Here is a 113,357-nt window from a genome sequence, read left to right on the forward strand (position 1 = left end):
AATCAATGAGATAATCATAGGTTAGCTTATCTGTTTTTTTCGAAATCAATATTTTCGTGTATATAGGGGCATACCCCTTTTCACGAGGTTTGAAATATTCATATACATAAGCATCTTCGGTTTGATAGTTTGCAGTAAAAAAGTGTCGACATCACTATACCTCATTTTTTCAGCAATTAACATGAGATCATATTCTAAAAAAGGTTGAAAGTTTTCCGCATCCGTAATCTTGTTAATTATTTGCTCTTTATCCCGTTTAGAAATATCTAGGACAAATTGGTGGGAATAATCCCTAAATCCACCGGACAAATTGGATGCGATGCTGAAATCATGTTGTAGGTTAAAACCATGTTCTCCCAATTTTTCCCGAACATCAGATTTCGAAAAAAGCTCATCCTCAAAAACGATTACAACGGTAAGATAGAGAAACGTAATGGTTAATAAGCTAGAGAATAACCAACCAACTTTTGGGTAACCCGCTTTCTTTGGTAGCCAATAGGCAAAATAAATCAGACCACCGATTAGCGCTGCAAAAATCAAAATTATAGTACTCCAAAAAAGTAAAAATGAATCCATCAGTTTTCGGTTATTATTGCGGTGTCTCTACTATAAAGACGTTTTAATCCCATGTGCATATAAAGATATTGATTTATCTTTCATTATTCACGTATCTCAAAATGATTCAACCATTCCTTTTTGTTCGAAAAGTTACCATCTTTATCTTTGCTGATGAAGATCGCTCCTTGATTTCTGTTGATTAACAACGTATCGGGCAGGAAGTTGTTTGTATACGGCTTGATGTCGAAGACAATAGTATCTCCAATAAACCGATATTTACCTTTTATATTTTCTTTGTAACCCAACATTCCATCAATCTTGTGTTCACAATTGCCATTTTCTTTGAATATCAGCGTATAACGAAATAGATCGTCTTTCAATGTTGCAACTAAGACACCTTTTGATGAAAATAATTCGGACTCATATACATTGTATGCGATAATTGTTAGGATAAGGATGCTATGTGCTATTATCTTAATCCTATTCGGCTTTATACCTTTTCTGATAGAAGATATTACAGTTTCAATAAACGATGCAAATGCGAGGAAAACGATGGGGATTATAAGGACGGAATAGGAAAAAAAGTATATAATCATTCCTCCGTGGAAATCTGTGAGTATCCATAAAACAACGCCGAGTGTTGAGATTACCGCGATGATGTTGGAGAGCGTTGATATTTTCATGTTGTAACAAAGATTGATTATCTAACTGCCAGATAAAGTAGGACGGTTTGCACTATTCTAATTGGATACGGAGGGCAACTTCTGTAAAAATAGATAAATCCTTGTCAAAAGCACCATAAGAGCTGTGTTTTTCGTGCGAAAAATTTATTTAGGACAGTATTGTTCCCAGCTCCCCCCTTTTTTTAGATTCACAATTGTCAAGTTGCTGTTAATTAGTAGTCTAAGGTTTTCTAGCTTACCCGTTTTTTCTTGCCAACTCCCCCCTAAGGATAATGCTAACTCATCGCAAACCTGTATGCCTTTCAGTCTTGCATCCAGAGACAGCCCTTTCAGTCTGTCGATGCGATCTTGTCCCAACTGATCTGCCGTAAGGTCGGCAAGATGGAGGTAGAGCTGGTAGTCCAACGGTTCAGTTTGGCGTTTATAACTGTTCACTCCTTCAACTTCTTTACCGCCTTACTCTCCAATAGCGATCTCATCTGTGTGATGGCTACCTTATTCAGTTCGACGAGCCTGGCGCTTTGCGATAATCCCTGTTGGATCAGTAGCGCGTTGATGCTCTCTAGATTACTCAGAACAACCAATTGCTCCAATGTAGCATGATCGCGCACATTACCTTTCTTATCCGTGTTTGCCTCTCGCCAATCCTTTGCTGTGAATCCAAAGAGAGCGACGTTTAATAAATCAGCTTCGGTAGCGTATACTAATCCGATTTGTTGTTTAGTAATTTCTTTTGGTATTAAATTTTCTTTGATAGCATCTGTATGAATATAGTAATTGACTTTTGCCAAGGTTCTTTGCAGATTCCAATCTAGTTTTAACCGGTTATTTTCCTCTTCTTTGAGACGTTGGAATTCTTTTATGAGAAAGAATTTAAATTCTGCACTTAGCCAAGTGGCGAATTCAAAAGCAATATCCTTATGAGCATACGTCCCCCCTCCATATCTACCAGTCTTTGATACTATGCCAATAGCATTCGTCTGTTGAATCCATCTCTTAGGCGTAAGAGAGAAGCTGTTTGATCCAGAGGCGTTTTTAATTCCATCGAATTCGATGGAATTAAAATTTGGATTATTAAATTGTTCCCAAAGGCCTATAAACTCTATCGTGCTGCGATTTCGCATCCAGTTTTGCAATATATAATCACTGCGTTCATTGTCTCGATGCTTAGCTATATCGCTCAAAGAGATAAAATCTTTGTCATCGTGCTTATAGGTGGTAATGCTTATACCTTGAACGTCTAGTTTTTTACTCTTACTCATAATTTCCCTGTGTTTATAATACATCTTTTTAGATCCCAATTGGGGGCCTCCAAGTCGCTGCCTCAAATATAATAAACATTTAAAGAAAAGCTAAAAAAATTAGCAATTATGACTTAGGGGCAATCATTTCATGGTGGCTCTGCGCATGTTCAAGCGTGTGCCTGCAGGGAATATATCGACTTCGCCAGGAAACAAAATGAATATGTTGCCTGCATAATTTTTTCTGACGGCTGTCAAAGCGGAATACTACATTGCTTAAATGGTTTTGTCAGGGTACTTATTTGGCACATGGAAGAATACAACGTTCCGTACATGGACAAATTCATATCAACAGGCGTCCGTTTGATTTTGACGGTTGTCAAAGCCGTTAAATACATTGTCGATGTTTCTTTGAATATGCGCAAAATGGGAAATTTGCGTCGTGTATACCGCAAAAGTGTGACAGTGTTTTGGGATCAACTTTATAAACCGGACTTCACGTAATGGAGCGCTATAGATCCAGATTTAAATTTGATGGTATCGACCAGTTGAAGGTTAAGTTTCTCATGCAGGCTTCCAGTATCTAGCAAATGTCTGCCATTACCCACAATAACAGGATGGATAACAAGAAAAAATTCATCGATAAGGCCTGCAGCAATCATTTCGGGAAGCAGGCTGATACTGTCCATCAGAATGGTTTTTCCGACTTGCTGCTTCAATTTCAGAAGTTCTCCCGCCGGATCGCTACGGACGATACGAACGTTTTCGCCGACAATGTCCAACGATCGGGAAATGACAACGCTATCCATAGCGCTAAGCTTTTCAGCAAATCGATTTTCAGCGGGGCTGCCAGACTGATCCCTGGCAACTTCGCGCCAGTACGGAAACATAAGTTGGTACATGATACGCCCAAAGAAAAGCAGGTCAACATCGTCCATCATGGCAGTAAAGTACTCTAAAACCGCTTCATCAGGACTGAAAGCGGTGTGGTCACAGTAACCGTCAAGGCTCATGTTGATACAAAATCTTACTGTTCTCATCGTATACGCATAACTGTTATCAGTGCAATAGTACGAGAATCGCTTTTAATCGCGCTTCGCCTAAGACAAGAAAGTATAACATATTCCGGATATCTGCCTTTTGCGGCAATCTTGAATATATCGACAACTGGAACTCGATCCATCAACAGCAGGCATTGCCGTATTCTGTAAGTGCAATAGCTTATTCCGCTATCTGATTTAAATGATGCTCCAGGTGACTCACGTAATCTTCGGCCAGAAATGCTAGCGTATGGTCATTAGCCTTCCGTTGTAATGCCTCGGAAGACAACTGTTTCCAGATGAAGACTAATTGCCTGTTTAAGCTTTCCCAAAGTGCGATCATTTGAGAAAAGTCCGCAACCTGATAATAATTGTGTTTGCACCATTGATCTTGGTCATACAAGATGATAGGGTTGTCTTCAAATTGACCTCTTATGAAACGTGTGAGATTGTTTGTAGCACTGTCGATAAGGTGGCCAAAGATTTCCTTTTTACTCCATTTCTCTAAAGTTGGCTTAAATTCCAATTCGGCTTCATCCAAAAGCCGAAAGTGAGACGATTTTTCAGCTATATATTGTTCCAATCTTTGAATCGCGGAAGTTACCATATTGTCTTTCTTTTTTATTGTAGCCTTACAAATCAATCCTATCTCCGTGCGATTTCGGCTCTGATATAACCAAAAATTCCAACGTATGATCAGTTTTGTTTAAAATGTTCACCAAATGCCATCCGTCGCAGGCATTGCCCCAATTATAATGTTCGCTGTTCGACGCGTCTTTGATCATGTTATGTATACGTGTTCTTGAAGGTACAAATTATTCTGGGATGTCTATAACTCCTTCAGATCACTATCTAACCTTTTGTTCCCTAAACTCGTATATCTTATTGAGGAGGACATCGTCCGCTATGGTTACTGCTTTTAGTTCTGTTTTGGTTTTACGCATAACCTAATGGTGTCATTCATAATTCATTATAACAATAAAGGTAACAATAAACTTTTATTGTATGCGATGAATCCCTCATTTTGTGCATGCACGTAAACAGGAAGATACACGCCGTCGCTGTTTTTTCATATGCCGACGTCGCATCCTTGCTGGTTAATGAGGGACTCAACGAAAAGCTGTGAAAGTTTCCAATGTCTCTTCGAATGCTATTTAACCTTTGTTTATACTCTGTTCGGACTCTGTTCGCCCGTTCAACGATGATTTACCGTGTATTTACCGAGGATTTACCGTGCGCAACACGGTGAATTCCCGGTAACTTCCCGGTAGAATGCCGGTAATCTTCCGAACAACATGCGAATAACATCTGAATAAGGTCTTAACAAAATCTACTCATGTAGAAGGTGCGTATACTAAGTTTCAAGTTCAGTTTATCAATAAGGAGTATATAGCACAGCAAGAGTTGCAGCAGGAGCTACAGCAAGAAAGTCTATACAGTAGAATCTTAAGAATGATGTTAGGGGGCAAAAGCATTGTCGATAAAAGAGATATCCGAAAAATTGGGACAGGAAGCCATATCTGGCTAGCTAAATAGGGTTGTCCGTAAACTTGTGAATGATAACCTGTTGGCTCGTACTATTCCTAATGTACTCAATCACCCTCATCAAAAACATGTGATTACAGAAAAGGGGCAACTGTTTTGAAAATATTGGATACCTGAATAGTGATAAAAAATCCAGTTGTAAAATAGCTGGGGTTATTGGTTAGTTTTTTATTTCTAGTATTTCCCCAAATCCTAAAGTCCTTGCCGCCTCATTTATAAACCATTTTTGACCAACCCTCATGAACGTATCAATTTTAGGAACTTTTAAAAATCTAACTGTCACGATTTTAGTTTCGCCAGGTTCTATCAATTCCTGGTCATCAAACTGTATGTCACCGATATAAGTTTCAATGCTTCTTAAATCCTCCGGTAGTTCAAATACGTGATTAGGTCTATAACCTGATTTGAAACCGAATTGTCTTCCACCTTCTTCGGTAGTTTTCATCGTGACTTTTGCTTTCACAATTATTAAATCGTTTCGTTTTTCGTCCATAAGATTGGATATAATTCTCAAATATATATTGCTTGCAGATCTCGTTACCGACCGTACATCCTTTCTAAGTCACTTGTCAGATTGTTGAATACATATTCATGTTCCTGTTTAATGCCAAGCTCTTCTAATGGTTGCCAATAAAGTCTAGGTGTCAAAACAGAGGTGTATGTCGTTATTCTCGTCAATTTGCAACTGTTGTCGCCAACTTTGTCAAAATAGTAGATTGCTTCCTTGAAGCCAAGCCAGTTTCGTCCGACAAGCTTATAATCAATTACATCCATTTTTAAGACCTTGCCACGTTCCATTTCCGTTATTTTTTCTATGATTGTCCCGCTCCCAAAGTCGTGCGTACTTGATTCTCCTGCTTTGAAGTAACAAATTCTAAGGCCACCAACTTCTTCTTTTTCCAATACACATTTCGTAGGAATAGGCAGGTCAAAATACATGAGATAGGGTTTCTTAGCGTCCAAGGTGTCAACAGATTTAATTGCATCATAAACCTGTTCTGGTGTGTAATTAAAAACTTGTTCTGTTCTTACTTCATTTATAACTTCATTGTCTGTTTTCAGAAACTGCTCTGTCGGTGCTGCTATAAGAAAAGGAACAAGCGGTAAAAGTAAAACAGGAAGCTTGTTGGTATCTTTAATCTTTCCGTATCGTCTTACCAAATGTGTAATCACATAACCGAGGAAAATCAAAGGAACAATGATAGGAAGTGTCATCACGATACACAAAAGTCCTGAAAGTCCAGGAAATACTAAACAGATAAGAACGATAGCAGTTGTTATCAATGCTCCCCAAAGAATGTATTTTTTGTTTGGCATCGCACCTAAAGCAATACCTAAGACAATTGGTAAAAGGATAAAAATTACCCAACTATAATGAGCAAGCCCAAAGAGCAGAAAGGCAATTCCTGTCCCAAGAAAAATGAGTGTTAATATTATGGAGAGTTGAAAACTTCTGTCTCTTAGTACTTTTTTCATCGTATGCTGTGTTGTTCGTTAATATGGCAGGTAACGATTTTGGTACCTGTAAATATACCAAAAAGGTAAAAGAAAAAGTTGTTATTTATTTTGGTTAGGGAAGCAGATCATATGCTTTTTGAACATATATAAAGAATAGCACGATGCAATTTAGCTTTACTGTTTCCCGTAACCTCATTAAAGCGGCTTATGCTAACTTTAAACCTAAAATATAGCACAAAAATTGCTATAAATTGTTTTTTTTAAAGGTTAAATTATTTGTATCTTGGAAAATAATAACTAACTATTATCCAATTACATGAACAATTTCGGAGGGAACTGGACATATCAAAAGATTAAAATCATTGAAGATTACGCTAAGGCTTATTTAGAGATTATGAAAAATAGGCCTTATTGGAAACTCCTATATTTCGACGGTTTCGCTGGTTCAGGAGAAATTCGCGTGGATGGACCATTAGATTCTACTGTCATAGAAGGAGCTGCAAAAAAGATTGTGTCTATAAAAGAGCCCAAGATGTTTGATATTTGCTATTTTGTCGAATTAGACAAGCAAAAAAAGAAGAGTCTTGAAAGTAGCCTTCGCCAAATCAGAGATGCTGGGGTGCACGTTGTGGAAGGAGATTGTAATCGAAAATTGCAGGATATGGCAAACTTTCTAAAATCAGAAAAAGGGAAGAACCATAAAGTCTTAGCATTTATAGATCCATGTGGTATGGAAGTCGATTGGACTTCAATTGAATGTCTTAAGGGACTATCTGTAGATATGTGGCTTTTAGTCCCAACAGGTATAGGAGTTAACCGTCTATTGAAAAAAGACAGTCATATTTCGGAAGCATGGTGGCAGAAACTTGAAAGATTCTATGGTATATCTCGGGATTTATTAATAGCAAACTTCTATAGCAGTATAAAAACCATGACGTTGTTCGGAGAGAAACAAATCGTTTATAAAAATCCAAAAGCAATACAAAAAATCGAGAGCATATACACTGGTCGACTAAAAGAAGTGTTTAATTATGTTTCAAAACCCTATATATTAAAGAACAATAAACAATCTATTATGTTTCATTTTGTGCTCGCTTCTAATAATGAGGTAGCAACTAAAATAGCAAACGACATAATAAAGAAAATAAACATTTGATTTGCTAAAAATATTAGTATATTTGGATTGTAAACCAAAAATAATGAATAATGAAAAAAAAATCACAGGATCATCTTTTCATACATTCCGAAGTGAAGGTGAAGTTATTAGGTGCTTATTTGCAAAGGTATTTTAACATTATGAGTAATACACCGTTTGTGAATACAGTTCATTATTATGATATGTTCAGTGGACCCGGTATCTATGAAAATGGGGGCGAGGGTAGTCCCTTGATTATCCTGAGAGAACTTAAGGAAGCCCATTTCCGGGCCAAATCCCGAAAAACTGATCTGAGTAGTAAGTACAAATGTTTATTCAATGATAAGGACCTGAAAAAAATTGAAACATTGTGTAAGAATATAAAGGAAGCGAAGATCCATTATCCGGAAATGGGAACGCTTGATTATTGCACAGAAGATTATAAGAAACTCTGTCCAGAAGTTGTTAAACAATTGAAGAGTCTTCCAAAGGATGAGAAGGCATTTGTTTTCATCGATCCATATGGTTATAAAGATGTTCGGTTTAGTGAAATTAGAGATTTGTTGAGTAGTAAGAAATCTGAGGTATTATTGTTCTTGCCAACTCATTTTATGTTTCGTTTTAGTGAGAACGGCACACCGGAGAGTCTGCATAATTTTATCAACGATGTTGTTCCAGAGGATCAATGGCCAAAGAGTGAAACTGGACTAGATTTTGTTGAAAATCTGAAACAAGCATTCCAGCGAAATCTGGGGGACGATTTTTTTGTAGATTCATTTATTATTAGCAGAGACAAAAATCAGTTTTTCTGCTTGTTCTTTTTCACCAGTCATATTTATGGATTTGATCGTATGTTGGATGCAAAGTGGGAAATCGATGCAGAAGATGGAAGAGGTTGGAAATTCAATGCTGCGTCTTCTAACTTATTTTCTCAAGTAATCAACGGGCCAAATACGTCTAAGTTTGAAAAGGAATTGAAGGCTTATCTGAAGGAAAGACGTTCTAATAAGGATCTGTACGTTTTTACGTTACAAAAGGGGCATCTAACTTCACATGCTGTACAGATTTTAAAAAAATGGCAAGATGATGGAATTTTAGTTGCAACTTTACCTGACGGTAAGGCTGCTAGAAAATCTGCGTTTTATATAGGGTGGGAATCATATAAAAATAATCAAGAAGTAAAGGCATATTTTAGCACAAAGTAAAGGAGTGTAAACTATGAAAACATCTAAAATAGAATGGACGGAAGCCACGTGGAATCCATCCACCGGGTGTAATAAAGTTACGGCGGGGTGTAAACATTGCTATGCAGAAACGATGGCGAAGCGTCTTAAAGCGATGGGTGCACCAGGATATGAAAATGGTTTTGAATTTACTTTAATGCCGGAGCGTCTGGATATGCCGATGCGGATCAAGAAGCCTACCAAGTTCTTTGTAAATTCCATGAGCGACTTATTTCATGAGGAGATGCCATTCGATTATTTGGATCGCGTTTTTGATGTAATGCGGGCGACACCACAACATACTTATCAAATATTGACCAAGCGTGAGAAAATACTAGAAGAATACTGTAAGACTCGGGATATACCCGACAACGTTTGGCTTGGTGTCACGGTAGAATTCAAAAAAGCAAAACACCGAATTGATATTCTTAGAAATATTGAGGCGCGTATTCGTTTCTTATCTGTTGAACCTCTGTTGGAAGATTTGGGAGAGTTGGATTTAACGAATATACATTGGGTAATCGTAGGTGGGGAGAGCGGACCTAAGGCTCGGCCTATGAAACCTGAATGGGCTTTACGTGTTATGCGGCAATGCCAGGAGCAAAATGCTGCTTTTTTCTTCAAACAGTGGGGTACATGGGGTGGTGACGGCGTCCGCCGTAGCAAAAAGGCGAACGGTCGCGTACTTGCGGGCCAAGAGTGGAACGAGGAGCCGGAATACGATGTGGTTTAAAAGGGCAAATCGTCTTCCTCGTAAAACCAATTTTCAGATAGGTTACTGATATCAAAGTATTCTATTTTATTGAAGGTTGTTAATCTGACTTCGAAGTGTATTTTTAATTCTTTCTCATATGGACCGTAATGTTTTATTCCTAAGTTATTTTCAATACGTTTGGGGTGAGGATCAAAGATATCGATTGCTGTTTTTAAATGAGCTGTTCCTGTTATAACTTGTAATCCATCGTCGATTTCGTATGTAAGATCTTCAAATGTTTTTATAGTATAGTGATTTAGTTGAATAATAGGCTTTTTTATATTCAGACTGTCGTCAAAATTAAAAACTGAAAATTTTTCAGAAATAACATATTCTAACTCCTCGAAGAAAAAGTCCTGTTCATGGGTGAATACTACTTGACGCAGTAAATCTGCTGTCTTATCCTCATAAACTTGCTGCTCTGAGAGTGATACCTTTTCTGTATTGACGTCCAATTGGAGATTATGATTTAACAACTTCACGTCTGCCACAAGATTGAAAGGGTGTATGTCATAAAGATTGGGATGTAGATTACCCGTATTTTCACCAAAGTCTTTTGTGTTCATGGTGAGCAAAATACAGTTCGATAATTGATTTTGTCCAGCGTATTCAGCATATGAAAACCAGATTAAAGAGTCCTTAAGTTCATTTTTGTTATTGAAAAAAGGAGGTTTTTTATATAAAATATGGTCTAATACATAGGAGAATATTTGCTCATTGGCCATGATTAATTTTATTTTATCAGACTTGATTAGCGATTTGTAATATTCATCTAATTCTTCAACTAATTTGTCCCTTTCCAAATGAATGTCATAAAAGGTCAACGTGCTTAGCTTTAATAATATATTTTTAGATCGCTTATAGTTGTTGATCTCGGTTTTTATACGGGTTTTGTATTTTTCCAGAACTTCTACAATAACTATATTGGAGATGTACAAATTGATCTTTTTCTGTTCGCTTTCCTCTAACAGGAATCTGTTTATTCCTTTAAAATAAGGGTCATCATAAAGGATATTTCAATCTAAAAAAATATTTGGTGCTCGATTGTTTTGATTTTCCATAGTCCTTTGCTGTAAAGTTATTTTATTTATTGTTGCCTTGGTTGTTAATCAATTTCAAAATGCTTAAAGTCATATTCAATGGGAGTTTCATGAGCCTGTTCATATTTCCATAAAAAATTTAAAAACTCCCCTTTGATTTCGTTATCTGTACGTTCGTTTGACTGAACAGTTTCTCTGAGCAAAAAAAGGTTTTTAAATACATCTTCGATAAGTTTATCATGCAAGTTATATTTACCATCATTATGAGTGTCTTTGCTAATTAAAGATTGCAGTAGGTACTTTAAATCTTTATGATGCATCCGGTGCTTCAGTATTTCTATAGCTTCAGGATGTATATTCCATATTATTTCTTGATCATTTATTTCTCCTAATTCGTCCTCAAAAAAATGATACTCACGAATACCCCAAAACATCCAAGTAACTTCTGGTGTAACGACTGTTGGATTCCTGTCAAGTCCTTCAATTAGACATTCAAGTTGGGTCTTGGTAACCAGTTTTTTGGGGAATATTTGGGAGTTTCCATGTTGAATTATCAATTTCCTCGCAACCTCACTAATAAATAAGTAGGACTCGTTGTGGAAGGATAGCATTTTCGATAGATGTTTACTGTAATCTCTAGGGTTTCCGTTGTAAAATTTTTCTATAATAGCTTTACTTCCTGATATATGAACATAAATAAAACCATCAAAAGGTAGGCTTCGAAAACCTTCTTTGTCAATATAAATAGGTGCAACTTTTTGGACAAAAGCATATACAACTTCTTCGTAGTTTTCTCTGTCAACAAAGTCTTCGAGTTTCATTTTCAATATGCGGTGCAGTAATGGCCTATGCTTTTTTTGGTCCAACAGATTTTTAACGTATCTGTCAATTTTCTTTGCATTGCCACGCATATTTTTTATAAATTCACTTTCAGACAAACCTATAGAAGATATTCTGCTGGTGAAGAATAGTTCGAATACTTCCGGGTTAGTTATCGTTCTTGTTTTGTTTCGGTACTCTAGTGTGAGTTCTAACGAAAACAGATGGTTTAAAATGTATTTTACTTGAGTCAGTTCGTAGGCGTTCAATTTATCTTTCAACAATTCTAATATATTGTAGTCATCCTTAGCCTTTTCCGAAATTGTACGCAAAGTATAGCTTTTCTCGTATGACAGAGAGTTTTCAGAAGACACCAAGACTTCATGTTTTCGATCATACAGCATCTCAAAGGCCAACGGATACTTGTATTTTAAAATCTGGATATATAGGAGTTGCACAAAATCAACTTCTTCGGAGATCATCGCATATGCTATGCTAAAGCTGTTGGTGAATCGTACGATATCTCTGTGATTTTTAAAAATAGCCGAAACCGCTTCCTCATACTCACTGTCAAAATTTAGACGGACAAATTGATCTTTAACGTACGCTAGCTCTTTTGGTTTGATAATTTGTTCTAAACTTTTCACGAGCGAGTTGGAGAGTAAATAACTCTCCGATTTTGGCAGCGGAATCTCTATTTGGAAAATCTTATCAAGGTAATTTTTATATGTTCTTTCATTCAGCTTTTTAATGGAGTGTTCGACGTACTCTTTATCGTATGCAACGATATATACAATGTTGCTGAAGTTGGCTGTATTGCGGATTAACCGTAAAACCTCGATTACCTCATCGTTGTGTAAACGATCCAAATCATCAATTATCATGATGACTTTACGAGAAAGATTGTTCATCATGTCGTTGATTTTCCTTTTTTCGTCATCCAAGTCCCTAGCGAAGATTAAGGATAAGTCCCTTAAATTGTTTATGATGTTCCCCACAAATGAGCTTCTTCCATTTAGTCTGCGATAGTAATGATACATAGACGACGATAGAGCACGATCTTCATTAGCCAATGATATACTTAATTCGTCAAAGAATAGTTTTTGAATATCTGCGGAATTATTAGCGTCCCATGGGTTGAAGTGTATTACCAAAGGATTTGATTTTTCGGACTTAAGTGTATTACAAATCAGATTGATGAAGGATGTTTTACCGGATCCATATTGACCGGTGATTCCTATTGCAAATGCTCTTTTATTATCTGTCGTGACTATCTGTTTTGCAATTTGCCCCGCTACTTGGGTTCTTTCGTAAGAATCGTCTTTTGTTTCTTCTACAGCGTTATCCTCGACAAAGCCTCGGCTGCTCTGATAACTATTTCCCATGTCTTGTTGTCGTTTACGTGATAACAAGGCATGCCTAATCAATTGCGCAATGCATGCTATGGTGCCTAAGTCAATATAGCTAATTGATATGTCCCTCAATATGTATATCGGAGTGTACGTCCAATAGCCGCTAAAACGAAACGTGATAAATGCTATGAGCAACAACACCGTACATTTTATAATCCACGAATGGTCTCGTTTCTTCCATAGGGGGATAGATATTAAAATGAGTGATGTTAAGAATGCGATATCGGTTATGAGACTGGACGAGATCTTACTGAATATCGGTTGTACAAATATTGTGTCTATAATGCTTCTTACAAGCTCGCGAAATAAAACAAAAAAAGCCACAGCCAACATATAGTATAGCCAATGGCGGTATGATTCCTTAGTTTTTAAAAAATCCTCTTTATATGGCATCTGGAAAAATTTGAATATCGATAACGCTTAAACATTTGATTTTTTGCCCAAGGACTGTGATTTAATAACCATCTCGAATAAAAGTTACGCCAGCTTTTTTCATAGCTCTAAAATTATCAGCGAATTCTGTCCAAGGAAGACATTCGTAAATAAATAACCAATATCTATCAAAATCCACACTTTTTAACGCTTTAGCGCAGTCTTTGTAATCTTTTAAATATCCTTTTTTCTTGCTCCTCTTATCGTATTGATAACTAATTAACATAAATATACAGTCGGTTGAATTAATGGCTGTATCTTTCAAATTGTCGATATTTAGCTCAAAACCATATTTCATAGCCCAAAAAACAGAATAAGAGCAGGCATCATAAAGTCTTTTGGAAATACCAAGGTCAAATAAATCTTCCGCAATTTCTTTAATAACCCACTTAGGTGTTGAATGTGGTTCAAATACTTTTTCTTCGAATATATTTGCTAGATACGGGTATAATAATACCAAATAATGTAGCTGTTTGAAATAATACCGTTTTGCGTTTGCTCCAAGATATTTATTTGATAGTGTTTTTATTGCGTAATTTAGGATAGCAGCATCGTAGTTGTTTTCAAGCATTAGCTCCAAAGTAAAATCAAAAAATCCTTTTAATTCTTTTACCCTTAAGCCAATTTTCCCTTCAATGTCATATGTATTGGTGAAGTAGAAATGATTTAGTTTTGTTACCCAATTTCTTACATTTGCCTTAGGAAGGGACGATATTTTTGATTTTTTGTGGTTTATAGATAGTTCGTATTTAGCCAGTTCATCGGAGAGATTTACCAAAAACCTTTCAGCTTGCTCATGGGTTTCTGCATAACATTGATAATCGTCGATATTTCTTACGTATTTGAATCCCTTTTTACTCAATTCATAGTCAACAGCGACTAAAATCACTTCTGCGATTAGATTAGATGAATGAGGTCCGATCAATAATCCGTTAGTCTCTCCATACCTTAAGTTGGTAGTGTGGTGATCTATTTTATTAAACCATTCAGTTTTGTCGGTTTTTTTTGCTTTGGATAGTGTTTTGCCAACTAGCGACCAGCAGATGGAATGCGAATAAATACTCGGAAAACAATTGGATATATCTGCTTCGACGATATACCTACTTTTTACCATAATATCTTGCTCTGGTTCCTCATCTTTCTGATAATTTTTATAGTTCATCTCAAAAAGGGGTAGTTTATTATACAGTTTTCTGATATGTATTCGGCTAACTTTATATTTGTCATCAACAGTCTTTTTTCTAAAATGTTCTTGGAGGAGAGACCAGTTCTCGGATAATATGTAACATTGATTGGCGTAAGCGAATGGCTCTGGTATGGCCATCAATCTAGGAACATTAATGTTCCTCATGCTTGAATATCGGATGTAATCTTTTGCTTTGAGCTTTAGAGGCAAGGATAGCGTTTTAGTGTAGGTCAAAAATCTTGCACTAGTTAAAAAACGCGGAATTTTCTCTGCAAACAGTCCATATCCTACTAACCCATCGTATAATTCATCTGCTGATATCTCGTCGCTGTAATCTGTGTACTTATTCAAATCTCTAATTATTGTTATGTTTATATTTTTGATTGATTTCGTAAGCCAATCACAGCATTTTTAATGCTTTCCTTTCCTTCATTTTTTGACCATTCTTGCCAAAAGTTTACTGTAGCACTTTGAGGTTTTATTTTAGGTTCTGAAATATTAATTCTGGTCGGAAGGAGTGAGGCATCTCCAACAATTAAAGCCTCTCCAATATCTAGAATTGGCAATGAGTCTGTTAAACCCGCGAGGTTATCCGGTAGTAGTTTTTTTATTACTGCTTGGTCATCAGCATTTGATAGACGTAAAGAAATGAAATTATTGCATTGACTTAATACAGTTCTATTTACTTCAGATGGTCTTTGGCTAATGACAGTCAAGTTCACACCATATTTTCTTCCTTCTTTAGCAATTCTTTCAAAATTTTTTAACCCCAATTCCGATGCTGAATCTTGATTTGTTCTTTCTGGGATGTATAAATGTGCTTCATCACAGAATAAAGCAATTGGATGCCTGTTCTTTTGATTTGTCCATTGTTGGACAGAAAATATAAGTCTAGATATTAATCCAATAACCAACGGAAGTACATCAGATGGTACTTCGGAAAAGTCAATTATTTTAACCCCCGATTTTTTTTCATGACAACCGGAACCATGCATTAAACACTCACAAAAGCTATAAAGCCAATCTATTGTGTTTTCTTCTGTTGATACCTGAAATAAAAAGCCAAGCCTTTTATCTTGGGATTTGGCTTCCAACCTTTGTATAAATCTAGTTAATTTGCCAAAATATGGACCTTGTTTATCTCCTCTAGAGCCGGCAACCATTTCGTTATCAAGATATGTTATTTTTTTTATTACATCATTAATTTCGTAAGGTATAGGGCTATCGATGGTGATGTTATGTTTAAATATAGTATCTCCTATTTGATCTAGAAAAGATTGTTTTTCTTCAAACACTGTTTTAGAGAAAATCATTGCTTGATTTGGTGCATTACTATCGCTCCGGTCCAAAAGCATCGCTAACATTTCTTCATATGTTAAAAGCCAATAAGGAATCATTAAGATACCTTCCGAAAGCTTATTTGCCCGTCCCAAATCTGACGGATTTGCTATTTTAAGCCTTTGTATTCCCTGAATGTCGAAGTCTTCTGAGCTGTACTCACCATGGATGTCAAATAGTAAAGTATTGGCCATTGGTAAAGTTGCTATCTGTTCGATAAGTTTTGCAACACACCAAGACTTTCCTGACCCAGTACTTCCCACAATAACAGCATGTCTTTGAAACAATTTATCTCCATCTAAGAATGCTTCTGCTTCTTCATCAATGGAATACTTACCAATCGATAAAGGGGTTTTAATTTCAGAACTTGATGTAATGGCTTTCATGAAATTAGTGATATTTTCACCGATAATTTGGTAACATTTGGCGTCAATTTCAGGAACAGAATCTAGAGTCCTTTTAAATACATTGTTCTTGCTTCCGACTTTATCAAAAAACGTACCGATCAAGTTTACTTTTACAATATTTTCGGTAAGTAGTGCAATATTTAAGCCATCTTCTGAGGAAACCTCTTCGTCAGAAATTTTTCTGGTAATCTTGTTTATAATACCAATTAAAAGCTGTCCTGCTTTTGAGCTTTCAACTGCTAGTAAGTGATTTACTTGAAGTTTACGCAAATTTTCAATTTCACTTACTTTTACAATAATTGTCGATGTATCAACACTAAAAACAGTACCGATATTCGTGTTGTCTTCAAATGCAAATATGCTCATCCTTATTTAATTACGTAATTAATAAACTCGTCAAAAGACCAAATGTTAGAATCCTCTATTATAGGTTTGGCTAATTTTGAACAATAAATTCTTGTTTGATTTTCGGCTACTTTTTCAAGTAAAAAATAGTTTTTGCAATTGTTATCTATAATAGATTGTTTTGTTCTTTCTGTTAGTGTTCTCGCTAAAACGATAATTGGTTTTTCGTTTTTAATTTGGTCTATCAATTTTGGCTGAAAATGACTGTCATTGAATCCATAACCTACACAAAAAAAGCTTTTTGAGGATTCTATCGTCGCGTCTGCTTTCGAAAAAATCGTTCTATAAGGCTCCATATGTGTTTCTTCAAATTTAGATACACCTGGGGTAACGATTGAAGGAACATAATGAGTAGGAATTGTTCTGCGTAGAGGTAGTTGGTATTTAATATCCTCTGCTGATTTGAACCAATCTAGTGAGCCATGGATTTTTAGTATTTCTACTATTCCACTATAGCCGTGCAGGTTAGCTGGCAAAATTTTGGAAAGGTTCGTGGAGGATTTGCCAAGGTAATTTTGAGAGAATGTATTATTTATATAGGCATTTATTTCGCTTGCCGCATACTCAGCAATTCTATCATAATTAGTTGTGATCACAGATACCTTGTGGTCAGAAGTTTTTATTAAATAAGATAATAGAGCCTTTAGAGGTAGTTTGTATTCTGTTGTTAGTATTTTGTCATACGCCTCTAGGTCTGCGTTATTAATGCATTCCCAAGTCTTTGCGACGATTAAATCAACAACGTTTTTGGTAACTTTTACCTCTAATAAGCTTTTTTCCAAATCTCCAGTATTATCAAATTTGTTTACAAATTCCTTGAAAGCACAATCGTCAATTTCATTGGTAAATTTACAATTGCTTTTAATGTATGTGCCTAGATCGAACATCCCTGGTATTTTGTAAGGTACTGATGCTCCACTACCTAAGATTATGGTTGGGACATTATTTATCCACTTCTGGAGCAGTTTAAGTAATTCTTCAGACATTTTAGATTGCTTTGTAAAAATGATATTCAATACTTATTGATGTTTTTTCTGTTATCCGTAAATTGTGCTATTCGTAAACGAGAATTCGTGAATCCGTTATTATTAGATTAGGTCAAGAATCTTTTGGTGAGGTCAGAATATTGTTGACGCCTTAATTTTTTTCTTTACCAATATCTCTACTTAATGATTTGGTAAAAATTCTTGACTAATAAATGTGTCCCATTTCAAGCAATCACTTATACAAATAGAATTTCAACTTCTTTATATACAGATGGTCCAAAAGTTCTACTTAATGATGGTATGTCTTTTGTTCTAGAATTTATCTCGTTTGATAGAAGTGCCATATTTTTCCAACCTATTTTTTTCCCTTTGTCATCTGTTATGTCTTTACCGTCAACTAACTCTTGCAGTTTATTTTGCAATTCTCTACTAATTCCCACAGATTTTTTATGATAAAGAAAATCTTTCCCAGTAAGTTTTGATAGATCTAGTTTGGTAGGAGCACTGTACTTATTTACAGATACCTGATATACATCTGTTTTGTCCTCCAAGTGATCTGACCAGTTGTCATAGGTAAAGTCCTGATTATCAGTGGTAAATATTTCTGAAAAATCTCTCGAGTAGGATATTATTAGATCCTTCTTCGCTCTGGTCATTGCTACGTATAATTTTGATATATCCCTATAGCTTTCCTCTTTTGGTAGGTCTGGATTCGGAAATACCTGCTTGGTGCAATTAATAATGATCATCCGGTCAAATTCAAAGCCTTTGGTTTGCTCTAAATCACTAATAAAAATGTTTGATTCAGATAAATCTCTTTCCCCATCCAAGACTACCAAATCTGAATTTTTAAACATGGATGATATCTCGAAAATCGTATAGCCACACAGTGCAATACATGCTTTCTCTTTTTTTTCTCTATCCAATACCATTTTGAGATATTGAATTGAACTGTTAACCTCATGTTGAATTGAAAGCCCTTTGCGTAAAAATGGTTTAGGAGAGGAAAAGTTTGCATATTCGGGATTTAAGATTTCCATTTCGTCATTTTTAAGCTGTTCAATATTGACATTGTTTTTAAACAGATTGTATGCGGCTTCCAGTATCTCTCTGCTATTACGATAGTTCTTTAATATTTTTACAAATCCTTCGGGTAATATATTTATTCCAGCTGATCTAATTTTGTGATGTTTATTGTATACCTGTTGAGCTGTATCCCCACACACAAAAATATCATTAACTGCTTCAGAGGCTAGTCTGCGAATTACTTTTAGTTCCAGAGTACCAAAATCTTGAATTTCATCCACAAGGACAGAACGATATATAGGTTTGATCTGCTCAAGATAATTTACTAATGCACTCGTAAAGCCTAAATGATCAATTGCACCTACATCTTCCATTTTTCTTTCCCACCCTTCTAATCCTTTAAGAATTAATTTTCTATCATCTTCTTGTAGAGGGATATATCTCCCTCCTCGTTCAATTTTTAAGTAATCAACTCGCGAAGAACTTTGCAGAGCACTTCTAATCCAATCGAATTCTTGTTTTATATAATCTTCGGGGTAAATACCTCTAGAAAGAAGAGTCTGATGTATTGGAAAAATTACCTCTGCGTCGGAATTATTGGCTTCGCATCTATAGTATTCTTGCCATATTTCATCAATCGATTCATTAGTTTTATAAGTCGTAAGGTTGTAAGTCTTTTGGAAAAGTGGGTTTTTGTCATCAAATTGCTCCAGCAAGTCTCGGCTTAACTCCCAAAATGATGATATTTTTATGTGATCGAAAACTTGAAGTGAATTTGACTGTTCGAGCAGATGGTATACTAAGCCCCTAATTAAATTTGCTAACGACTTGTTCAGAGTTAGGATTAAGACTTTCTCGCCAGGATATTGTTTTGCTAGTCTTATTGCTCTGTGGATGAGAACGCAGGTTTTTCCTGAGCCACTAACACCTAGTAGTCTTGCTGGACCATTATAATTTGTTTCGACGACTTTCTTTTGTTCCGGATGAAGAAAAACCATCCATTCGTACCAGTCGGTTTTGCTTAAAATTATTTCAAATATATCGGGATCAATATCAGAAAGTTTCAGGTATTGATCATTAGATGTTATTTCACTTATTTCACCATTAGAAGCGACGTCAATAAGCTTAATTTCCTCTTTAAATTCAAGCAGTCTATTTTTTGCCGCATCTAAATCTCCTTTCAATAGGCTAGAAAAAACGTCAAAGTATAAGGTTTGCTTTCTGTCGTCGGGAATTGCTAAACAGGCGTCTAAGAGTTCGTCGTGACTAACTGTTGAATCAAACTTTTGGAATGGAGCGACATATTTGTATAAAACAGAATCGGTTAATATTGAAAGATAGTTTTCTTTTAATCTCTCTATTAGAATTCCTTCTGAATAATCAGATTCTTCCGTCAATCTTTTGGATACGTCATGAATATCTTCCGATATCATTACATCAACCATTGTTTTTGTACTACTATTTACGGCTATATTAAGTCCTTTATTAGATTCTAGCCATTTATCACACTCATCATGTGTACCTACAAACTTTAAAGTACAGATGCTTTTTTCTTGTATTGTAATCAATCTTACAAATCCCGATAGATCATACTTAATGCAATTTTTAATTCTAGTCTCACCGTGTTTTGTTATTGATATACCACTAAATGGATTAGTCTGTTTAAGGCTAATATCACCTATAATCTGCTTAACTTTTTCAGCGGCCTTTTGATAGATTCCTCCTCGTTTTCGTAACTCGACGACCTGTTTAGTTATAGATTTATCGACAAAATAGTCCATGTTCTTTAAGGTTAATTTGCTTAATTTTAATATTATTGTTAACTCTCGGTTCTATTTAAAAGAGCAGATTTGTATTCAAATTATAACTTATTTGTTTTCATTATATACCCATTTGATTTTGCAGGGCTATCGTAAAATCCTATACCTTATGTTTTAGTTCAAGATTAAGAACCGTTTCATGCCAAAAAAACTTTCCTTTATCGGCTTTTTTTCTAGAGTCCTTAATGGTGATATATACCAAATCTATAACACCTTCCTCAACCCTCCCTACTGTCTTACGTAAAAGCTTCAGTTTTTACAAAACATACTCGATCTCGGAGGACATGCCTTTTGAAGGGGGCGGAGGCGTAGGAACATAGTTTTTTACAATCGGCTGCTGAAAATATGCACGATTGTATTTATAATCGAAGCTTTCCTTACTCACGGTCAGGAAAATGATAAAGTCGATAAATGCTATAAAAGCTGGAATAAACGTCCAGCAAAACAGAAGACATAAGAAAACTACGCCGGTCTGTCCAAGGTAAAACCTATGTACACCTAATCCGCCAAGGAAAAATGCCAATAGTGCTGCGGTTGTTTTATCTTTCATATATTGTTAGTTATTTTTTTTCTATTTCCGTCAAACATAGATAATGCTTACAAAATTTCCTTCCGGTTTCCCATAAAAGCGGCGTAGTATTCTGGGTTAGTAGTTTTGCTTGGCTCATAAGATTAATTTGTTGGTTAATAATTATTTTATCTTAGGTGTCGCATTTTGCGACACCCTAAGTTTATTCTTTATATAGCTGTTCAAAAGCAATTTTTATGTTTTTACTTCTTGAAACGGCTATTGCATATACTTCCCATGCCAAGAAATCCGAGATCTCACGATTTAGAATTCGGCTCAGTCGTATATCTTCTATTTTTGCACCTTGGGCTACATCTTGCTGTAAAACTACAAATTGCTTTATGAAGGCCTTGTAATTATTGTCTATCTCGGTAGCTTCTACATCATCTTTTGATTTCTTTTTTTTGAAGTATTCTTCAAATGCAGTAGCTGTATCATTTTCGAAATTTTGCGATATCGCAGTCACTATATGATAAAAATCCAAACCTCGGATGGTTGTTATATCCTTACTAAGTGTTGAATCAAGTTTATCTAGAACTTTCTTCGGTAAATTAGCTGCCGATATTTTTTCTTTATAATTTACATCTATTTGTTTAATAAACCTCTCAAATTTCATTATAAATAACTGAATTACAATTTTTTGAAATAAAAAGTATATTATAGTTTCGTTTTTTATATAACTATCTGTATATTTGTATAGTTGAATAAGATGACGACTTAATTGACATACTCATAAAAGTGTGTCATAAACGATGTCTCTCTCGTCCGAAAAACCGCCAGTTTATCCAGCGAGAAGACCGTGGGTTCGCCATTCTATTGAATATTTATAACTTTGTATTATTCAATAGGGCGGACTTCACGTTAGTCTTTCGGTGGAAAATTCTAATCCTCGTGTAGGAATAGAAGAGGTTCCTGGCGGTACCATCGGTCGGAAGCAGTGTAGTTCGCTCTATTATTTCGTTAATAGACGTTCCTCCAAGTTTCACGAGTAGAACATCGTTCATCATAAACCAAAATATTATGAAACGAACGATTTTAAACTACTACACTAAAGCCCAAAACCACTTCAAAGAGGTGCAGCTTCACCGTTCCCGTAAACAACAAACAAAGAACATCATTCGCGCCCCCGAATAAAAAGCCATTGCAGTTAGCAAAAGGTGAAGGGGCAAGGCACGCCTGCAAACGCAAATGAGGCCTACTTCGCCCATTCGTCCGAAAGGACGGATTCCACCCTATGTTTTCTGCTTTACCGACCTCTGATAAATATGCACAATCGATTGCATGGTTTATTCGGTCAGTAATGGCATTTTAATTAGTCGCACAATAAAAATAGCGTTTACTTTCCAAACCTGCAAAATGATTTTAATCATATTTCTCCTTTTTCGGAAGGTGAGGAGGTCGGTTTTATTGATTATCAAGTTAGTATTAATCATAAAACCGATTAAAACATGCAGCAATTTTATGCTAATGGGCGCGCCATGCCTAGAAAAATGGACTGGAAGGAGGAGCGATCTTTAATAGCACCTTCGGCGACTGGAGGAACATTTCCTGCCGATACACCCCTAATTCGGGTACGGTTTTCAGCGTTTTGTAAGCCCTTTTTCAGAAAATGTGTTCACAAGTTGAGAATATGGGGTCACCTATTGCGAACTCGTGTTCCCTTATTGGAAAAACGTGATCGCTTTTTGAAGGGAGGTTTTCCCCTTTTACTAAATAGGTGTTACAGTACACAAATAGGTGTTCCCCTTTTATCTTTTCGTGATCCCTTATCGGCAAAACGTATTCTCTTTTTCAGAAGATGTGATTACATGTTGGAAAAATGTGTTCCCTTTTTTGCTAAATGTGTTCCCTTATTGGGAAAACGTGATTCCATCTTAGTAAGAAGTGGTCGCACGTTTATAACAAGTGAACGGTATCTAGCTACTTGTGTTACCTTATCGGAAAAACGTGATCCCATTTTAGGAGAACGTGATTACACTTTTATAACAAGTGAACAGTATTTTACTATTGGTGATCCCCTATTGGTAAAATGTGATCGCTATTTCACGATTTGTGTTCCCGTGTCAGGAAAACGTACCGCCGTTTGGCAAAAAAGGGATATCAAAATTTCAAAAAGGATTCACGGAAAATCAATAAGTGTTCCCAGAAAGCGAAAAGCCGTTCCCAAAAAGGCACTATTTTGTGTAATATCGTCACAAAAATCGCTACAGGCATCCGACCCAATAACGACCCAAGCCCAACCTAAGAATGACCTAAGGATCACCCAACAACGACCCAAGGTTGACCCTAGTTTGACCCAAGAAACAGCTAAGGATGACCTAAGCTTGACCCAACCACGACCCAGCCTAAGAACAGGTTATAGACAAGGATCGCCCAACGATGGTACAACAAACACCCAAGAAACTGCTAACAGTGACACAAGGAATGTACGGTTAATGTACCGCGAGTGTACCGTTAGTGTACGGGGAGTGTACCGAAAAGGTACTGGAGAAGTACTAAAAAGGTACTGGAGAGCTACTAAAGATTCACTAAACGCATGTACCTCTGGCGTAGATCAGCGGTACGGTAAAAGTAGGAGAGTGGTAGAGCCAATGAGGAGCAAAGCCATACCATTGATGGCGGTATGGCTTTGTTTCATGTTGTTTGATCTATCAGACGCCTGGGCGCAGTCCGCGGAATCGCGGACTGCCGAAGGGCAAACCGAAATCAAACCGCTGAAAATAGGGGATACCATACCGGAGGAATTGTGGCATATGCCGTTGCAGGTGGTAAATCATCCCGATGCTAAGGATACGATCACGCTGAACGACTACCGCGATAAGAAGCTGATTATACTGGATTTTTGGAGTAGCTGGTGCAGTAGTTGCATCAATTCCTTTCCCTCGCTAGATAGCTTTCAAAGGCAGTACGCAAATAACTTACAAATTCTACTGATCAATCCTGCTTCCAGTAAGGACGATAGGACGCGTATTTTATATATCATGGAAAAAAGAGGAGGTAATGATCAGAAACGTTTTGCTGTTCCGAGTATCTATCAAGATGAGGTTATCGTAGATTATTTCCAGCCGAAAACATATCCGCGTTTGATCTGGATAAATAGTACCGGGGTTGTGCTTGCCATTACAGGAAAAAGGGATTTAAATAGTGAAAATTTGCAACAGTTGTTGAAATCGGAAGGAGGCTATAACAATGGAAATTAAAAAATTAAGTAGCCTGCTGTCTGTTTGTGTTTTGTTGTTATCGGCGATAGAAAGCTCGGCACAGACAGGTATTAAACGAATTTGGGGAGAAGTGATCGATGGTAAGAGTGGAAAGGTCATTAACGGGGTTAACATGGGATTAGTGAAAAGCCAGACGAAATCCCAATCAGACAGTACGGGCGAATTTTACCTTTTGCTCCGGTATTCCACGGACACGCTGGTATTTTCCCATATAGATTATGAAGAATATAGATACCCCGTTAATGAGGCGACTGAGCTCCCTTTACGGGTGAAGCTGCATCCATCAACGAAAGTGATAGATGAGGTTGTTATTGAATCAGGTTTTCAGAGTATACCGAAAGAGCGGGCAACTGGCTCATATGCTACCATCGACAGCGCACTCTGGAACCAACGGGTGGGTACGAGCGTTTTGAGTAGGTTAGACGGCTTAACAAACGGACTATTGACCAATAACTTAAATCCGGATAATCCCACTATACAGATTAGAGGTGTCTCTTCGTTGGGGAATGAATCAATGAAGCCGTTGGTCATTTTGGATAATTTCCCCTATGAAGGAGATCTGGATGCCCTCAATCCCAACGATATTGAATCGATTTCTATTTTACGGGATGCAGCAGCAGCTTCCATCTGGGGAGCAAGGGCGGGTAACGGTGTCATAGTCATTAAAAGTAAAACGGCGAAAACAGGGCAACGTATAACGACCAATGTGTTATCAAACATCACCGTTGCACCTCGTCCAGACCTGTTTACCGCAAATCATATGCGTGTGTCAGATTATGTAGACATGGAAAGGATGCTATATGAAAACGGATATTATTCAGCACGGTTTACAGCGTTAAACCGTCCGTCGATTCCGCTCGTAGCCGAGTTGATGGAAAGGAACAGATTGGGCGACTTGCCGGATGTTGATCTCGAAGAGCGGCTGCAAGCTTTAAAGCAGGAGGATTATCGACAGGATATGCAAAGCCATTTATATCGTGCATCCCGAAATCAGCAGTATGCTGTCAATATAGCGGGGAGTACCGATAGGTTTAATTTTATATTGTCTTCCGGTTACGATAAGAATCTAGAACAGCTGGCTGGAAATTCTCTTCAACGGTTTAATTTGCGCTCCAATAACACACTCAAGATTTCCGATAACATAAGTATGCAGGTTGGTCTATGGATGGCCTTTCAGAATAACACCAATAATAGTCCGGGTGGATATGGCGATTTTCGTGAAATTTCTGGTTATGATAGACTCGTGGACCCATTAGGGGATCCGCTTCCACTTGAAATTTATTATCGCCGTCTTTTTACGGATACGGCCGGACAAGGGCAACTCTTAGATTGGAAGTATCGCCCACTACAAGAACTTGGGCTGTCGGATAATTCCGTAAAATCAAAAGATATTATGATCAACTGGGGAATGGATTACGACTGGAAATATGGGCTTAGGGGAAGCGTAAAGTTTCAAAGGCAATTTGGAGACCGGAGATCGGTTAACTTGCATCATGGGGATAGCTATTATACACGGAATTTAGTGAACAGGTTTACACAGATTAATGATGGTGTCGTCAACAATGTAATTCCTTTGGGAGCAATAAATGAGTCATCGCAGAACGCCAGCTCCTCTTACAATATTAGGGCGCAGATAGATTTTAATCAGCGCTTTGGCAAACATGAGGTGAACGCTATCGTAGGATCGGAAATACGGGATCTAAAAAATGAATCGGCAACGGATGTATTGTATGGTTATGATCAGGATAAGCTTACTTTTACAGCTATAGATGCCACGACACAGTACGCGAGTCTTTATAACTTATTTGGGTGGAACTACATTCCTTTTGGAGTGAACTTAAACCGGTATGTGAACAGGTTTATTTCAGCCTACGGTAATGCAGCCTATACGTATGATGACAAATATACTGTAACCGGAAGCATGCGAAAAGATGCTTCTAATTTATTTGGTGTTGCTACAAATCAAAAATGGAATCCTTTGTGGTCTGTCGGTGGTTTATGGCATGTATCAAAAGAAGATTTTTTTCAGCTTTCTACGGTACAAAAACTATCGGTTAGAGCAACTTATGGCTATAGTGGCAATATCCCTTCAAATGCAACGGCATTAACGCAAATCGACTATTATACGGGTGCGTGGAGTCCGGTCAATGAAAATTTTGCGACGATAGCCATGGGGCCTAATCCTTCGTTAAGATGGGAAGAAGTTAAAACTATTAATTTGGGGATGGATTTCAGCCTATTCTCGAATAATAGACTACAGGGGAGCATTGAATATTATAAAAAACGATCAACTGATCTGTTCAATTCGACCAAGCTCGATCCTATAACTGGTATGTCCATACAACCTAAGAATTCGGCTTCCATTGATGGAAAAGGATGGGATATAAGTTTGTCTGCTGATATAATACAGCAAGAATTTAATTGGAATAGCCTATTATTATTCAGTTATGCAGACTTTAAAGTCATCAAGAATCTGGATCCTCCGTCAATAGAAGGGTTGGCGACTTCGGGACAAATTCTCTTTCCGCTGGAAGGTTATAACCCTTATCTTATTGCAAGCTATCGCTGGGCGGGATTAGATCGGGAGAATGGCAACCCTAGGGGGTATCTGGAAGGAGAGATCAGCGATGACTATCGTGCGATGAGATCCAACGCAATAGAAGAACAGGTGTTGCACGGGCCTTCACTGCCTCCATTTTTTGGCTCTTGGCGAAATACATTCAGATGGAAAAATTGGAGTTTTCTGGCAGGATTAAATTTTAAATTCGGACATTACTTTCGAAATCAAACGCTGAATTACGGCACACTTTTTCAATACGGCGAATCCAACGGAAATGAAGAATTCGCTTACCGATGGAAGGAACCCGGTGATGAACTTCATACAAACGTGCCGTCTCTGGTGTATCCAGCCAATTCGTTTCGAGATAATTTTTATAGAAATGCGGAAATTAATGTCCAAAAGGCGGATCATATTCGACTCAACGAACTACGGCTTCAATATCAGTTGCGTACCAAAAATACGTCTACAATCCAGTCCTTATCATGCTACGTATTCGTGAATAATATGAACATTCTTCTATGGAAAGCAAATACGTTTGATGTTGATCCGGAAAATCTAATTGGTTTTCGTCGTCCTGTAAACTATTCATTGGGTATTCAACTAACCTTATAATAATGAAATTCTATACAACTAAACTATTGGTAATACTAGTCTTGTTATTGTCATCTTGCGAGAAATTCCTAGGAGAAAAGTCATCAGCAAAAATAGCTTCTCCTTCATCTATAGAGGACGTTGAGCTACTCTCAAAAGATTATGGTAAACTCAACGCAGCATATCCGTATGCCGCAGAAATTGCATCGGATAATTTTTTTGTAAGTGATGAACACCTGAATGGTGCATCCGAGCGGGAGCGGCAAGCCTATCGCTGGGAACCAAATGATGATGTAGGACCGTTTTGGTCTTCTCCCTACCGGGCGATATTCTCGGCTAATATAATGATAGAGACATTAGACGATATAGAGACCGACGATTTACAGCGGAAAAGTAATCTTTATGCGCAAGCCTTATTTTGGCGAGCTTTTTACCATTACGCCCTGGCCAATCTATTCAGTAAACCTTATGTAAGTGGGAAGACAGAGACAGATCTTGGGCTTCCGTTGAAAAGGACAGCAGATATTAATGAAATCCCTCAACGTGCTACGATAAAGGAAACTTATGATTTTATTGTAGATGATCTGAAAAACGCTATTCCTTCGTTAGCGCTAACAGATGCTAACAAATACCAACCTAATAAAGCTTCTGGGTATGGCTTGCTGGCCAGGATATTTCTCGCAATGGGGCGATATGATGAGGCGGTGCTATATGCGGACTCGTGTTTACAGTTACAATCGACTTTGATCGACTATAACAATATCAATAGAGCGCAGAATATTCCATTTCTTGCGCGGAATGAGGAAGTAATTTTGGATGTGCAGGCCTCCGTTTCGAATTTATTGAATAGGGCACGAGGTAGGGTGGACACGCTCCTGATCAAAGCTTATGATAAGCATGATTTACGACTGGAAGCGTTCTTTACACAAAATGATGATGGTACGAACGGTTTCAAGGGACATTATTCGGGAGCAAGTGCCGCAATACAATTTGTGGGGCTGGCTACGAACGAAATGTATCTAATAAGGGCCGAATGTAACGCGCGTGCTGGAGAGATCGATAAGGCGCTTGCAGATTTGAATACTTTACTGAAAAACCGCTGGGATAAGAATAGTTTTTCGGAAGTGACGGTGCGTGAACAAGAGACGCTCTTGGATATTATCCTGTTGGAAAGACGAAAGGAATTACTTTTTCGTTGTTTGCGCTGGTCGGATTTACGGCGATTGAACCAAGAAAATCGATTTAAAACGGTGCTGTATAGAGGGCTTAATGACGATATGCTAATTCTGGAGCCGGAGAGTATCCGATACGTGTTTAAAATACTTCGGGAATCTGTGTTGTTTAGCGGAATAGAACAAAATCCGTAATACATTCCCCTCTCGTCATGCTAATGAGAGGGGAATGTATCCCGTTGCTATTCCTTCATGGAAATTTGTGGACTAGCTGGCTCGCCTGCCTGTTCTGAAGACCAAAGTTGACTGCTTACAGCATCGAATTCAGATTGAACAGGTGTATTCCCATCTCCTGTATTGGTGGGAAGATTTACACCACAAACATGTTCTCCCGGTTCACAATCTGGTTCTGCTAGCTGGTAATTATTGATATTTTGAATATCTTCTTGATCAGTAGAATTTGATGTGTACTCGTAGAAGAACGAAGTCTGGGTTTTCTCTAACCCAAACGACATAAGCGTCGTTCCTGCAATGGCTAAAGCTGCTAAAGCCATTGCATTTTTAAGGATGAATTTTTTCATCTTTTTAAATTTAGAATGTTTAAAAAATTGTTTTTATGTTGTCTTTTGGCCGACAAGCCCTCTGCAGCGCCTAACCCGGAGTCGCTGTTTCGTTGTAAACCTCGTTGTAAAAAATAACCCCATATACTGAGCGCAAGGAAAAATAGATTGAACCAGAAGTGTTGCGTCCAGCTCATCCCGCTGATTACCGAACCACAGCCACAGGGTAGTTTCTCCCATGCGCCCAGCAGCGCGATGCCGATGTAGCTGGTAAAGGCTGCCATCAAGAGCGATGACAGCCTAAAACCCACCAACCGAAACCTACCACTCACTATGCATATGGCAGCTATGATCTCTAAAAGAGGTAATGTATAAATCAACATTTGACCCAATGTATCCGAAAATGGTTGACGGAGGATACCAGATTTGAATGCTTGGAAATATACCAGCTTATCCAAGCTTGCCGGTATCCACAACAATAGCAGTGCAATGCTGATCAGGGGGACGATATGTGTTTTTGTTTTCATGGCATAACAAATTTAGGTCGCTTTTTATTGCAACTATTTGTAAATCAATAATTTATTTTTAATTTTTCTTGTTTTTATCTGGTTTTTACTTTACCTTTGGTTTAACTAATTAAAACTTCTTCTTTTTTCTTCTATATATGACTTGCAAAACAGTGGGCTTCGTACCTACTGGAGAGCAATATATTTTATAATCAGCTGATGTTCAGTTAAATAATTTCGTATAGAAATTGTTTCTAAAAATGAAGGCATGGGGAAAAGCAACCCAGATAACGACACGACATACTTCCGCTTACTGCTTGTACAGCCGGAGAAGGCCATTGCGGCCATCTACGGTCGTTATGGCAAAAGATTGCGTAAATATCTGTTCGTTTTCTGCCAGCAGGACGAGGATTTTATAAAAGTGGTTATATCGGAGACGTTGACCATTCTATGGGAGAAAAGGAATGAGGTTGCCGTTTACGACAAACCATACTTCTGGATGCAGCGTGTGGCTGAAAAGCAGGCACTATATCTTTTAAGAAAGGAAGGGAAACACAACCACGTAGAACTGGAAGGCAAATACCTGGAAATGGCGGGAGACGACCATGCCGACCGACAGCTCAGGGCGAAGGAACTGGAAGAGATGATAAACGAAGCCTTGGATAACTTACCACCCAGGGAACGTGAAATTTTTAGAGCATCCATGTTGGACGAGCTAAGCAATCAAGAGGTAATGCAGAAATTCAATGTAGCCGAACAGACGGTGAAAAATACGATTGTTCGGGCGAAGAAGAAGGTAATGCGCATGTTAAAGCACATGCTTTCCATGTTTGTTTAACAAGATTTAGGCAATAAACAGATGATCTACAAAAAGAAATATGTGAAGGCGTTGATTCGGAAGCAGATAAAGGGAGTGCTGACGCCACGGGAGGCAGGGGAGCTGGATGCCTGCCGGCTGATCTATACACACGACGAAATACAGGAGATGATTGCCGAGGTCCTCTTAAGTATGGAGGATGATGAACTGCCTCCAATGCCCTTGGATGATTGGAAGCCGGATTTTAAGGCGATCATCCGAAAGGCTGAAAAGCGTAGTCGAAGCGGACAATCGCTTTGGCGTAAAATAGGATGGGGGGCTGCCGTTTTTTTGCCGATACTGTCAATCCTTTTCTATTGGTATGCAACGCGTGAACAGTTACCGGATTTTATACATGGGCCTTGTGCTGGGTTTACTGCCGATGTCGAGGTTCCCCTTACCGAATCGGTCGTATCTTTAAAGTGGGATGGCGCTGAGGTGATGCGGGTGCCGAGTGAAAAGCATGGGGAGGTGTTGCGCACAGCCGATCTGCGGGTTTTCAAAACAAAACAAGGGGTGTTTCAGCTACGGGAATCTGATGACGGAATAAAATCTACTGGAACGGAACAAGGCATAACGGTAGCAACAGGCGCGCAGCAACAGGCCATGGTCGAGTTGCTGGATGGTACACGTATACGGCTAAACGCGCAGTCGACATTGCAATATATGCCGTATAGGCAAAAAGAGGAGCAGATTACAATACATGGGGAGGCGTATATAGAACGATCGGATAAAATCAAAGCGAAGACGTTGCTGATTGGTACGAGCAATGGCTTTGTAAAATCGCTGTACGGAGATTTTGCGTTGTTAAGTTTAGATGATCTTACCAGAGCCGCGACTTTAAGGGGGGAGTTAAGCTTACATTCTAAACGCCGCGCTGACACGGTCGTGTTGGATCGTTATGGTGCGCAGGGTTCGATCATTTCGTATGCTAAATCGAAAGATGGCGGTGTTAAAGATACGTTGCGGTATGAAGCTATTACAAATACAGATGCCATATTGGTATGGACGAAAGCGGTACGGAAATATAAGGATGTTCCCCTGCGGGAGTTTGTAGCACAGATGAGCTTCTGGTACGGCTTTCGGGTAAAAGATTATACCTGTTTGCCGGCAGACCGACGTATCACAACTACGGTGTGTTACCGAAAGGATAGGGAGGCCGTATTTGCTGCTATACGCGAAGCCGGTGTGTTACTTTACGAAAGTAAAGGGATGATCAGCTTTTGTCCGGAAGAGGCCAAATTGCCGAAAGATGTGGGGGCTATGTTAGCATGGTGGGAATAACGTCTTATCGCTCGTATTATTTCACCGTCCTCTTTGTGCTAATAACAATCCTGTTCCACGCATTTATCGTGGCAATGGCCATGATGATCTGGGCGATGTAATGTTCGTCAAAAAGTTTCGCCGCATGTTCATAGGTAGCATCAGTTAACCCGTTCTGATTGATGAGGGTTACTTCTTCGGTGATGGCTAAAATCACTTTTTCTTCCTCCGTAAATAATGCTGTTTCTTTCCAGGCATTGAGCAAGAAAATGCGTTGCGCCGTTTCTCCCTGTTTTAAGGCATCCGAGGTGTGCATATGGATGCAGAAAGCACATCCATTGATCTGCGAAGCACGTATTTTAATTAACCCTAGATGGATTTTGGAAAGTTGCGAGTTTTGTAGGTAATTCTCTAAACCCAGCATAGCTTGAAAGCCATTGGGCTCTGTCTGTTGCATATCGAATCTGTTTTCCATCTGCTATTTATGTTTATACTAACCAAAATAGATAAGAATTATGACAAAAGCAAAACAGGTAGGCAAGTTTTGGATAGTAAGCAACATCCACGATTTGACTACGTCAATCATTGATTTAACTACGTCTATCCGTTTGGATACAACCAACTTTGTCCTATTGTTTTAACGTAATAAAAATGAAGAAAATGGAAACAAGAAAAGTATGGTTGGTTACCGGAGCTTCAAAAGGCTTGGGACATACATTGGTGAAAAAACTTTTACAAAACAACTATGCGGTTGTCGCTACATCACGGCGCGTTGCATCGCTTATCGAAGAGATAGGAAATACATCGGAGGTCTTTCTTCCAATCGAAGTAAATGTAACGGATGACCATGATGTAAAGAAGGCTATCGAAAAAGGTATCGCACATTTCGGCAAAATTGACGTGGTCGTAAACAATGCCGGCTACGGGCAGATAGGCACTTTAGAAGAACTGAGCGACGAAGAAGCAAGAGAAAATTTCGATGTCAATGTGTTTGGCTCATTGAACGTGATCAGAAATGTAATGCCGTATCTACGTCACCAGAAATCAGGTGCAATTTTCAACATTTCATCGGTAGGTGGTCTTTTTGGAGGTTTTGCTGGATGGGGTATTTACTGTGCTACCAAATTTGCGGTTGCAGGTTTTACCGAAGCATTGGCGGAAGAGGTAAAAGCATTTGGGGTGAGCGCGACGGTTGTTTATCCGGGGTATTTCCGCACGGATTTTCTGGCGAACGGTTCTGTAAAAACACCAGCTTCAGCTATTCAGGAGTATGAAGCTGCTCGTGAGTCCGAAAAAACACACCTGAATAATATCAGCGGCAATCAGCCGAACGATCCGGAGAAAGCTGCAGATGTATTGATCGCTATCAGTAAAGAAGATACCCCGCCGGTTCATTTATTATTGGGCACCGATGCCTACGACATGGCGAAAAATAAGGCGGATTTGCTAAATAAAGATATCGAACAATGGAAAAGCTACACGCTGTCCACCGCTTTCTAATGAGCCACGGTAAAAAATAAAACGATATAAAGAAAATAAGTAAATTAGTCCTCATGGAAAATACATTCCGCTTTAATTCTATTGCAGAATTTCACAAGTTTTGCAGTTTGCCGAACCCTGAACATCCGTTGATCAGCTTGATCGATTACAGCAAGGTTGCTTATCCGATCAATGATAGCCAGATGAAATGGATTCAGGATTTTTATTCGGTGGGGTTAAAGCGGAATGTCAATGCGAAGTTCAATTACGGACAACAGCAATATGATTTTGATTCGGGCGTATTGACATTTATTGCGCCACTTCAGTTTCTGAAAATAGAAATCGACCCGGATGCTGTGGTAGAACCTACAGGCTGGCTTTTGCTCATTCACCCTGATTTTCTTTGGAACACGTCCTTGGCAAAAAAGATAAAATCCTTTGACTTCTTCCGGTATTCGGTAAAGGAGGCGCTTTTTCTCTCGGATAAGGAGGAGAAAATCATGGTAGACATCCTGTTGAAAATGGAGCAGGAATACCAGTCGAATATAGACAAATTCAGCCAAGAACTCATTGTAGCACAACTGGAACTGTTGCTGATTTATGCGGAACGTTTTTATGAACGCCAGTTTTTAACCCGAAAAAAATCAAGTTACGAATTGCTGGACCGTTTTGAAAGCGTACTTTCTGATCTTTTTCAAAAAGACAATGTGCTGGAAAACGGAATGCCAACAGTCACGCTCATAGCGGAACAACTGAACATTTCACCCAACTATTTAGGAACGCTGTTGCGTTTGCACACGCAACAGACCACGCAACAGCATATTCAGAACAAGCTCATAGATTATGCCAAAGAACAACTGAGCACAACAACCCTGTCTATAAGTGAAATCGCTTATGGATTGGGCTTTGAACATCCGCAATCTTTCAGTAAGCTGTTTAAAGCAAAAACGGAGCAGACACCGTTGGCGTTTCGTAAGTCGTTTAACTAGTGCAACTCCTTATGCTTTGTCAAGCTTTACGGAGAGCCTTCCTATGCTTGTGAAATACTCATATTAGCTGTTATACATCAGTATAAGTTGTTTTTGAAGTTCGGTAGGTGTTTCGCCGAGCTTGGAGCGTACAAATTTGTTAAGTGCTGCCGGTGAATTGAAACCTAGTTCAAAAGCAATTTCTTTGTGCGAATAGGTGGAAAGTAGGAGAAGCTGCTTGATCTCATTCATAATTCGGGAATGGATAGTCTCTATGGCGGTAAGACCTGCTAACTTTTTTGTAATCTGATTCAGCTTTTTGGGTGAGAGGTGTAATTGATCTGTGTAGTAAGATACACTTCGGTCTGTCTTAAAGCTGCGTTCGAGAAGTTCTAAAAAGCTTGCGTAGACTTTTGCGTCTTCGTTTTTCAACGATTCCCTATCGACATAGGTATGAACAAATTCGACTAGTTTTAACAAGATTATTTTTATAAAAAAACGTGCTTGCTCTTTTTTTATAGAGGTAAGATCATTGTACAGCAACTCAATTTGCTTTAGCAACATCCGCGTTTCTTCCGATTCTTTTTCTGGTAAAGCAATATAGTTTAATTTGGTAGAAATATCGTAGTTATAAATACGTAATTCGTTTCGTAGAATATCGGAACAAAAAAGCACCTCATCAAACAAAACCATCTTGCCGCAAATGTTGCTGCAGACCTGTTCTTTGGAAGATAACTGCCCCGGAAATATCACCGAGATGCTGTTTTCCGTAATTTCGTAGTTCCGGTCTTCGACCTGCATTTTCATTTTGCCTTTTTCGATAAACATCAGGCAAAAATGGTCTTTGGTATGAGGTTCTCTGTATGGTTCTAATTTGTTTTGATTTAAATCAAAAATGTGAAAGGGCGTAATAGCCCTTTCAAAATTCGTTTGTATATCTTTTAAATGATGGGTGGTCATATATCTTTTTAAATTAATATCGATAGCGCAAAAACTGTGCTGCAATGTTGGTTACTAAAAAAATAAATTCACCCCATATAGCTTTTGTGGGCCAAGATCTTACGCGTTATTATGCCTCAATAGCTTCCTTCAAAGCTTTTGCGGCTTCAGCAGGGTCTTCTGCACCATAAATTGCTCCTCCAGCAACAGCTACTGTTGCACCTGCAGCGACAACGTCTTTGATTGTCTGTAAATTAACCCCGCCTGCTACCGAAAAGGGTACCTGTGCTTCTCTACCTTCGTTGATTAAGGTTGCAACGGAGTAACCGGGAAGTGCCTGCTCGTCGAGACCAGCATGTAGTTCTACAAATGCTACGCCAAATGCTGTTACTTCTTTTGCTCGTTTTACGCGATCTTTAACGCCGATGGTGTCTACGACTACTTGTTTGCCGTGTTTTTTTGCGGCCTCTACAGCTCCTTTGATTGTTGCATCATCTACAGTGCCCATGACTGTTACTAAATCGGCACCGGCTTTAAAGGCAATTTCGGCTTCTAATGCGCCTGTGTCTGCTGTCTTCATATCGGCAAAGACCAATTTATCGGGATGGGCATTTTTCATTGCTGTGACCACTTTTAGACCTTCTGCTTTGATCAGTGGTGTTCCTAATTCTATAATATCTACATACGGAGCTACTTTCGCCGCTAACTCCAATGCCGCTTCAGTTGTAAGCAGATCAATTGCTACTTGTAATTTTGCCATAAAAAAAATAATATAAAAATGTGTTTTGCTTATTCGAGATTGGCATGTTTCGGCCATAAATCTTCTTTAGTCAGTCCTGATTCCTTCCATAAGGTCATAAAAATGGCATCAAAAAGTAGAAGGATGGATTGCTCGAACAGACTGCCTGCGTATTGCTGGGATGTAGATACGCTGAAATCTGTCTTGATCGCTGCTGGTAGGAGTACGTATCGGTCAGCCAATTGTGCTAGCGTGCTTTTGCTATCTGCCGTTAGTACGGCCAGCGTTGCATGCTGATTTTTCGCTTTTTTCCCTGCTGTAACTAGTGTGGAGGTGGCTCCAGACCCAGAACCTACGATTAATAAATCTCCTTCTAAAATTGCCGGCGTAACGGTTTCTCCCATTACATATACCGCATAGCCGAGGTGCATAAAACGCATGGCAGCCATTTTTAATGCCAGCCCTGTTCGTCCTGCTCCAGCGAAGAAAAGCCTTTTTGAGTTTTGTATAGATGCTGCTAGTTTCTCTATAGAATCATAAGCTAACAAATTTACAATGTGCTGATTTTCATTAATAATAATGTTTAAGTTCTGTTCGTACGCTTTCTTCGTTGCCATGCTATGTCCGTTTAATCAGCAGCTATTATCTAGCGGGATGATTATTCATATTCGATGCAGCAAAGATACGCCCATGCCTTTGCTCCTTCGTTATACAAATAGGACTATGTGTTATAGATTTGATCCGTGTTTATTTTGCCCTATTCAAACGCGTAGCGATATTCTGCGCTTCTTCTACTGTGAAGTTGCCCGAAATCTGTAAACTTCCTCCAGCGATTTTTTCTTGAATGCGCGGTATCGAAATGACGGTCTTATTAACAACTATAGCCATATGCTGACCGACATGATCTTGTGTGAAGGAAGCCAGTTTTTCTTTGCCTGCTGCTGTAAGCTTAACCGAGACAACAGGTCTGCCATCTGGCGTGAACTCATGTTTGGCTGATTGGATATCGCTAAGGGAGAGAACAGCATCATCTTCCAGATGCGTCTCGGCATACGCATTCCGGTTCAATTCCTTAACCCAATAGAACCCATCGGGCTTATCCGTCGGAAAAGGTGCTGCGGGGTTTACCACGTTATCGGTAGGCTGATACGAATCGTCAGCGAAACCTTCACATACCGCGTAGAAAATCGGGGACTTGGCATGTGGCAACGATGCCAACGGTTGATCACCGCTTTTTTGCAGCGGTATCTTATGGTATTCGATTTGTGTTTCATCATCCGTATAGGAATGTTCTAGATCGGCTACCATCGCTGCGTATTGTGCCTTCCATTGTAGGATCTCGTCCCATTCGGTATCTTCGTCTTGCTTCTTATATCCGTCCTCACCGCCGTAGTTAGAGAGTTTGAGCACGTTATCTTCGAGTCGACCTGTAAAATCCTCATACGCCTTGTCCATCTTGTTATAAACCAGTACAAAATCATTGTAGGCCGCTGTGTTGGCAAAATGAAATGTTTTGAAGATGGACGAGTCTTCCGGTTGATCCATTAGGGTAATATGTTCTACCGGCTGCGTGCGGTTTGTGCTGTAAGGGTAGCTAAAGCAATTCGCGTCCGCATTGAAGACCCGATAGATAGAATCCTGATCGAACTGGGCAAAGGTTTCCCCTTCTTCAAACCCCATAAATTGCCAGCGGGACTGCTCTCCCTCGATTTGTGGGTTTTGTGTGCCATAGACTTCAAATAGATCGCGCCTGTCGGGATAAAACAGAATTTTGTCGTCCTGAAATTGGTATCGACCAAATACGGCCGTCGCATATCCATAAAGCAGAAATTGGCCATCTTCAAAAAGGCACACGCCGTCATTATAGCCATATCGGCCTATATATTGTTTTTCGTTGGGCTGACCATACGCAAAGCTAATGTGCATAGTGAGGTAGCAGAGTAGGATTATAAAGACTTTTTTCATAAGATGGGGGATGTTTCTCAACCGTTATCTTCCAATTCCCGCTTGTAAGCGGCCTTGTGCTGTTCGATTTCAGGAGGCATCTCGGGATATTGGATGTCTTTGTATTTTTTGAGTTTTTCCAATATGATCTTCGCCACCAAATACCTGGAGATAGCTTTGTTGTCTGAAGGGATGATATACCATGGGGCATGCTTCTTGGAGGTGTGCTGTATAGCTTCTTCGTAACAAGTCATATACTGATCCCACAGCTCGCGCTCTTTCAGGTCGCCCGGCGAGAACTTCCAGTTATGTTTTTCTTGTTCCAGTCGCCTTAAGAGCCTGTTTTTCTGCTCGTCCTTGCTGAGATGTAAGAAGAATTTGAAGACAATGGTTCCGTTATTTACGACGTGCTGCTCGAAGGCATTGATCTGATCATATCGTAATTTCCAGAAATCCTTCGGAATATCTTTGACAGTGTCTATGCCGGGGATATTCTCATGGAGGATATATTCGGGATGCACACGGGTCACGAGCACATTTTCGTAGTGGGTGCGGTTGAAAACACCAAACTTACCTTTTTCTGGCAGGGCGACCGCGTGACGCCATAAGTAGTCGTGTTGCAGTTCTTTAGAAGTCGGTGTTTTAAAACTATGGACGACAACGCCACGGGCATTGAATTTTTGGAATACCTCCCGGATAAGCGAATCCTTCCCCGCGGTGTCCATCCCCTGAAAACAGATCAATACGGCGTATCGGTTGTGTGCATAGATGACATCTTGAATTTTTGCGATTTGTTTTCTGACCTTTTTCAATCCTTCGATAGCCTCTTCCTCTGTTATGTCCGGGCGGACATCCGTAGGGTTATCGACCATGATAAAGTGATCGTCCGCCGTGAATTTTTTGAGCAGTTTGTTCATATTATGGTGTTTTAATGCTGGATTGTGCTGATCTGATCTTTTGAAACACTGATAACGCCTTGCAGTTTTTTAAAATGTTCTATGGCTTCATCTACCGATTTACCTTCAGGTATTTTGATGGCCAATCCGTTCAACGCATTATATTTATAGAGCACTTCTGCTCCGTAAGAAGTTGCTTCTTTCGCAATCGCTTCCAACGACGCTTCTTCTGAAAGCATGATGATTAGGTTCTTATCAATATGGGTTTCACCGCCCGGCGCGATCGTAATAACGATGGGCTTACCATTAGCTACGCCACTAATATTTTCGTCTTCATATTGCAAGGTGTACTGACCGGCCTTTTCTATTTTATATCCCTTTTTTAGGTCAAAGCTCACCGATTTCGTTTCTCCCGGCGCTACAGTATGGTAGGTGTCTGCCGGTGGCGGCATCACCCGGCGGGTCATGGCACCTATATAATTAATTTCGTTGCCCGCACTGTCTTTAACGGTAAGAAATTTACTCATCATCCCTTCAAATGGCGTATGGTACTGGGTGAATTTTAAGGTGTCGTCGGTCGGATTGGTAACGGTAAACTTGATCATGATGGCATCGCGCAGTGTATAATTTTCTTCGCCGGCTAAGGAGGCATATAATGTATAATCGTTTTGTGTTTTATCGCTATGGTTCGTTGTGTTTCTTATGGACTTACATTGTGTCGTCAATCCCAAGAGGGCTAATACAACGGCAGATTTTAAGGTGCTTTTTATCATTGTTTGTTAACTATTTGGAAAGGATCAATCAAATTTACTGCCAAATATCACTATTCGCAATGATTGCCCGAGCTTTCGATAATATGAAAAAATAGCAATTAGGGTTCTATTATGACAATCAGTGGAAGGCGGAAGACGATGAATGGGTATTATCCTACTATACGAAAAGTTTCCCGATAGCAATGGATCGGACTACGTCGGGTTGGGCAGCAATAGCCAACCTATGCTGCGCTAGTACGTTGATCTCGATATGTCATAAGTATCGAACAATTAATAGGGAAAAAAATCGTTATACCAGAAGCATATCTTAATTGCTGATGAACGTATGAAATTATACAAGATATTATTTGCAGTCATGTTGTCATTTTTGCTGGCTTCCTGCGATTTTGTAGCTAATGCTTATAAGGAGACATTTCAAGATCAGCAGCATACAGAAGTGGATACGGTGGCCAATACCGTAGCCGTGACGGCTGATTTCGGTGAGCAGAAAGAGGAAATACCTGCTGTGGAACCGATAAATATTTTGGAGGATGCTGAAAAGCTGGCCGAGGTGCAGGAAAAACTACAGGCGATGTTTCCCGGAAAACCTTTGTCCATCTATCCGCCACATATTTATTTTGATACGGATCGTATCCGCTTACAAGTGCTTGATCCGAATATCCAAGACAACATCGACTGGTATTATTATAATGCAGAAGCGGATGTATGGGAGAAGAAGGAACCGGTCAAAACGAGTGTGCGCATCGTGCGAGAACCTATTCCGCTGGCTGCGGTACAATTTAGTACGGCACATCGTGTTTACCGACAGGTGCTGGATAAAGTGACAGAAGTAGAAGGAGCCGAAGTGCCTAGCAGTGTTTATTTTACGTTCAACGTTCCACAATGGAACTGGAATGCACGTATTGTCGGTACCCGTGCAGATTATGCGTTCAAAGCCGATAAAAATGGAAAGCAATTAGAATTCAAAAAACAATAATCAGTGAAATATGGGTGCAAAGTTCTGGTTCTTTTATATGGCCTTTTTTGTTTTTGTTTTTCCGCTGTTCTTTAGCTTTTCGGGGGGCTTTCTCTCGTCGCCTATGTGGGCTACCATCTCGTTGTGTGTAGGTATAATTGCTTGGTGTATATTTATCTACAAGATTTACGTGCGTACAATCGTACAGCCGCTTAAAACGCAACGGAATATTCATCGGTTGCTTGAAGATGGAAAGCGGGTACAGGGGACGGTACAGGATAAAGTGATTTTGCTGAAAAAGCAACAGGAGGATGCGGAGATGCTGGAGATTGCTGTAAGTTTTCAAAATCTGGAGGGAACGCCTGTAAATAAGGTTTTTCAATTCGTTGACACGAAACCACATTTGAAACGGTATGAAACTGGGCGCTCCGTAGATTTACGCCTCAGTCGTACATTTCAGTCGCCCGCAGTTATCCTCGCCGATACGCAGACCCGTTTCTCATGGACAACAGGGTTCTTTGCTTGCCTTTTTGTGGTTACGTATATGTTGGGAACGTTTGCTTGGCACTACGCGACCTTTAGTAACGGTCATGGTTGGCGCTTCTTAGCCTTGTGGCACCCATGGTTGATGACCCCATTTATGGGGCTCCTTTTGTTTAACCTGCCCTTTTTACTAGGTCGATTTTTCGGTGGCGGCAAGGACAGGGAAGAAAAGCTGTTGCTTTTGGGTAAGAAAGCAACGGCTATTGTGCAGCGTGCCGAACAGACCGGTACCTATATCAATGAACAGCCGCAGATAAGACATATCTTGAAATTTACGGACGATAAAGGAAAGGAACATGTCGTAACATTTAAGAAGATTGTTTCTCTTACGGAGCTGCATAGGGTAAATGCGGATACGCGGGATATATTGTATTTACCTGACGATCCCGAACAACTTACATTCTGCTAGGGGAGTGGGAATAAAAAAACAAAATAATCATAGCTTTGTAGTCAATTAAATCGATACGATATAGATAATATGAAAAACAAAACGCTAATTTTTACGCTCTTTATCAGCATGATCGCTGTACTATCATCGTGCAATACACCAAGTGCAGACGAGTTTTTTCAGCGCACGGTATTAAATACAAATATTTTGCACGATTTTGCCCAAGAGTCTTTTACAAGAACATTGACGGCTACCATGGTTACACATCAAGGCTTGCCAGCTGGCCAGGACCAACAAAATCAAGCACAGCAGATTGTCGAAGCTAAAATTGCGTATATAGAGCAGACGATCAGTCGCATAGAAGATATGACCCCACCTGATGATGATGCGGGAGCTATCAAAGGAAAAGCTTTAGCACTTTATCACTACGTTCTTCCGGTTTATAAAAAGGAATATATGGATATTGCTACGCGTTGCGATAATAAAGAAGATCCCGAAGCCATCGAACAGTTAGCATTTGCCCTTGAAGAAAAGTATGGTGAAGGATTTGAAAACCTTTACCTCGATGTATTGGACTTGGGTAAAGCGTATGCTGAGAAACATAACCTGAATGTGAAGTTTGGTAACTAGTTAACGTTTAAATCTCGCTAATTTTTATTTGGTGTACCAGTTTGCGTATAGATAATCCCTAATACAACCAGTTATACCCTCCGCTTGTATTATTTGAAGTAATACGCGCTTAGATAGTATTTTATCGAAAATTTATAAATCTCGTAGTCAGTTGTTTAGCGTTTTTTTGTTAAAATAGTTGACAATACAACTTCGGTAAAGTGAAGTATATGCTACTCTATTGTATATATTTAATCTAAATAAGAGTTGAAGTCTGCAAATATTTAGAGATTACTATTTAATTTATATGCTTAAGCTGGTTCTTCCGAAATAGGAAGGACAAAAAAACTATTACAATGAAATCAGCAATACTATCTATCTTGTTCTCCTATTCTGTAGTGGGATTATTTGCCCAGACAACGTTGTCGGGGAAAGTTTTTAATGGAGATGGACTACCGATACAAGATGCTACTGTTCGCCTTTTGCGCTTACCGGATTCTACGTTGATTATGCAAACCAATGTTTCAAAGGATGGTTCATTCGAAATGCGTGCGCTAAAGAGGGGAGAATATATTATGCATTATAGTTCAGTGGGTTATATTTCAGATTTTAGTGAGTCTTATACATTAGCAGACGGTCATCAAACAGCAATTCCCATGTTTCTGCAATCAACAGAGGAGGCAATAGAGGCTGTAGAAGTATTTGGAAAACAGGCGAGTATTCGTCAATACGCGGATAAGATGGTGGTTGATGTAGAGGGAAGTGTTTTGGCAGAAGGAAATAATGTGTTGGAGTTACTGGAGAAAACACCGGGACTGGTTTCCGATGGAAAAGGGAATTTTTCTATCCAAGGACGTGCTGGTGCCAATGTGCGTATAGATGGACGTGATATGTACGTATCGGGTGAACAATTGGCTAGTATATTGCGTGGATTACAAGCATCTGAAGTTTCAAAATTGGAGCTTATGAGCAATCCTTCTGCTCGTGAAGATGCTTCGGGTACAGCGGGTATTATCAATATTGTGACCAAGCGTAATGCTAAAGTTGGTTTCGGGGGAGATGTATTTTTACGTGCCGCGCAGGGGCGGGAGTTTCATGGTGGCTTAGGTGGTGGATTACATTACAAAGTCAATGGCATAGATATGTATGTGCAGGGAACTAAAAGCTACGACCGCACAAATAGCCATAATCTGACCGAAAGAAGCTTTTATGACCAAGGGGATTTACGATCCTTTCAACGACAAAGTGAACGGAAAAATCTAGATGATGCGACGTTTCATAGCGTGCGTGCGGGCGCAAAGTATGAATTTGCTGATGGAGGGATACTGGATGGAAGCGTGCATTGGATGGAGGGTAATTATAAACCATATGCAACGATCGATATGGATACATGGCGTTATCCTGGCGATGTGTACACTGAACGTGCAATTAGTAATAATCGCTTTGATGAGTCTTTTAAAAATTGGACATTTAATGTTAATTATTCGAATAAATATGAGGGTGAAGATCACTTTTTGAAATTCAATTTTGATTTTGCTCCCCACGGTAATGACTATAATAACCGTTTTGAAACGGATGTTTTTCATCTTAAGCAGGATACGAAAACCTCTACGGGACGTACCAATGTGCAAGATTTGAGTAATACAACTTACGCGGGAAGACTTGATTATAGTAGGCCGCTTGCCGATGCAAGTAAAATTGAACTTGGCTGGAAAGGAACATACTTTTTTATCAATAATGATGTGGTCAATACCGTATTGGATAATGGTAATTGGATACAGGATATCGCTACTTCTAATCGTTTCCAATATACGCAACATATTGAGGCGCTGTATGCCATTTATTCGGGGAAGTATAAGCAATTCGAGTACCAAGCCGGTTTGCGGGGTGAGTACACGTTTATAAATGCGAATCAGGTTACGTTGAACAAGAAAAATGACCAACGGTATTTTGATCTGTTCCCAAGTGGATCTTTACTATATAACCTGAATGACAATAATACGTTAAGAACGTCATTTAGTAGTCGTATAGAACGACCAGGTGATCATGATATCAATGTATTTCGTATCTACGAGGACGCCTATAGTTACTACGAAGGAAATCCAGACTTAAAACCGGAGAAGAGCTATATCACCGAAATAGGCCATGGATTTAAAAATAGATTGTTTACCACGTTAGGTGTTTCTTATGGACGGGATATTATCAATTGGATTATTCGTCAAGGAGACCAAATAGGCGAAAACTTATCCAGACCCGAAAATATTGGACGTTACCTTAATTACAGCGCGAGTGTCATGTATAATCAAACATTGAGTTCTTGGTGGACGGCGAGCCACTACGCCAATGCTTTTTATAATGACTATTCGGGTGAGATCGGCAATGTGAGCTTAGACGCCAAAGGATCGAGCTGGACCGTGAATAGTCGTCACACGCTACAATTTAAATATGGATTTCGCTCCGAAATTTCCTTGTACTATCTTTCCGGAGTTACAACCGGACCGTCGCGGACAGATCAAAGATATGGTATGGATTTAGCAGCAGAGAAGAAAATGTTTGGTGACCGCGGAATGATTAAATTAGCTGTAAATGGGTTGCTTAGAAATGCTAATCCGCAGTTAACTAGTGAATACGGAGACTTAAAAATATTTTATTCGGATTTCCCAGATAATAGGAAAGTCCTATTGTCATTGAGTTATCGTTTTGGAAGCTAGCAGAATTTATTTAATTAAAGCTCTTTCGGAATTCCAGGGGTGTTTGATTTGTCTTTTGCTTGAATAGTTTACTGAAAGACTGTGAATGTTCAAAACCAAGTTCGTATGCAATCTCACTGACAGAAAGCGGTGTATTCGATAGTTTTTCTTTCGCGCGTTCGATCACTTTATTTTGGATATGTTGCCGGGCATTTTGCCCGGTAAGATGCTTTAGTGTGCTGCTCAAATAATCTGGAGAGAGGTGCAGTTCATCGCTCACGTATTGTACGGTAGGCAAGCCTTTCTCAATCAATGCATCGCTTCTAAAATAGTGATCAAGCACCTTTTCGAACCGGGTTAAGATTTCGTGGTTGTTTTGGTCTCTAGTGAGGAACTGCCGTTTGTAAAAACGTTCGGAATAGTTTAACAGCAATTCGATCTGGGAAATAATAATATTTTTACTGAAATCATCCATATTACCCGAATACTCTTGTTGAATCTGTCGAAATATTTCCAGAATAATTTTTTCTTCCTTTTCGGATAAAAACAGCGCTTCATTGACTTCATATCCGAAGAATTCATACTGCTTCATCTTCTCGGCAAGGCTGGTGTTCCAAAGAAAATCAGGATGAAGAAGTAAGATATACCCGGAGGGCGAGCGGTGCACATCATCCTTGGTGTATTGGACTTGGAGTACTTGCTGTGGCGCAAAAAAGGTCATCAAGCCCTCGTCAAAATCATAGGATTGCTGCCCGTAACGGTATTTCCCTACGACGTCTTTTTTCAAGGCGATGCTATAAAACGATTTCAAATAATGAAAATGTCCCTCTACTTTAAGCAGATCAGCATAGTTTACCACACTGATCAGCGGGTGATCAGGAAGCGGTATGCCATTCAATCGGTGAAATTCAGTGATGGTTTTGATCTGCATTAACGTCGCCATAAATCGCTAGGGTTAAAGAAAAGCAGAAGATACAAACTTCTACTTTTCTTTTTACTTTTTTTGTTAAATATTCATTCCACCGGAAACTTCAATGCGCTGTGCATTGATCCAACGTGCTTCTTCTGTACATAAAAATGCCACTACGCCACCGATATCTTCAGGTAGACCTGCTCGACCTAAGGCCGTGACCGAAGCAACAGCTGTATTGTATTGCTCGTTATCCCGAACAGCCCCACCACCAAAATCGGTCTCTATTGCGCCGGGTGCAATGGTGTTGGCCCGGATTCCTTTGCTGCCTAATTCTTTTGCTAAATAACGCGAGAAAACCTCGATACCGCCTTTCATCATAGCATAGGCAGCATATCCAGGCATACTGAATCTTGCCAAACCGGAAGAAACATTGATAATGCCGCCACCTGTATTCAGTATCGGAATAAGTTTCTGTGTTAAGAAAAATACGCCTTTTAGATGGATATTTGAAAGGATATCAAACTGTTCTTCGGTAGTTTCTGCAATAGAATTTCCAAGCCCGATGCCCGCATTGTTAACTAAAAAATCAATTGTTTCTTTTCCTAGTTTTTCTTTTAACGTGGTTTTGATCTCCCTGACGACCGTATCAAAACTACCTATTTCTGAGGTGTCCAGTTGCAGTGCAAAAGCTTTTTGGCCTTTGGCTTCAATGGCCTCAACGATTTTGGCAGCTTCTTCTTTATTGCTTTTATACGTTAGGACTACATCCAATCCTTTTTCTGCAATGCGCAGTGCCATGTCTTTTCCTAAACCGCGGCTTCCGCCGGTTACGAATGCTATTTTACTCATTGTTTTTCTTTTTTATGATGACAATACAAAGATCATTCTAATATTGAGGTTATTTGTATCTCAAAACGGGATACTTGTAGCCAAAACCGACTATACCTACCCACATCGAATTATAAATATTATCAGGGACGATAAGCTAGCTACTGACATGCTATTGTCATTCACCTATTTATTTTTGTGTTTAAATAAACAGTAAAAAAGGTATGAAAAACGAAAGAAAAGAATTTGACGAGCAAACTTATTCGCTCAAAACTAGCCCCGAAATGACAAATCTACAAGAAGAATGGGAAGCGACAAACAACGAAACTAGTTCCGATGAACCGACGCATGACGAAGAACACTATTCGGCGTTAGAAGAGGGTACATTGGTGGAGAGCGATATCGCGAAACAGGCGAATAGGCTTGCGATAAACTATGTTAGGAGCTTACTGCTGTTTTAGTTTCCCGGTAAACATTTCTGAATTTCTCCATATGGGGCTAGGTGTTTATTTCTATGACAACCAACGCTTGATATGGATTAGACTTCAGTTGCCACCTTTGCAAACTTGTTTCTGTATTCAATGGGGGTAAGTCCGGTGATTTTCTTAAAGATATCTCGAAACGCTTTGGTATCGGTATACCCCACATCAAACATGATTTCGGTAACATTCTTTCTGGATGCTTCAAAGAAATTTTTGGCGGCCTCTATCCGTACCCGCTGGATATATTCGATGGGGGTGTTATTGGTGGCTTCTTTAAATCGTCTTTCGAAAGTTCTACGGCCTATATAAACTAAATTGGCTAACGTCTCTATGGATATTTTATGTTGATAGTGCGTTTCAATGTAGTCCTGTACTTCTTGAATAGCATCATCCCCATGATTCCGTTGGCCTTTGAAAATAGCAAATTGAGATTGGTTATCACGTCCCATATCCAATGCGAAATATTTTGAAATCATAATCGCTGTTTCCCTATCCGAAAACTTTTCAACCAGATATAGTATCAGATTCCATAGACTATTTGCCCCGCCGCTGCTATAAATATTATCGTGCTCGGTGATAATAGCGCCATCTTCCACTTCTATATCAGGATATCGCTCTTTAAATTCGTTCACATGTGCCCAGTGTGTAGAACATTTCTTGCCGCTAAGTAGGCCTGTTTCAGCTAAAAGAAAGGCACCAATACATAAGCTAGCCAGGCTTGAACCTTTTTCATATAGCTTTTTAAAGTAAGGTATTGCTTCTGCATTGGCTTGGATTCCTTTAACGGTATCCCCAAAGGTCGGTGGAATGATCAATAAGTCAGTTTCGGCTACATCCTGGAGTAACCGATTGGTCTTAATCATGTATTCCCCATTGTTGGCTGGTACATACTCCCGCAAGCCGACGTACTCTACCGTAAAGGCGGGTTTTTTACCGAATACGGTTAAGAACTCGTTGGCGGTTTGAAAGGTTCTAAACGCCGGTGTGACAGCCTCAATAACGCCATATTCAGGTACAAAAACAGAAATCTGCATAACAACGAAATTATTTAGGTGACAAGTTAGCAAATAGTTTTGTCATAATTTACCCCTAAGGCTGTCGTTTTCACAACAGCCTAGATGTTCTACTCGCACGTAACTTTGTATTGTAAGTTATAATCATATATTGAAATTTTAAACAACGCGATCATAAACTATTAATTTTTACAAAAATGAAAAGGAATAAAATAATCTTTTGGGTGGCAACGACCATCATTATCCTTTGGGAGGGCGTTATGCCGCTTAGTACCTTGATATTTTCGCCTCAGTATGCGACGACGGGTACGGAGCCTTTAGGCTATCCCGATTACTTTGCATACACACTGATTATCTGTAAAGCACTCGGTGTTTTGGCAATTTCCTATCCTGGAGTGCCTGCTAAATTAAAAGAATGGGCATATGCCGGCCTTACCTTTAGCTTGATCTATGCGTTCATTAGTCATGCTTGTGTAGACCAAAATATAGGTTATATGCTTTTGCCACTGGTGGTGCTGGGTATTCTTGCTGTTTCTTATCGGTATAACCTTAAAATCCAGAACAATGGCTAAAACAAATTATCAAACCATCGATGAATACCATCAGGCATTTAACGGTGAAACATTAGCTCGGATGCAGACTATCCGAAAAATCATCCACGAAGTAGTACCAGATGCAGTAGAATGCATCAGCTATCAAATTCCTTGCTTTAAATACCATGGGTATATGATATACTACTGCGCATTTCCCAAACATATCTCGTTATCCCATCCATATAGCGACGCGTTTTGGGAACATTTTAAGGCTGATCTGCAGGGATATAAAACGAGTAAGTCGGTCATACAGATTCCGACGGATAAGCCCCTGCCCGAAGCGTTAATTAGAAAAATAATAACGTTCAGGAAGAAAGAAAATGAAGAAAAAAGAGAAAAAAATAAATAGTTCACTTAAATTAATTTTAATATCATGGAAAACACAGTATCATTACACAGGATAATCCAGGCAAGTCCTGAGAAAGTATTTCGCGCATTTTCAGATCCAATAGCGCATGCAACTTGGTTACCGCCTTATGGCTTTGTCTGTACCGTACAAGAGATGGACTTTAAGGTAGGGGGGAAGTACCATATGACATTTATTAATTTCAGTACAGGGAACGGCCACTCTTTTGGGGGAACGTATGTAGAATTAAAACCCAATGCGTTTATAAAATTCACCGATAAGTTTGACGATCCTGCAATGCCGGGAGAAATGACAACCACCGTATGGCTAAACGAGGTTTCGTGTGGTACAGAGCTGAAAGTGGTACAGGAGGGGATTCCGGAAATGATTCCTGCAGAGATGTGTTACTTAGGTTGGCAGGAATCGCTTGACAAATTAATAAAATTGGTAGAACCGGAAATACCAGATGGGCAATAAGCTATGACCATCCCGAATGCTCGTAAATACGTGAGTGCTGTCTTTATTACTTTTTCCGGTAATTGCAGAGAAGCACTCACGTATTACCAAACTTGCTTTGGCGGTTCACTTCAGTTCGAAACTTTTGAAAAAGAAGAGTTATCCGTCACAGAAAGACCAGTCGTTATTGGTTCACTTTTTTCTAATAAGCTCATTATCCACGGCTCAGATCTCGTACACAACGAAGGAAGAATACTAGGGAATTATATGGCTGCTTTTCTGCATTGTAAGACTGTGGAGGAAAGACAGACACTGATTGAAAAACTGGAACGCGGTAAAGAATATCATGCCATTATTGATGATGAGAATCAGAAATTGGTAGAAATAATCGATATATTTGAAGTGAGGTGGATATTGGCAGTGTAATTATCGCTGCAGGAGGTGCGTGACTGACGAAAGGGATAAACCAAGTGTGCTAATGAAGAAAGTGATCATCATCGAAGATGAACCGGCAGCGGTAAAGGAGCTCAAAACCTTGATTGAACAGGAAGAAGACTTTCAGTTCCTGGGACATGCCGGCTCGTTGGAAGATGCCCTAAAACTGATTCGGGAGCAACAGCCCGATCTTGTTTTTATGGATATCAATCTCTACGATTGCCTAGCTTTTGACATTTTAAATGAACTTGAACACCTACCCAAGCATGTTATCTTTGTAACCGCATATAACCAATATGCGATTAAGGCTATTAAATATGGGGCTTTAGACTATCTGTTGAAACCGATAGATGAGCAGGAATTTAAAGAAGCAATCACCCGTTTCCGTAATCAGCAGGAAAGCGTAGGTATAAAAGAGCAACTCTCTTTGACGGAGAACAACTTACAACACAATAGGACGCCACGGCATATCGCATTGCCCGCACTGGGACAGGTGAGGATTGTACCCTTGACGGACATCCGCTATTGCCAAGGTGACGGGCCATATACGCATTTTTTTCTGGTGTCGGGCAAAAAAGAGACCGTATCCAAGCCGTTGAAATTTTATGAAACGTTGCTGCCTGAACACGAATTTATACGGACGCATCAATCCTATATCGTTCATATTCCTTTTGTAAAATCGATTTTGAAACATGCGTCCATCTTGATGGACGGTAATGAAGAAATTCCGATTTCTTATCGTCGGAAAAATGATATTATGGCTAAGTTAATTCGTTGAGCGATGAGACGGGAGGTCGTTTATCTGTTGATATTATTTACAGGGATGTCTTTATTTTCCTGTCGTGAACATAAGGAGCATACACGGACGGATGTTTCGAGTGTAGCGAAAAAAATCAATCACTTGCAAACGGTCACACTTTCTGCTTCCAATCACGACTCGTTGATGCGAGCCTGGAAAGATCTGTTGCACATGCCGGAGGTTAATGCGCATAATCTGTATGCAGCCAAAGTAAATTTCCAATTGGCAAAAGGCTATGGCATGTCCAAACAAAATGATTCTGCAGCTTTTTATCTGGAAAAGGCGTTTGTACGTATAGAAGCGGAGCCTGGAAATTTGGACGAAAAAGCACGTATTTATCAGGGTATAGGGAATGTCAGCCTTGCAGACGGGCATCTGCATCGTGCAAATTATTATTATAATAAGGCTGCGGCCATTGTGTTGGCGGATAGTACCGTGGATTTAGATGCTTCCGCTAAAGCGTCGATCTTACTGGCAGCTGCGCAAAGCAACCAGCAGTTTCAACGGCTGGATCTGGCTTTGGAGATGAATAGAACGGCGTTGTCAATTTCCGAATTGCTACCGGAAAAACATATTAACCGTCAGCGGCCGCTTACGCAGCTTGTCCAGACGTTGTACTATAGTAAATCCGATGTGGATAGCATCGGGTATTTTGTGCAAAAGCTCGAGGATTTACAACGTAAGTTCCCAGAAGTGTATGATGTGTTTTTTGTATATGAAAGTAAAACGCTCTATTACGACTTGAAAAACGAGGTAGACTCGGTTTTGAAGTATCAGTTACTGAAAATTGATCTGCAGGAGCAAGTGGTGGAAAGGAACCCGCTTGTCGGCACGGCGGTGAATAACTTGTTTATTTCGTATGTTAACATCGCGGGTTTATATGCGGATAGGAAAAACCTGACGGAAGCGCAGGCGTTTTTTACGAAAGCCGACCAGCTGGCACAGCGGCATCCGACGGTTATGGTGTATGATAATGCCATCGTTTACCATAGGAACCTCGAAAATTTTTATACGCTTTCCGGACGTTTGGCGCAGGCATTGACCGAATCGCGTGAAGTTGCCCGTATTCAGGAAGAGCTCTATGCGATGCAGAACACACAGGCTATCGCCGAGATGAGCAGCTTGTATGAAATCCAGGCACAAGAACGTTCGATTAATTCATTGAACGAAAGTCTGCAGATTAAAGAATTGGAGCTACAGCGAAACCGGCTGTGGATGACCATGGGAATTCTGGTTGTTCTGATACTGTTGTTGATTTTATCTTTTATCTATTATGGCATTAGACAACGAAGAATTCGCCAGGAGAAAGATAAGGTAATTCTGAAGCAACAGTTGTTGCGGACGCAGATGGAGCCGCATTTTATTTTCAATACGCTCACGGCCTTACAGAGCTATATCCGCCGGGGAGAATCCAATGAGGCTATTCAGTATCTCAGTCGCTTCAGCAAATTGCTGCGGAATTCGCTTGAACTGAGTAGGGAGGAGTGGAGTTCCTTGGATCAGGAGATCGAAACCCTGAAGCATTATCTTGTTTTGCAACAGATGCGTTTTGATCATGCTTTTTCGTATCGTATCCAATTGCCAGATGGAATGGATACCTCTGAAATCCGGATTCCGCCGATGCTCATCCAGCCTTTTGTAGAGAATGCGATTTTACATGGAGTGGATATGAAGAATGGAGAAGGTTTCATCAGCATAGATTTTTCGGAAGTGGGCGATCTATTGCGTGTTGATATCATGGACAGCGGACGCGTAAAGACCGAACGTAAGTCGCCTTCGAATCATCGTTCCCTTTCGGGCGACATCAGCCGGGAAAGGTTGACGTTACTAGGAAAAAATGCCCGTGTCGAATCGGATAAGAATGACAACGGAGGGACAACGGTAACGCTGTTTATACCAATTGCTTGATCTAGGCCTACGAATTGTAATCCGATACCAGCAAATTTTAACTCTATGCACGAATTCGGTAATCTTATACTAACTTGTATGCAGGTTGTCAAAAGCAACAAGATATGCGATGGTTGGTTTACATAATAATGGTCGCCGTGCTAACGGCATGCACCTCGACCCGAAGTCTTTCCAGGAAGTTTTCGGAGAAACCGGAGGTTATCGGCGAACAGTTTGCCGGTTCGAGCTATGCAAATACGCCGATAGATACTACTGGACGGTATGGTCGTGTATCGCTTTGGCGTAAATTGGCTCCCTATCGGTCAGTGAAAGATTCATTGCCCGAAATTGCGGCAAACGCACATATCCGGCTGTCGCTGGAAGACAATAAAACCTTAAAAGTAACGGCTTCTGAAAACCAACAAGCTGTAGCGATTTTTGAAATTCCCGTTCGCAGACGGGGGGAATATTTAATCCTTGAAAACAAAACACGCATCATTCCGATTCCCTTTATTTACTTCTCTGTAAAAGAAAATAAAACGATACTGGTACTGCTGAAAAACAATCGGATCGGTATTTATGATTACGACGACGAAAGCTTATGGATTCTGTTTTTCGGGGCAAGTAATACGGCAGCGGCTATCTATGAATATGAACCGATCACCCCATGAAGAGTATCATGCCATGACAAACCTAATCAATATCCTATGCCAGATTTTATTTATGTTATGGCTCTGTATGATCTTGTCTTGCGGAGGAAGATCTTTGGAGGAATCGTCTGCGGGTAAACAGGATAGTGTGTCCGCAAACACCGAAGAGAATAACATACATGATAAAATGGGTGCTTCCATGGCCGACGAATATGTGCAGACGAAAATTGGAATCAGCAACGGGTATTGGAAAAACAGCTCCGGGAAGGTGCGAATATATACAACGAGGTGACCGATATTCCAAAAGACGCGTTCGGAATGGATGAACTGCAAGCCGTAAGCTTCAATTTGTCAAATTTTCTCGGAAACAATGGATATCGCCCTATTGGAAACGAAGTTTTTGCCAAAAGAATCAAGGAAATTTTTGGCAGACACCTACCCACGGATAGTGGCGAGCATTTTCTGTACGTGGATCTTTTGGAAGCGGACTGTATTCATAAGCCTATCTACCATCGGAATAACGGTGTTGACTATAACGGTTTCTTTCGAACAATATAAATTCAAAAAGAAGGACAATGGCCAGTCATGGTCAGATCACAGGATGATGGGGAGATTCCGGTTGATGCTCAACGAAAAACAACGGAAGATACTAGTGGATAACCGTTATTTCGGATTACCGAAATTCAAGGAATGGTGGGATGCTGCTGATTACGATGAATATTATGCGGATGGTGAGTACAACGGCCCTTGGGGACGGGATAACGAACCGATGACGGAATCGAAGTGGCGGGAGTCTTCTTCTGCTGCATCCCAGAACATCCGTCGCCGCATCGTATCAAACTCATCGACATAGTAAAGATAAATCGATGCTCCCGAGTCGATTTTGACTTCAATCAACTGTTGGGTAGGATGCACAAATTTAGCTAATGATTTCGCTTCTTCGGGTAGTGTGTTCGGACTTCCGTATACTTTAATTAAGAGCTTATTATTATAGAAAATTTCATTGTACAGGATGTAACCTTTTCGATGTTGTTGATCATACGCGACAACCACTATTCGCTCGTTATGGTTGCCGGTGCTGTTTTTCTCGGTTAGAACAATCGCGAGTTCCTGGTTGGATTTGCCCGTATGGGTGTTTACGCCCGTGAATGTCCCCATATGGTGTGTTTCGTCGATCTGTCGACGGTCGTTTACGAAAGTATAGTTACTTCCCTCGCCGCTTTTCAAATATTCTACCAAGGCTTCCTTAATGGCCAGTGGAGTATCACGTTGCCAAGCTATATGGGGGGCAAAATAATTTCCGTATCGACTCCTAAAATCGCATTCGTCTTCCACTTCCAAACGCCCTTGTCCATTGGGTAAGAAGCGCAGGAACTCTACCTGCCCTTGCTCAGCCATTTTCAAATAAACAGTCAACTCGTCGTTTACTGACCATTTGCCAGAGACCAAAAGTTTGCTGTTCTCACGAAACGGAATAGGACTGAAACGGGCTTTCCGCTCATAAAAATCACCTGCTGTCGGTTCATATTGATGTATTTGTTCGCCGTAGCGGATGATATGTATGGTGTCCGGTAAGTTTCGGTATGCGGAAGCGACGGATTGATCAAGCAAAGCGCCTTTGGTAAGATAACCGATATCACCGTAAAAGTACAGCCCGTCACAGCTGTAAGCCGCATGCGCGATATCCGCTTCGGGATGTCCATAAGTATCCGTCCCGGTCGCTGCTTCATCACTGTTCCGTTGATCTTGGTCGGCTTGATATTGCTGATATTTCCATTGGTCTATAAGGAGCGCTATTTTATAACCGTACAGGTAGAACAGACCGCCACCGAGCAGTACCAAACATAAGGTGAAGATGATGAGGTTCTTTCTATCGATGTTTTTCAGTCTTTTCATAGTATTACCATGTAATCACGGAGACCAATTTAAATATTTACATAGTGCATTTGGTGTGAGATTTACAATTTGGAACGTTTTACTTATGATTCGCTGTATATACGGATTGTAATGCAATCCATACGAATTGTAAGTTACTGTTATTCACTTTATTATTCTGCCTACTTTTGATCAAAGCTGATGCAATGCATAGATTACCGACTGGAACATGAAAACGTTAAAAAAGCACGTCTATATAGCGTCCATATTGATTTTGATCACTTGGCTGATGACCGGCCTAGCTGTTGATGACGAATTTTATGAAGCGTATCATATTTTTTTAAAACATCGTCCAACGGGACAGTACTATTTTCGCTCGCCGCTGGCCATGCAGGATATGCCACCGGATTATCCAGCGGATAAAGCAGCGGCTTATTATACATACCGGGAGTTTGTACTCGAAAAACATTGGTCTTCCGAATGGAATAGGGTGGCTCTTTTACTGGTTTTGGGAACAGCTTTTTACATTGGTTTTGTGCTTGTCAAGGCCATGAAAGTTAAAAAAACAAAAGTCTAGACGACTATTCCGCTTTCAACTTTCCCTTAAACACCTTTCTGAATTTTTCCAGTTTCGGTTTTATGACCATTTGACAATATGCCTCATTCTTATTATTGACATAATAATCTTGGTGATAATCTTCGGCTTTATAAAATTTACCATACGGGCTGACTTCCGTCACGATTTTCTTGTCGTATGCGCCTTCGTCATCCAATTGCTCAATATAAAAGTCAGCCAATTTTTTCTGCTCGGCATTATGGTAAAAGATGGCTGATCGGTATTGTGTGCCGACGTCTGCACCCTGACGGTTTAATTGCGTGGGATCATGCGCGACAAAAAAAGCGGCAAGCAGTTCGTCGTAGGAGATTTCAGCTGGATTGTAAATGATATTACATGCCTCGGCGTGGCCCGTTCTACCCGTAGTTACCTGCCGATAAGTTGGGTTACGTACATGTCCACCCGTATAGCCGGATATGACGGCACTGACACCGTTCAATTGTTTGAATTGCTCTTCCACGCACCAAAAACAACCAGCGGCAAATGTCGCGGTATCTGTGGCTAAGTTACTGGTCTGATGATTATCCGTAAGATTTGAACTGTTTTCGGATTTCGTCTGCGCACAGGAGAATGATAGCGTAAATAGCAGAAAGAAAGTCAATCTGCTGCTATAAGACATAATATACTGAAGTTTCATGGTAGTATCCTGTTAATTTCCTTAAAGTTACGTAATTTATACGAGGCAACAGCAAATCAAAAAGTATCTATGCAAAAAGGCATGAGCCGATTAGTTAGTTTAATCGGCTCAAGTATTTCTTTAGCTTATGAAAGATGTAATATTTTTTTAATCCACATGGAAAATCGTAGTTGCAGATTGCCAAACGTGGGTATGGGCTTTCTCGTTCCAAACTCCTTCTTGCGGTTGGTATTTACTGGTTTCTACGACATACATTCCTTTCCATAAGGCAGGAAAACTTACTTTTCCGTCCGCGTCAGTTTTGAATGTTTTTGCCCAACCCTCGGCACTGATAACGGTAACATTGGTGGCTTCTGGTATATTACCTTTATCCAAGAGGTAAATATCCACGGGTTGATTCAAACGATTTTGGCGAGGCGCGACAAATGCCAACAGATCTATTTCTTTAGGATTGGTGATCATCAGATCTGATTCACCGACCACAATAGGAAGAAAAGCGGAGAAGACATATTTGGTTTTACCACCTAATTCTCCTGCAGCGTGGGTTGTATGGATGAGATACAGTCCATCGTGTTCAGGTGTAAAAGAAGCGGTAAGGTGGTCGTCTGCGACATGGGTCTCCAATCTTGTGGATTGTCCGTTAGGATGCTGTACATAAAGCTCGAGCGCTTTCACATCGGAATACCAATCTTTAACCAGATCCTTGGTTCCGTGTTCATATTCGCCATAAAAAACCTTTACAGTTTGCACGGTGTTTTTGGGAGCGGTTGTAGAAGATGATTCTATCCACAGGGCGTGTGCATAGGCTGTGTGCGATAAACTGCTGCATAGAAGTGCTATTAAAAGCACGAATAATGGAGATTTCTTCATTGTGTATTTTATTTAGACTGATTCTAGACAAATATACGCACTAGAAATTAATCTGCAACAAAATAGATACAAATCTTGAAAAAGTAGGTTATGCTACATCTCGCAAATCTACCGGTACGACACGTGAAACGCCTTGCTCTACCATCGTGACACCGTAAATAATATCGGTGCTTGCTATGGTCCGTTTGTTATGCGAAACAATGATAAACTGTGAGTTCTTGGAGAAATCCTTAATGATATGGTTGAACTTGTCAATGTTGGTATCATCCAATGGCGCATCGACTTCGTCGAATATACAGAATGGAGCAGGCTTTAACAGATACAAGGAGAATAGCAGTGCCGTTGCGGTAAGGGTTTTCTCTCCACCAGACAATTGGTTGATTGATAACGGACGTTTGCCTTTCGGACGCGCAATAATATCAATATCCGATTCTAATGGATTAGCTGGATCAGTCAATACCATGTCGCAGGAATCTTCTTGGTTGAATAAGGAACGGAATACATTTACAAAGTTTTCGCGGACGGTATTGAAGGCATGCATAAACTTGTCGTTTGCCGTTTGGTCTATCTCGTTGATGGTGGCCATTAAGGATGCTTTGGCATCAAGCAGATCGCTTTTCTCTTTCGAGATAAAGTCGTGCCGTTCCTGTATTTCGTCGTAAGCTTCTTTAGCCATGGGATTAATAGAACCATAGGAATCCAGTTGCTTTTTAAGCTTATCACAAACGGTAGTCAATTCATCTTGGCTAGCCGAAATTTCCGGCATCTCACCTTCAAGCAAGGTGTTGATGTCGATGTTAAACTCCACCGATAACCGCTCTTTTAGGCTATTGAGGTCTATCTGTAAAGCCGTCTTCTTATCTTTTAATTCGGATAATAGAAAATCGTCCTGATCTTTGCTACGGCGTAACTGCGTAATTTCTTCTTCGAGTTCATTGATGATACGACGTGTGGTATAAAAATCTTCCTCGATCTCTTGTAGACCTTTTTCGAGCCCCTCTTTTTGGGCATACATCGCCACGAGATCCTCATCGTTATGGTCTACAACATGAGAAGCATCTTTCATATCCACTTTCACTTGTTCGTATTCCAACGAATTTTTCGTTATTCGGGCTTCAAAGGCTTCTTGTTGGCTTTCCCGATATTCCAGATCTTTTTGTAAACTGGATACTTTATTTTGCTGCTGATGAAAACGGATGTTCTCTTGATTGAAAGAAGCCGACTTCTCGTTCAGTACCTCCGCAATTTCGGCATAGGCATTTTGCAATTCCGCTAATTGCTTTTGACCCGATTCTGCCTCTACTTTCAATATCTGCAGCTCGGGTTCTGACTTTTGTAGTTCATATTGGATGACTGTAATCTTACTTTCAATATCCTGTTTACGGTTCTGGCTAGTGGCAATGAACGTTTGATATTGTTCCTGTTTGGTTTTTACAGAAATCAATTCGTTGTTTAACCGATTTAATACCATACGGAGCTCGTCGATAACATCCTTTTGGGAGGTAATACGCAACGTGGCTAATTGGTCGATAGCATCCGCTTCGTCCTGCTGCAGTTTTTCGATTTTCTGGTTAAGTTCCTTGATTTCTTTGGTAAGGCTCTCCAGATTTTTTGCCCGACCAATACGTTTCCCTTCAAACAGGCCGACAGAACCTCCGTTCAACCCCAAACGGTTTTTGGAGAATTTTCCTTCGGGATGTAAGATAACCAGATCGCCATCCGGTAAGGCTTCTTCTAAGCTATCGGAAGCTTGGGGTTTTAATAAAAACACGTGTTGTAAAAGCTGCTCGCAGAGTAAGCTATATTTCTTATCGACCTTAACGACCTCTAAAGCAGGGATCGTATTTTCAGGTGTTTGGGGTTTGGTTTTGACCGCTTGAATTGCTTCTAGCACAAAGAAGTTTGCTTTTCCACGGGATGCGTCGCTTAGTAACTGAATGGCTTGCACGGCTTCCTGCTGGTCTTGCACGACATAATGGTTCATAACCGACTCCAGGTAATTTTCGATCGCAACCCGGTATTCTTCCTTGCAAAAGAGAATGTCCGAAAACAGCGGATATGACTTCTTCCAGCCTGCATTTTTACGTAAAAATTTAATGGATTCTGGAAACCCCTCAAGATTATCCACCAGAGATTTGGTGAGGTTGTATTCATTTTGCTTTGCATCAACCAAACGAGACTCCCGGTTTAGCTGTGTGCGTGTTTCATTCAACTGTTCTTCAACCGTTTGGATTTGCTGCTGCAATGCATTCTCGGTTTGTAGGGCTACATCGTATTGGCTTTGTTGTTGTTCTACACGCTCTTCCAGGTTTTCCACTGCTTTGTTGAACTCGTTGAGCTCTTCCACCTTAGCAGAAGCATCGGTCATGGTACGTATAGATTCCTGCTGTAACGCCTCCTTTTGAATGTTCAGAACAGCAATATCTTTTTCTAATTTATAAATCTTGTTTTGAAGCTCACTGCTCTGTTGTGTAAAGCTGTCTAATTTTGCTTTTGCAGATGATTGCTGGGCCCGAAGTTCCTCGACTTCTGTTTGGTTACGTCCAATATCTAACCGAAAAACATCCAGTTTTCCTTGTTCCTCAAAAAGCTCTTCATTCAGTCTTTTTATGATGTACTGAACATGTTCCAGCTGGTTCTTGTCGTTATTTAGTTCTGCCGTAATCCGGGTCTCTTTTTCCTGTAAATGAATGAAACGTTCATTCTTTATCTTTTTATCCGATTCGTAGGATCGAATTTTATGGATATAGTCGTTGGTGCTTTTTTGTTGTACAGCTAGGCTTTTTTCTTTGGCAAGAATGTCTTCACGCAGGGTACGCAGTTGGTTTTCATGACTTTCTACTTTTGTGGAGGTTTCTTTGATCCGTTCTTGTTGTACTTTTTCCTGCTCGCCGATACGTTCTAAATCTGTACTGAATCCCTCGAGGCGGTAATAGGCCAATCCGACACTAGCTTCACGGTATTCTTCTTTAAGCTGAAAATATTTGTCGGCCTTTTTAGCCTGGGTTTCCAGCTGTTTTAAATTCTTGTTGATTTCATAAAGAAGATCATCGACGCGGTCTAAATCGGCTTCCGTATCTTTTAATTTCGATAGGGTTTGCTTCTTCCGTACTTTGTATTTGGAGATACCAGATGCTTCCTCAAATAGATTTCGGCGGGAATTATCTTTGTTATTGATAATTTCGTCAATCATCTTCAACTCGATGATCGAATAGGTGTCAGCTCCTAAGCCGGTATCCAGAAAGAGATCGGTAATATCCTTTAAACGGCATTTTACATCGTTTAAACGGTACTCGCTGTCGCCATTGCGATACAGTTTACGGGTAATGGTAACGGTCGAGAATTCTGTCGGGAGCAGTTTGTTATTATTTTCAAAGGTTAAGGATACTTCGGCCAAGTTCGCAGGTTTCCGATTTGCTGTCCCGTTGAAAATGATGTTTTCCATCTTTTCTGAACGCAACATCCGTGTGCTCTGCTCGCCCAACACCCAGCGAATAGCGTCTACGACGTTCGATTTTCCACATCCGTTGGGCCCAACAATGGCGGTTACACCCTCGTTAAAATTAATGGTAATCTTGTCGCCAAAACTCTTAAATCCTTTAATCTCTAATTTTACTAACTGCATACGCTATTCCTCTAAAAATCAACAGACGAAAATACAGTTTTTTGAACAGAAGTAAAATGTTGCGTTGTTAATTCAGGCCGATTCATTTAAATCGTTTGATGATCTCTTCCAATCGACTATCGGGATAGAAATCCAAAACGTCGAGCAATTTTACCTTTTTGTAATGCGTATGGAGCGTGTTAATGACAATATTGCAATTTTCCATAACGACTGCAGACGGTACTTTCATGTATAAAAATTCAGATTCGTCAAACCAGTCATCACCGATTTTCTGACAATCGTTGTAATTTCTGAAGGATCGCCAGTTTTTAGGTAGATCGGAAAGCTTTACTTCAGGAAAAGGAAGTTTGGAAGGGATTTCTATTACCATAACCCGAAAATCCGTATTAAAACCGAATCCTCGCCTGTGAGCCATGTTTTCCAGATAGGCCAGCGATATGCTTTCGGACGTATATAACACCTTCTTGCCTTCACTATTCCAGCGCCCCGCAAGACCGCTGGCAAATAGTGTGTCGGCATATTTTTTATGAACAATACGGTATACCAACATTTATACAGGGTATCCGGTAGCGAGTTTTTCTATCTCTTCCTGTATCATATCTACACCGCCGGGTGTGGTCATGAAATCGAGGGGTGTTTCTTCGGAATCCCAGAAAGGACGGCGCAACCAAAGGTTAAACTCTTCAAAAGAACCAAAAATTTCAGCTCCGTATTGATATAAATTGATCAATTTTAATAAGTGTTCGCTGTAGTTGGCGTCTAAATTTTTTTGTTGGTCACGATAATTGCTGATCGTCCTGGGGGATAAATTAATAATAGCTGCCAGTGTTTTTTCGGGCATTTTGATAGCATCTGCCAGCGCATAAAAAACATCGGTATCTACGCCTTCCCGGGCCTTTTTGAGTAGGGTGTAATCGTTCTTTATGGATAGCTTCCTTAAGCTTGGATAGCTTTCATAGCGTATGGCGGCCTCGGATGTGATGCTGGCCTTATGCTCGGTTTTATAGGGTTTTGCTTTCATCATGGAATACCTCCTTTATTCAAATATAGTATTTTTTCTTGTTTAAAAGTGAATTTTTTCCATTTTTGTACTTGAAATCGACAAGCTTACTTAAAGCTCTGTAAACAAGAACGTTTTTTTTTGCGAAAATATACCCCTTACCGAAAGACCGTTTTAACTGAAAAAAGCAATCTAAAGGCTACTTAAATGCAGTTTTTAAGCTTATTTTTTCGAAATAAGAAAACGCTTTTTCACCAACAAATGAACTTTATTCCCCAACAAATAGTTCTTAATCTGCAAATAGAGTTTGTAAGCACTAACAGATGGTCTTTATTCACCCAAACATATCGCCATCGTAGACGACCACGCGCTTTTTCGTAAAGGACTGGCTGGACTCATCAACTGTTTTCCGGGTTATCAAGTCGTCTTGGAAGAGTGAAACGAGTTCAATTCTGTTTAGGAATAGACAAGAAAAGATAGCCGAACCATACTCAGCCTTGATTTATGGATTTGTGCTTATTTTGGTATCCATGAGCTCACTTCGTTCGGTTTTTGCTTCGTTTTTTATCAAGAAAAAATGAAGAAGAAAACCTTCTTTATGGAACATTAACGTAAAACATGTTTTACCCCTTCAAAGGTCATTTTTACCGGATTGATATAACCCTGTTCGTCAAAAGTCATGCGTTCGATACAGGTTTCCCGTTCGTGCGCCTCCGTCTTATCCAATGGTCTGCGATGGTAAACGATATAATAGGTGTCCTCGTTAGGGATTTTGATAACCGAATGATGCCCGGCACCAGTCGCGATATCCTTATCTTGTTCCAAAATGGTTGCAATGCGTTTAAACGGACCAAACGGGCTATCGGCTATCGCATAGGCGACTTTATAATCTGGTCCGGTCCAACCGCCTTCTGACCACATGAAATAATATTTATTGTCGCGAATAAACATGAAAGGACCTTCCACATAATTTTCCGGTGTCACTTCTTTATAGATGGTGCCGTCGTCAAAAGGCACCAAGCTTTTGAAGTCATCGCTTAGTTTCACCACATTACAATGACGCCAGCCACCATAAAACATATAATACTGACCGTCTTTATCTTTAAAAACAAATTGGTCGATGGGTTGAGCACCATGGACAATATCATTAATCAACGGCTTACCCAGCAAATCCTTGTACGGACCTTCGGGTCGGTCGGCAACTGACACACCTATACCGCCAATTTCGCCTTCGTGAACATCATTCGCGGCAAAGAAAAAATAGTATTTACCACCTTTTTCGATAATACTAGGTGCCCACATGGCTTTGTGTGCCCATTTCACTTCCGATGTATCAATGATCCGAGGATGTTTTTTCCAGTTGACTAAATCTGTAGAAGAAAAAGCGTCGAACAATACCTGTTGTTCATATGGTGCGGAGTAGGTCGGGAAAATCCAATAGGTATTATCGTATACAATGCCTTCGGGATCCGCATACCACCCCGGGAAAATGGGGTTCTGCTGGGCTGATACATTTGACCATACGAATAAGAAATAAAAACAGGTAAAAAACGTTACTTTATTCATTGTGCTCGGATTATATTCGCTTTAAAGATAGAAAAATAATCACTTTTTTACGTATTTATAATCCTAATTGTTCTTTTCCGGCGTCGCTGATGTTGTCGATACTCCACTCGGGTTCCCATACGAGTTCTATTTTCGTTTGACGTTCGGGAAAAGCCCGCTGCAAAACGTTAATAACACCCTGTTCTATAGCGTCGCCCATCGGACAATGGGGTGTGGAAAGTGTCATGCGGACGGTAATGGCTTTCGGATCGTTAAAATCAAGTCCGTACACCAAACCCATATCCACGATGTTAATGTTCAACTCGGGGTCGATGACCTCCATGAGGGCAAGATTCGCCCGAAGCTGCTCTTGTGCATAAGGGTTTGTTAAAGATATCATAGTGTCACTTGGCTTTTATGAAATATAACACGAAAAACATTATAACCATACACTAAAGAGACGATAATCCAAAGAATCCCGGTTATCTGTAATAGATTAGCTTGTTCTAAAACAATACCCGCACACGTGAGTAATAATGTGCTAAGGTATAGATAATATTGATAAGGAATCAACCCACCGTGATAGAGATCCTTTGGCATGGGTATTTTTATTTTCCCGTTTAGGTTTTTATACCGTTTGTTCCAAATGATAAACGGAAGTGTTTTAAATGTTTTGCCGAGAATAATACCCGTGATCCATCCTAAAAAAATCAAGGTGCCATATAGAGAAGCCCATTTTGTTTGCGGATATAGGAGGATAATTGGGATGAACATAAAAGCGAGACTTAAACACAAGGATGAAATACCGGCATGTTTCATTAACAGATCTACGTTTTTGCGTGCACGGTGTTTGTAAGTATCGATGATATAAAGCAACCAACAGGCGGTTCCCGATGCGATTAATATAGCATATAGCAGCATGCGCAAGCCAATGGGATTAAAATAACCGTCCGCTAGAAAAAGAATAAGTCCCACGTTTTGTAGGATCAATGCCGCATACAATAACCTCGTTTTTTGGGATTTTCCCAATAGAAACATCGGGATAAGTTTCGCGCCTACACCGCATATTAATTGTAAAAACCAACCCGCGATACCCGCATGTGCATGTAGTTTGAGGATATCCAAGTGGTTTTGAGGGATAAACCTATATCGGAGATTGATGGCAAGTAGTAGACCGACCGTCGTCGTAAAACAGAGCCAAAAGGCAGAGAGTAGCAAGAAATGTTGATTTACCTGCGATTTATTGGAGTCGTTAGTCGTTTGATAAAGATTGAATGTGTATAAGTAGCCACTGCATACGACAAAGGTTCCCGATGTAATCATTAACCATCCCATGTCAAACCACCAAAAAGACCAGATCATGCCGCAGGTACCGATGGTTAATAGGAGATAGGATAGGAATGCTAATTTTGTGCTAAACAATTCGCGCTCGCATATAACGGGAAGTAACTGATATGCTGCACCGAAAATAACCATCGTGCCCCATCCTAATGCGGCCGTATGCACAATCGCTAAGATTGATGGATGAAAATAATGACCGGTAAGTTCTGTAGCGGAAAGAAAAAGAAGAACGCAAAGCAAAAAAAAGAACACGGCCGCTGTTCCGTAAAAGGGAATAACGGCGAGTTCTTTAGGTGCTTTGTTTACAAATATATCGGCCATTCTGCTTTATCCGGCATGAAGCTGTTCACGACAGGTTTCGATAACCTTTGGAAACAAAATATTATTTTCCAGGTGGATGTGTTGGAATAAATCCTGTTCGAAAGCTTTCATCTGCTCATAGAGATAGGTATAGGAATTACAGGCATGTGCTGGAAGTTCATAGTCTTTTGTTAATTTACGAAAATGGACTAATTCCGCTCCGGCATCCTCGTGTTCATGTTGCAGTTCGTCGATAATCTGCTTGATCTCTTCGTTTTCAAGTGAAGATAAATCTTTGGTGGCGGGGAAGAGAAGTGCTTCTTCTTTCGCAATATGTTGGTACAGATCGGCCATGAAATGGTGTGTGTCTTTTGCAAACGCAACGAGTTCAGGACTTTCATTACCGTGACGGGATGCAACCTTGTTGGCCAGTTGTTCTATAATAGGGCCGAATTCGCGGATGTAGCCGTGATGTATGTTTTTGATATAGTCGGCAAGAAAGGAAATATCCCATCCGTTGAAATTGAGGTGTACAGATACGTTTCCTTGGGTTTCACTTTTTGTAAGTTCATCACGCAAAGCTTCTTCCGTGAGACCTACAGTAGCAGCGGCTTCTTTTAACGTAACCTTTCCGCCACAGCAAAAATCTATCCCTAGTTTTTTGAAAACTTCTGATTTGCGCATATCAGCAGCGGCAATTTCGCCGACAGTCTCCGGTGTACTTTCAGAAACCGGTTTCGAAATGTTTACACGCCACCATTCTGGGCCAGATTCTAGATATTCCCAAGTAAAGATGTTACCTCTTTCGCCTAGTAATTGGTAATATAATGGACGTGGATCGTGATCGTTCACGATAATAAAAGACTCACCGCCTTCTAAAGCATCGAAATGCGCAAATATAGTTGGATGCTTTAATCGTGGTTCAATCGTAGTGACATTTAATATGGCTGTTTTTATCATAGCATTTATGTATTAATATGAATTATTACACAAAGTTATATCGTTGATGTATAGTGTTTTATGCGTGGGCTCATATTGGCTTCAACACATGTCAGAACGATGTCAGAATGCGTAGTGATTAAAGATCTTTTTTCTTAAAATACCGGGTAGCAAACCAAAGAGGGAGTGCCGTCCATAACAACATCACCAAACCGGTGATCAACATCCCCATATGGGTACCGAAGAAATCCCGAAAGATAGCTCCCGTATAACCCATCATGGCGGAGAGGTCGATTTCTAATAAAATCAAGATACGGCTGATGTCTATCGGATTAAGCATCGATACGGCGATCATTATTTTTTCGATAGGATAGTCGGCAAATTGAAATAGTAGAAACAGCAACATCGCATCAAAAATCAACGCGAAGTACAACCATAAAATGATAGCCAGACCAATGCCTTTAGATTTATCCCGGATACGTACCGCGGTCCATGTTGCAATGGATACAAATATCAGGGATAATAATAGGCCGCCGATAACGAGTGTGATGCCTGACAAGCTATAGGCAAAGATAAAGGTAGGGATACCTACACCAATAAAAAAAGCCAGTGTCATAGCAGTAGCGAGCCCAATGAATATGCTGAGCCATATACTTTGCCGTTTTAGAGGTTGGCTGACGAGCAGTGCAATAAATTCAGCACTGTTGTACAGGTAAATGCTGGAAAATACAATACAAACCAGTGGCACGACAAAAAGAACCAGATTAAGCATACTTGCGATGCCTTTGTCGGTATTGTCTTCCATGAGGAAGATACTTAGGGAAAGTGTAAGAAGCACCAAGGTGTAGAACAGTATGGTGCGATTACGCAACAGATCGGAAATAACGTACTTGATAATCTTATTGTTCATGGATAACTTCTTTGGTAAACATCGTTTTATACCCCATAACGTGGGCGATCGCTCTGGATAATTTATCGGTGCCGGTATCTGCTTTCAATTCCGCTAGAGATTTATGAAAACGCAGCTCGCCGTCTTGCATATAGATGATTTGGGAAACGAGATCATCCAAGTCACTCAATACATGTGACGTAATCAAAATAAGTTTGTTTTTTTCTTTTTCCCGGATAATTTTCTCTTTGAGGATTTCGGTAGCCACAGGGTCTAATCCAGCTGTTGGTTCATCCAGAATCAACACTTTCGGATTAAACATAAAAGCGAGACAGGCACTTACTTTTTGTCGTGTTCCACCAGATAGGGTGCGCATACGTTTGTCTAACATGGTCTCGAGTTCAAATTTTTCGTAGAGTTCGTTGTCGAGTAGGTGAGAAGGTGTTTTGCGTATATCGATCATCATGTCCAATACTTGGCCAATGCTCATGTTCTCCGGATACTCACCTTTTTGCGGCATATAGCCTATGTCGCTGCGGTAGGCCCATTCCCGGTTGATATTTTTACCTTCAACGTAAATGTTGCCGGAACTGGGAACGACCATGCCCAGAATGGTTTTGATTAAAGTCGTCTTTCCACTGCCATTAGGGCCGATGAGTGAAATACATTGACCAGATGTTAAAGACAAATCGATGTCCTTTAATACCTGTAGCTTACCAAAATGTTTAGAAAGTTTCTCAATTTTAATCATCGTATAGCAGATTTCATCTATTTACTGTTCTTTTATCCGGTTTCATTAACGGATTTTCGTCTTTTAAATTTTCCGGCGTCAAACTTGGAATCATTTTTTCACTGCGATCAAATAACGTAACCATAAAACTGCGGAAAAGTAACATAGCCGCCGGGTATCGTTCGACAAGCATGGAGAAAAGGCTAACCGGATGATGTGGCACGTCGCCGATACCGTCTTTGTTTAGGTCGTATCCTTCATATTGATCCCAATAATTACCCTTAAAAGTATTGGTCATTTTACCGCCATTGGTAGCAACATCAAAGGTGTTTTGGATAAAGGTATTCCTGCTTAACGTATTGTGCATACAGCTGGTGAATATCTTGATGGCCCAACCGTTGTTTTCGAAACGGTTTTGCTGTATTTGAATACGGTTGCTGCCTTCCATGAAGATACCTGTCGTGTTTTTAACGAAGGTATTGTTTTGAATATAACTGTCGGTGATGTCTTTGAGTAGGAGTCCATAGGTGGCATCTCCCCAATTCTCTTCAAAGATGTTATGTTCCATGCGCATGCGGTGGGTATACATTACTGCTACACCTGCTCCGTTCGCTTTGAACGTATTATAGTGGTATTGATTGTCATGTGAAAACATAAAATGCAGGCCATAGCGGAGATTGTTTTGTGCCCTATTTCGGTCTACCTGTGTATGGGTCACAAATTCCAGGTAAATACCGTCACGGTGTCCGGCAATTTCATTGTTGAGAATCGTGATACTGTCGCTCTTCCATGCGTGGATACCATTGCCGACCAGACGTTCCGTTTCTCCGTATGTCTGGAGCCGGTTATTTTCAATTCGGCAATTTTTTGCATTCTGTAGATAAATTCCGAAAAAATTGTTGTCAAGTATATTGTTTGTTATCGTAATATGCCTACCATTATACACTTTGATGGCTGCAATATCTTTGATGGAAGAATGGGCGGAATTTTTAATAGTGAATCCGCTTATGGTAACATGGTTGGCTTCTATGGAAAGGGGTTCGTGGTTTTTTTGTGCGTCAATAATGGGATTGTTTTTCCCGATAAGCGTCAAGCTTTTGGTGATAAGAATATTTCCTTCTTGATAAAGCCCGCCATGCACCAAGATTGTATCGCCATTTTTGGCCCTTGTGATGGCTTGGGTAATGGATGAGATAGTGTGCTGTTTACCAACATGAATGGTAGCGGCACCTGTCGTGCCAACTACCATACATAAACAAACGCATGTAATCAATATATATAATAGAAAATTCTTCATGGCCATATCTTTACTCCCAAAGGTCATCCCATGTGAGCGGCATACCACCAACTTCAGTTAATGTCTCTTCCATATCGCTTTTGTTTGCAAATGCAGCGATATCACCCCGCATAGGGCTTTTTAAGGCTTCACTTTTCAAATAAAACATTTCTTCTGCTGGCTTAAGCTCGCTGGTTTTGAAGTCTGGAAGATAGAAAGCCGCTACATCATCGCGGTTTATATCACCATCTTCGACGTAGGCAATCATACATTGCACATCATCAAAGTTATAGGCACGTCCTTTCTTGGTCACCAGTTGTGTGCCAAATCTGGAGTCGCTAATAGTCATTTTGCAATATACGCACTGATCTTTTCCATATTGAATAGGTTGCGGGCCGGCGTTGCTTGTGCAGGCTTGTGTGGCTATTAGAACACAAAATGTGAGCAGCGCGAATATGTTGTAAAAGATGTGTTTTGTTTTCATCTATGCGTTGTTTTTAGAGATTTCCGTGTCCTGTTTTGTTTCTTTGGCTGTCCAAATTTCCCGTGCAGTGCAATATGCCAATAACATACCTACAGCGATAAAAATCCAGCCGCCAATATCCGGAATGGAGAAAGCTCCAAAATTGAGCAATTGCTTAAAGCCGATAAGCGGAGGTTGATAGGCCATACCGGGAACGATAATAGGTGCATTGGGGTCGAGATCATGACCGTAATCGTACAGCCACCTATAAAAATCGACCATCGCTACAATCCCAAATAAGAGGAAAGCAGCAAACAGCACATATACCCATTTTCTTTTACCACTTATTGCTACCGCTAGGAAGCTCAATGCAAAGAAACCAATGATATAGGGTAGGACCGTAAATTCGATGAAATCATCGGCATGAAGTGTTTTCATGCCGATGTAGTGATTCAACCCGTTGATAATCTCCACGTTACCGGCTAGCTTGTTGCTGTATATCTGTAATTCCAGTCCTTCTGGATATTGCGCTGCATCCAGCTCAATACGCCAAATTGGGAGAAAGATAACCGCAGCGAGGGCTAGGCTGCATACGATAAGTATGGTGCGGTTCGCAGATGTCATAAGTGTTGAATTTTTCACGTTGTATATAGTTAAATAGTTACGTCGTAGGTTTACTTTCGCCGGTATAGTATTTAATAGGAACACTGCTTCCTTTTGCCGAGACCCTTACATAACCAGACATTTCCTGGTGTAAAGCCGAACAGAAATCTGTACAATAGAACGGGAAGATACCCACGCGGTCAGGAACCCATTTTAACGTAGTCGTCTCGCCGGGCATAATCAAAAGCTCTGAATTATTTGCACCTTTAACGGCAAAACCATGAGGCATATCCCAATCCTGTTCCAGGTTAGTGACATGGAAGTAAACTTCGTCTCCTAATTGGATGCCTTCAATAACGTCTGGTGTAATGTGTGAACGTATGGTGGTCATGTAAACCCGTACAATATTACCTTCGCGTACCACTTTTGCTTCTGCTTCACCATTTGTTTTATAGGGGTGTTTATTTGCATTGATATCGTATATCTGCAAAGATTTATCCATCAATAAATCGGCAGGCAATGCTTGTGCATAGTGTGGCTCTCCGATAGTTGGGAAGTCAAGCAACAATTCCATTTTATCACCACTGATATCAAACAACTGTGCACTATGACAGAGTTCCGGCCCGGTAGGTAGGAAACGGTCTTTCGTAATTTTGTTGTAAGCAACCAAATATTTGCCGTATGGTTTCTTCGCATTGCCACCCGCTACCATCAAATGCCCAACGGAATAATAAGTAGGTTGCCTGTCCAAAACCTCTAGCGTTTCGATGTTCCATTTTACAATTTCCGAGGAAACGAAGAATGACGTGTAAGCATTTCCTTTCTCATCAAACTCGGTGTGCAACGGGCCTAATCCAGGTTTCTGTACTTCGCCATGCAGCGCTGATTCGTATTTTACGACCGGAATGCCGTCGTATGCTTCACTCTCAAAATCTTTATTACTGATTGCGTTTTGTAGCTTTTCAAAACTGAATACTGGAATCAATGCAGCGAGTTTACCGCTAGCCACAATATATTCTCCAGTTGGACTTACGTCTGCACCATGGGGTGATTTAGGACAAGGAATCAAATAGGCTAAATCTTCAAAGTCAGCGATATCAAGAACGGTAACTTCTGTTTTCATTTCGTGCGTAGCTGAATGGGTATGCTCATCCCATTTGTTATGGGCATAACGTACATTAGTTTGTTTGGCACCTCGTCCCGCTTTGAAATATTCTTCTGCTTTTTTCCAGTTAATTGCTAAAATGAAATCTTTGTCATTTTTTGACGCATTAACTTCTAATAAGCTGTGGGCTTGCTCTGTGTTGTAACAGCTTAAGAATAGCCATCCGTTGGACACGCCCTTGCCAGCACCAGATAAGTCAAAGTTTAACCCTGGCGTGCGTAATTGGAAAGCGATATCAAATTCTCCACTTTCTTTATCTACACTTACAAAGCTGATATGTCCTTTAAAATTTTCTTTATATGACTCGATGGGCACATCGCTTTCCGGACCATCTGGTGGAACACTGAAACGTGTCGCGGCAATGACATATTCGGAGTTCTCTGTTGTAAACGGCGAACAGTGGTTACCACCCGTATTCGGAATCTCGATGATTTCATCGGTACGGAAAGTCTGTAAGTTAATTCTGGCCAAACGTGGTGTATTGTTCGAGTTTGCAAACATCCATTTACCGTCGGGCATACCATCTGTAAAAGATGCTTCGATATGGTGTAGGTCATCCCACGGAACGAAGCCGTGAGAAGTTTGCAGCATAGGTTTAGTTTCTTCGCTGAATCCCCAGCCTTTTTCGGGATCTACAGAAAAGACAGGAATAACACGAAATAAACGACCGCTTGGCAAGCCATATACACTCATCTGTCCGCTGAATCCTCCCGAAGCAAAGTTGTAAAATTCATCATACTGCCCAGGTGGAATATACGTCCGCTGTGCTGCATCGCCCGTAACGGCATTGCTGGTTCCTTTAGGCCGACAAGCTTGAAAGGAGGCGGCCATTGTCGCTGCAGCAAGGCTTAATACTAGATACTGTTTTAGTCTCATTGTTTTATATATTTTGTGCTAACAATTAATTAATTCTTTTGAATTATTTTACACCGTCATTTTGACGCATGAATTCTAAAATACTTCGAGCTTCGGTCTCGCTTAGATTTTGGTTAGGCATGCGCACTAAGCACAATTCTAATTGCGCTTGTAATTCAGGGTCTTTATCAATCATCGGATCCGGATTTGTAATGAAGTTCATGATCCATTCCGGCTTGTGTTTTTCGGAAACACCGGCCCATCCTGGCCCTACCAAACGCTCCTCTGTATACTTATGGCAACTGGCACACTTTACGTCGGCAATAGTTTTGCCTTCTTTGGCCATGGCCACATCCAGCTGGTCACCCACCTCCACAGCATCAAATTTTCCTTCGCCACGATTAGGGTCGTATGTGCTCGCGTCAGACGTTTTGGTTTTTTCTTCTGGGAAGGAACGGTTAGTTTGTTGATTGTTGTTACTGTTTGAATTACAGGCATATAAAAATATGCCAATCATGCAAAGTGTCATTAATTTTTTCATCTTATTTCTCTCGTTAGTTATCATTTAAACATTTCTTTTTTGTATTTGTTTTACAAAGCTACCGCAGGATACAAGGTGTATTTTATGCGTTTGGTCATAAAGTAGTTCGGTATGGAGATTGAATCTGATTTTATTAATGTTAAGTTGCTGTTTTTTAATTGATTAGGTGTTTAATTGATTCTTGTCACTTCTTGGGATGATTTCCATCAATTGTTTTACGGGAGATAAACGTTTACTTTGTAAACAAGTAATCTATATAATAGCGACTTATGATTCCTGTCGATTTACTTTTGGAAAACGGAGCAGCTTATCGGAAAACCGAGCCTGGAGAGATTATTTTTAATGAAGGCGGGGTTGCAACTTATTATTACCAATTGGTGGAGGGACGTATCAGATGGTGTAACCTTATGGACGATGGCCGAGAAGTGCTCCATAAAATTGTTGAACCCGGTGATATTTTTGGAGAATTGCCTCTTTTTGACAACGGCGTATATGCGGCGAGCGCTATTGCTGATGTCGCCTGCACCTTATTACGCTTGCGCGTGGATACGTTTAAGCAATTATTAGAAGAATATCCGGCGATTCATATTGATTTTTCCAGATCAATGGTAAGCGACCTGCGTTTTAAGTTCATGTTGACAGATATTGTTAGTCGAAATTCTCCGGAGGATATCATTACCGCCCTTATTCAATATCTGAACCAGGAAAAGAAATTGATTTGCCAGGATTGTAACCGTTTGATGTTGACACGGCAACAATTGGCGAACATGACCGGTCTACGGGTGGAAACTATTATACGGGCGATCAAAAATATGGAGCGGAACGAACGTGTAAGTATCATTAGAGGAAAAGTGTTTATACCCGCAGATGGTATTGGAGGGATTTCGTAATATGTTAGGTTTTATTCAAAAAAATACCGTTCGCCATTGGCTTATTGTGGCGGTCTTAAATTTGTTGATTGTGGCAGGTTTTGGACTTTTGATGCGCCTAAAAACTATTTTTCCCCTCACTTGGGTTAATCAAAAGTATATTATGCATGCGCATTCACACTTTGCTTTTTCCGGATGGGTGTCCCATGCTTTAATGGTTTTGATGTTGATGGCTATATTTCGCTTGCGTGCGAATGATCCGTTGCCATCGCGTTATCAATATATCATTACGGCTAATCTGTTGGCATCTTTTGGGATGCTTGTTTGTTTTACCTTGCAGGGATATGGGCTTTATGCAATCATTTTTTCGACGCTAACGCTATTTATATCCTTTATTTTTGCCGGAATCGGTTGGCGGGATATCGGACGATCTACCATTCCGTCGGTGGTGAAATATTGGTTTAAAGCCGCCTTGTTCTTTTCGGCTTTATCGTCATTAGGAACATTTTCACTGGTGCGGCTGATGGCTACACAACAGTTGGATCCCCTAAAGCAATTAGCTTCGGTATATTTTTATCTCCATTTTCAATACAATGGTTGGTTTCTGTTTGTCTGTTTAGGTTTATTTCTCTATTGGCTTTATGGTAGCAGCGGTGTAGTGGCGTGCAGCAAACGGCTTTTTTGGTTATTCTTTTCTTGTGTTATTCCGGCCTATTTCCTTTCCGTTTTGTGGTGGAAGGCCTTCCCCGATTGGCTATATGTGATTGTAGTGGCTACCGTTTTGTTACAATTGGGTATATGGCTTCGGTTTGTACGCCAGGTGTTTCTTTCCTTTAGAGAAGGAAACGCCTTACAAGCGATAAACCCAACAACTAAAATTATCTGGACAGGGATAATGGGGGCTATTTTTCTTAAAATACTATTGCAGGCGGCATCTGTAATACCATCGTTGAGCCAACTGGTTTATGGCTATCGACCTATTGTGATCGCTTATTTGCATTTAGTGCTTCTGGTTATTATTTCGCTTTTTATCGTAGGTTTTGCTTTTCAGATGCATATCCTGCACCTAAACAAAATCGTGCACCGGTGGATGATGGGATTGGCCATTGGTGTGGTGCTTAATGAATTTGTGCTGATGCTCCAAGGGATCGGTGGGCTCGTGCGGGTTTACGTGCCATATACAAATCATTTTTTAGTATTGGCTGCGGGTATTATCGTAATTAGTGTATGTGGTATTTTATGGAAACAAAGAAACTTTCAGTAGAGATATACAAGATAGGTATCTCTACTGAAAGGTGTAAGAGACGGTTAACGGTGTTCGACTACACCAATGTATAATGGTGCTTTTTCATCGCCAGCTTTGCCTGTTAACATAATGGTGTAATAAGAACGGTCCAATAAACCTGTTCCATTGTCTTTTTTATATTCTCGCTTTGCTATTTCGTTGCCATCTGCATCGGTGACTTTGAACGTGTAAACGCCGCTCTTTTGTACTTTAAAAGCCTGGTTTGCTACAACAGATGCTCCGGTTTCTATCGGTCTATTGCTGTATAGAGGCTCATCTTGACCTTCAATAAGTAAATTTACACCGTCTACACCATCTGCGAGGTTTAAAAAGCGTATACCGGATTCGTTTTGACGGAGGTTTTCGATGACTTTATCCTGTGTCATGGCAAATATAGGATCTTCGTTCGTACCATACACAAAAGAGGTATAACCGCTGTCCACCTTAATAGTCAAGGTAGTGTCGATTAAAACGGTTTGATCGTTGTTGTAGTTTGTTATCGTTAATTTACGGCTTCCTGGGTACAACAGCTGTGCGCCTGAAAAGGTTTGGTACTTTAATACCATTGGACTGCCATCGAGTGGGTTACCAATAATATTACCGTCGAGACGATATAATAAACCCGACTCTGCCCCTGCATAGCTATTTACGAAATACATAAGTCCTGCCGCAGGCATGTTGTTCCATGGGCCCTCATCGTTATCCTTCAAACAGCTGCTGAAGGTAAGGACAGTGATAAGTAATAAAAAACAAGATTGTAGTGATAACTTTTTCATCGTATTAAATCATTTTTCCATATGGTAATGAACTCTTATATGCTTATTTACGATCCTCTTTGCGAAGTAGTAGCTTATGCAAGTTTCGTTTACTCGATATGTTTTAGAAATTATACGGGATACAGAAAGAAAATGCTACAGTGTAAAAGAACATTTTTTTATTCTTGCTGATTAGCTATCGTTTCTTTTTTCTTTTCGTGTCTTTGATTGAAATTAGATAATGCCATAATCCTCGGGATACTGCTATGCGGTGCTAACTCCCGCAATTTTTTTATTCGTTTAGCACGTTTATAAACTTTGATTTTTTTGTTGTTTTTGTAAAGGTTCCAATTCATTAATAGAACACTGCCAAGTACGACAACTAAGCCTATGATCTGTAACGAAGTCACACGATGGTCGGTGAAATAATGGGCTAATACTAAAGCTACGATAGGGTTAATATAGGCATGTGTACTAACCTCGGTGGTGGGACGATACTGGAGCAACCATATATAGCTGCCGAATGCTAAAATAGAACCCATAGTTGCGAGATATAGGATAGCTCCCCAGTCTTCCGGCAATACATCACGTATCTGAAAGCGGGCGTATTCACCATTCACAGAAGCAACCACGGTAAAGGCGATACCCGCACAGACCATCTGCCAAGCTGTTTTTACCATGACATGTATATCTTCTTCTCCACGTTCCTGCATCTGTTGGTTTCTTTTTTCTTTACTGTATTTGGATATCAAAGAACCTATCGTCCACGCGATTGTTCCGCAGACCAAAACAAACATGGCTGTGATTTTGATGCTTTTATCTCCCGAAGGATCTGCCTGTACAAAAAGCTGTTCGGCAAACAACATAAAAACGCCTAAAAAGCCGAAAATTAACCCTAATACCGTGGGTAAGCTCGAAAAGTTCTCTTTCCATTTTGGTTTATCAAGTACAACAAACCATATCGCTGTTGCTGCAGCAATAATGCTGACGATACCACTCGATATATATTGTTCTGACCAGATAACGGCAGCCATGTCGATAAATAGCAGTAAAAACCCCACAAAGAGTGCATCCTTAACGGCCGTTTTTGCGAAAAGCTTATATCCTTTTACATAACAATATCCCATTAGGATGGAGCCTGCTAAGATGAACCGGATAGAACCCAGGACAAACGGACTGAAACTATGTAATGCTTTTTCTATAAAGAAAAAAGTAGAGCCCCACACGATGTATACTACAAGGTATGCAAAGATAATGCTGCTTGTGGCTGGCATATTTTGATTTCCTTTTGTCATATTATCCTTAATCTTCTGTCGGAATAACGAGTTTTTGCTCTTCTTTTACTGTTTCTAAAACGATGGTGGTGCGCGTGGAAATGATTTCTTGTATTTTCCCTAATGCATTCCGCATCAGGTCTACTAATCCAGCAGCGTCGTTGGTCCGCACTTTAATCAAATAGCCGTCATCACCGGCAATATCGTGTACTTCTTGTACCTCGGGAATCTTCGCTAAAAGTAATCCTACTTTTTGCGTTCCAATAGGATCTTGTGCCTTAATAAAAATAAACGACAGCAGCTTCTGATCGAGCGCATCCGGATTAATCTTCGCATTATATTGCAGAATAACCTGTTTCTGTTCTAATTTCTTGACGCGCTCCAGAATAGCGGAAGGCGCCATACCGAGTTCCCGTGCGATATCTGCATTGTTTGTGCGCGCGTTTTCCTGCATGATGCGCAGTATCTGATAATCAATTTGATCTAAGCTAAACTCTAATTTTCCCATCTTGCTGCAAAGATAAGTGTTTGTGAATAATATTCAAAATATTATAATATATACAGAATAATATTCTTTTAATATTATATTATAATGATTATTGTTTGATGTTTGTGTTTTTTATAAAATTGTACAAAAATCTTTTCTCCGTCTCTTTTTCGTCTACGCAAATGCACAATCCACCCTCAACAATAAAATGCCGCATCCGAATGTTTTACAACTGTACAAATTCATCCTTAGTACTGCCCCAAATGTAAAAGATTCAAAGCGGCGAGGTTTATGAACATGTGTTTATTTTTGTGTTCATGAGCTCCCGTTGGTCGGTTTAGTTCTTTTTACGGGAAAAAGAACATAAATTTGTTTCTGTTATATACGAAAACAAACGTGCAAATTATACATGAACTAAACCGGCTGTCTTCCTTATTAATGGGAGAGTTGTTTTATTTACCCGAAAACCCAACACACCAGACGATGCGGTTGGCTTATTCCACCGATGCTTCTGTATACCAGGAACTTCCGCTTGCTGTGGCGATCCCACAGGGCAAAGACGACTTGAAGAAACTTATTTTGTTTGCTGGAGAACAGCATCTAACGCTCATTCCGCGGACAGCGGGTACGTCGCTTGCGGGACAAGTGGTGGGAAGTGGTATTGTCGTTGACGTATCTCGCTGTTTTAATCAGATATTGGAACTAAATGTAGCGGAACGTTGGGTGCGCGTGCAACCCGGTGTGATTCGCGATGATCTCAATAGTTATCTCCGGCCGTACGGCTTGATGTTCGGTCCGGAAACGTCCACCGCAAGCCGTGCTATGGTTGGTGGTATGATTGGTAATAATTCATCCGGTTTGCATTCGATAGTCTGGGGAGATACGCGCAAGAACTTGTTGGAAGCGAAGGTACTGCTCGATGATACGTCAGAGGTGGTTTTTAAAGCGTTGGATGAAGCCGGACTTTTCGAAAAACTGGCGTCGTCGACGCGTGAAGGCGAAATTTATCGTAAATTGAATGCGTTGCTATCCCTTCCGGAAAATAAACAGGCAATTGTATCCGGTTACCCTAAAAAAACATTGACTCGACGGAATACGGGATATGCATTAGATTTCCTGGTAGACGAGAAGAAACCATTCAATTTATGTGATTTGTTGGCGGGATCAGAAGGAACGATAGGTATTGTGACCGAAGCGAAGTTAAGTTTAATGCCGCTTCCACCTAAGGAGATCGGTTTGTTGTGTGTACATTTTGCCGATATGGTAGAATGTATGGAGGGTAATATCGTCGCTTTATCTCACCATCCTGAAGCTTCGGAGTTGGTTGATAAATATATATTGGACTTTACGGTAGGGCATCCTACGTATCAGTATAATCGTTTTTTTATTGAAGGTGATCCACAAGCATTACTGATTATCGAGTTCCGTGCAGATGAAGAGACCGAACTTTATCAAAAAGCGGAGGCATTGAAAAAGGATCTCGTGGAGAAGAAGTTGGGTTATGCGTATCCTTTTATTGTCGGTCTACAGCAAACAAATCTGGTTTGGGATGTACGTAAGGCGGGATTGGGTTTGATACGGAATCTGCCAGGCGATGAACAACCCGTCAATCTAATTGAAGATTGTGCCGTATCCCCGGAAGATCTGCCGGCGTATGTAAGCGATATACAGGTTTTGCTGAAAGAAGAAAATGTGCATGCTTCCTATTATGCGCACGCCGGTGCGGGCGAATTACATATCGAACCGTTTATCAATCTGAAAACGACAGAAGGGCGTCAGCAGTTCCGTGCGATATTAGAGCGTACCACGGATTTGGTGTTGAAATATAATGGATCGTTGAGTGGTGAACATGGTGATGGGCGTTTGCGGGGCGAGTTTATTGGAAAAGTGTTGGGCGAACAGGTGTATCAATTACTGCAAGAAACAAAGGCGATTTTTGACCCTCGTGGTGTATTTAACGCAAATAAAATTGTTAATACACCGCCAATGGATACCTCCTTACGTTACGATAAGGTAGTAGATGGTAAGCAGATACAAACCTATTTTGATTTTACAAAAGAGGAAGGAATTTTGCGTCTGGCTGAAAAATGTTCTGGTTCCGGTGATTGTCGGAAAACGGAAATTACCGGCGGTACGATGTGCCCGTCTTTTATGGCAACCCGCAATGAAAAAGATACTACGCGCGCAAGAGCGAATATGCTCCGTCAATTTCTCACAAATTCGACGAAAACAAATCGGTTTGACCATGAGGAGATAAAAGAAGTAATGGATTTATGCTTAAGCTGTAAGGCTTGTAAAAGTGAATGTCCGTCGCGTGTAGACGTTGCCAAGATGAAAGCGGAGTTTTTGCAGCATTATTATGATGCCCATGGGGTGCCTTTCCGTTCGTTGGTGATCGCCAATTTTACCAAAAGTCAGCGGTTGGGTTCGTATGTTGCGCCAATCTATAATTTGGTCGTTAAAACCCCATTTTTTGCAAATATGGTAAAATCGGTGGTTGGATTTGCGCCTAAACGTTCGTTGCCGACTGTTCATTTCACGACGTTGTCCAAATGGGCGCGGAAGCAACCCGCACAAAACCGGAGACGAAAAGTATACCTGTTCAGTGATGAGTTTACGGAATACAACGATACCGCTATTGGTATAACGGCATATAAATTGCTCACCTCATTGGGGTACGAAGTCATTATACCCAAGCACGTGGAAAGTGGACGAACATATTTATCCAAAGGTTTTGTAAAAGAAGCGAAGGAAATAGCGGAAAGAAATGTGGAACTCTTAAAGGATCTGATAACGGAAGATACACCGCTTTTGGGAATAGAACCGTCTGCCATTATCACCTTTCGGGATGAATATGTTGATTTGGTAGGGGTGCATTTGCACGAAGCAGCGAGCAAGTTAGCCAATCGCACCTTGATGATTGATGAATTTCTGGTTAGGGAAATGGACGCGGGTAAGATTCAGCAGGAACAGTTTACAAAAGTGGCGAAGAAGGTCAAGTTGCATGGGCACTGTTATCAAAAAGCATTTCACCTAGTTGGTTATACAGAAAAATTATTATCGTTTCCCCAAAATTATAGTGTGGAAGTTATCCCTTCGGGCTGTTGCGGCATGGCGGGATCTTTCGGATACGAAGAAGAGCATTATGAGGTGTCAATGAAAGTAGGGGAGCTTGTACTGTTGCCAGCAGTACGTGCCACGGATGAGCAAACGCTTATTGCTGCTGCAGGAACATCTTGTCGGCATCAGATTAAGGACGGTACCGGACGAAAATCCTACCATCCCGTAGAAATATTATATGATGCTTTGGTACGATAAACAATTTATTCGTATTTTGCTTTTTTTAAAGTTAGGGTATTAAGAAGTTAGAGAGTTAGACCCGTCTCACTCCTTAACTCTTTAACTCTCTCACTTTTTTAAAATATAAAAACGTTCAAAGAAAACGATATATACAGATGAAAAGGACAATTTTACAGGCAGCAGCAGTCATGATGTTGGCATCAACATTAACAAGCTGCGGAAATAATCAAAAAGGTAATGAGCATGCCACAGAAGATGCCTTAACGGCGAATCTTGGGCAGTATGTCGCAACGTCTACGACGGATAATCCCGCAATATTCTTGTCGTTAGTCAACTCCACAGAAACCGATTCCTCCATAGTGTATGTTGGAAAATCGTTGAACGATACGGATACACTGGGGCTGCAGATTGAAATAACAAAAGATATTCCGGGTGGTGTCTTTGAAGATGGAAATGTAAATGAGGAAAAAGCCTTCCACGAAGGTGCTATTAAATTTAGCTCGATCGGCGAAGCGTCTGACAGATTTGTAAAGGCTGTAGCGACTTTGTACGAACAGCCAGTTGATGGCGGAATGACAGATGCGATACTCGAGCCTCTTGTATTCTCTTCCAATAAAACAGCAGTCGATCTGACAGGAAATGGAACCTATGCATTTAAATTATTTTTTGCCAACAGTATCGGTGAAGAAGCGGAGGTGTTTGCAGAATTGAATTTGTATAACCGCTCCTTTAAAATGTGGGCGAAAGATGCGGACCAATATCCACGTATATTGTCGGCATTTACAGGTGGTTTGTAAAGAAAGCGGGGAATGATGAAATATATTTTTCTTTTGCTAGTGGCAATTGCTGGTCTGTTACCGTTACATGCCGCAACCGTCGATACGATTACCGTACAGAGTGTACGAATGAGCAAAGACATCAAAGCGGTTGTTATTTCTCCGGAAAATAAAAAAGCAACGTCGACACTCTATTTATTGCACGGCTATTCGGGTAATTACGCGAGTTGGTTGCAGACTGCTCCCCATATCAAACAGCTTGTCGATACCTATGGCTATATGGTCGTTTGTCCAGATGGCGGTTTCGATAGTTGGTATTGGGATACGGAAACTTCCGATTATCAATATGAAACATTTATTACCAAAGAACTTATACCTTTCGTTGAACGACAATATCAAGTCGGATCTGACCGCGCCAATCGTGCGATAACGGGATTGAGTATGGGAGGGCATGGCGCTTTGTACCTAGCGTTTCGCCATCAGGATCTATTTGCTTTTGCAGGTAGTACCTCCGGTGGTGTGGATATTCGGCCTTTTCCAAATAACTGGAGTATGAAAAAACGTCTTGGCGATTATCATGAAAAACCAGCGGTTTGGAATGCCCATACGGTTATCGAATTGACGCATCTTGTTAAACCCCAATCGCTTCAGTTATTTATAGACTGTGGAACAGAAGATTTCTTTTTTGAGGTGAACAATAAATTACATGAAAAGCTTACGTATATGAATATACCGCATCATTATCTGACGATGCCGGGTAAACATAACGGCGAATATTGGGCACGCTCGATAGATTTTCAAATGGGTTTTTTTGCACAATGTTTCCAAGATCAAAATGCTAAGAAATAGACCGATAGATGAATAGGTTGTGGTTGATTTTTGCTGTTCTGTTTGGTAGTATAAATGCGTTTGCACAACAGGTCGTGCTCAATGGCGTCATTCGGGATGCCGAATCTGGGGAAACGTTAATTGGGGCGGTTGTATTGGCAGAGCCGGGTCTGCAAGCAGCAAGCACCAATGCGTATGGCTTTTACTCGTTGGCGCTGTCGGAGGGAAAACATCGGGTCACCTTTAGTTACGTCGGTTACCAATCCCATTCGGAAGAGATAGATATAAGTGACAGCCAGCGGCTGAATGTAGAGCTCCGTCGAGGGAATAATACACTAGAGGAGGTTGTTGTTTCGGCAGAGCGGAAGGACGATAACGTCTCTAATCCACAAATGGGTGTGCTTAACTTTACGATGGAGGAAGTTAAAAATGTTCCGGTGGTTTTTGGAGAAAGAGATTTGTTAAAGACTATACAGTTATTGCCGGGGGTGCAGAGTGGGGGAGAAGGCTCATCCAATTTTTATGTCCGCGGTGGTGGTGGTGACCAAAATCTTATTTTGCTTGATGAAGCAACGGTATATAATGCTTCGCATTTATTGGGATTCTTCTCTACTTTCAACTCGGATGCGATTAAGGATGTACAGCTTTATAAAGGTGGGATCCCGGCTCAATTCGGCGGACGTATCTCGTCCGTTTTGGATATTGCGATGTTGGATGGTAACCAAAAGAAATTGACGACTGAAGGGGGGATAGGTCTTATCGCTTCCCGTCTGAAAGTAGAAGCGCCTTTAATCAAAGATAAAAGCTCGTTTATGATCAGCGGACGTCGAACCTACGCGGATATGTTCCTGAAGTTGTCAAACGATGATGATGTCAATAAAAGTAAACTTTATTTCTATGACCTCAACGCGAAACTCAATTTTAGGTTTAATGATAAAAATACACTCTATCTATCGGGCTATTTTGGTAAGGATGATTTAGGCTATTCCGATCTCTTTAATTTTGATTGGGGAAATGCTACGGCAACCGTACGATGGAATCATATTTTTAGTGATAAGTTGTTCAGTAACACTTCCTTGATTTACAGTGACTTCACTTATAATGTGCAGGTGTCCAGCGATGATAGTAACTTTGGTATAGCATCTAAAATTCGTAATTGGAATTTCAAACAGGATTTTTCCTATTATCAAAATCCGATAAGTACCTGGCGTTTTGGTGTTCATGCTTTACAGCAATCTATTTATCCGGCAAGTATAACGGCAGGCGAGAATACATCTGTTAATTCCATTGATGTCGACAATCGTCAGGGCGTAGAAGTAGCTGCGTATGTATCGCATACCTGGAGTCCTCTTGATTGGCTTTCGGTACTGTATGGACTTCGTGCTACCGATTTTATGGTGATGGGGCCGGGTACATTTTATACGTATGATGATGACGGCGAAGCTGTCGCAGAGCACTATTACGGGAGGGGGACAGTTGCAAAGCATTATTTGAATGTCGAACCACGGTTGTCAGCCAGTTTTCTGCTGAATGAGCAACATAGTATCAAAGCGTCGTATAACCGTATTGCGCAAAACCTACATCAATTGACCAATACGACCGCAAGTTTGCCTACCGACCAATATGTGGTGAGTAGTTTGAATATCAAACCCCAAATTGCAGACCAAGTTGCTGTCGGATATTTCCGGAATTTCAAAGACAACCGATATGAATTTTCGGTAGAGACTTATTATAAACACATGGATAACCAGATAGATTTCCGAAACGGGGCAGATCTGCAAGCAAACCAGTATCTGGAGGGGGATCTGCTGTACGGAATCGGAAGGGCCTATGGTGTTGAAGCATATCTTCGGAAAAGTACGGGTAAGCTGCACGGATGGATCAGTTATACACTTGCCAGAAGTGAACGTAAATTTGATGAAATTGATAATGGCCAATGGTTTAGGGCACGTCAGGATAGAACGCATGATGTTTCGGTGGTCAGTATGTATGAACTATCAAAAAAATGGACGTTAGGAGCTACGTTTGTATACTATACGGGAAATGCCGTGACGTTTCCAAGTGGTAAATATGAAGTGGACGGAAAAACAATGTTCTATTATACAGAAAGAAACGGGTACCGCATGCCCAATTATCATCGATTGGATTTGTCTGCTACCTATGAGCCTGTTCTTTCCGATAAGCGTTTTCGCTCGAGTTGGACGTTTGGTGTTTATAATGCTTACAATAGAAGGAACGCCTATATTATCGACTTCCGGGAGAACAAGAACAATACAAATATAACGGAGGCGTACAAGATAGCGCTCTTTGGTATCATTCCCTCTGTTACGTGGAATTTTAAATTCTGATGATATGAATATGCAGCGCTACATCTATATATTATGTACATTGTTATTTTTTTCGGCGTGCGAGGAAATAATTGATGTGAACTTGAACGATGCAGATCCTCGGGTGGTGATTGAAGCAAACCTCTCGAATTTACAGTCTACACAACGTATAAGAGTATCCAAAACAGTGGCTTTTAACGAGCCTGTGAACTCGGTTGGTGTGACCGATGCGGTTGTACTTGTGCTAGATAGCAGGGGAGGATATCATAATTTTCAGCACGAACGAGATGGGAATTATGTAGCCAGAGATTTTACGCCGGTACCGGAACAAATCTATTCTTTATATGTAGAAGCGGAAGGGGAATCGTTTCATTCTTCCTGTTATATGCCTACCTATGTAGACGTCGATTCTACGGGTATTGTCCGTGAAAATATTCTAGGAGATAGCTATTATTTTGCGACTTTCAAATTTAATGACCCTGCCGATGTAGCTAATTATTATAAATATGATATCTCGATAAATGATGCAAATTATCGCTTCTCTACGGTGTTTCAAGATAAATTCAACGATGGGCTATATGTTACACACCAGGTTTCTGATTTGGATGCGGAGTTGAATCCGGGAGATTATATTTCGGTGCGGCGTTATTGCATAGATGAAAAGGTGTTTGACTATTGGAATGAATACCAAAGTACAAATCCCGGTTCTGCGGCTCCGGGAAACCCTACCTCAAATATTTCCAATAATGCGCTGGGCTATTTTTCGGTCGCCTCCGCACAGGAATTTCGGCTGCAGATCATGGACATGGATTTCGACTGGGATAGCCTTGATGATAGCGCTATTTCGATGCCGTAAATCACAACACACCAAAATCATACCCTGATCGTTTGAGATAAGCAATTACCTTGGGCAATGCATACCTTACGCGAGGTAATGCTTTGATATTGTCGTGAAAGACGATAATAGAACCGTTTCTGACGTGCCGAACGACATTTTGGTAACATTTTTCCGGGCTAATCTGTTCGTCGAAATCACCGGATAGTACATCCCAAAATACCACTTCATAGGTGTTGTGCAACACATTTAACTGTGATTTTTTTGCACGTGCATAGGGCGGACGAAATAAGGTCGTACCTGTTAATTGCTGGCATTTTGCGATATTATCCAGATAAACGCTGTCGGCTGTATCCCATCCCCGTAGATGATTGTAGGTATGATTACCCACTTGATGTCCTTCTGCGAGAATACGTTCATATAGTGCCCTGTTCTTTTCGATATTATCCCCAACGCAAAAAAAAGTAGCTTTGATTTGATGTTCAGCAAGCGTATCCAATATAAAAGGCGTAACCTCCGGAATCGGGCCGTCGTCGAAAGTCAAGTATACTTTCTGTTGTTTTCTAGACTTATTGAACGTTACCTTTGGGTAGTACCATCTTAAAAAAAAAGGTGCTGTAACAAAATACATGTTGATAATATCAGATTTTTGTCCCAAATTTAAAAATCATTTTATGCTTAATTAATCAAATGACACGAAAAATATCCTATTATATTGTATTATTCTTCATTTTGTTCGTTATAGAGGTTCCCATAGGATATGCACAAGTAACATTACAGGAGGCCGTAGAGACAACATTAGAACGTAATCTACAAATTAAACAAGCCGAATTTGGGTATCAGATCAGTGAGCAGAATCTTTATCAATCGAAATCGGAATTGTATCCGAATTTGAGTGTTGGTGTTAGCAATACTTATAATTATGGTTTGACGTTTGATCAAACTTCGGGGCAATTGATTCGGGGGAATGATTGGACAACGAGTGCGGGCGGACAGTTGTCTTCCAGTGTAGCGATATTTCAGGGCTTTCAAAAAGTCAACCAAATCAAAGCGAATAAAATCCAACTCGCTGTTGATGCCACGGAAGTGGAGAAAGTCAAAAATGATTTGATATTGTCCGTCGTAACGAACTATCTGGAAGCCATTACGAATGGTGAATTATTTGAAGCTGCCGCACAACAGGTTAAACTTTCTCGCGAACAATTGCGGCAGGATAGTATCCAGTTCCAAGTCGGAAACAAAACATTAGCCGATTTGGCGCAAGCCGAAAACCAAGTGGCGACGGATGAACTGAACATTATGTCGTCTGAAAATGCCTATGAATTATCATTGCTCAATTTGAAACAATTGATGGAACTGTCTCCCGACACAACTTTTACGCTGGAAAGACCTAGTATTGCCGATATTATGGCTGAATATGCGATTACTTCTTTCGATGATGTGTTTAAGAAAGCGTTGCTGACCCAGCCCGCTATCGAACAGGCCAGCTACTATAAGGAATTGGCACTCAAAAATATTGATATTGCGAAAGGCGCTTATTACCCTTCGCTAAGTCTAAATGCAGGATACGGAACAAATTATTCCTCTAGAGCAACAGACATTATTACGGGAGAACAAATGAAGTTTTATAACCAGATTAATGAAAATAAGTCTTTTCAAGGAGGAATCAGTCTGCAAGTCCCGATCTTTAATAACAACCGGACAAAAGTAGCGGTAAATAAAGCAAAGATAGGCTATTTACAAGCGGAAAATGAAGAAGCACTGGCACGCAGAAATCTGGAAAAAACTATTGCACAGGCTATTTTGGATTTAAGATCTGCCAATAAGCAGTATTTCGCTTCCCAGGTAGCCTTCAATACATCGAAAGTAGCCTATGAAACAATTAAGGAGCGTTATGATGTGGGCATGGCCAATTCGATGGAAATGTTTACCGCACAAACAAATATGAATAGTGCAGAATTTGAAATGATCCGTCGTAAATACGAAATGGTATTTCGTGGAAAGGTCATTGATTATTATATCGGAAACCCTATAACTTTTTAACTATATCTTCATGGCAAAGAAAAAGAGCAACCTTCCTAAAATATTGGTCATCTCTGCAGTAGTAATCTTGATATTCGTGGTATTAGGCAGTAAGTTCGGTTGGTTTGGTGACGGAGGCGTGCAACAAGTCGCAGTGGATGACGTAGCAGAGAGAACCATTTCGGAACTTGTTTCGGCGAGTGGAAAGGTTCAACCGGAATTCGAGGTGAAATTGAGTTCGGAAGTTTCGGGCGAGATTATAGAACTGAATGTCCGTGAAGGGCAGATTGTCAAAAAAGGAGATGTATTATGCCGTGTAAAACCCGATTTGTTACAATCTAGCTATGATCAAGTGGTAGCCATGGTTAGCCAACAAAAAGCTAATTTAGCAGCATCACAACAGATGCTGAAGCAACAGGAGGCAAGCCTTATCAACGCGGAGGCTATCTATAACCGAAGTTTGGAACTCTTTAATAAAAAAGTCATATCGGCATCAGAGATGGACAAAGCAAGAGCAGATTATGAAGTTGCACGTGCCACGGTGGAATCGCAGCGTCAGCAAGTCGAAGCTTCCCGGTTTGGCGTGAACCAGTCACAAGCGCAATTACAGGAAGCAGGAAATAGCTTGTCGCGTACCACCATATATGCGCCTTCGGACGGTGTTGTCTCTTTGCTGTCCATAGAACTTGGTGAGCGGGTCGTAGGGACAGCACAGATGGCGGGAACGGAAATTATGCGTATCGCCAATATGACCACGATGGAAGTGAATGTGGAAGTAAACGAAAATGATATTAACCGGGTAAGGGTGGGTAATGAGGCGACCATAGAGGTAGATGCTTTCCAAGGACGTAAGTTTAAAGGGCTTGTAACCGAAATTTCCAGTTCGTCTACTTCTGCAGGTTCCGAAACCGTAGCAACAACCGCCGAACAAGTGACAAATTTTAACGTGAAAGTGCGTATTGAGGCATCTTCTTATGAAGATCTGATAGATGATGATAATAAAAATTCTTCTCCTTTTAAACCGGGTTTGTCGGCAACCGTACAGATTCATACAAAATCGGATAAAGGTTTGGTCGTGCCTATTCAAGCAGTAACCGTTCGAGAGAATGCAAATAAAGCAGATTCGGTAGATAATGCTGCTGTAAAAGAGTATGTGTTTGTGTTGAATGGAGATGTGGTTAACATGACGGAGGTAACAACCGGTATTCAAGACGATAATAACATTATTGTTAAATCGGGTTTAAAATCAGGCGATCGGGTCGTGTCAAGACCTTTCAATGCCATTTCTAAGATTTTGCAGGATGGTACGCGGGTAAAAGAAGTCGAGGCAAGTGCCCTAAATTAGACTTATTATATAATTAAATAGTTAGAGTAGGTTAGAGAGTTAGATCTGTCTCACTTTCTAGCTTTTTAACTTTCTAACCTCAAAATGTACATTTATGAAAAGATTAGCCCTTCTTTTCGGAATGAGTGAGAACGAACGCAGAGGATTTCTGGTGTTATTGGTTCTTATCGGTCTGATAGGAGGTATACCTTTTGTATATAGCTTTTTTCGTCAGGTGGCTACCGATGACATATTGGTCATATCCACTATCGCCGCGGCAGAACAAAAAGCGTTCGAGCTTAAAAAAACGTTTGAATCCAATGCGGAAGAAATACACGCATCCCATAACCTAGCCGAAAAACCATCCTTTTCCTTTGACCCGAATAATTTACCTGCCGAGAAATGGAAAATGTTGGGATTTACCGAAAGGCAAATACAGGTCATTAAAAATTATGAATCCAAAGGCGGACGTTTTCGTACAAAAGCGGATGTCGCTAAAATGTATGTTGTTTCTGATGAAGACTTTAAGCGATTAGAACCTTATATTCTCTTACCCGAAACCCTTCCTGCTCAACCGCGTCAAGTTGCTTTTTCCCCAGAGAAAGCTCCAGAGCCGTCAACAAGGAAATTATGGATTGACTTATCCACAGCTGATACGACAACGTTGAAAGAAATTCAGGGTATCGGTTCGGTACTGGCTTCGCGCATTGTCAAATTTCGAGATGCACTGGGCGGTTTTCATCGCGTTGATCAAGTAAAAGAGGTGTACGGTGTTTCCGAAGAACAATTCCTAAAAATGGAATCTTCGTTGACATTGGGTGATAATGCTGTTGAGAAATTGGCGATAAATCAGTTGTCGGTAGATAAGCTCGCACAGCATCCTTATATTTCCCGTAAAGAGGCTACGCATATTGTACGTTATCGGGAGCAGCATGGGGCTTTTGGCTCGTTGGCGGATTTAGAAGAGATGTATGCATTAAATGATGATTTTTTACGTAAAATTGCACCTTATTTAGATTTTAATTGAAAAGCATGCTAGAAGAACGTCTTAAATCCGTAATTCGGGATATTCCCGATTTTCCGCAACGGGGCATAGTCTTTAAAGATATTACACCTATTTTAAAAGATCAGCAACTCTGTAGTGAGATTGTCGATCAATTGGTAGCGCATTTACAAGGTACGAAAATCGATGCCATAGCAGGGATAGAAAGCCGTGGCTTTTTATTCGGTATGCTCCTCGCAAACAGGCTGAATATTCCTTTTATTCCTATTCGAAAGCAGGGAAAGTTACCTTTTAAAACAATATCGGAATCTTATAAGCTCGAATACGGACAGGCAACTATCGAGGTACATGAAGATGCGTTTGCTCCAGGAAGTAAGGTGTTGATCCATGACGATTTGCTGGCCACAGGAGGGACCGTCGTAGCGGCTTCTAAGCTATTGGAAAAACTGGGAGCGGATATTGTCGGCTATACGTTTATCATTAGCCTAGACTTCTTGCAGAGCCAGGGACGTTTGACACGCTTTACGGACCGGGTGATTTCGCTGGTGCGGTTTGATGCTTAAATAAGCCCTCAATGTGGTAATACTTGTCACCTAGAATCAATACAGACTGCTGTTTTTCCAGACTATATCCTTTACCCTTGGCATAATGAAGTGTTTCATGGGTTTCATACAATGAATTTTGAATGTTTCGTTGTATACGAAATGCCGTGGGCTCTCCATGCTCACTGTACTCAATTTCAACAAGTGCGATATCAATTTTTGGATCTGATGAGGTTATTTTGATTTTATTAGCGGTGCTATCTTTCGTCAAGATGCCCGCGTATACAGGTTTGTTTAGGTCTACCGAGACAAAACTGGAAAGTTCATTTTCCCAATCGGTGATTTGTATTTCTTTGGTTTCGGACAGACTGTCCTTGACCACCGTTTTGTCTACAACCGGTTTTTCCTGCATCAATCGTGCTATTTCCGTTTTAAAGTAATCCGGGATATCGAAATAGGTCTCCCTTGTTACATTTCCGTCTCCGGGATTGGGAGTGCATGATAAGCATAAAGCAGTAACAGCTGTTGCTATTACTGCTTTATAATATGTATTTCTGTTTCTATACCAATACATCACCACCCATATCTGCTGGAATATCGGCCTTTAATAATTTTAATACGGTGGGCGCAATGTCGCCCAATTTTCCGTCTTTAATTTGCTGATAATCTTTATCTATTAAAATACAAGGTACGAGGTTGGTGGTATGGGCCGTATTTACAGAACCGTCTTCATTAATCATGAATTCGGAGTTCCCATGATCGGCTAGGATAATAAAAGAATAACCGTTTTCTAATCCTGTTTCTACTACTTTTTTCGTGCAGCTATCTACTGTTTCTACCGCCTTTACAACCGCTTCGAAAACGCCAGTGTGTCCGACCATATCGGGGTTGGCAAAGTTTAAACAGATAAAATCCGGTTTGTTTTCTGTTATATCATTGCAGATTGCCGTCGTAATACCTTCCGCACTCATTTCAGGCTGAAGATCATACGTCGCTACTTTCGGAGAAGGAATAAGCAATCGACGTTCACCCGGGAACTCTTCTTCGCGTCCTCCGGAAAAGAAAAAAGTAACGTGTGGGTACTTCTCTGTTTCTGCAATACGAACTTGCGTTTTGTTTTGAAGGCTTAATACTTCCCCCAAGGTATTCGTCAAGTTCTCTTTTTGAAATACGACGTGTACATTTTTAAATGTCTCGTCATAGGAAGTCATCGTTACATAATATAACGACAACGGATGCATATCGTATTTAGGGAAATCTTGTTGTGTCAATGCAATGGTGATCTCACGACCCCGGTCGGTACGGAAATTATAACAGAATACAACATCACCCTCTTGAATGGTAGCCAGCGGTTTCCCATCCTTATCTGTGACGACAATGGGTTTAATAAATTCGTCGGTAATGCCATCGTTATACGATGCTTTTATCGCTTGTTTTACATCTGTCGTCGGATTACCCGTCCCTTTGGTTAGTAAATCATAGGTTTCCTTGACACGTTCCCAGCGGTTATCTCTGTCCATGGCATAATAGCGTCCGATAGCACTTGCGATGGTTCCGGTGGAGTGTGTTAAATGGTTTTGTAGATCTTCTATATAACCTAGTCCGCCTTTAGGGTCGGTATCGCGTCCATCCATAAAAGCATGGATAAATACTTGATCTTGCTGAAGTCCGTTTTGCTGTGCAGCATCACAAAGTGCTTTCAAATGATCAATATGTGCGTGTACACCGCCGTCGGACAATAATCCGATAAAGTGTACCTTTTTTCCTTCGGCTTTAGCATATTCAAAAGCCTCTTTGATGACGGTGTTAGCATTGAAATCTCCTTCATTAGCGGCTTTGTTTATACGCCCAAGTTCTTGATAGACCGTACGACCGGCACCAAGGTTCATGTGACCTACTTCTGAATTCCCCATTTGTCCCTCTGGAAGCCCTACCGCTTCTCCTGAAGCTTCTAAACGGGAATTTGGATAAGTGGCTAATAAATGATCTAAAAAAGGCGTTTTTGCTGCGCGTACAGCGTTTGAATTATCATCTTTGCCGTAGCCTAAACCATCTAAGATTAGTAATGCTACTCTTTTGTTTTCTAAATTGCTCACTTTACAAATTTACATAAAATGCATTGGACTCACCAATACCAAACTCAATAAACTGAATTTTCTTTAGAAGCTATTGCTCCCCTGAAACTATGGGTAACTATATGACGGTCAAGATCAATTTAGATACCCGTTAGTTGGCATAGTTTTAGCGTGTTCCAGAAGAGAAATAGAAATAAGATTTATGAAATATTATAAAGAGGTGTTTAAGTATGCGGTGTTGGTTTTATGGTGCATGATGGGTATGTTAGCATTTGCAATGAATACTTCTTTTGACGATGCGGTAAAGAATGCATCAGCAGCTATAAAAGAAGGAAATGCGAAAAAATTGAGTGCTATTTTTGATAACAGTGTCAATCTTTCCGTCAAGCAAGATGAGGGAGCTTTTACAAAATTTCAAGCTGAGCTGCTATTGAATGATTTTTTTCAAACGAATAAAGTAGATGGATTGAAAGAGGAACAGCGCGCCAATACTTCAACCACGTCGTTTGTTGTCTTTTCATTGAAAGCCAATGCAAAAAACTATCGGGTATTTATAAAATTTGTACAGGCTAACAATAAGGATTTTAAGATTGCCGAGATACGAATTGAGTAGCGACAGACTGTTAAAAATTGACATAGGATTTTATAATAAAATATATTTTTGTCATCTTCGCTTATTAATTTAATTCGAATAAATGGCGGTAGAGTTGAGTAAACTGGAGCAGTTTGTGGCGTTAGCACTGCAAGAAGATGTAGGAGATGGCGACCATACTTCCTTATCCACTATTCAAGAAAACGTACGGGGAGAAGCAAAACTGCTTGTAAAAGATACAGGTGTTCTTGCAGGTGTTACCGTGGCGGTAGCAATTTTTAATATTATAGATCCAAATTTAAAGATTAATGTGCTATTGGAAGATGGGGCAGAAGTCAAATCTGGAGATATAGCTTTTTTTGTGCAAGGTAGCGTGCACAGCATCTTAAAAGCGGAACGATTGGTATTGAACGTCATGCAGCGCATGTCGGGAATTGCTAGCCGGACCAATCTCTACGCTAAGCAATTAGAAGGAACGAAGGCGAAAGTCTTAGATACCCGTAAAACCACGCCGTTATTACGCTTTTTGGAGAAAGAAGCAGTGCATATCGGGGGAGGGGCTAACCATCGGATTGGACTCTATGATATGATGCTTATCAAAGATAATCACGTAGACTATGCCGGCGGTATTTCCAATGCGCTAACGCGTGCCCAAGCTTACCGAACGGAGAATAGGTTGTCTATTCCTATCGAAATAGAAGTGCGGAGTTTTCAAGAACTGGAAGAAGTATTGGCCAATGAATATGTGGACCGGGTGATGTTTGATAATTTTACGCCAAAGGAAGTAGAGAAGGCCGTAGAGCTTGTGGGAGGACGTTTGGTGACGGAGGCTTCTGGGGGAATTACCTTGGAAACTATTCGCGATTATGCCTTGGCCGGCGTAGATTATATTTCGGTGGGCGCATTAACACATTCTGTAAAAAGTTTGGATTTAAGCTTAAAAGCTAAAATTGTATAGTTATCTTTAGGAAGCTTAAATTAATATATGATTTCGATTTATCTAATAGGCATAGTTATCTTAGCTTATCTATTTGGCTCCATCCCATCCGCGGTGTGGTTTGGTGAGGCTTTCTATGGGGTAGATGTGCGGGAGTATGGAAGTGGGAATGCAGGAGCGACGAATACCTTTCGGGTATTAGGTAAAAGAGCCGGGTCGATTGTCATGTTTGTCGATATATTCAAAGGCTGGACAGCCACCAATTTACCTTTTCTTTTAGATGCTACTGTTGTTGGTATACCTAGTTCTATGCAATTTGTAAACTTCCAATTAGCACTAGGCGTTATTGCCGTATTGGGACATCTTTTTCCCATTTTTGCGGGATTTCGGGGCGGTAAAGGCGTAGCGACGCTATTCGGGATGGTCATTGCCATTCATCCGGAAGCAGCGCTATGTTGTGTAACAGTATTTTTGTTGACATTGCTCATCACACACTATGTATCGCTTAGTTCCATATTAGCAGGTTTTACCTTTCCTTTTAGTATTGCATTTGTTTTTCACACATCTGTTCCGGCCGTGTTACTCTATGGGATAGCCATCTGTGCGTTGATATTGGTCACCCATCAAAAAAACATTGAAAGGCTTTTGAAGGGACATGAATCCAAGATTTATTTGTTTAAGAAGAAGAAGGTGTAAGATTATATCTTCCTTTTTTAGAAAAAAGGCGTGTTAAGGAGAGTTGGTGAAAGTGGAGGAGGATGACCGTATTTTGTAGCTGAAAAATGTCATATATTTAGCTTTTAGGCATAGGATTTGTATTATATTATTTTTATCTGTTACGTTTGTAGACAAACTAAATGATTATGAAAAAGATTTTTAAATATACTTCTCTAGCGGCTATTATAGCGATTATGGCGGCGTGTTCTACCGTACCACTTTCTGGTAGAAAACAGTTAGCATTGGTAAGTGATGACCAGATACAGCAGCAAGCGGCTGTAGCGTATAAGGAATTTTTGGGTGATCCCAATACAAAAGTAGTTACCGGTACATCGGATGCCACATTAGTGAAAAGAGTGGGGAATAATATCGCTGCGGCCGTAAATCAGTATTTGAAGGCGGAAGGCCTTTCAGACCAGTTTAATTTTAATTGGGAATTTAATTTAGTGCAAAGTGCCGATGTGAATGCTTGGTGTATGCCTGGCGGGAAAGTTGCGGTATATACAGGTATCTTGCCGTTTACGGCTAATGAAGATGGTTTGGCTACGGTAATGGGACATGAGATAGCACATGCTATAGCTCGCCACTCGATGGAGCAGATGTCCAACCAATACGCGTTGCAGGTAGGTGCGCAGGTTTTAGGTGTGGCAACATCCGGAAAAAGCTCCATTGTACAAGGGTTAGTAAACAATGCTTACGGTATCGGCGGACAGTTGGCATTATTGAAATACTCGCGTAGCAACGAATCGGAAGCGGATCAGCTCGGTTTGATGTTTATGGCGATGGCTGGGTATAACCCACAGCATGCGGTATCTTTTTGGGAACGTATGGCTGCGGCGAAATCAAAAGCTAATGCACAACCGGAATTTTTGAGTACCCACCCGAGTGATGCCAGGCGGGTGGCCGATATTGAGAAGCTTATCCCTCAGGCGATGCAATACTATAAGCGATAAGATAATATCTAGTGAAAAAAAGTAAAGGCTTGCGTTATGCAGGCCTTTCTCGTTTCTTCTGTTCAAAATATTGTTCTATTTCCGCGAGTGAGAAAGCATTTAGACAGCGTTCGGGAGATAATCCGCCCTTCCGTGCAACATATACACCATATTGCATGTCTTTTAAGCCTTCCATGCGGTGCGCATCGGGATTAATCGATAGCAAGACACCTTTTTCCAGAGCATATCTTTGCCAACGCCAATCCAAGTCGAGCCGCAATGGATTAGCGTTAATCTCTATAACCACCTGATTTGCTGCACAGGCATCTATTACTTTTTTGTAGTCAATAGGGTAGCCCGGTCTACTGAGTAGCAAGCGGCCTGTCGGATGCCCAAGGATAGTAGTATATGGATTCTCGATAGCCGTAACTAGCCGTTGGGTAGCTTTCTCTTCATCCATGCGTAGGTTGCTATGGATAGAGGCTACGACAAAATCAAATCTCGCAAGGATGTCGTCTGGGTAATCCAGACTGCCGTCGGATAGAATATCGGATTCTATTCCGCTGAAAATCCGAAAGGGAGCTAATTTATTGTTTAACCGCTCGATTTCCATCCATTGCTCTTGTAGCAGCGCTATGCTAAGACCGCTCGCATAAACGGCCGTCTTCGAATGGTCACAGATGCCAAAATAGCTCAATCCAAGTTCATCTCTGCAGTACATCGCCATTTGTTCCAACGAATGCACACCATCGCTATACGTCGAGTGATTATGCAGTGTGCCTTTTAAGTCTGCATACGTGATCAGCTCGGGCAATTGTCCGTTTTTCGCCCAATTTATTTCTCCAGCACCCTCTCGTAGTTCGGGTTCGATATACGATAATCCCAACGCTTCGTAGATTGCCTCCTCGGATGCAAGATTCGGCAAATTTGCTTGTATGGCTTGCAGTTCTTTTATATGTGTATCGTTGCCCGTTGTGCGTAGGAGGTCGAGCGCAAAACGCTCTTCAGTTGTCGATTGGATATCATAACGAACACCCAGTTCGTCGCTTAAATGAACTGTTGCCTCCAGCTGTTCTTCGATCGCGTAGGCGGGTGTGTCTTTTATAAAGGTCACCACCTCTTGAATAGGAGTGGTCGTCAATATATCAATGGAAGCAATGATTTCGCATTTACGTCGAAAATCTCCTGTGAAAGCATGTTGTTGGTCCGGAAAACGGGAAACCAGGCTACCCAAAAAGGTTGCCGCAATTTTTTCGATTCCTGCATACAGGAACAGACCCTGGTTAGCATTGGAAAACTCAATAGATTTACGAATTTCTTCTTGTGTTTTCAAACCGAAACCCTTTGCTTCCATTAGCCGGTTTTCATTGCAGGCATAGAGGAGTTCGCCGATAGATTCAATCTCCAGATCTTTCCAGATGGATCGAATCTTTTTGGGACCCAGCCCCTTTATCGTAAGCATAGCCAAAACACCTTCCGGAGTTTGGGCAATAAGGTTGTCCAATTCGGGAAATGAACCCGTCTCCAGAATCAACATAATCCTTTCGGCTGTGCTTTTACCAATGCCCGGTTGTGTACTGAGCTGATCGATGGTAGCGCTTGCTGCCGGAAATGGTAATTTATCAATCTTAAAGGAAGCAGAAGCCATGGCTTTTGTTCGAAACGGATTTTCGTTAAACAACTCCATGAGTTGACTGTATAACTTAAAAGTTTTGGCTATGGCTTTGTTTTCCATGATGATTAAGAATGATATTCGATTTCCGTTTCCTTTTCTATATCGGGTCGCTTATATTTATTGATAATAAGGCGGATACCGCTATTTTTGGTAAAAAATTTAATTGTCCAGTTAACAAAGGTCACCAATTTGTTCCTAAATCCAAAAATAGAAACCAGGTGGACAAACATCCAGGTTAGCCAAGCTAGAAATCCTTTCATGTGGAAACGGCCCATATCCACGACCGCTTTGTTTCGTCCGATAGTGGCCATAGCACCTTTGTCAAAATATTTAAAATCAGTCGCCTCTTGATTGTTCATATTTTTCAAGATGTGTTTAGCCACATAGGCGCCCTGTTGTTGTGCCGCAGGAGCCACGCCTGGAAGTCCTCTGGGGGTGTCTTCGGTAATCATCGCGGCAACGTCACCAATAGCATAGACATTTTCCATCCCACCCACGCGGCATTGGCCGTCTGTTTGTATACGATTACCGCGCTGAATAATTTCCGGATGTATGCCTGCGGGGAATTGTCCCATCACACCCGCACCCCAGATTACGGTCTTCGTCGGGATACTTTCTCCGTTGGAAAACGTAATCGTGTCACCATCATAGCCGGTTACCTGTGTGTTGAGTAATATATTTACACCAAGATCCCGCAGGTAGCGCTCCGCATCTTGCGAAGATTTTTCGGATAGGGCCGCTAATATTTTTCCGGTACCTTCTACGAGGTATACTTTCATTTCATTTTTCGATAGTTCCGGATAATCTTTTTTAAGCATGTGGAGCTGAATTTCGGCTATTGCTCCGGAAAGCTCTACTCCCGTAGGGCCACCACCTACTACTACAAAATTAAGAAAGCGTTCCCGATCATGGTAGTTCTTGCGGAGCACGGCCTCTTCCAAGTTTTGCAAAACATAACTGCGGATATGTAAAGCCTCATGAATACTTTTCATAGGCAAGGCATATTTCTCGACTTGCTTGTTGCCAAAGAAATTGGACGTAGCACCGGTCGCAATAACCAGATAATCGTAATCATAATCACCAACCGATGTTTTAACAATCTTTTGCACGTGATCTATTTCGGTGACGTCCGCCATTCTAAACCGAAAGTTCTGTTGTGATTTGAACATTTTACGGATAGGAAAGGAAATAGCGTCTGCTGCTAATGTTCCGGTAGCTACCTGGTACATCAGCGGCTGAAAAGTATGGAAGTTATTCCTATCGATCAACAATACTTCGACCTCCTTATCTTTCAAGCTTCTAGCGACCTCGACACCACCAAAACCACCCCCGATGATAATGACTCTCGGAAAGCTTCTTTCAGAACGATTTAATAACATGATAAACTAATTTTGTTCTATTTTGGGGCAAAAGTACGAAAACATAGCGTAAAAAAATGTGCTTTTATTATTGTAATGCTCCTTTGATTTTTAATCTTAATCCGTCGTTGTTGTTCGTAAGATGCAATTGACAGGCTAGCCTGCTTTCCATATCGGCATCTGGTAGTGTATCCAGCATGTCGAGCTCTTGATCCGTGGCATCCGGTAACGCGTCGCTGCCATTTAATACTTGCACATGGCAGGTTGCACACAAAGCCATGCCACCACAAGTGGCCAGAATATCGTATGCGGAAGCCTTCAATATTTCCATCACACTTAAATTGATATCTGTGGGAACTTCGATAGTCTGCGTTGCTCCATCACGATCTTCGACAGTAATATGAATGATGTTTTCCATTTTAGAATGCATTAACACCGTTTACAGTGGTGTATTTGAAACTTAACTTTTGATCCGGATAAACATATTTGAAAGCACTTTGGCACATCAAAGCAGCTTCGTGGTATCCACACAAAATTAATTTGAGTTTTCCCGGGTAGGTGTTGATATCGCCGATTGCATAGATGCGCTCCACGTTGGTCGCATAATCAAATGTGTCGACCTCGATCGCATTTTTATCAATATGCAATCCCCATTCCGCAATGGGACCCAGCTTGGGGCTTAACCCGTATAACGGAATAAAGTCTTCGGTAGGTACGATAACATTTTCTTTCTGTTTATTGGTCAGATGAATGTGTTCCAAATGGCCATTTCCGCCGAGCGAAACCAGATTATGTGATAACAACAGATTTATTTTTCCCTCCTGTGCAAGTCGATAAACTTTATCGGCAGAATCGGGCGCACCCCGGAAAGAATCGTTGCGATGCACCAGGGTGACTTCTTTTGCCACATTGGCCAAAAATACCGTCCAGTCGAGTGCGGAATCTCCGCCGCCAGCGATCACGATACGCTTGTCGCGGAAACGTTCCGGATCTTTGACCATATAGTGCACATGTGATTTTTCATAAAGCTCCAAATTGGTCAAATCAGGCTTACGCGGTTCAAAGCAGCCTAGCCCACCGGCAATGACCACCACTTGGCAATGAATGACCGTACCATCGGAACTGATGACATGATAAGAACCGTCGTCTTGCTTTTGCAAACTTTCCACGCGTTCCCCTAGTGTGAATGTGGGTTGGAAGGGTGCAATTTGTTCCATTTGTTGGTCGATAAGCTCCTGCGCTTTGATACTAGGGTAGCCCGGAATATCATAGATCGGCTTATGCGGATATATTTCCGAAAGCTGTCCGCCAACTTGAGGTAATACATCGATTAAATGACATCTCATTTTTAATAAGCCAGCTTCGAATACAGCGAATAAACCAACCGGGCCGGCCCCTATAATGCATATATCTGTTTTTATCATGGTGTGTTGTATTTATTTAATTATCGGGTTGTTGATTGCCGATTATGTTTATATATTCAAATTATTATATATCGTATCCAGTATTCTGGTGAAATTTTTGAAGTCCTCCTCAGAAAGATTTTCCCAGGCTTTCATACGAATCTGGGCTATCTCGGGAGAAAGTTCTTTTACCTTATTTTTGCCTTTAGCGGTAAGCTGTATAAGTAGACATCGCCTATCCTCCGGGTGGTTTACACGTTCCACTAATTCTTTTTTTATAATAATATCAACGATGCGGGTTAAAGTAGGTTGATCTTTTCCTGTTTTTTCCGCCAGCTCCTTGTGCGTCATCGGGTCTTCATTATATAACACTTTCAGGATAGACCATTGATCGATGGTAATATCGAAAGCTTTTTCTGAAAAGGAGGTTTGTGCATATTGTTTTACCCGTCTGGCGGTTCGATCCAACAAGAAAGAATATTGGGTATATTGTTCTTTTTTCATTTGAATAGTCTGTTTTTTTATGGCAATGAAGCTTGCATGAATGATTGATTTTTCTTTTTTGTACGATCATTCATACAGATTCTATGACAATTATTAGTGTGACAAGTAAATTTACGAAAAGATTAATATTCTACAAAAAAAAGCTTAGATTTTGTCTAAGCCTTTTCGGATATTATCCATGGATCCATTTAAATTTATATTGCATCTCGGGAATTTTTGTCCTTTCTGCCAACCTTGTCAAACGATCGGGCAATTTCATCAGATAGTCTCGTGCTTTTTCCCCTTTTTCGTTCAAGTCCGTCACTTTGTCGATAGCCCATTCGCGGTTAAGTTCCCGAAGAATATCGATATAGTCTAAGGCCGTGTATACTTCGATACGTTGTGCTGCATCGGAGAAATGTGCAAATGCTTCGCCTTGGGGTTCGCCGGCTTCCCGCATAAAATGGGCCGGCATCACGATCTTTTTACGCATCATGTCTTCGAAAGCGATCATGACCTCACTGGGATCTACCTTCATGGCATGGGTTATAAACGACATATAAGCTTTGGCATGCCGTGCTTCATCAGCGGCGATGACGCCACACATTTTCGCCAGTAGTTTATCCCCTGATTTTTTGGAAATGCCCGCTACCCGACGGTGCGACACGTTAGTCGCTAACTCTTGAAATGAGGTATAGACAAAATTGCGGTAGGGATCGGCGCCTGTGCCGATGTCAAATCCATCTTGTATTAAATATTGGGTTGATATTTCAAATTGCCGCATATCGATGCGACCTGATAGGTACAGATATTTGTTCAGCAAATCGCCGTGACGATTTTCTTCCGCGGTCCACGCGCGTACCCATTTCATCCATCCACCTTGTTCATTTTTCTCGACGTCCTCGACCATCGTCAACCAGGACTCATAGGTGGGAAGGGCCTCCTCGGTAATGGTGTCACCGATAAGTACAGCAACTAAATCATAAGGAAGTTCTTTTGCACTTTCCTGCAGATCCCGCACTTCTTCGAAAAAAGTACCGCGCGAAGCATCCGGCAAGAAATCAGCTGGTTGCCACATTTCCTCTACCGGCTTTAGATACTCGCTCATTTCATTTAACATGAACGGCTCTAAATATGCCATAACCTCTTTTCTCGAGCCCTCAGGTATATTTAATGGTAATTCTTGCATAGCTTGTACAAAGATAACGAATTGAGCACAAAAAAAGAATACATCCTGTTGACGTGTTTTCGTACTTAATATACTAACTTTGTAGGATATTTAAGGAGTATAGACATTGAGAACTTTTGATATAGAGCAGATACGGGCGGATTTTCCGATTTTAGGTAGAGAAGTGAATGGGAAGCCATTGGTTTATTTTGACAATGGTGCCACGACACAAAAGCCGAAGCAGGTTATTGATGCCATTACACGTTATTATGCTGATATGAATAGTAATGTGCATCGTGGCGTGCATTATTTAAGTCAGATTTCCACCGACGCTTTCGAAGTAACACGTCGTAAAGTACAAGCATTCATCCACGCGAAGCATGAACACGAAATCATTATTACCAAGGGAACGACGGAGGCTATCAATATTGTTGCTTCATGCTACGGGCGTGCATTTATAAATGCTGAAGATGAAATTATCATTTCTGCCATGGAGCACCATTCGAATATTGTGCCTTGGCAAATGCTTTGCGATGAAAAAGGGTGTAAGCTACGTGTTATTCCCATGAATGATCGTGGAGAGCTGGATATAGAAGCTTACAAATCGCTGTTTTCGGAGCGGACCAAACTCGTTTCTTTCACCTATGTGTCCAACGCATTGGGGACCGTGAACCCTGTAAAAGAGATGATTGATATTGCGCATGAGCATAGTGTGCCCGTATTGGTTGATGGCGCACAAGCGATACAGCACGTCGCTATCGATGTACAGGCAGTGGATGTAGATTTCTTTGCTTTTTCGGGACATAAGATGTATGGTCCGACCGGGGTCGGCGTATTGTATGGGAAAGAGGAACTGTTGAATAAAATGCCTCCTTATCAAGGTGGCGGCGATATGATTAAGGACGTGACTTTTGAAAAGACCACCTATAATGAGCTGCCTTTTAAGTTTGAGGCAGGAACACCTAATATCGAGGCAGGGATTTGCCTGGGTGATGCTATAGATTACATCGAAAGTATCGGCTTAGAGGCGATCAAAGCTTATGAAGATGAACTGTTGGCTTACGCAACATCGCGTTTGTCGGAAATCGACGGAATCCGCTTTATCGGCACAGCAGCACATAAGTCTTCTGTTATTTCTTTTGTTGTGGATGGTGTGCATCCTTATGATATTGGTGTTATACTCGATAAATTGGGTGTGGCCGTAAGGACGGGACATCACTGTGCACAGCCGGTCATGAATGCTTTTGATATACCCGGTACCGTGCGGGTGTCATTGGCGATGTACAATACGAAAGAAGAGGTGGATATCTTAAGAGAAGGTTTGCAACGAGCGTTGCGAATGTTAGTATAAAAAAATGACGATAAACCAAATACAAGACGAACTCATTGAGGATTTTTCTTTTTATCAAGACTGGATGGAAAAATATGAATACATCATCCAATTGGGAAAAGAAGTTCCCTTGATTAAAGAAGAATACAAAAAAGACGATTATATTATTAAAGGATGTCAATCAAAAGTATGGCTATATCCGGAGTTGCGAGACGGGAAGGTATATTTTACCGCGGATAGTGATGCCATTATTACGAAAGGTTTGGTAAGTTTAATGGTAAAGGTACTTTCTGGACATACCCCACAGGAGATTGCACAGGCAGACCTTTATTTTATTGATGAGATCGGCTTGAAAGAACATCTTTCTCCTACACGTGCCAACGGTTTGTTGTCTATGGTAAAGCAAATGAAATTGTATGCCGTAGCGTTGCAAATGAGAGATTAAGATACTTTCCGTATCTATACGGAAATGTATTGTGCATGCACTTTTTCTCCAAAAAATATCGCTGCTTTCTCTTCAAAGTCCAGGGGATTATCCGTTGTGAAAAACTGCATGCGACCGTTTTTTGAACATACTTCTTCCACTTCGGGGTGGCGGTTAAAATAATCATCCAAACTATTGGCAATCAACCGGCCTTGCGGCAAGATTTGTATAGCAGATGGGGTGTGCTGACATATAAGCGGTAATAATAAGGGGTAGTGTGTGCAGGCAAGGATAAGTGTGTCGATCCGCGGGCTTTGTCCAAGTATCTGCGCTATATCCCTTTGGACAATTTTACTGACTATTTCACCGCTTATTTCATTTTTTTCAACAAGTGGTACCCATAATGGGCAGGCGTGTTGATATACTATTATTTCTGGGTGGAACTTTGTGATTTCTATTTTATAGGACTCGGATAATACTGTGCCCTGTGTGGCAAGCACACCGACTTCATTCGTTTTGGTGTATTGATGTATGGATTCCGTAGTTGGACGAATGACCCCCAATACTTTCTTTCCGGGTGGGAGATCGTGCTGTTGAATAGTTCGCAGTGCTTTTGCGGAAGCTGTGTTGCAAGCTAAAATGACAAGATTACAACCTAACTCAAAGAGTTTAAATACGCAAGCTTTTGTAAAATCATAAACTTCTTCAAATGGACGTGTGCCGTAAGGAACACGCGCATTATCTCCTAAGTAAATGTAATCGTATAACGGTAAAGCGTCCTTAATTTTACGAAATACGGTTAATCCACCGTAGCCAGAATCAAATATACCAATTGGGCCTTGCTTTGTTGTATCTATCATTATATCTTCACCGGCTTCTTTTGTTAAGCAAAGATGGTTTTTCTTTGTAAGTTTTCCAACTATAATATCGTTACCTTTGATGTGGAATGAAATTAGGAATAATAATTGTTAGGAAGAACAGGTATAATATATTTTCATCTATGAAGTTTTATTACGTTCTCGTCTTTGTATCATGCGTATGGATGGTGGCGACGTCGGTGGCGGAAGCTCAGGTTAAGAATCAACCTTATTCATACCAACACTATCAGAAATACGACGAACTTCTTTATTCCCCCAATACACGGATGCATACCGCCACTAAACCTTTTCTTTTCAAAGGAGATTTATTGACGAAGTATGATTCCATCCAAAGTTTAAATCAAGTGGATTCGGACAATCTTTTCCTGCGGAAGATATTCAATGAACATCTGGTGGATATTCAAAAAGAAGATCATAGCTTTTATTTGGATTTTTTGCCGGATTTCGTCATCGGAAAAGAAATGATCGGTGCGGATAAAAGAACGACTTGGTTAAATACCCGAGGTGTACAGTTGGGATTGAATATTAAGGATAAGTTTACTTTTTATGCGAATGCATTTGAAAATCAGGGTGTTTTTCCAAATTATCTTACGGATTATATCGATAGAGCAGGTGTGATTCCCGGACAGGGACATGTGAAAGACTTAGCGGGTAATAAAAAAGATTGGATGTATGCTACAGCGAACTTAAGCTATGACTTTAGTGACTACTTCCAGGCAACATTGGCGTATGACAAGAACCATATCGGAGATGGCTATCGTTCTTTGTTATTATCGGACTTTTCTTCAAATTACGCACATTTGAAATTCACGGGTAAGATAGGGAATGTGCAATATACATCGATTTGGGCGTATATGAACGACCCGAGAAATCCACGCATAGATTCGCTCAATTCCGGTGGCCGATTTGGTGACGGTAGTAAATGGGGGGCTTTCCAATATTTGGATTATAACGCCACAAATCGCTTGTCGGTTGGCTTTTTCCAAGCGGTTGTGTGGGCGAATCGTAACGAAGCGGGGCATCGTGGTTTTGATTTTAACTATGCTAATCCTATTATTTTCTTGCGTCCGGTGGAATCCAACAACTCGACTTCGCCTGATAAAATGTTCTTGGGGCTGAATGCTAAATATAAAGTACTGGATAACATGACGGCTTACGGACAATTTTTGTTAGGGGAGTTTACCGCCAAAGAGTTTTTTGCGGGCAACGGTTATGCACATAACAAATGGGGAACGCAGTTAGGGGTGAAAGGCTTTAATATATTTAAGGTGCAGAACCTTAATTTTATAGCGGAATATAATGTCGTAAGACCTTATACCTATCAACATTTTGTGTCGATTTCTAATTATAGTAATAACGGGGAACCGCTAGCGCACCCCCGAGGAGCTAATTTTAGAGAGTTGCTTGGTATGGTCAATTATTCATGGAATCGTTTCGATTTTTCGATACAGGGCCTGTACAGCCGGTATGGCACCGATCCTGACCATTTGACAAACATGGGCGGTGATATTTTTCAGTCCTATCGAACTATCCCCAATATGCATGGGAATTATATTGGGCAAGGTGTAAAGAACGACCTCTACTATGCCGATGTAAAAGCGGCGTATGTATTGAATCCAAAATATAACTTACGTTTCGAAGTAGGCTATACGCAGCGTTATAACCAGATAGCTGAATCGCCTACGGAGAAATCTGGTGTTATCAGTTTCGGTCTTCGGTCTTCGTTTCGTAATTTTTATGGCGATATATAAGTAAAAATTACTTTTTAATTTTTACTTTGCAATAGTATGAAGAAGATCATGATCATAAACGGTCCTAATTTAAATTTATTAGGAGTAAGGGAAAAAGATATCTACGGGAATCAAGATTTCGAATCTTTTTTTGGCGCCTTAAAGCAGCAGTATCCAGCTGTGGAACTTTCTTACTTTCAGAGCAATCACGAGGGCGGTATTATCGATACATTGCATGAGATTGGTTTTTCTTATGATGGTGTCGTGCTTAATGCAGGAGCCTATACGCACACCTCCGTTGCCATTGGCGATGCTATTGCTGGTATTACAACTCCTGTGGTTGAAGTCCATATATCCAACGTGCACAAGCGCGAAGCATTTCGGCATCATTCCTATCTTGCGCAAAACTGTGTCGGGGTAATTTGTGGTTTTGGCCTAAACAGTTATAAATTGGGAATAGAGAGTTTTTTATAGACCATCTATTCCCAATGGATTTATGCTTTCTGTTTCGGCTTTCGAAAAATAAGGTATAGACCGCCAATCATAAAGGGAATACTTAGTAATTGTCCCATATTAAACTTCATGCTGTCTTCAAAAGCTTCCTGGTTTTCTTTGTAAAATTCAAGCACAAACCGGGCACCGAATAACAGAACCAGGAATATACCAAATAGATAACCTGCTTTGGGTTTTGCATTCTTTTGGTACATCGTCCATAAAATGATGAAGATAATAACATAAGCAATTGCCTCATACAGTTGGGCCGGGTGGCGCGCTACCATATCGACCCGTTCAAAGACAACACCCCATGGCATCGCTGTTGGAAGTCCGATAATCTCCGAATTGAAAAAATTGCCTAACCGTACAAAAGCGCCTGCTAGTGGGACAACAATAATCAATCTATCGGTAATCCACATGAAATTTGTTTTCGTTTTTCGGGAAAACAACCACAACGCCAATAGAATACCAATAGCACCACCATGACTGGCAAGCCCTTGAAAGCCGGTCAGCTGGAAACTTCCGTCGACCATGCGGAAAGGGAGGATCATTTCCAGTGGATGTTGGCTGTAATAGTCAAACTCATAGAAAAGACAGTGGCCCAACCGTGCGCCGATTAACGTTCCTAAAAAGATATAAATACTTAATTGATCGAGCAGCTCCTGGGTTTTCCCTTCTCTTTTGAAAATTTTTAACATGAGGATATAGGATACTACAAAGGCAGCTAAAAAGCATAACGCGTAGTAGCGCAAGCCAAAAGAACCTATTTCAAAAATGATGGGATCTATATTCCAATGGATAACATTTAATATTGCGTGCATAAGTCTTCAATTGTGCGGTAAACCTAAATAAATTTATTTTTATATGCAATATAAGCATATGCATATAAAAATAATTATTCCTCAACCAATATTACATCAAATTTCTTATGCTATTTGGGTGAAATTCCTAACTTTGATAGGATGGGTGAGGAGTGAGGGTTAGAAAGTTAGGGAGTTAGAAAGTTAGAGAGTTAAGAGGTTGTATAATAAAGCTGTCACTGGTCAGAGATTACTGCTCACTGAATGAAATGATAATATGGCAAATAAAAAAGAAAAAGAAAAAAAGAAACATGTTTCCGTTGTCACGGATAAATCGTTAAAGTTTTTTGAAAAATACATCAATAACCCTTCACCAACCGGTTTTGAATGGGAAGGCCAACGCTTATGGTTAGATTATCTGAAACCTTATGTGGACAAAACCTATATCGACAATTACGGTACGGCGGTGGGTATCATCAATCCGGATGCCGCGTATAAAGTAGTTATAGAAGCCCATGCCGATGAAATATCGTGGTTTGTTAATTATATTACCAAAGACGGGCTGATATACGTGATCCGGAATGGGGGCTCTGATCATCAGATTGCCCCGTCAAAACGCGTACATATTCATACGGATAAGGGAACGGTGAAAGCGGTTTTTGGATGGCCTGCTATACACACGCGTTCGGGCGAGAAGGAGGATGCGCCCTCCTTGAAGAACATCTTTTTGGATTGTGGTGCAACTTCCAAAGAAGAGGTGGAAGAGATGGGGATTCATGTAGGCTGTGTGGTGACTTATGAAGATGAATTTATGGTGCTTAACGATCGCTATTACGTCGGACGCGCATTAGATAACCGTGCCGGAGGCTTTATGGTCGCGGAAGTAGCGCGTTTGTTAAAACAGCATAAGAAAAAACTACCTTTTGGTTTATATATCGTGAATGCAGTGCAGGAAGAAATCGGTTTACGTGGGGCAGAGATGATTACCCATTACATTAAACCGAACCTTGCGATTGTGACGGATGTAACGCACGATACACAAACGCCCATGATTAATAAAATTACGCAGGGCGATTTGGCTTGTGGTCAAGGCCCCGTATTGTCTTACGCACCTGCGGTGCAGATCAATTTGAACCGATTGTTGATCGACGTGGCGAAGGAGAACGACATTCCGTTTCAGCGGCAGGCGTCATCCCGTTTCACCGGAACGGATACCGATGCTTTTGCTTATTCCAATGGAGGGGTTCCTTCTGCCTTGATATCCTTGCCGCTGCGTTATATGCATACGACAGTCGAAATGGTGCATAAAGAAGATCTGGATAATGTTATACGGCTTATTTATGAAGTGTTGCTGAAAATTGAAGATGGGCAGGACTTTAGGAGTTTTATCGTTTAATTCCCGCCTGTATTTTCATCGGTTTCCGTAACAGGGTGGATTTTACATTTTTAATTTTACAGTTTTAATTTTTATTTTGAAATGGACTTGAAGAACAATAACAACGAAGAAGCAGAGAATAATGAACTGAGTATAGAATTGAGTGAAGAGATTGCGGAAGGTACGTATAGTAACCTTGCGATTATTACACATTCTAGCTCTGAATTTGTAGTGGATTTTATTCGCATCATGCCCGGAATACCGAAAGCAAAGGTTAAATCCAGAATTATTTTAACACCAGAGCACGCTAAGCGGCTGTTAGGCGCATTGCAGGATAATGTGAGTCGGTTTGAGGCGGCCAATGGTGCGATCAAAGCAGGGGAGCCCGGGCTGCCATTAAATTTCGGAGGTCCAAAAGGGGAGGCGTAGAATGGATATAGCGGTTAGAAATTTAACGATAGAGGACTACAAGGATTTAAAGCGCTCGATGGAGAAGGCTTATGGTGGTGATACGGGCGATGTGTGGACGCGGGAAAACATAGTAGATCTAATCGAAGTCTTTCCCGAGGGGCAACTGTGTGTGGAGGTAGACAGGCGCGTCGTAGCCTGTGCACTTTCGTTGATCATCGATTCGAAGAAAACTAATATTTACCAGAAATATTATGAGATTATCGACGATGGAAAGTTTTCGACCCACGATTATGAAGGGGATATCCTCTATGGAATTGAGGTATTTGTACATCCTGATTTTCGGTCATTGCGTTTAGGTAGACGTCTGTACGACGCACGGAAAGAGCTATGTGAGCAAATGAACCTTCGGGGTATCGTTGCGGGCGGGCGTATACCGAATTACCATGCGTATGCGGATAAAATAACACCGCGGACCTATATCGAAAAAGTAAAGCGGAAAGAGATTTTTGACCCGACACTGACGTTTCAGCTGTCCAATGATTTTCACGTTTCCAAGATTCTGAAGAATTATCTTCCGGAAGATAAGGAGTCCAATGAATTTGCGACCCTATTGCAATGGGATAATATTTATTATGATCCTGATGCTATTTCTTCGTCAGCTTCCAAACAAACTACACGATTAGGATTGGTGCAATGGCAGATGCGGCTGTTTAAAGATATAAACGACTTTTACGAGCAAGTGGAGTTCTTTGTGGATGCGGTGAGTGACTATGGATCGGATTTTGTGATGTTTCCGGAATTTTTCAATACGCCGTTGATGAGCCCATACAATGATCTACCCGAGCGTGCTGCTATGGAGAAACTTGCGGAATTAACCAGCGAAATTGTGGAAAAGCTGCAGGAATTTGCCGTATCTTATAATGTTAATATTATCGCCGGATCCATGCCGATCATGGAATATAAGAAACTGTATAATGCGTCTTATCTATGCCACCGAAATGGAAAAGTGGATGTGCATAAAAAGATTCACATTACGCCCAATGAGTTTAAGTATTATGGGATGGTCGGTGGAAACGAAATCAAGGTGTTTGATACGGATTGTGGTAAGGTTGGACTCTTGATATGTTATGATGTGGAATTTCCGGAAGTCAGCCGGATTATGGCAGACCAGGGCATGCAAATACTTTTTGTGCCCTACATGACGGATACCCAAAATGGTTATTTGCGGGTAAGGGCTTGTGCGCAGGCGCGCGCTATCGAAAATGAATGTTATGTAGCCATAGCCGGGTGTGTTGGGAATCTACCGCGCGTCAATAATATGGATATTCAATATTCGCAATCTGCGGTGTTTACCCCGTCAGATTTTGCATTTCCCAACAATGGCATCAAAGCCGAGGCGACACCCAACACCGAAATGGTATTGATAGCAGATGTCGATTTATATGCTCTCCGGGATTTGCACGAATATGGCACGGTAAAAATACTGAAGGACAGAAGAAAGGATCTATATGAGGTGAATCTCCTAAAATAAGGAGATTCACTATTTCACATGGAGGATTTGCTGGAGCTGTAGGCGGTTTTGTAATTGGAACTTATTTTGATGTGGGCAAAATATTATATAAAGGATATAATCAGTTGCAACATGAGGCTGGTGTTTGGAAAAATAATCTGATTAGAAGTACAATTTCATCAAAATATTATTCACCATTTTAATTTGAAAATCCAAATAGCCGTTTCTAAAAATTCACGTGAACTATGCTTATAAAAGAAAATTATATTTGCCATTTGAAGTCAGCTAAATCATGGTTGTTTGTGCTTATCCTATTAATTGGTGTGGCTTATCTGTCTATAAGATATCTAGGGATAGAAAGTAAGGAAAGTCTGTGGATACTCATTCCGGCTATATTACTTACAGTGTTCCCGGGGATGGTGGTACAGCTCTGGTACACCCAAAAGAGTAGAGGGACAACAATTGAATTAGAAGATTCGCAGCTCACCTATTCAAAAGATGACTATTCGGTTATCTATACCTATAATGATATCGAGATAATAATGTGTAATAAAACAGCCTCTTATAATACAGGACGTTATACGGCAGGGCTTGAACGGTTTTGGAACCTCCAAGTTTTTACAAATGATGGGCAGACCTTTTTTATCACATGTTTAATGTACTCTGATCTTGATGAGTTGATTGCTTTTTTTAGTGAAAAGAGAATTGACATAAAAGTAAATAACGGTTCTATTGGATTTAAAAACAGTAAGCCAACGAATGAGCTAAAGTAATTCCCTGTTCCAATACCTCAACACCCCATCAACAGATTTCTTCTGGAGCAAAGCATATCTTGAGCCGCAAAGTATTTTGATGCACTTTTCCAGTTCACTTATCTGAAAAACTACAGTAGAATGTGTGATGAGCCTTTTATAGATTTCTAGGGCATTCCGTTCTTGGCCGAAATATCCTTCATCAATCCATGTTTTCAAGAGTTTCAACAGTTCCTGGTTTGTTTTCCGTGTGCTTCCTTTCGGTGCTTTTGGCTTTTTCCAGATGATACGTGTGCCTTCTCCTTCATCGGAGTATATGATATGGGAGAATCCCTTGTAGCCGGCGTCATCTACAGCTTTCGTATGGTAAAGTTGAATATTACCCGGCTCCGTACCATTGGGAATAATTGCGGAGAAGGTACAGTTCAAGATGTAGGGGAGCAAGTCTATCTGATCTTCGTTAAAACGATTTTTGTCACTGGGCTTGACGATAAACCCAAAAACATAGTTATTGGGTTTCCCCAATAGAAAAGAAAGCTCGTCGTCCGTCATGCCCATCTCGTTCAATTGCTCGATGACTCGGCAGATAATAACATAATCCATCCGCGCCATAATGACGTCAGGTTTGTCTGCTTTGCGTATAGATGGTTTTTGCAGGACTTCTATCAATGGATATTAAATTGAATAAATTAAAATATCTGGGTATTCTAAAACCAATTCACCACTCGTAATCCATTGACTTCATTGAAATGCTTGTCTCTTGTGACCAAAATATAGCCATACTGTTTTGCGACAGCAGCTATCCAGATGTCGTTTTCGGGAATCGGCTTACCTTTTTCTAACAATTCAGCTTTGATCATGCCATAAGTGCCAGAAGTTTTTGCATCTGCACCTATCACATTACATCGTTTCAAAAAGCTGTTTATTTCCGATTTGTGCTTCTTGAGATTTGTCGAACGATAAGCACCGAGCAACAACTCTCCAAGCACTACATATGGAATGTCAACCATGTCTCTATCCTCTAGATTGGCTATTATAGCTTCATTGCCCTTGAATAGTTCAATGACTATATTCGTGTCCAAAAGGATATTACTTCCAGTCATCTGGATTGATGGTTTCGCAGGATTCCTCTATGATGTTCTCTATTTCGGCAGCTTCTTCCTTACTCCATATACCTGAAAACTCGCGGAAAGCAGATTTTGTCTTTGTTACTTTACGATCCTCTTTTTTTTCTTTTTTCAAAAAGTTCTCAATAGTAGCTAAAGTAGATTCGCTATTTAACTTCAATATCTCTTCGATGATATGTAGTTTCCTTGCTTCTGATACCATATTGTACCTCACTTTCTTCGTTTATCCTCAAATTTACAAATTATTTCCCAAACCCCTCCCAAACCTTTTTGATCACGGCTTTTTCGTTGGCGTCTTTGGTTGAGAGGTGCTTATACAATTTATCAAGGTCTTCCAGCACATCGGCTTTTGGTGACGCTTTTATACCTTCCAGCACGCGACGTACAAATGCAGGATCGGATAAGGAAACGACCACTTTGTCTACTTTCTCATGCGAGTCACTGACTTCCCAGTTATCCGGCGGAATTAAATCGGATAGTTCACATCCCAGTTCAGCAGCTATAAGCGGATAGTCGGCGGAGTTGTATTGGTTAGGTGTATTTTGATTCTCCATATTAGTTACGTATCCCTCACTTTTTTTGATATCCAAAGATAACTGGTAGGCAGACTTTCCCAAAACAAGTCTTTTGAATTTTATCGTATTCAGTATGTAAAGTGATAACCTATTAATTTTTTCCATTGCAGCATTTTACACTGCATTTGCTTAGTATTAATATTTTGTATACAGCTTAAAAATTTGTAATAATCGAATTTATGATTATATTTGTATCATGATGACAGCTCATAATGCTGTCACCTATTGATTTATTTGGCTATTGATGCTGAATCTTGCTATCGAAAACCTAGGAAATTTTCATTGTACGCAAGTTCGGGAGATCAATGCCTAATCTCTACCTTTGTAGCACAAGGAGAGATGGGCATTCTCTTGTTTTCGTACAAAGGTCTCCTTGGAATTGCAACTTAAATTAGGAGACTTTTTTATGCTGCCATTTTTTCTTTTTCCAATAGCATCTCTTCGATCTGCTTAGGGGTTTTATACCCCAGAGCAGAATGTATTCTTTGGGTATTGTAAAATCCTTCAATGTATCCAAAGATTTCCAATTTAGCTGACTGCTGATCCATGAATTTTCTATGGTAGACCATTTCAGCTTTTAATG

General features: G+C 40.5%; 113 protein-coding genes. 49 read left to right on the forward strand and 64 right to left on the reverse strand.

Translation table 11 applies throughout. The annotated features are described in order from the left end of the window. Nucleotides 1-45 precede the first annotated feature (45 nt). The 8 genes from H8B06_RS02015 to H8B06_RS02055 form a co-directional block, all read right to left on the reverse strand. A complete protein-coding gene (locus H8B06_RS02015) occupies nt 46-576 on the reverse strand; it encodes a hypothetical protein (protein ID WP_190992592.1) in 531 nt (176 codons plus the stop codon). A gap of 83 nt (nt 577-659) precedes the next feature. Further along, nucleotides 660-1,241 (reverse strand): hypothetical protein, encoded by a 582-nt coding sequence (locus H8B06_RS02020; protein WP_223857417.1) that lies wholly within the window; start codon nt 1,239-1,241, stop codon nt 660-662. Between the two features lie 144 nt (nt 1,242-1,385). After that, entirely contained in the window at nt 1,386-1,676 is a 291-nt protein-coding gene (locus tag H8B06_RS02025; protein ID WP_190992593.1) for a hypothetical protein, read from the reverse strand. Further along, nucleotides 1,673-2,503, reverse strand: coding sequence for a KilA-N domain-containing protein (locus H8B06_RS02030; protein WP_190992594.1), 831 nt, complete (start codon nt 2,501-2,503; stop codon nt 1,673-1,675). Before H8B06_RS02030 ends, H8B06_RS02025 begins: the two co-directional genes overlap by 4 nt. A 461-nt stretch (nt 2,504-2,964) precedes the next feature. Beyond that, nucleotides 2,965-3,522: a dihydrofolate reductase family protein gene (locus H8B06_RS02040; RefSeq protein ID WP_190992596.1), complete on the reverse strand. Its 558-nt coding sequence runs from the start codon at nt 3,520-3,522 to the stop codon at nt 2,965-2,967. A 181-nt stretch (nt 3,523-3,703) separates the two neighbouring features. Further along, complete coding sequence (locus tag H8B06_RS02045; protein WP_190992597.1) at nt 3,704-4,129, reverse strand: DinB family protein; 426 nt, start codon at nt 4,127-4,129, stop codon at nt 3,704-3,706. A 1,098-nt stretch (nt 4,130-5,227) separates the two neighbouring features. Further along, entirely contained in the window at nt 5,228-5,560 is a 333-nt protein-coding gene (locus H8B06_RS02050) for an EF-Tu C-terminal domain-related protein (RefSeq protein ID WP_190992598.1), read from the reverse strand. 44 nt (nt 5,561-5,604) lie between these two features. Next, entirely contained in the window at nt 5,605-6,543 is a 939-nt protein-coding gene (locus tag H8B06_RS02055; RefSeq protein WP_190992599.1) for an SRPBCC family protein, read from the reverse strand. Between the two features lie 298 nt (nt 6,544-6,841). On the opposite strand from H8B06_RS02055, the gene tcmP (H8B06_RS02060) reads away from it, so the two are divergent. From tcmP (H8B06_RS02060) to H8B06_RS02070, 3 genes are read left to right on the forward strand one after another with little or no spacing between them, the layout of a single operon-like run. Then, nucleotides 6,842-7,681 (forward strand): three-Cys-motif partner protein TcmP, encoded by an 840-nt coding sequence (tcmP, locus tag H8B06_RS02060; protein ID WP_190992600.1) that lies wholly within the window; start codon nt 6,842-6,844, stop codon nt 7,679-7,681. Nucleotides 7,682-7,731: 50 nt separating this feature from the next. Further along, on the forward strand, nt 7,732-8,865 hold the full coding sequence (gene tcmP, locus H8B06_RS02065) for a three-Cys-motif partner protein TcmP (protein WP_190992601.1): 1,134 nt from the start codon (nt 7,732-7,734) through the stop codon (nt 8,863-8,865). 13 nt (nt 8,866-8,878) lie between these two features. Continuing rightward, nucleotides 8,879-9,616: a DUF5131 family protein gene (locus H8B06_RS02070; protein WP_190992602.1), complete on the forward strand. Its 738-nt coding sequence runs from the start codon at nt 8,879-8,881 to the stop codon at nt 9,614-9,616. Here the strand turns inward: H8B06_RS02070 and H8B06_RS02075 are convergent. The 8 genes from H8B06_RS02075 to H8B06_RS02110 form a co-directional block, all read right to left on the reverse strand. Then, nucleotides 9,613-10,650, reverse strand: a complete 1,038-nt coding sequence (locus H8B06_RS02075; RefSeq protein ID WP_190992724.1) for a PIN domain-containing protein — start codon at nt 10,648-10,650, stop codon at nt 9,613-9,615. The genes H8B06_RS02070 and H8B06_RS02075 overlap by 4 nt on opposite strands. 92 nt (nt 10,651-10,742) lie before the next feature. Continuing rightward, the gene (locus tag H8B06_RS02080) at nt 10,743-12,881 is read right to left on the reverse strand and encodes a KAP family P-loop NTPase fold protein (protein WP_190992603.1); all 2,139 of its coding nucleotides are present in this window, start codon (nt 12,879-12,881) and stop codon (nt 10,743-10,745) included. 481 nt (nt 12,882-13,362) lie between these two features. Next, nucleotides 13,363-14,877 carry an RNA-directed DNA polymerase gene (locus tag H8B06_RS02085; protein WP_190992604.1) on the reverse strand — a complete coding sequence of 505 codons (1,515 nt, stop codon included), beginning with the start codon at nt 14,875-14,877 and terminating at the stop codon, nt 13,363-13,365. Between the two features lie 20 nt (nt 14,878-14,897). Beyond that, the gene (locus H8B06_RS02090; protein ID WP_190992605.1) at nt 14,898-16,637 is read right to left on the reverse strand and encodes an ATP-binding protein; all 1,740 of its coding nucleotides are present in this window, start codon (nt 16,635-16,637) and stop codon (nt 14,898-14,900) included. Between the two features lie 2 nt (nt 16,638-16,639). Continuing rightward, nucleotides 16,640-17,662, reverse strand: a complete 1,023-nt coding sequence (locus tag H8B06_RS02095) for an SIR2 family protein (protein ID WP_190992606.1) — start codon at nt 17,660-17,662, stop codon at nt 16,640-16,642. 236 nt (nt 17,663-17,898) lie between these two features. Further along, nucleotides 17,899-20,469 carry a UvrD-helicase domain-containing protein gene (locus H8B06_RS02100; protein WP_190992607.1) on the reverse strand — a complete coding sequence of 857 codons (2,571 nt, stop codon included), beginning with the start codon at nt 20,467-20,469 and terminating at the stop codon, nt 17,899-17,901. 295 nt (nt 20,470-20,764) lie between these two features. Further along, nucleotides 20,765-21,058: a TM2 domain-containing protein gene (locus H8B06_RS02105; RefSeq protein WP_190992608.1), complete on the reverse strand. Its 294-nt coding sequence runs from the start codon at nt 21,056-21,058 to the stop codon at nt 20,765-20,767. A gap of 181 nt (nt 21,059-21,239) precedes the next feature. Beyond that, complete coding sequence (locus H8B06_RS02110; RefSeq protein WP_190992609.1) at nt 21,240-21,692, reverse strand: hypothetical protein; 453 nt, start codon at nt 21,690-21,692, stop codon at nt 21,240-21,242. 832 nt (nt 21,693-22,524) lie between these two features. Here H8B06_RS02110 and H8B06_RS02115 point away from each other — a divergent pair. The 3 genes from H8B06_RS02115 to H8B06_RS02125 are packed head-to-tail and all read left to right on the forward strand — an operon-like array spanning nt 22,525 to nt 28,815. Next, nucleotides 22,525-24,276 (forward strand): TlpA family protein disulfide reductase, encoded by a 1,752-nt coding sequence (locus H8B06_RS02115; RefSeq protein WP_190992610.1) that lies wholly within the window; start codon nt 22,525-22,527, stop codon nt 24,274-24,276. Beyond that, entirely contained in the window at nt 24,266-27,469 is a 3,204-nt protein-coding gene (locus H8B06_RS02120) for a SusC/RagA family TonB-linked outer membrane protein (RefSeq protein ID WP_190992611.1), read from the forward strand. Before H8B06_RS02115 ends, H8B06_RS02120 begins: the two co-directional genes overlap by 11 nt. 2 nt (nt 27,470-27,471) lie before the next feature. Next, the gene (locus tag H8B06_RS02125) at nt 27,472-28,815 is read left to right on the forward strand and encodes a RagB/SusD family nutrient uptake outer membrane protein (protein WP_190992612.1); all 1,344 of its coding nucleotides are present in this window, start codon (nt 27,472-27,474) and stop codon (nt 28,813-28,815) included. Nucleotides 28,816-28,862: 47 nt separating this feature from the next. On the opposite strand, the gene H8B06_RS02130 is transcribed toward H8B06_RS02125, so the two are convergent. Continuing rightward, nucleotides 28,863-29,201 (reverse strand): hypothetical protein, encoded by a 339-nt coding sequence (locus H8B06_RS02130; RefSeq protein ID WP_190992613.1) that lies wholly within the window; start codon nt 29,199-29,201, stop codon nt 28,863-28,865. After that, on the reverse strand, nt 29,198-29,707 hold the full coding sequence (locus H8B06_RS02135; RefSeq protein WP_190992614.1) for a MauE/DoxX family redox-associated membrane protein: 510 nt from the start codon (nt 29,705-29,707) through the stop codon (nt 29,198-29,200). Before H8B06_RS02135 ends, H8B06_RS02130 begins: the two co-directional genes overlap by 4 nt. Nucleotides 29,708-29,954: 247 nt before the next feature. On the opposite strand from H8B06_RS02135, the gene H8B06_RS02140 reads away from it, so the two are divergent. Both H8B06_RS02140 and H8B06_RS02145 read left to right on the forward strand, forming a co-directional pair. Next, the gene (locus H8B06_RS02140; RefSeq protein WP_190992615.1) at nt 29,955-30,524 is read left to right on the forward strand and encodes an RNA polymerase sigma factor; all 570 of its coding nucleotides are present in this window, start codon (nt 29,955-29,957) and stop codon (nt 30,522-30,524) included. 21 nt (nt 30,525-30,545) lie between these two features. Further along, complete coding sequence (locus tag H8B06_RS02145; protein WP_190992616.1) at nt 30,546-31,826, forward strand: FecR domain-containing protein; 1,281 nt, start codon at nt 30,546-30,548, stop codon at nt 31,824-31,826. 16 nt (nt 31,827-31,842) lie between these two features. On the opposite strand, the gene H8B06_RS02150 is transcribed toward H8B06_RS02145, so the two are convergent. After that, nucleotides 31,843-32,280, reverse strand: coding sequence for a carboxymuconolactone decarboxylase family protein (locus tag H8B06_RS02150; RefSeq protein WP_190992617.1), 438 nt, complete (start codon nt 32,278-32,280; stop codon nt 31,843-31,845). Nucleotides 32,281-32,320: 40 nt separating this feature from the next. On the opposite strand from H8B06_RS02150, the gene H8B06_RS20780 reads away from it, so the two are divergent. The 3 genes from H8B06_RS20780 to H8B06_RS02160 are packed head-to-tail and all read left to right on the forward strand — an operon-like array spanning nt 32,321 to nt 34,273. Further along, nucleotides 32,321-32,446 (forward strand): hypothetical protein, encoded by a 126-nt coding sequence (locus H8B06_RS20780; RefSeq protein ID WP_262891589.1) that lies wholly within the window; start codon nt 32,321-32,323, stop codon nt 32,444-32,446. 19 nt (nt 32,447-32,465) lie between these two features. Beyond that, nucleotides 32,466-33,305, forward strand: a complete 840-nt coding sequence (locus H8B06_RS02155; protein ID WP_190992618.1) for an SDR family NAD(P)-dependent oxidoreductase — start codon at nt 32,466-32,468, stop codon at nt 33,303-33,305. A 53-nt stretch (nt 33,306-33,358) separates the two neighbouring features. Beyond that, nucleotides 33,359-34,273: a helix-turn-helix domain-containing protein gene (locus tag H8B06_RS02160; RefSeq protein WP_190992619.1), complete on the forward strand. Its 915-nt coding sequence runs from the start codon at nt 33,359-33,361 to the stop codon at nt 34,271-34,273. Nucleotides 34,274-34,336: 63 nt separating this feature from the next. On the opposite strand, the gene H8B06_RS02165 is transcribed toward H8B06_RS02160, so the two are convergent. The 6 genes from H8B06_RS02165 to H8B06_RS02190 all read right to left on the reverse strand — a co-directional run bounded on the left by H8B06_RS02165 (nt 34,337) and on the right by H8B06_RS02190 (nt 39,543). Then, nucleotides 34,337-35,212 (reverse strand): AraC family transcriptional regulator, encoded by an 876-nt coding sequence (locus H8B06_RS02165; RefSeq protein WP_190992620.1) that lies wholly within the window; start codon nt 35,210-35,212, stop codon nt 34,337-34,339. Between the two features lie 109 nt (nt 35,213-35,321). Beyond that, nucleotides 35,322-35,951, reverse strand: coding sequence for a 3-hexulose-6-phosphate synthase (hxlA, locus tag H8B06_RS02170; protein WP_190992621.1), 630 nt, complete (start codon nt 35,949-35,951; stop codon nt 35,322-35,324). A gap of 29 nt (nt 35,952-35,980) precedes the next feature. Further along, complete coding sequence (hxlB, locus tag H8B06_RS02175) at nt 35,981-36,547, reverse strand: 6-phospho-3-hexuloisomerase (protein ID WP_190992622.1); 567 nt, start codon at nt 36,545-36,547, stop codon at nt 35,981-35,983. A gap of 130 nt (nt 36,548-36,677) precedes the next feature. Then, entirely contained in the window at nt 36,678-37,895 is a 1,218-nt protein-coding gene (locus H8B06_RS02180) for a SecDF P1 head subdomain-containing protein (RefSeq protein WP_190992623.1), read from the reverse strand. 17 nt (nt 37,896-37,912) lie between these two features. Next, nucleotides 37,913-38,791 (reverse strand): PPK2 family polyphosphate kinase, encoded by an 879-nt coding sequence (locus tag H8B06_RS02185; protein WP_190992624.1) that lies wholly within the window; start codon nt 38,789-38,791, stop codon nt 37,913-37,915. An 11-nt stretch (nt 38,792-38,802) separates the two neighbouring features. Further along, on the reverse strand, nt 38,803-39,543 hold the full coding sequence (locus H8B06_RS02190; protein WP_190992625.1) for a S8 family serine peptidase: 741 nt from the start codon (nt 39,541-39,543) through the stop codon (nt 38,803-38,805). 325 nt (nt 39,544-39,868) lie between these two features. Between H8B06_RS02190 and H8B06_RS02195 the strand changes: the two genes are divergently transcribed. The 4 genes from H8B06_RS02195 to H8B06_RS02210 all read left to right on the forward strand — a co-directional run bounded on the left by H8B06_RS02195 (nt 39,869) and on the right by H8B06_RS02210 (nt 44,749). After that, complete coding sequence (locus H8B06_RS02195) at nt 39,869-40,519, forward strand: hypothetical protein (RefSeq protein ID WP_190992626.1); 651 nt, start codon at nt 39,869-39,871, stop codon at nt 40,517-40,519. A gap of 10 nt (nt 40,520-40,529) precedes the next feature. Next, a complete protein-coding gene (locus tag H8B06_RS02200; RefSeq protein WP_190992627.1) occupies nt 40,530-41,450 on the forward strand; it encodes a hypothetical protein in 921 nt (306 codons plus the stop codon). Nucleotides 41,451-41,519: 69 nt separating this feature from the next. After that, nucleotides 41,520-42,059, forward strand: a complete 540-nt coding sequence (locus H8B06_RS02205; RefSeq protein WP_190992628.1) for a hypothetical protein — start codon at nt 41,520-41,522, stop codon at nt 42,057-42,059. A 335-nt stretch (nt 42,060-42,394) separates the two neighbouring features. Beyond that, nucleotides 42,395-44,749 carry a TonB-dependent receptor domain-containing protein gene (locus H8B06_RS02210; RefSeq protein ID WP_190992629.1) on the forward strand — a complete coding sequence of 785 codons (2,355 nt, stop codon included), beginning with the start codon at nt 42,395-42,397 and terminating at the stop codon, nt 44,747-44,749. Nucleotides 44,750-44,759: 10 nt separating this feature from the next. On the opposite strand, the gene H8B06_RS02215 is transcribed toward H8B06_RS02210, so the two are convergent. Together H8B06_RS02215 and H8B06_RS02220 are read right to left on the reverse strand one after the other, a co-directional pair. Beyond that, nucleotides 44,760-45,671, reverse strand: coding sequence for a helix-turn-helix domain-containing protein (locus tag H8B06_RS02215; RefSeq protein ID WP_190992630.1), 912 nt, complete (start codon nt 45,669-45,671; stop codon nt 44,760-44,762). Between the two features lie 63 nt (nt 45,672-45,734). Then, on the reverse strand, nt 45,735-46,490 hold the full coding sequence (locus H8B06_RS02220; protein ID WP_190992631.1) for an SDR family NAD(P)-dependent oxidoreductase: 756 nt from the start codon (nt 46,488-46,490) through the stop codon (nt 45,735-45,737). Between the two features lie 203 nt (nt 46,491-46,693). Between H8B06_RS02220 and H8B06_RS02225 the strand changes: the two genes are divergently transcribed. Continuing rightward, nucleotides 46,694-46,930 carry a hypothetical protein gene (locus H8B06_RS02225; RefSeq protein ID WP_190992632.1) on the forward strand — a complete coding sequence of 79 codons (237 nt, stop codon included), beginning with the start codon at nt 46,694-46,696 and terminating at the stop codon, nt 46,928-46,930. 77 nt (nt 46,931-47,007) lie between these two features. Here H8B06_RS02225 and H8B06_RS02230 read toward each other — a convergent pair whose 3' ends face one another. Beyond that, nucleotides 47,008-47,985 carry a GlxA family transcriptional regulator gene (locus tag H8B06_RS02230; RefSeq protein WP_190992633.1) on the reverse strand — a complete coding sequence of 326 codons (978 nt, stop codon included), beginning with the start codon at nt 47,983-47,985 and terminating at the stop codon, nt 47,008-47,010. Nucleotides 47,986-48,161: 176 nt separating this feature from the next. Between H8B06_RS02230 and H8B06_RS02235 the strand changes: the two genes are divergently transcribed. The 9 genes from H8B06_RS02235 to H8B06_RS02275 all read left to right on the forward strand — a co-directional run bounded on the left by H8B06_RS02235 (nt 48,162) and on the right by H8B06_RS02275 (nt 53,688). Then, nucleotides 48,162-48,536 (forward strand): DoxX family protein, encoded by a 375-nt coding sequence (locus H8B06_RS02235; RefSeq protein ID WP_190992634.1) that lies wholly within the window; start codon nt 48,162-48,164, stop codon nt 48,534-48,536. Next, the gene (locus H8B06_RS02240) at nt 48,529-48,906 is read left to right on the forward strand and encodes an iron chaperone (protein ID WP_190992635.1); all 378 of its coding nucleotides are present in this window, start codon (nt 48,529-48,531) and stop codon (nt 48,904-48,906) included. The genes H8B06_RS02235 and H8B06_RS02240 overlap by 8 nt, the downstream gene beginning before the upstream one ends. A 24-nt stretch (nt 48,907-48,930) precedes the next feature. Further along, nucleotides 48,931-49,380 (forward strand): SRPBCC family protein, encoded by a 450-nt coding sequence (locus H8B06_RS02245; protein WP_223857418.1) that lies wholly within the window; start codon nt 48,931-48,933, stop codon nt 49,378-49,380. A 3-nt stretch (nt 49,381-49,383) separates the two neighbouring features. After that, a complete protein-coding gene (locus H8B06_RS02250) occupies nt 49,384-49,785 on the forward strand; it encodes a VOC family protein (protein ID WP_190992636.1) in 402 nt (133 codons plus the stop codon). A gap of 52 nt (nt 49,786-49,837) precedes the next feature. Further along, a complete protein-coding gene (locus H8B06_RS02255; RefSeq protein WP_190992637.1) occupies nt 49,838-50,572 on the forward strand; it encodes a LytR/AlgR family response regulator transcription factor in 735 nt (244 codons plus the stop codon). A gap of 3 nt (nt 50,573-50,575) precedes the next feature. Continuing rightward, nucleotides 50,576-52,501 (forward strand): histidine kinase, encoded by a 1,926-nt coding sequence (locus tag H8B06_RS02260; protein ID WP_190992638.1) that lies wholly within the window; start codon nt 50,576-50,578, stop codon nt 52,499-52,501. 104 nt (nt 52,502-52,605) lie between these two features. Further along, complete coding sequence (locus H8B06_RS02265) at nt 52,606-53,151, forward strand: hypothetical protein (RefSeq protein ID WP_190992639.1); 546 nt, start codon at nt 52,606-52,608, stop codon at nt 53,149-53,151. Continuing rightward, nucleotides 53,126-53,422 carry a hypothetical protein gene (locus H8B06_RS02270; RefSeq protein ID WP_223857419.1) on the forward strand — a complete coding sequence of 99 codons (297 nt, stop codon included), beginning with the start codon at nt 53,126-53,128 and terminating at the stop codon, nt 53,420-53,422. The genes H8B06_RS02265 and H8B06_RS02270 overlap by 26 nt, the downstream gene beginning before the upstream one ends. Beyond that, entirely contained in the window at nt 53,377-53,688 is a 312-nt protein-coding gene (locus H8B06_RS02275) for a hypothetical protein (RefSeq protein ID WP_190992641.1), read from the forward strand. The genes H8B06_RS02270 and H8B06_RS02275 overlap by 46 nt, the downstream gene beginning before the upstream one ends. A 162-nt stretch (nt 53,689-53,850) precedes the next feature. Here the strand turns inward: H8B06_RS02275 and H8B06_RS02280 are convergent, their stop codons facing one another. Next, on the reverse strand, nt 53,851-55,026 hold the full coding sequence (locus H8B06_RS02280) for a hypothetical protein (protein WP_190992642.1): 1,176 nt from the start codon (nt 55,024-55,026) through the stop codon (nt 53,851-53,853). Between the two features lie 208 nt (nt 55,027-55,234). On the opposite strand from H8B06_RS02280, the gene H8B06_RS02285 reads away from it, so the two are divergent. Next, nucleotides 55,235-55,582, forward strand: coding sequence for a hypothetical protein (locus H8B06_RS02285; protein WP_190992643.1), 348 nt, complete (start codon nt 55,235-55,237; stop codon nt 55,580-55,582). 4 nt (nt 55,583-55,586) lie between these two features. Here H8B06_RS02285 and msrA read toward each other — a convergent pair whose 3' ends face one another. The 16 genes from msrA to H8B06_RS02360 all read right to left on the reverse strand — a co-directional run bounded on the left by msrA (nt 55,587) and on the right by H8B06_RS02360 (nt 72,376). Beyond that, complete coding sequence (gene msrA / locus H8B06_RS02290) at nt 55,587-56,258, reverse strand: peptide-methionine (S)-S-oxide reductase MsrA (RefSeq protein ID WP_190992644.1); 672 nt, start codon at nt 56,256-56,258, stop codon at nt 55,587-55,589. A gap of 147 nt (nt 56,259-56,405) precedes the next feature. Then, entirely contained in the window at nt 56,406-57,128 is a 723-nt protein-coding gene (locus H8B06_RS02295) for a DUF4198 domain-containing protein (RefSeq protein ID WP_190992645.1), read from the reverse strand. An 88-nt stretch (nt 57,129-57,216) separates the two neighbouring features. Continuing rightward, nucleotides 57,217-60,753 carry a chromosome segregation protein SMC gene (gene smc / locus H8B06_RS02300; RefSeq protein ID WP_190992646.1) on the reverse strand — a complete coding sequence of 1,179 codons (3,537 nt, stop codon included), beginning with the start codon at nt 60,751-60,753 and terminating at the stop codon, nt 57,217-57,219. A gap of 82 nt (nt 60,754-60,835) precedes the next feature. Then, nucleotides 60,836-61,303 carry an RES family NAD+ phosphorylase gene (locus H8B06_RS02305; protein ID WP_190992647.1) on the reverse strand — a complete coding sequence of 156 codons (468 nt, stop codon included), beginning with the start codon at nt 61,301-61,303 and terminating at the stop codon, nt 60,836-60,838. Then, the gene (locus H8B06_RS02310; RefSeq protein WP_223857420.1) at nt 61,304-61,777 is read right to left on the reverse strand and encodes an antitoxin Xre-like helix-turn-helix domain-containing protein; all 474 of its coding nucleotides are present in this window, start codon (nt 61,775-61,777) and stop codon (nt 61,304-61,306) included. Between the two features lie 582 nt (nt 61,778-62,359). Further along, on the reverse strand, nt 62,360-63,319 hold the full coding sequence (locus H8B06_RS02315; protein ID WP_190992648.1) for a glycoside hydrolase family 43 protein: 960 nt from the start codon (nt 63,317-63,319) through the stop codon (nt 62,360-62,362). A 55-nt stretch (nt 63,320-63,374) separates the two neighbouring features. Beyond that, a complete protein-coding gene (locus H8B06_RS02320) occupies nt 63,375-63,698 on the reverse strand; it encodes a metal-sulfur cluster assembly factor (protein WP_190992649.1) in 324 nt (107 codons plus the stop codon). Beyond that, entirely contained in the window at nt 63,695-64,960 is a 1,266-nt protein-coding gene (locus H8B06_RS02325; protein WP_190992650.1) for a hypothetical protein, read from the reverse strand. Before H8B06_RS02325 ends, H8B06_RS02320 begins: the two co-directional genes overlap by 4 nt. A gap of 6 nt (nt 64,961-64,966) precedes the next feature. Further along, nucleotides 64,967-65,899 (reverse strand): iron-sulfur cluster repair di-iron protein, encoded by a 933-nt coding sequence (ric, locus tag H8B06_RS02330; RefSeq protein WP_190992651.1) that lies wholly within the window; start codon nt 65,897-65,899, stop codon nt 64,967-64,969. 118 nt (nt 65,900-66,017) lie between these two features. Beyond that, entirely contained in the window at nt 66,018-66,788 is a 771-nt protein-coding gene (locus H8B06_RS02335) for an ABC transporter permease subunit (protein ID WP_190992652.1), read from the reverse strand. Next, nucleotides 66,778-67,518 (reverse strand): ABC transporter ATP-binding protein, encoded by a 741-nt coding sequence (locus tag H8B06_RS02340; protein WP_190992653.1) that lies wholly within the window; start codon nt 67,516-67,518, stop codon nt 66,778-66,780. The genes H8B06_RS02335 and H8B06_RS02340 overlap by 11 nt, the downstream gene beginning before the upstream one ends. Nucleotides 67,519-67,531: 13 nt before the next feature. Beyond that, a complete protein-coding gene (locus H8B06_RS02345; protein ID WP_223857421.1) occupies nt 67,532-68,746 on the reverse strand; it encodes a nitrous oxide reductase family maturation protein NosD in 1,215 nt (404 codons plus the stop codon). A 58-nt stretch (nt 68,747-68,804) separates the two neighbouring features. Further along, a complete protein-coding gene (locus tag H8B06_RS20560; RefSeq protein WP_223857422.1) occupies nt 68,805-69,257 on the reverse strand; it encodes a nitrous oxide reductase accessory protein NosL in 453 nt (150 codons plus the stop codon). Next, nucleotides 69,258-69,860 carry a hypothetical protein gene (locus H8B06_RS20565; protein ID WP_223857423.1) on the reverse strand — a complete coding sequence of 201 codons (603 nt, stop codon included), beginning with the start codon at nt 69,858-69,860 and terminating at the stop codon, nt 69,258-69,260. A 37-nt stretch (nt 69,861-69,897) separates the two neighbouring features. Beyond that, nucleotides 69,898-71,880: a Sec-dependent nitrous-oxide reductase gene (gene nosZ / locus H8B06_RS02355; RefSeq protein ID WP_190992655.1), complete on the reverse strand. Its 1,983-nt coding sequence runs from the start codon at nt 71,878-71,880 to the stop codon at nt 69,898-69,900. A 43-nt stretch (nt 71,881-71,923) separates the two neighbouring features. Further along, a complete protein-coding gene (locus H8B06_RS02360) occupies nt 71,924-72,376 on the reverse strand; it encodes a c-type cytochrome (RefSeq protein WP_223857424.1) in 453 nt (150 codons plus the stop codon). Nucleotides 72,377-72,669: 293 nt separating this feature from the next. Here H8B06_RS02360 and H8B06_RS02365 point away from each other — a divergent pair, with 293 nt between their 5' ends. Together H8B06_RS02365 and H8B06_RS02370 are read left to right on the forward strand one after the other, a co-directional pair. Further along, a complete protein-coding gene (locus tag H8B06_RS02365; protein ID WP_190992657.1) occupies nt 72,670-73,290 on the forward strand; it encodes a Crp/Fnr family transcriptional regulator in 621 nt (206 codons plus the stop codon). Beyond that, nucleotides 73,268-74,533 (forward strand): hypothetical protein, encoded by a 1,266-nt coding sequence (locus H8B06_RS02370; RefSeq protein ID WP_190992658.1) that lies wholly within the window; start codon nt 73,268-73,270, stop codon nt 74,531-74,533. The genes H8B06_RS02365 and H8B06_RS02370 overlap by 23 nt, the downstream gene beginning before the upstream one ends. Nucleotides 74,534-74,577: 44 nt before the next feature. Here the strand turns inward: H8B06_RS02370 and H8B06_RS02375 are convergent, their stop codons facing one another. The 3 genes from H8B06_RS02375 to H8B06_RS02385 form a co-directional block, all read right to left on the reverse strand. Further along, the gene (locus H8B06_RS02375; protein WP_190992659.1) at nt 74,578-75,330 is read right to left on the reverse strand and encodes a DUF4397 domain-containing protein; all 753 of its coding nucleotides are present in this window, start codon (nt 75,328-75,330) and stop codon (nt 74,578-74,580) included. A gap of 158 nt (nt 75,331-75,488) precedes the next feature. Continuing rightward, nucleotides 75,489-76,604 (reverse strand): DMT family transporter, encoded by a 1,116-nt coding sequence (locus tag H8B06_RS02380; RefSeq protein WP_190992660.1) that lies wholly within the window; start codon nt 76,602-76,604, stop codon nt 75,489-75,491. A gap of 7 nt (nt 76,605-76,611) precedes the next feature. After that, complete coding sequence (locus H8B06_RS02385) at nt 76,612-77,091, reverse strand: Lrp/AsnC family transcriptional regulator (RefSeq protein ID WP_190992661.1); 480 nt, start codon at nt 77,089-77,091, stop codon at nt 76,612-76,614. A 375-nt stretch (nt 77,092-77,466) separates the two neighbouring features. Between H8B06_RS02385 and H8B06_RS02390 the strand changes: the two genes are divergently transcribed. From H8B06_RS02390 to H8B06_RS02410, 5 genes are all read left to right on the forward strand, one after another. Further along, nucleotides 77,467-80,388, forward strand: a complete 2,922-nt coding sequence (locus H8B06_RS02390; RefSeq protein ID WP_317170829.1) for an FAD-binding and (Fe-S)-binding domain-containing protein — start codon at nt 77,467-77,469, stop codon at nt 80,386-80,388. A gap of 137 nt (nt 80,389-80,525) precedes the next feature. Continuing rightward, nucleotides 80,526-81,167 (forward strand): hypothetical protein, encoded by a 642-nt coding sequence (locus tag H8B06_RS02395; RefSeq protein ID WP_190992662.1) that lies wholly within the window; start codon nt 80,526-80,528, stop codon nt 81,165-81,167. 12 nt (nt 81,168-81,179) lie between these two features. Beyond that, nucleotides 81,180-81,995 carry an alpha/beta hydrolase gene (locus H8B06_RS02400; RefSeq protein ID WP_190992663.1) on the forward strand — a complete coding sequence of 272 codons (816 nt, stop codon included), beginning with the start codon at nt 81,180-81,182 and terminating at the stop codon, nt 81,993-81,995. An 8-nt stretch (nt 81,996-82,003) separates the two neighbouring features. After that, entirely contained in the window at nt 82,004-84,322 is a 2,319-nt protein-coding gene (locus H8B06_RS02405; protein WP_190992664.1) for a TonB-dependent receptor, read from the forward strand. A 4-nt stretch (nt 84,323-84,326) separates the two neighbouring features. Continuing rightward, nucleotides 84,327-85,157, forward strand: coding sequence for a DUF4249 domain-containing protein (locus H8B06_RS02410; protein ID WP_223857425.1), 831 nt, complete (start codon nt 84,327-84,329; stop codon nt 85,155-85,157). Between the two features lies 1 nt (nt 85,158). Here the strand turns inward: H8B06_RS02410 and H8B06_RS02415 are convergent, their stop codons facing one another. Next, nucleotides 85,159-85,767, reverse strand: a complete 609-nt coding sequence (locus tag H8B06_RS02415) for a polysaccharide deacetylase family protein (RefSeq protein WP_190992666.1) — start codon at nt 85,765-85,767, stop codon at nt 85,159-85,161. Between the two features lie 59 nt (nt 85,768-85,826). Here H8B06_RS02415 and H8B06_RS02420 point away from each other — a divergent pair, with 59 nt between their 5' ends. The 4 genes from H8B06_RS02420 (at nt 85,827) to H8B06_RS02435 (ending at nt 90,048) form a co-directional block, all read left to right on the forward strand. Beyond that, the gene (locus H8B06_RS02420) at nt 85,827-87,179 is read left to right on the forward strand and encodes a TolC family protein (RefSeq protein ID WP_190992667.1); all 1,353 of its coding nucleotides are present in this window, start codon (nt 85,827-85,829) and stop codon (nt 87,177-87,179) included. A 10-nt stretch (nt 87,180-87,189) separates the two neighbouring features. Continuing rightward, nucleotides 87,190-88,503 carry an efflux RND transporter periplasmic adaptor subunit gene (locus H8B06_RS02425; protein WP_190992668.1) on the forward strand — a complete coding sequence of 438 codons (1,314 nt, stop codon included), beginning with the start codon at nt 87,190-87,192 and terminating at the stop codon, nt 88,501-88,503. A 94-nt stretch (nt 88,504-88,597) separates the two neighbouring features. After that, nucleotides 88,598-89,509, forward strand: coding sequence for a helix-hairpin-helix domain-containing protein (locus H8B06_RS02430; protein WP_190992669.1), 912 nt, complete (start codon nt 88,598-88,600; stop codon nt 89,507-89,509). A 5-nt stretch (nt 89,510-89,514) separates the two neighbouring features. After that, a complete protein-coding gene (locus H8B06_RS02435; protein WP_190992670.1) occupies nt 89,515-90,048 on the forward strand; it encodes an adenine phosphoribosyltransferase in 534 nt (177 codons plus the stop codon). Here the strand turns inward: H8B06_RS02435 and H8B06_RS02440 are convergent. Together H8B06_RS02440 and gpmI are read right to left on the reverse strand one after the other, a co-directional pair. Beyond that, nucleotides 90,008-90,601 (reverse strand): hypothetical protein, encoded by a 594-nt coding sequence (locus H8B06_RS02440; RefSeq protein WP_190992671.1) that lies wholly within the window; start codon nt 90,599-90,601, stop codon nt 90,008-90,010. The genes H8B06_RS02435 and H8B06_RS02440 overlap by 41 nt on opposite strands. Further along, on the reverse strand, nt 90,588-92,123 hold the full coding sequence (gene gpmI / locus H8B06_RS02445; RefSeq protein WP_190992672.1) for a 2,3-bisphosphoglycerate-independent phosphoglycerate mutase: 1,536 nt from the start codon (nt 92,121-92,123) through the stop codon (nt 90,588-90,590). The genes H8B06_RS02440 and gpmI overlap by 14 nt, the downstream gene beginning before the upstream one ends. 181 nt (nt 92,124-92,304) lie before the next feature. Between gpmI and H8B06_RS02450 the strand changes: the two genes are divergently transcribed. The 4 genes from H8B06_RS02450 (at nt 92,305) to H8B06_RS02465 (ending at nt 95,301) form a co-directional block, all read left to right on the forward strand. Beyond that, on the forward strand, nt 92,305-92,715 hold the full coding sequence (locus H8B06_RS02450) for a DUF4783 domain-containing protein (protein WP_190992673.1): 411 nt from the start codon (nt 92,305-92,307) through the stop codon (nt 92,713-92,715). A gap of 82 nt (nt 92,716-92,797) precedes the next feature. Further along, nucleotides 92,798-93,652, forward strand: a complete 855-nt coding sequence (gene nadC / locus H8B06_RS02455) for a carboxylating nicotinate-nucleotide diphosphorylase (protein WP_223857426.1) — start codon at nt 92,798-92,800, stop codon at nt 93,650-93,652. A 27-nt stretch (nt 93,653-93,679) separates the two neighbouring features. Beyond that, nucleotides 93,680-94,327 (forward strand): glycerol-3-phosphate 1-O-acyltransferase PlsY, encoded by a 648-nt coding sequence (gene plsY, locus H8B06_RS02460; protein WP_190992674.1) that lies wholly within the window; start codon nt 93,680-93,682, stop codon nt 94,325-94,327. 167 nt (nt 94,328-94,494) lie between these two features. After that, entirely contained in the window at nt 94,495-95,301 is an 807-nt protein-coding gene (locus H8B06_RS02465) for a M48 family metallopeptidase (RefSeq protein ID WP_190992675.1), read from the forward strand. A 34-nt stretch (nt 95,302-95,335) separates the two neighbouring features. On the opposite strand, the gene H8B06_RS02470 is transcribed toward H8B06_RS02465, so the two are convergent. The 6 genes from H8B06_RS02470 to H8B06_RS02495 all read right to left on the reverse strand — a co-directional run bounded on the left by H8B06_RS02470 (nt 95,336) and on the right by H8B06_RS02495 (nt 101,388). Next, nucleotides 95,336-97,015 carry a DNA polymerase/3'-5' exonuclease PolX gene (locus tag H8B06_RS02470; protein WP_190992676.1) on the reverse strand — a complete coding sequence of 560 codons (1,680 nt, stop codon included), beginning with the start codon at nt 97,013-97,015 and terminating at the stop codon, nt 95,336-95,338. A gap of 5 nt (nt 97,016-97,020) precedes the next feature. After that, nucleotides 97,021-98,334 (reverse strand): NAD(P)/FAD-dependent oxidoreductase, encoded by a 1,314-nt coding sequence (locus tag H8B06_RS02475; RefSeq protein ID WP_190992677.1) that lies wholly within the window; start codon nt 98,332-98,334, stop codon nt 97,021-97,023. Nucleotides 98,335-98,401: 67 nt separating this feature from the next. Then, complete coding sequence (locus tag H8B06_RS02480; protein ID WP_190992678.1) at nt 98,402-98,731, reverse strand: 2Fe-2S iron-sulfur cluster-binding protein; 330 nt, start codon at nt 98,729-98,731, stop codon at nt 98,402-98,404. Nucleotide 98,732: 1 nt separating this feature from the next. After that, nucleotides 98,733-99,737, reverse strand: a complete 1,005-nt coding sequence (locus H8B06_RS02485) for an NAD(P)/FAD-dependent oxidoreductase (protein ID WP_190992679.1) — start codon at nt 99,735-99,737, stop codon at nt 98,733-98,735. A gap of 48 nt (nt 99,738-99,785) precedes the next feature. Beyond that, a complete protein-coding gene (locus H8B06_RS02490) occupies nt 99,786-100,220 on the reverse strand; it encodes a MarR family winged helix-turn-helix transcriptional regulator (protein WP_190992680.1) in 435 nt (144 codons plus the stop codon). A gap of 172 nt (nt 100,221-100,392) precedes the next feature. Beyond that, a complete protein-coding gene (locus H8B06_RS02495; RefSeq protein ID WP_190992681.1) occupies nt 100,393-101,388 on the reverse strand; it encodes an acyl-ACP desaturase in 996 nt (331 codons plus the stop codon). 106 nt (nt 101,389-101,494) lie between these two features. Here H8B06_RS02495 and H8B06_RS02500 point away from each other — a divergent pair, with 106 nt between their 5' ends. Further along, nucleotides 101,495-102,718 carry a cysteine desulfurase gene (locus H8B06_RS02500; protein WP_190992682.1) on the forward strand — a complete coding sequence of 408 codons (1,224 nt, stop codon included), beginning with the start codon at nt 101,495-101,497 and terminating at the stop codon, nt 102,716-102,718. 4 nt (nt 102,719-102,722) lie between these two features. Next, nucleotides 102,723-103,142: a SufE family protein gene (locus tag H8B06_RS02505; protein WP_190992683.1), complete on the forward strand. Its 420-nt coding sequence runs from the start codon at nt 102,723-102,725 to the stop codon at nt 103,140-103,142. Nucleotides 103,143-103,156: 14 nt separating this feature from the next. Here H8B06_RS02505 and murI read toward each other — a convergent pair whose 3' ends face one another. Continuing rightward, nucleotides 103,157-103,981 (reverse strand): glutamate racemase, encoded by an 825-nt coding sequence (gene murI, locus H8B06_RS02510; protein ID WP_190992684.1) that lies wholly within the window; start codon nt 103,979-103,981, stop codon nt 103,157-103,159. A gap of 140 nt (nt 103,982-104,121) precedes the next feature. Between murI and H8B06_RS02515 the strand changes: the two genes are divergently transcribed. Together H8B06_RS02515 and aroQ are read left to right on the forward strand one after the other, a co-directional pair. After that, nucleotides 104,122-105,750 carry a gliding motility protein RemB gene (locus H8B06_RS02515; protein WP_190992685.1) on the forward strand — a complete coding sequence of 543 codons (1,629 nt, stop codon included), beginning with the start codon at nt 104,122-104,124 and terminating at the stop codon, nt 105,748-105,750. A 36-nt stretch (nt 105,751-105,786) separates the two neighbouring features. Continuing rightward, nucleotides 105,787-106,203, forward strand: coding sequence for a type II 3-dehydroquinate dehydratase (gene aroQ, locus H8B06_RS02520; protein WP_190992686.1), 417 nt, complete (start codon nt 105,787-105,789; stop codon nt 106,201-106,203). Between the two features lie 20 nt (nt 106,204-106,223). On the opposite strand, the gene lgt is transcribed toward aroQ, so the two are convergent. After that, complete coding sequence (gene lgt, locus H8B06_RS02525) at nt 106,224-107,045, reverse strand: prolipoprotein diacylglyceryl transferase (protein ID WP_130140664.1); 822 nt, start codon at nt 107,043-107,045, stop codon at nt 106,224-106,226. A 256-nt stretch (nt 107,046-107,301) separates the two neighbouring features. Here lgt and H8B06_RS02530 point away from each other — a divergent pair, with 256 nt between their 5' ends. From H8B06_RS02530 to H8B06_RS02545, 4 genes are all read left to right on the forward strand, one after another. Continuing rightward, on the forward strand, nt 107,302-108,420 hold the full coding sequence (locus H8B06_RS02530; protein WP_190992687.1) for a M42 family metallopeptidase: 1,119 nt from the start codon (nt 107,302-107,304) through the stop codon (nt 108,418-108,420). Nucleotides 108,421-108,501: 81 nt separating this feature from the next. Further along, nucleotides 108,502-108,828, forward strand: a complete 327-nt coding sequence (locus H8B06_RS02535; RefSeq protein WP_190992688.1) for a DUF3467 domain-containing protein — start codon at nt 108,502-108,504, stop codon at nt 108,826-108,828. A gap of 1 nt (nt 108,829) precedes the next feature. Then, complete coding sequence (locus H8B06_RS02540) at nt 108,830-110,341, forward strand: carbon-nitrogen hydrolase family protein (protein ID WP_190992689.1); 1,512 nt, start codon at nt 108,830-108,832, stop codon at nt 110,339-110,341. A gap of 254 nt (nt 110,342-110,595) precedes the next feature. Further along, nucleotides 110,596-111,093: a hypothetical protein gene (locus tag H8B06_RS02545; protein WP_223857427.1), complete on the forward strand. Its 498-nt coding sequence runs from the start codon at nt 110,596-110,598 to the stop codon at nt 111,091-111,093. On the opposite strand, the gene H8B06_RS02550 is transcribed toward H8B06_RS02545, so the two are convergent. From H8B06_RS02550 to H8B06_RS20935, 5 genes are all read right to left on the reverse strand, one after another. After that, entirely contained in the window at nt 111,085-111,741 is a 657-nt protein-coding gene (locus H8B06_RS02550) for a hypothetical protein (protein WP_190992691.1), read from the reverse strand. The genes H8B06_RS02545 and H8B06_RS02550 overlap by 9 nt on opposite strands. A gap of 38 nt (nt 111,742-111,779) precedes the next feature. Then, nucleotides 111,780-112,175, reverse strand: coding sequence for a type II toxin-antitoxin system VapC family toxin (locus tag H8B06_RS02555; RefSeq protein WP_190992692.1), 396 nt, complete (start codon nt 112,173-112,175; stop codon nt 111,780-111,782). Beyond that, complete coding sequence (locus tag H8B06_RS02560; RefSeq protein WP_190992693.1) at nt 112,162-112,401, reverse strand: hypothetical protein; 240 nt, start codon at nt 112,399-112,401, stop codon at nt 112,162-112,164. The genes H8B06_RS02555 and H8B06_RS02560 overlap by 14 nt, the downstream gene beginning before the upstream one ends. Before the next feature lie 40 nt (nt 112,402-112,441). Further along, nucleotides 112,442-112,879 (reverse strand): hypothetical protein, encoded by a 438-nt coding sequence (locus H8B06_RS02565; protein ID WP_190992694.1) that lies wholly within the window; start codon nt 112,877-112,879, stop codon nt 112,442-112,444. A 299-nt stretch (nt 112,880-113,178) separates the two neighbouring features. After that, nucleotides 113,179-113,343: an IS3 family transposase gene (locus H8B06_RS20935; protein ID WP_223857436.1), complete on the reverse strand. Its 165-nt coding sequence runs from the start codon at nt 113,341-113,343 to the stop codon at nt 113,179-113,181. Nucleotides 113,344-113,357 lie beyond the last annotated feature (14 nt).

Origin of the sequence: Sphingobacterium micropteri (assembly GCF_014692515.1) — a bacterium.
GTDB classification, from domain to species: domain Bacteria; phylum Bacteroidota; class Bacteroidia; order Sphingobacteriales; family Sphingobacteriaceae; genus Sphingobacterium; species Sphingobacterium micropteri.

Excerpts from the sequence above, each read along its gene's own strand:
- H8B06_RS02015 (WP_190992592.1), bottom strand. The coding sequence starts at position 576 with ATGGATTCATTTTTACTTTTTTGGAGTACTATAATTTTGATTTTTGCA.
- H8B06_RS02020 (WP_223857417.1), bottom strand. The coding sequence starts at position 1,241 with ATGAAAATATCAACGCTCTCCAACATCATCGCGGTAATCTCAACACTC.
- H8B06_RS02030 (WP_190992594.1), bottom strand. The coding sequence starts at position 2,503 with ATGAGTAAGAGTAAAAAACTAGACGTTCAAGGTATAAGCATTACCACC.
- H8B06_RS02040 (WP_190992596.1), bottom strand. The coding sequence starts at position 3,522 with ATGAGAACAGTAAGATTTTGTATCAACATGAGCCTTGACGGTTACTGT.
- H8B06_RS02045 (WP_190992597.1), bottom strand. The coding sequence starts at position 4,129 with ATGGTAACTTCCGCGATTCAAAGATTGGAACAATATATAGCTGAAAAA.
- H8B06_RS02050 (WP_190992598.1), bottom strand. The coding sequence starts at position 5,560 with ATGGACGAAAAACGAAACGATTTAATAATTGTGAAAGCAAAAGTCACG.
- H8B06_RS02055 (WP_190992599.1), bottom strand. The coding sequence starts at position 6,543 with ATGAAAAAAGTACTAAGAGACAGAAGTTTTCAACTCTCCATAATATTA.
- tcmP (WP_190992600.1), top strand. The coding sequence starts at position 6,842 with ATGAACAATTTCGGAGGGAACTGGACATATCAAAAGATTAAAATCATT.
- tcmP (WP_190992601.1), top strand. The coding sequence starts at position 7,732 with ATGAAAAAAAAATCACAGGATCATCTTTTCATACATTCCGAAGTGAAG.
- H8B06_RS02070 (WP_190992602.1), top strand. The coding sequence starts at position 8,879 with ATGAAAACATCTAAAATAGAATGGACGGAAGCCACGTGGAATCCATCC.
- H8B06_RS02080 (WP_190992603.1), bottom strand. The coding sequence starts at position 12,881 with ATGGGAAATAGTTATCAGAGCAGCCGAGGCTTTGTCGAGGATAACGCT.
- H8B06_RS02090 (WP_190992605.1), bottom strand. The coding sequence starts at position 16,637 with ATGAGCATATTTGCATTTGAAGACAACACGAATATCGGTACTGTTTTT.
- H8B06_RS02095 (WP_190992606.1), bottom strand. The coding sequence starts at position 17,662 with ATGTCTGAAGAATTACTTAAACTGCTCCAGAAGTGGATAAATAATGTC.
- H8B06_RS02100 (WP_190992607.1), bottom strand. The coding sequence starts at position 20,469 with ATGGACTATTTTGTCGATAAATCTATAACTAAACAGGTCGTCGAGTTA.
- H8B06_RS02105 (WP_190992608.1), bottom strand. The coding sequence starts at position 21,058 with ATGAAAGATAAAACAACCGCAGCACTATTGGCATTTTTCCTTGGCGGA.
- H8B06_RS02110 (WP_190992609.1), bottom strand. The coding sequence starts at position 21,692 with ATGAAATTTGAGAGGTTTATTAAACAAATAGATGTAAATTATAAAGAA.
- H8B06_RS02115 (WP_190992610.1), top strand. The coding sequence starts at position 22,525 with ATGCAGCAATTTTATGCTAATGGGCGCGCCATGCCTAGAAAAATGGAC.
- H8B06_RS02120 (WP_190992611.1), top strand. The coding sequence starts at position 24,266 with ATGGAAATTAAAAAATTAAGTAGCCTGCTGTCTGTTTGTGTTTTGTTG.
- H8B06_RS02125 (WP_190992612.1), top strand. The coding sequence starts at position 27,472 with ATGAAATTCTATACAACTAAACTATTGGTAATACTAGTCTTGTTATTG.
- H8B06_RS02130 (WP_190992613.1), bottom strand. The coding sequence starts at position 29,201 with ATGAAAAAATTCATCCTTAAAAATGCAATGGCTTTAGCAGCTTTAGCC.
- H8B06_RS02135 (WP_190992614.1), bottom strand. The coding sequence starts at position 29,707 with ATGAAAACAAAAACACATATCGTCCCCCTGATCAGCATTGCACTGCTA.
- H8B06_RS02140 (WP_190992615.1), top strand. The coding sequence starts at position 29,955 with ATGGGGAAAAGCAACCCAGATAACGACACGACATACTTCCGCTTACTG.
- H8B06_RS02145 (WP_190992616.1), top strand. The coding sequence starts at position 30,546 with ATGATCTACAAAAAGAAATATGTGAAGGCGTTGATTCGGAAGCAGATA.
- H8B06_RS02150 (WP_190992617.1), bottom strand. The coding sequence starts at position 32,280 with ATGGAAAACAGATTCGATATGCAACAGACAGAGCCCAATGGCTTTCAA.
- H8B06_RS20780 (WP_262891589.1), top strand. The coding sequence starts at position 32,321 with ATGACAAAAGCAAAACAGGTAGGCAAGTTTTGGATAGTAAGCAACATC.
- H8B06_RS02155 (WP_190992618.1), top strand. The coding sequence starts at position 32,466 with ATGGAAACAAGAAAAGTATGGTTGGTTACCGGAGCTTCAAAAGGCTTG.
- H8B06_RS02160 (WP_190992619.1), top strand. The coding sequence starts at position 33,359 with ATGGAAAATACATTCCGCTTTAATTCTATTGCAGAATTTCACAAGTTT.
- H8B06_RS02165 (WP_190992620.1), bottom strand. The coding sequence starts at position 35,212 with ATGACCACCCATCATTTAAAAGATATACAAACGAATTTTGAAAGGGCT.
- hxlA (WP_190992621.1), bottom strand. The coding sequence starts at position 35,951 with ATGGCAAAATTACAAGTAGCAATTGATCTGCTTACAACTGAAGCGGCA.
- hxlB (WP_190992622.1), bottom strand. The coding sequence starts at position 36,547 with ATGGCAACGAAGAAAGCGTACGAACAGAACTTAAACATTATTATTAAT.
- H8B06_RS02180 (WP_190992623.1), bottom strand. The coding sequence starts at position 37,895 with ATGAAAAAAGTCTTTATAATCCTACTCTGCTACCTCACTATGCACATT.
- H8B06_RS02185 (WP_190992624.1), bottom strand. The coding sequence starts at position 38,791 with ATGAACAAACTGCTCAAAAAATTCACGGCGGACGATCACTTTATCATG.
- H8B06_RS02190 (WP_190992625.1), bottom strand. The coding sequence starts at position 39,543 with ATGATAAAAAGCACCTTAAAATCTGCCGTTGTATTAGCCCTCTTGGGA.
- H8B06_RS02195 (WP_190992626.1), top strand. The coding sequence starts at position 39,869 with ATGAAATTATACAAGATATTATTTGCAGTCATGTTGTCATTTTTGCTG.
- H8B06_RS02200 (WP_190992627.1), top strand. The coding sequence starts at position 40,530 with ATGGGTGCAAAGTTCTGGTTCTTTTATATGGCCTTTTTTGTTTTTGTT.
- H8B06_RS02205 (WP_190992628.1), top strand. The coding sequence starts at position 41,520 with ATGAAAAACAAAACGCTAATTTTTACGCTCTTTATCAGCATGATCGCT.
- H8B06_RS02210 (WP_190992629.1), top strand. The coding sequence starts at position 42,395 with ATGAAATCAGCAATACTATCTATCTTGTTCTCCTATTCTGTAGTGGGA.
- H8B06_RS02215 (WP_190992630.1), bottom strand. The coding sequence starts at position 45,671 with ATGGCGACGTTAATGCAGATCAAAACCATCACTGAATTTCACCGATTG.
- H8B06_RS02220 (WP_190992631.1), bottom strand. The coding sequence starts at position 46,490 with ATGAGTAAAATAGCATTCGTAACCGGCGGAAGCCGCGGTTTAGGAAAA.
- H8B06_RS02225 (WP_190992632.1), top strand. The coding sequence starts at position 46,694 with ATGAAAAACGAAAGAAAAGAATTTGACGAGCAAACTTATTCGCTCAAA.
- H8B06_RS02230 (WP_190992633.1), bottom strand. The coding sequence starts at position 47,985 with ATGCAGATTTCTGTTTTTGTACCTGAATATGGCGTTATTGAGGCTGTC.
- H8B06_RS02235 (WP_190992634.1), top strand. The coding sequence starts at position 48,162 with ATGAAAAGGAATAAAATAATCTTTTGGGTGGCAACGACCATCATTATC.
- H8B06_RS02240 (WP_190992635.1), top strand. The coding sequence starts at position 48,529 with ATGGCTAAAACAAATTATCAAACCATCGATGAATACCATCAGGCATTT.
- H8B06_RS02245 (WP_223857418.1), top strand. The coding sequence starts at position 48,931 with ATGGAAAACACAGTATCATTACACAGGATAATCCAGGCAAGTCCTGAG.
- H8B06_RS02250 (WP_190992636.1), top strand. The coding sequence starts at position 49,384 with ATGACCATCCCGAATGCTCGTAAATACGTGAGTGCTGTCTTTATTACT.
- H8B06_RS02255 (WP_190992637.1), top strand. The coding sequence starts at position 49,838 with ATGAAGAAAGTGATCATCATCGAAGATGAACCGGCAGCGGTAAAGGAG.
- H8B06_RS02260 (WP_190992638.1), top strand. The coding sequence starts at position 50,576 with ATGAGACGGGAGGTCGTTTATCTGTTGATATTATTTACAGGGATGTCT.
- H8B06_RS02265 (WP_190992639.1), top strand. The coding sequence starts at position 52,606 with ATGCGATGGTTGGTTTACATAATAATGGTCGCCGTGCTAACGGCATGC.
- H8B06_RS02270 (WP_223857419.1), top strand. The coding sequence starts at position 53,126 with ATGAATATGAACCGATCACCCCATGAAGAGTATCATGCCATGACAAAC.
- H8B06_RS02280 (WP_190992642.1), bottom strand. The coding sequence starts at position 55,026 with ATGAAAAGACTGAAAAACATCGATAGAAAGAACCTCATCATCTTCACC.
- H8B06_RS02285 (WP_190992643.1), top strand. The coding sequence starts at position 55,235 with ATGAAAACGTTAAAAAAGCACGTCTATATAGCGTCCATATTGATTTTG.
- msrA (WP_190992644.1), bottom strand. The coding sequence starts at position 56,258 with ATGAAACTTCAGTATATTATGTCTTATAGCAGCAGATTGACTTTCTTT.
- H8B06_RS02295 (WP_190992645.1), bottom strand. The coding sequence starts at position 57,128 with ATGAAGAAATCTCCATTATTCGTGCTTTTAATAGCACTTCTATGCAGC.
- smc (WP_190992646.1), bottom strand. The coding sequence starts at position 60,753 with ATGCAGTTAGTAAAATTAGAGATTAAAGGATTTAAGAGTTTTGGCGAC.
- H8B06_RS02305 (WP_190992647.1), bottom strand. The coding sequence starts at position 61,303 with ATGTTGGTATACCGTATTGTTCATAAAAAATATGCCGACACACTATTT.
- H8B06_RS02310 (WP_223857420.1), bottom strand. The coding sequence starts at position 61,777 with ATGATGAAAGCAAAACCCTATAAAACCGAGCATAAGGCCAGCATCACA.
- H8B06_RS02315 (WP_190992648.1), bottom strand. The coding sequence starts at position 63,319 with ATGAATAAAGTAACGTTTTTTACCTGTTTTTATTTCTTATTCGTATGG.
- H8B06_RS02320 (WP_190992649.1), bottom strand. The coding sequence starts at position 63,698 with ATGATATCTTTAACAAACCCTTATGCACAAGAGCAGCTTCGGGCGAAT.
- H8B06_RS02325 (WP_190992650.1), bottom strand. The coding sequence starts at position 64,960 with ATGGCCGATATATTTGTAAACAAAGCACCTAAAGAACTCGCCGTTATT.
- ric (WP_190992651.1), bottom strand. The coding sequence starts at position 65,899 with ATGATAAAAACAGCCATATTAAATGTCACTACGATTGAACCACGATTA.
- H8B06_RS02335 (WP_190992652.1), bottom strand. The coding sequence starts at position 66,788 with ATGAACAATAAGATTATCAAGTACGTTATTTCCGATCTGTTGCGTAAT.
- H8B06_RS02340 (WP_190992653.1), bottom strand. The coding sequence starts at position 67,518 with ATGATTAAAATTGAGAAACTTTCTAAACATTTTGGTAAGCTACAGGTA.
- H8B06_RS02345 (WP_223857421.1), bottom strand. The coding sequence starts at position 68,746 with ATGGTAGTTGGCACGACAGGTGCCGCTACCATTCATGTTGGTAAACAG.
- H8B06_RS20560 (WP_223857422.1), bottom strand. The coding sequence starts at position 69,257 with ATGAAAACAAAACACATCTTTTACAACATATTCGCGCTGCTCACATTT.
- H8B06_RS20565 (WP_223857423.1), bottom strand. The coding sequence starts at position 69,860 with ATGACATCTGCGAACCGCACCATACTTATCGTATGCAGCCTAGCCCTC.
- nosZ (WP_190992655.1), bottom strand. The coding sequence starts at position 71,880 with ATGAGACTAAAACAGTATCTAGTATTAAGCCTTGCTGCAGCGACAATG.
- H8B06_RS02360 (WP_223857424.1), bottom strand. The coding sequence starts at position 72,376 with ATGATTGGCATATTTTTATATGCCTGTAATTCAAACAGTAACAACAAT.
- H8B06_RS02365 (WP_190992657.1), top strand. The coding sequence starts at position 72,670 with ATGATTCCTGTCGATTTACTTTTGGAAAACGGAGCAGCTTATCGGAAA.
- H8B06_RS02370 (WP_190992658.1), top strand. The coding sequence starts at position 73,268 with ATGGTATTGGAGGGATTTCGTAATATGTTAGGTTTTATTCAAAAAAAT.
- H8B06_RS02375 (WP_190992659.1), bottom strand. The coding sequence starts at position 75,330 with ATGAAAAAGTTATCACTACAATCTTGTTTTTTATTACTTATCACTGTC.
- H8B06_RS02380 (WP_190992660.1), bottom strand. The coding sequence starts at position 76,604 with ATGACAAAAGGAAATCAAAATATGCCAGCCACAAGCAGCATTATCTTT.
- H8B06_RS02385 (WP_190992661.1), bottom strand. The coding sequence starts at position 77,091 with ATGGGAAAATTAGAGTTTAGCTTAGATCAAATTGATTATCAGATACTG.
- H8B06_RS02395 (WP_190992662.1), top strand. The coding sequence starts at position 80,526 with ATGAAAAGGACAATTTTACAGGCAGCAGCAGTCATGATGTTGGCATCA.
- H8B06_RS02400 (WP_190992663.1), top strand. The coding sequence starts at position 81,180 with ATGATGAAATATATTTTTCTTTTGCTAGTGGCAATTGCTGGTCTGTTA.
- H8B06_RS02405 (WP_190992664.1), top strand. The coding sequence starts at position 82,004 with ATGAATAGGTTGTGGTTGATTTTTGCTGTTCTGTTTGGTAGTATAAAT.
- H8B06_RS02410 (WP_223857425.1), top strand. The coding sequence starts at position 84,327 with ATGAATATGCAGCGCTACATCTATATATTATGTACATTGTTATTTTTT.
- H8B06_RS02415 (WP_190992666.1), bottom strand. The coding sequence starts at position 85,767 with ATGTATTTTGTTACAGCACCTTTTTTTTTAAGATGGTACTACCCAAAG.
- H8B06_RS02420 (WP_190992667.1), top strand. The coding sequence starts at position 85,827 with ATGACACGAAAAATATCCTATTATATTGTATTATTCTTCATTTTGTTC.
- H8B06_RS02425 (WP_190992668.1), top strand. The coding sequence starts at position 87,190 with ATGGCAAAGAAAAAGAGCAACCTTCCTAAAATATTGGTCATCTCTGCA.
- H8B06_RS02430 (WP_190992669.1), top strand. The coding sequence starts at position 88,598 with ATGAAAAGATTAGCCCTTCTTTTCGGAATGAGTGAGAACGAACGCAGA.
- H8B06_RS02435 (WP_190992670.1), top strand. The coding sequence starts at position 89,515 with ATGCTAGAAGAACGTCTTAAATCCGTAATTCGGGATATTCCCGATTTT.
- H8B06_RS02440 (WP_190992671.1), bottom strand. The coding sequence starts at position 90,601 with ATGTATTGGTATAGAAACAGAAATACATATTATAAAGCAGTAATAGCA.
- H8B06_RS02450 (WP_190992673.1), top strand. The coding sequence starts at position 92,305 with ATGAAATATTATAAAGAGGTGTTTAAGTATGCGGTGTTGGTTTTATGG.
- nadC (WP_223857426.1), top strand. The coding sequence starts at position 92,798 with ATGGCGGTAGAGTTGAGTAAACTGGAGCAGTTTGTGGCGTTAGCACTG.
- plsY (WP_190992674.1), top strand. The coding sequence starts at position 93,680 with ATGATTTCGATTTATCTAATAGGCATAGTTATCTTAGCTTATCTATTT.
- H8B06_RS02465 (WP_190992675.1), top strand. The coding sequence starts at position 94,495 with ATGAAAAAGATTTTTAAATATACTTCTCTAGCGGCTATTATAGCGATT.
- H8B06_RS02470 (WP_190992676.1), bottom strand. The coding sequence starts at position 97,015 with ATGGAAAACAAAGCCATAGCCAAAACTTTTAAGTTATACAGTCAACTC.
- H8B06_RS02475 (WP_190992677.1), bottom strand. The coding sequence starts at position 98,334 with ATGTTATTAAATCGTTCTGAAAGAAGCTTTCCGAGAGTCATTATCATC.
- H8B06_RS02480 (WP_190992678.1), bottom strand. The coding sequence starts at position 98,731 with ATGGAAAACATCATTCATATTACTGTCGAAGATCGTGATGGAGCAACG.
- H8B06_RS02485 (WP_190992679.1), bottom strand. The coding sequence starts at position 99,737 with ATGATAAAAACAGATATATGCATTATAGGGGCCGGCCCGGTTGGTTTA.
- H8B06_RS02490 (WP_190992680.1), bottom strand. The coding sequence starts at position 100,220 with ATGAAAAAAGAACAATATACCCAATATTCTTTCTTGTTGGATCGAACC.
- H8B06_RS02495 (WP_190992681.1), bottom strand. The coding sequence starts at position 101,388 with ATGCAAGAATTACCATTAAATATACCTGAGGGCTCGAGAAAAGAGGTT.
- H8B06_RS02505 (WP_190992683.1), top strand. The coding sequence starts at position 102,723 with ATGACGATAAACCAAATACAAGACGAACTCATTGAGGATTTTTCTTTT.
- murI (WP_190992684.1), bottom strand. The coding sequence starts at position 103,981 with ATGATAGATACAACAAAGCAAGGCCCAATTGGTATATTTGATTCTGGC.
- H8B06_RS02515 (WP_190992685.1), top strand. The coding sequence starts at position 104,122 with ATGAAGTTTTATTACGTTCTCGTCTTTGTATCATGCGTATGGATGGTG.
- aroQ (WP_190992686.1), top strand. The coding sequence starts at position 105,787 with ATGAAGAAGATCATGATCATAAACGGTCCTAATTTAAATTTATTAGGA.
- lgt (WP_130140664.1), bottom strand. The coding sequence starts at position 107,045 with ATGCACGCAATATTAAATGTTATCCATTGGAATATAGATCCCATCATT.
- H8B06_RS02530 (WP_190992687.1), top strand. The coding sequence starts at position 107,302 with ATGGCAAATAAAAAAGAAAAAGAAAAAAAGAAACATGTTTCCGTTGTC.
- H8B06_RS02535 (WP_190992688.1), top strand. The coding sequence starts at position 108,502 with ATGGACTTGAAGAACAATAACAACGAAGAAGCAGAGAATAATGAACTG.
- H8B06_RS02540 (WP_190992689.1), top strand. The coding sequence starts at position 108,830 with ATGGATATAGCGGTTAGAAATTTAACGATAGAGGACTACAAGGATTTA.
- H8B06_RS02555 (WP_190992692.1), bottom strand. The coding sequence starts at position 112,175 with ATGACTGGAAGTAATATCCTTTTGGACACGAATATAGTCATTGAACTA.
- H8B06_RS02560 (WP_190992693.1), bottom strand. The coding sequence starts at position 112,401 with ATGGTATCAGAAGCAAGGAAACTACATATCATCGAAGAGATATTGAAG.
- H8B06_RS02565 (WP_190992694.1), bottom strand. The coding sequence starts at position 112,879 with ATGGAAAAAATTAATAGGTTATCACTTTACATACTGAATACGATAAAA.
- H8B06_RS20935 (WP_223857436.1), bottom strand. The coding sequence starts at position 113,343 with ATGGTCTACCATAGAAAATTCATGGATCAGCAGTCAGCTAAATTGGAA.